Source organism: Halomonas sp. I1 (genome assembly GCF_032334135.1).
Classification (GTDB): Bacteria; Pseudomonadota; Gammaproteobacteria; order Pseudomonadales; family Halomonadaceae; genus Halomonas.
Window position 1 is genome coordinate 337,217 of the sequence record NZ_JAVXUS010000002.1, and the last position, 114,228, is coordinate 451,444.

Here is a 114,228-nt window from a genome sequence, read left to right on the forward strand (position 1 = left end):
ACCTCGCCGTCGCCATCGATATCCAGGCCAAGCTCACTCTCTCGATCCGCATATTCCGCTGCGGGGGCCTTATCCGTCCATTGCTCAAGATGGCCATTGCCATCGAACCAACGCAGACTCACCTGACCGCCCTTGAACTGCATGACGGCTACAAAGCCACCATCACTGGTCGGCTCGGCATGCGTGAAATCGAAATTATCATTCAGCCCAAAGGCTCGACCACTCGGCCGAGTCAGGACAACATCGCCTGACACCGTCTCGACCGCATAGGCACCATCTACGACTTTCAAGGACAAGTTGCCTTGCTGCTCCACGTACTGGGAACGTGACACCTCGCCGTCGCCATCGATATCCAGGCCAAGCTCACTCTCTCGATCCGCATATTCCGCTGCGGGGGCCTTATCCGTCCACTGCTCAAGATGGCCATTGCCATCGAACCAACGCAGACTCACCTGACCGTCCTTGAACTGCATGACGGCTGCAAAGCCGCCATCACTGGTCGGCTCAGCATGCGTGAACTCGAAATTATCATTCAGCCCAAAGGCTCGGCCACTCGGCCGCGTCAGAACAACATCGCCTTGCGATGTTTCGACGGCATATGCCTCATTCACCAACTTTAACGAAAGACTATCCTGCTGCTCTATATACATAAGCACCCCCTGCAAAATAAATTATAATTATTTTTTATACCCATTAATATAGTCAAGAAAACCCTTGGAAAGATTTTCAATAGCTTTGTTAGCCGACTCTTCATCAAAAAAGTCCTGTGAAGAACCAGGATAAAAAGAAAAATCATTTTCGAATAAAGGCTGATGATCCTCATAACCCAACTTTTCAGCAAGCATCGAGTTGGAGTCATCAAAAAATCTCAAGAAGTCTTTTGCCTCGCTACGAGTAGGCAACAGCTTTCCATGTCCATCTAAATATTTTTTAATTGATTTGCCAAGTTCGCTCTGATGGCGTATACCTAGGTTATTCAAGATGCGAAAAACTTTAGTCTGCTCCCAGCCCCAGCTTTCATTAGCTCTAGCCCCCTCACATGGAAAGCCAGCTGGCTCCACTCCAATAATGTCGAGAAAGTCAGGAACTACACCAAAATTTGCCAAATGATCATCGAAGACCCTAAAGCAAACGCTTCCTTGACCAAAAGCATTTTCCCAAAGACCTAATTTATTATAGTAGTCAAGGTAGTTGATGACATTATCAGTCAGGTCAGGTAGTGCGCCATTATTTCCAACAAAAAACTCACGCTCCGCAAAACTCTTTGCAGCTTGTTGATAGTGAGAGACAGCATGTCTATCCTGACGACGGATATAAAATATTACTTGAACATCATCATAGATAGAGCACAGCTGTCCTGCAAATTTTCTCAGAGCTTCCGAGTCAAAAACCCAAGAAAAGCATTCTGATGAAATGACAACATTGTCAGCTCTCTCAGAGTGCCGACCCAGAGACTCCACAAAACCAGACCTGAAATAAGCCGAACCATTCTTCAGCCGGGAGTGGTCAAACCACCAAGAATGGTTTCCGCGCACCTCCTCTTTTTTATGGTCATCAAGAAAACAGGCATATCCTTTATCAAGGAAGAGATCTCTATTTTCAAACAAGTATTTCTGAACTGAGGAAGTTCCTGTTTTATGGTTTCCGGCGTGGATATAAAGTTTTTTCATGTGCATCGTCCCTGAAACCAGTTTTTAATGTACACAAAAATTTTGAAGAATCAACTTTTTATGACTGTTGACGCACCAAGAAACTCAGAAGTGTGATACTTTCGAGCCTTCCTGCCAACCCAGGCATCCATCATACTCCCTACATCAAGGCCGACCCCTCCTTTCAGGGCAATCTTTGAACAAAAGACCTTGCCAGCGAGACCGGCGCCAACCAAACATATTTTCCCACTAACGTCTAGCTCAAGAAGTCTGGACAAGATACTCTGATAGAGATCAGGAAAAAGGGGTTGTTTTAAACTTTCCTTTTCGACAACATACTGACCAGGAATGGTCAAGACATCTGCAACGGTACAACCAAAATATGTCTCAAAATGCTCAGCAAACTTTTCATCATTTGGCCCAATCAAAACCACTTCTTTGTTCTTGAAAATATCTTGATAATAGGGAATCAAGTCCCTATGGAGATAACCTGACTCGTAAACCAAATTACCCATTTTTTTTGCAATACTGCAAGGAATGATACTTCCAGCAATCTGGCCCACCATGGACCTGAAATCGAAACCGTGATGCTTGGTAAGCAAGCGTTCGACGGAACCCTCATCCCGAGCCGACGTGATAATATCCGATGACACAAAGGCAGAAAGCAACTCATTCGACCAAAAGTCCAGATCATCATAACTAAAGTCTTGATGACCAAAGTGAAGACGAAGCGACCCTCTCGCACAGAGATAAAAAAGATCTTGGTGACATGCCGAAAAGCGACGACTCAAAAAACTCCCCTCACCATCGCCACTTCTTATTACACTTAACCCTTTTTGATTTTTATAAGCCTGTTCTATCTTATCAACAACACTCTCTATATCAATCTTATTCAAAGAGAACTTTTCTTTATCAGCCCCCCAATAAGCCACAGCAGCTTCCCGAAACTCCTCATACATCAAGGCATAATCTTCTTGGGAATGACCGCTGACATATGATTGTTTAGAGGCAATGACTCTCTTGCTTTTTTCACTATCTGCAACAGCACCTTGACTGGAAGACTCAATCTCTGCTTTTATCTTGTCAACACGTTTCATCAAAAAAGGTGAGCCAGGCTTAAGCTTACAAGCCAACTTCATCGCGGAAAGAGCTGAGTCAAGGTCACCGTTTCGATAAAAATCAAACCCAATGTTTCTTATAAACGTTGCTTTATCCTGAATAGTAGACACATGGCCCGCACTGTCCGTTGAGCTTTTACCTTCACCACTGTTCATATTTTAATTCTCACCCAAGTCATTTAGCGCAGAACAAACTTGACTATTGAGATCCTGAAGTGCTTTGGCACCTGGGTACTGGCTCAACGCCAAATCCAATATAAGCTTACTTTGCGAGACAAGACCAGAATCATAAAGAGCTTTAGAAAACTCTCGAAAAGCAACTAGAGGTTTTTCCGCCACGTTACGAAGCGTATTAAAGTCATCACGTCTCAGCGGAAAGCATGATGCTTCATAGCTTGTTAAAAAATTTTCAAAAATATCATGACGCGGCAGGCTCGCATCAAATTCAGGAAGCCCCTTGCATTGTTCATAAAACTCAATATTTTTATTGGTAAAAGTTAACAACTCATCCAAAGAACTGACATCATACCCTTTGCTACCACTAGCGGCATGAAACACAGAACCTTTCGCTTCTTCAACCCAAGAAATATCTTCTTTATTGGCAGCGACGATCTCATCAACAACAGTCTCATCCAAGGAAAAGCTTGAAGAGGATGTTTCTTGCAAATTATCCAAAAAGACTCTGGGATAAAAAATTTTGGACACATGCGGAGTCGCGAAGCTACGAAAAAAATTGTAGGAATACAAAAGGGCTATCGCCTCATAGCCCATTTTCTCATTGGAGCTTATCGTCTTAGAGAAATCATCTGCAACTCCGACTCGTCGACAAAAATCAGAAACAACACTACCAGCGGGAAAATTCGCTGGCTCATAATCAACCAGTGTTACATTCTGGCCACCAAACTGCTCGTAAAACTTCTCCAAGCGCCCTCTATAATGCGGGTATAGCGACTTCAAGGTAATTTTTGTGTCACCACCTTTAATTCTTTCCTGAAGAGCACTTTCCATAAAGCTTTTGGGTGAGCGGATATAAGCAATCACTCTCACTTCATCAAAGTACTCTTTCAAGATATCATGAAGGCGAGAAAGATTCTTCTTTGCAGGAGCTCCTGGTTGACTAAAATACTCAGCAGAAATAATTACATCTTTATCAAGTGAAAACCTTAGTCCCTGATAAAGTTTGTTGATGGAGCGCTCTTTTAAGTCATCAGCTTGTTCGTTCGATAGATTCCATTTTTTCACTTGAGGGTAATTCTGCAAATCAGGCATGAGTGCAGATACCAAGGGAACCGAATGATTTGGCTGACCTAAATCCAGGTAATATAGACTATCATCACAATGACCACTCAAGGCATTTTGTATGGATGAAGATCCAGTCTTGTGCATTCCTACATGCAAGACACAACGCCGTCCCATCACTCTCACCCTTTTCCTAGACGAGAAGAGTATTCAGCAGCCTTCTTTACAATAAGCTTACCTTTTGGCCTGGCTTTTAGTGCCAAGCTCATGAAATAATGTGCTAAATACAAATCACCAGAAGCCTCGAAGCATAAGGCAATATCCCGCAGCGTATCAGCCGAATGCTTTCCAAACTTTCCTTCCAGTTTTTTAGAAAAAGTAGGAAAGGAAAAACGCTCACCGCCATGGGCTGGGTCAAAAGTTATTTGCCTTCTCCCCTGATTATTTAGCTTTAATATTTCAGAAGCCAATCCGTCAGCAATGGTGTCAATCTGCTTTCCTGTAAACGAATAGCTTTCTTCACTTAAACTTTCTTCGCTAACAGGGATGGTCACATGGTTGTATTTATGCTCATCAGGAGCATGGGAATCAACGTATTCGCACCACTCACTCAAGCGTGTAAGCATCGACTCTTGCACACTTTCATCGGGCAGGATCTGCTCGGATTCTATATCAGGCAAGCTATTGCACAGCCGATCGGAAACTAGCTGACCAGACCTCCCCAAAACATTATTCACACCTTTTTGGAAACGAAGCTCAGACCTGGTCATTGAGCGGTTGATATTGCTAACAGTAGGCACAACCAGCATTCCTCGCTCAACTCCAAGCCAGCTTTCAACCTCAAAAAGGATATTGGATCTGCAGTTTGAGTAATTACGTATTGTTATTTCAACGCTCGAATGTTTGTTAAGTCTTTCAATAAAATTATAAACAAGCTCAGGTTGCTTATAACGAGAGAACATATTTTCCAAGGATATCGTTGAACCACCTCTTTTGATCATTTGCTGATACGAAGACGCAGCGTGTTCAACCAAATCTCGAGTAAACAACAGGACCTTGACAGAAGAAAACCCGCTGTCGTCAACTTTATTCAAAAGCGCGTCTACTTTCCCATCATGTATATCATGAAACAAGACTTCGCTACTGATTAGAACATTCCCTTGATCACTATAACAAGACTGACTTACTACAGGATCAAACATTACACCATTACCTGATGTAATCTTTCCATTTTTTGCTTTCTCAGAAGAATTTGACTCTGGGTAATTTATCCCTTTATCGAGCAGAACCTCTTGACTAAGCGCCAGGCTGGATTGAATGAAACTTGACCCCGTTTTTCCATGGCCTACGTGCAAATAAAGCGTTGACATTTTATAACTCGCCACTGTCATCAATAAGTTTACAAATCAAGACGATGATTCAGACGCCAGTTTCTCTAAATTAACACCTGGAGGTAACGCCTTGACTGGCTTATAACTCTGCTTCTTAATCTTGGCTAAGTCCAGCCCATACTCATTGGTAAGCAGTTGGTTTCCTTGTTTGAAGTGCTCGTCAAGGGATTGCTGCTCAGGGACCGAAAACAAGACATACCTGTCCCGCTCCTCAGGAACTTTACTGGAAAGCTCAATAACATCATTCCTGATTCTGGCGAAACTAGCACTATCCGTTGCCTTTCGCCCTCTCGCTTGAAGCACAGCCAAGCATCGTGTCGGAAGTGAAGGGTTAACCGTTCTGGAGGTTTCGAGCTCTTGGTACTTCACTGGAACATTGAATTCGGAAAAGAAATCATCTACGACAGACTTACTATAGGGGATAACCGTGATATTTTTCGTGCCAACCACATCTCCCCACTGCTTAACATTTTGATAGAAATTAAGCCAGTGAATGTTTCTCATCGCTAAAGAAAACAGTGATGCGCCATAGCGAACATTGGGGTCTTTAACCAACTGATTGAAAAGTGACAACAAAAGCTCTGACTGAGAGCGAACCGTAAACACCACTCTCACGTTATCGAAATACTGACTCACAAACTCTTTGAACTTTGGATTATTGAAATAAAAAGGTGAGAGCTCTGAAGACATCAAAACATTAGGAGATGCTGAGGCTTCCATCTCCAGCCGTAGGGTTTCTAAAGCCTCGGCTGGTGACATATCGCTCTGATAAGCCCCACTACCTTTGAATGAAAGGGCGAAGGGGTGGTGAGAATGATCCGGCCACTGCAAACTCTGTGGATAAAGAATACCCTTTTCCAAAAAATCAGCATGTTGCTGCTGAATTTGCGACTGAATTGCAGAAGTACCAGTCTTGGACCAGCCAACATGCAAATAGAGAGTGTCTTTTTTCATCATTCACCAATAAAGGGGTTACGTCCAACCTGGCTGATCAGCTTGCCCCACTTGAGTATTTGGGTTTCATCGAGCGCATCATCGCCCTGCAAGACCTCAGGGAAGTCCAATGCCTTCCATTTGTCCATCGGGTGCAGGATATGAAAGGTTGTAAGGCCCAGGTCGCCAGGTAATTGGGCATCGGCTACCACGTTGTCACCAATATGTAGATGACGCTGAATACCTTCGTCAGCAAGGTCATGCTTGACCATGTGCCACATGGTGCCATTGTCTTTACGTTTCTGCTCGGCGCTGGAGACCATCAGGCGGTACGGCACGCTGACCCCGGCTTTCTTGAGCATCAGGCCTACCTGGCCACGCGTGTAATAGGTGTCCGATATCACCCATAGCTTATGCCCAGTACTGCCGAGGTGGTTAAACAGCTCGACCATCTCATTCTTCGCCTGAATCATTTTCAGATCTAGTTCAAACTCTTCTTGCATCAAGTACGTAGCATCGTGATCCGAGATACCGAGGGTCTTTCCGACTTCCTTGTATATATCGCGAATATCAACATCGCCCTTGAAATTCGCCTGTTTCCTGAGGGCCAGTTCTGCCTCGTTGCGGATATCCACGAAGGCCTTGGCTGAGTGAACACGGCCACTGTCGACCAGTTGTTGCCCGAGCTTGAGCTTGGCATAGTCAGGAACCGTATACTCTCGCCTAACAAGCGTATCGAAGACATCGAAGCTGATACATTCATGCGCCTGAATGGCCGGTAAATGCTGCTCCAGCCCGGAACCCTGGTAACTACTGAAGATATAAGAATAGTCGCGAGTAAACTGCCCAGTCGCAGGATAATAGAAAAACTCTTTATAGCCTCTTTTCTCGGCGACATTACCCACTACACGTTCCAGGGCATGGAGCATCGAGCCATCATTGGGCAAAGGCTCTTCGGGGAAGTCCTCATAGGCCCAACGCTTCGACAGCAGGTCTTTTAGTGCGCGCGGACGCGCCCAGAACATTCCGCCAGCCGGATAACTCAAGAAGCCGCTGTTGCGATACAAGCCGAGTTCTTCTTCCCACTTGCGCATGTAGGGCGTATTCATGGTCAAGTGATTGACCCAGGTTGGCATCATCCAGAATGTCGTTGGGTAATAGACGCCAAGCTCATCGTCTTCTGCAAAACTGTTCAAGATACCAGCTGCCACCGCTGGATCCCGCAGCAGATACTCTGTCAGGTAATCCGCCCATTGGGTCTGCTCTTTTCCCGAATACAGCGATTTCTTGGAATGTAAATGGCAGAAGAGATCGTATTCCTGAAGCATTTCAGCGTACTCAACCAACATCGGGCCGAAATTACGACCACGGTTGGGTACGACACGAATCTCCAGATTCTTGACCTTCGGGTGTTGCCCAAATGTGCGCTTCGCATGTGCCACCAGCTCTTCACTGGCAAGCGTCAAGAGAACATCCAACTCGACCGGAAACTCGTTGAGGGCGTGAGCGAAACGATCAATGAAATCATTATAGAAAATATGCAGACAAGCTGCTACTTTCAGCTTCTCAGCTTCATGAGAAACTTCACGCCGTGGCCTCAAGGCATTCCGTGGCGACCAACGCGGCGCATAAGGAGCATAGGTTCTGCCCTCTTGCCTACCATGCAGCAAATAGTGGAGAAGTGGGCTCACCTGCCCATGAAACACATCCATGTATGTGCGATGGTAGGTTTCGGTATCAAAGGCGGGTGAAGGGTTGACCGGTGCGAAGCGTGATTTCCGTATATAGTCCTTGAAGGCCTCAACATTGCTTGAAAACGTTCGGCCATAGTGCTCTTCGTACCAACTCGGGTTGAAAAGCCCTAATGATACGGCTTCTTCCGTCAGTTTCTCGTAATCGATTCCTCGTGCAGTACCCGCCTTCAACTTCTTTCTCAGCGATTTAATATCCTTGATCATATCCATTCCCGATTAGATGCCGAATATCTGCAGAGGAGACACCATTCCGTTACCGGTAATATCATCGTCGGCCGTGAACAAGTGCCAAGCGGCTTGAGGTATCGCGCCGGGGCGAGTAGAAAACACCTCGAACAAGGTCTCCACTTCACCCTTGGTATAGGTAACGTTATTGCGGAGGTTGTCTGTTACCGACTCCACGGCCCCTTCGAGAACAGCCTGGAGATTCTGGTAGTAGCGCTGGCTCGATGCCTCCCGACCGTAGAAGAAGACATATTTGCCATCCTGTGCCTCTCGAACATCGACAACCTGACCATGTGGTGCGGTCATCATGCATTCCAGCAACAGTGAACGCTCCAGCATGGTATAGTTCTGTTGCCAATCGACACCTTCGCGGAAAACGCCGCTGAGCCGAGCCGTGTTACCACCGACTTCTTGCTTCCCGGGCTTCGTTGCAATGAAATAAAGACCTTCCGTATCACGCCCCAGGAAGCTCGTACAAAGCTTCTGGATAGACCCCGAGTAACCAACATCCAGCATCAAGGGAGCGGGATTTTCCTTGCCGAGTCCCTGGCTATGAAAATAGCCTTCTACGGCTTCACGCGTATGCTCGACTTGGTTTCGCAACCGGTCATTATGAGGCTCGAGCCATTGGCGCACATTATCAGCATCGTCCGGCAAGGAAACACTGAAGCCCAATACCTCCGCGGGCATACAGGCGAAGGCCTCGTGCATCTGCAGACCGAAGCGCTTCATTAGCAAATCGAGGACCGTTCCCTCGAAATCCATCTTCAGAGCAACAGTATACGTTAATGGCTCCCCTAGCATGGCCCGAAACAGCAAGGTTCGGGAAAGCCTCAGGTAGACCGGGGGATGATCCAGGTGAATCAGCTCTTCCTCGGAAAGGCGCGTCAACAATTGATGGATCAACCAACCTTCCCTGGCCAGGCACACAGGCAATTTCCCCTCTGCGTGCTTCTCCACCTCTCTTACATATGCCGTAAGGGAGGGGCCCAGAAACGCAGCGCCGAATTCTTTCAGCGCGGTATAGGTTTCTTTCATATCATCCCTGTTATATGAAATGTGATGTCAATCAAGCGAATTTCGCTGCAGCATCTAAGGTATCACCTTGAGCATCCTTTTCGGAAACACCAGGTGGTTGACCATTCACCAATGGCCAGTCAATGGCCAGAGACTCATCATCCCAACGGATGCAGTATTCATCGCCGGGGTTGTAGTAATCCGTGCATTTGTACTGGAACTCGGCGTCGACACTGATCACATAGAAGGCATGTGCGAAGCCGGGAGGCACCCACAGCATCTGCTTGTTGTCTGCACTGAGACGAGCTCCCACCCATTGCCCGAATGTCGGGCTGCTCTGACGAAGGTCAACCGCTACGTCGAATACTTCGCCACGAGTCACGCGAACCAGTTTCCCCTGGGGTTTTTCCAGCTGATAATGCAGCCCCCGCAGAATGCCGTGGCCGGACTTGCTATGATTGTCCTGAACGAAGCGGTATTCACCACAATGTTCTTCGAACTCACTCTGGCGGAACGTCTCCATGAAGAAGCCACGCTCATCACCGAAAACCTTGGGAGTGAGGAGTACGACATCGGGTATCTGCAGTTTCTCGAATTGCATGGAATATATGGCCGCTCTGCTTAATGCTTGGTGGAAAGGAATAATGCTCAAGCTGTCATCAAGGGATACGCTTCATTTTGAGGAGCTTTTGACAAGACGCTTCAAATATTTTCCGTACCCGGTCTTGATAAGCGGTTCCGCCCTCTCCAGAAGTTCTTGATCATTGATCCAGCCATGGCTCCAGGCGATCTCTTCCAGGCAAGCGATTTTCAAGCCCTGGCGGTGCTCAATGGTCTGAACATACTGGCTGGCTTCCATCAAACTGTCGTGGGTACCGGTATCCAACCAGGCGAAGCCTCGGCCGAGGCGCTCAACCTGGAGATCACCGCGATCCAGGTAGGCATTATTGACGCAGGTGATTTCAAGCTCACCCCGCTCCGATGGTTTGACCGACTTGGCGATTTCCACCACGTCATTATCGTAAAAGTACAGCCCAGTGACTGCATACGGAGACTTGGGCTTCTTGGGCTTCTCTTCAATCGAGATGGCTTTACCGTGATCGTCGAATTCCACCACTCCGAACCGCTCAGGATCTTTTACCAGATACCCGAAAACGGTCGCACCACTTTCCTGACTTGCGGCACGCTTAAGCTGCTCCGAGAAGTGCTGGCCATGGAAGATATTATCCCCCAGCACCAGGCAGACGGGATCGTTACCGATAAAGTCTTCACCGATCACGAAGGCTTGGGCCAGGCCATCCGGGGTGGGCTGCTCGGCGTACTCGAAGCGGACACCAAATTGCTCTCCGCTCCCCAAAAGGTGCTTGTACTGGGGAAGGTCTTCCGGCGTCGAAATAATGAGTATTTCCCGAATACCTGCCAGCATGAGAACCGAGACCGGATAATAGATCATCGGCTTGTCATAGACAGGTAAAAGCTGCTTGGAAACGCCATGAGTAATCGGGTGCAAGCGAGTGCCGGAACCACCAGCCAAAATAATGCCTTTCCGTGCCATACAAAAACTCCTTATTTAGTTCTGATTAAAACCAGTCTCTCGACGCGAAAGGACCATGTTCAAGCGCTCAAGTATACGTCTAGCACTTCAAAAATTCGTCGAGAGTTAATTCTAGCTGTGCCTGCCAGGCCGGCAGCGAGATGTCGAGCGCTTGCTCCAGCTTATCCAATGCTAAACGCGAGTTGAGAGGCCGTGTCGCCGGCGTCGGATACTCCGCCGTCGGAATACCAGCGACTTGTGAGGGGTCAATGGCGAGTGACTCCCCCGCCTCACTGGCCATGCGGAATATCTCGCTAGCGAAGCCATGCCAGCTCGTTTCCCCACGCGGTGCGAGGTGGTACAAGCCACTTTCGACCTGTCCCCGCTGCAGACCATGCAAGGCCATCAGCGTCACATCCGCGATCAACCGTGCCGGCGTCGGAGCACCGATCTGATCATTCACGATCTTCAGTGCGCTACGCTCACGGGCCAGGCGCAGCATGGTCTTCATGAAATTATGGCCACGGGCACTATAGACCCAACTGGTGCGCAGGATCAGGTGCTGGCAGCCACTGGCCTGTACTGCCACATCACCTGCCAGCTTGGTGGTGCCATAGACCGATGCCGGCCCAGTGGTACTTCCCTCATGCCAGGCCTGATGACCATCGCCGGGATAGACATAGTCCGATGAGTAATGCACCAGCGGAATGCCGTTCCTGCCAGCGTAAGTGGCCAGTTGCTCCGGCAGCTCGGCATTGAGGCGATACGCCAGTTCGGATTCCTCTTCCGCCTTGTCCACCGCAGTGTAGGCCGCCGCATTGACGATCACACCCGGCGCCAGGTCTTCGAGGTAATCGACCACGGCCCCGGCATCGGCAAGATCCAGCTCATTGCGACTCGGGGCGACTACCTCCCCCAGGGTGGCAAGGCGACGCTGCAGCTCAAAACCGACCTGACCAGATGCACCCAGTAACAATAACGTCATGTCAGCACTCCCAACCGCTCACCACGATAGCTGCCATCCTGCACGCGCTGCCACCATTCCCGGTTCGCCAGGTACCAGTCAACGGTCTTGCCCATACCGGACTCGAAGGTCTCGGCAGGCGTCCAGCCAAGCTCTCGTTCGATTTTTGAGGCATCGATCGCATAACGCACATCATGCCCGGGGCGATCGGCCACGAAGGTGATCAGGTCCTCGTAACGGGCCACGCCCGCCGGTTTGTCAGGCACACGTTCCTCGAGCAGGGCACAAAGCGTACGCACCACCTCGATGTTGGCCTTTTCGTTGTGCCCACCGATGTTATAGGTCTCGCCGACCTGCCCTTCGCTCGCTACCTTGATAAGCGCTCGAGCATGGTCCTCCACATACAGCCAGTCACGCACCTGCTGACCGTCGCCGTACACCGGCAGCGCCTTGCCTGCCAGCGCATTGAGGATCATCAGGGGAATCAGCTTCTCCGGGAAGTGATACGGGCCATAGTTGTTGGAGCAATTGGTGATCAGCGTGGGCAGCCCGTACGTCCGCTGCCAGGCCCGCACCAGATGATCCGAGCTCGCCTTGCTCGCCGAATACGGTGAGCTGGGCGCGTAAGGCGTGGTCTCGGTGAACAGGTCGTCGGTACCCTCCAGATCCCCATAGACCTCATCGGTCGAGATATGGTGGAAGCGAAAGCCGGCCGCCTTCTCCGGGTTGCTGGCCTGCAACCCCTGCCAGTACGTGCGAGCCGCCTCCAACAGCACCGTGGTGCCCACCACATTGGTCTGGATAAATTCGGCCGGCCCATCGATGGAGCGGTCCACATGGCTTTCCGCCGCCAGGTGCATCACCACATCGGGCTGATGGGCTTCGAACGTGGCACGCATCGCCTCGGCATCGCCGATATCCGCCTGCACAAAGTGATAACGGTCGCTCGACTCGACTGACGACAGGGACTCGAGATTACCCGCATAGGTCAGCTTATCGACATTGACCACACAATGACCGGTATTCTCGATCAATTCGCGTACCACCGCAGAGCCGATAAAACCGGCACCGCCAGTTACTAGAAATGTTCTCATATTTTCCTATAAATTTTCATTTAATAAATAGAAGACTTAGAGTTGGCTATATGCACAACACTCCCATTGGATTATAGACGAGGAAAGACAGATTTTTAGTGCAACATATCCATTGGGTTTCTGACGGCCTTTTGTGGTGTTCCACTATTGATTTTCTCATCATCGCGATAGAAAACTTGAAGTCGAAGCGCCTCCGAGGCTACATTTTGGACTCAAACGAGATGGTGCCTAGTGCTTCTTTGCTATGGCCAGATAAACCAACCCCCTTAGAAAAGCACTGACGGATCAGGTCGTTGATGTTTTCTTTGCTGCCGCACACAAAAATTACGAATTTACTTTCCCTATTTTAGGCAGAAGACAAATTCTTTTCGCAACTTCCCCATAAGCAGAAAATATACAGCATCGTAGATGCTATCACGGCGATACAAACATTTCTGAAGCTGAGCATACCCATGAGCTTAAGCTTGCCGGCAGGCTGCTCAGAAGAAAATCTGATGGCGCAATAGCGTGGACCACCAATTCGAAATGTTTCCTGCCAGGTAGAAGCTCCCGTCTGAGGCGGCGTGATGCGCGGCGCTTCTAGCACTGCTGCTAAGCCAGGCGAGCAAAGTATCGGTTACCGTTCACGTTATTACGCAGCTCACGGCCTCACGACAGATGGCCGATGGAAAGTGCTATCCAATACCTTGGCAGTCTATTAAATGTTCCTGCTTTGGATTAGGACAACTAGGATTTTGGCGCACTCTTCAATTCTGAAACAGGATATAGGAAACAGGAGAAAACCTTAAGAAATTCTTCAGGATTTTCACTCAACAATTATCAGAACAAAACTTTTATATTACAACCCACCACTAGGAATTAGAAAGAGCTTCATCCTGAAGAGCATCAATAGACAAATACTACACATTAAACCTCTTTCTTCCATTCATCCGGCACGTAACCGAATCTATGTAAAACAGAATCATATGTGTAAGAAAGAGCGTAACGCAAAGATTTTTCAAATTTTTCACCGAAAGAGTACTGATCCGACTTGTTGACTTTTTTATCGAGCCCGGTTTTATCGATATGTGAAAGATCTATATTTAAAAAATCCTCCAACTTAGAGATCGCACCCATCTTATCTGCCATGACTTCTTCGTAGAAAAGATATAAGACATCTTCAAAAGTACTATCTAACGCATGGATCGTTTTCTCGTACAGTGATCTATTCAAAAAAATAGGCGACAAAGCACTATGTATCAACTCTCCTTCCGAAAGCTTCCCTAAGTCCCTCCCCTTATTTTGATAAAAATACTGCATAGCAGATTTTGTCCTTTCAACTGGATCACGCATGATAAAAATTATTTTACAATTTTCTGAAACACCCCAAACTTTCTCCAATTGATTTTCATCAAGCAGTGCATATTCGGGAGTAAAGTCAGCCGAATAAACCGCAGACTCGCTACTTAAAACACTAACGTACCATTCGTCATTAAGATTCCTATCTAGGAAAGAGTAAACATCATCCTTCCTTTCGCTTTCCACCTCATGCAGCGACTCACCCAAAGATTTAAAAACATCTCTCCCTGACCTATTTAGCAACTGCTTATTAATTGATGAAACATAGTCAAAGTAATGCACTTCTTTATACTTAAAAAATTTAACATCTGGAGAACTCTTTAACAAAGAGTATAACCATGTAGTACCAGCCTTTTGGGCCCCAACACAAAGAATCAGGTTATCAATTTTCTTCATCATCGACCTCCTGCCAATTAGGGTGCCATAAACCAGCCTTTTTGCATTCATCTGCGTAACATGAAAGCTTTAGTTTGGCGACTTTTTTCCATTCATCTGGAAACATAATATCTTTAGTCGCGTTAGTTTTTTCATTCCGGCTTTTTTCAGGAACTGCAAACTTCGTAATACCCAAAAACTCGGCTATTTTATCAGCTTCTCTCTGTGGGTTTTCCCGAAAGTCTTCAAAGTACAATAGCATAACATTTTCTTTACCCACACCATCCACTATATTATTAAAGTTCTCAAGATAACTTGAGTTTTTATAAAACCAAGGCTTTCCTAAAGTTTCCTCAAAAAGGCCAAGACCATCATCTATGACGCTATCTTCTTTCCCAACCCATTTGTGATGGAACTTATAGTGCGACCACAAACGTTCAAGCGGATCCCGCAGTGTATAAATAACTTTAATATTATTAGATAACGTTTTAGCATGAGCCCAACCTTTTCTATCCATTTGGCAATATAGATTGGAGAAATCAGCACAATACTTCTTATCAGAATTCCCCTCGAACAATGACTCATACCAAGAGCCGTCAATTTTTTCTTTTCCGGCATACTTAGCGTACCATGAAATCTCGCCCACATGCTTGGAAATAAACTTTGGGTTCCCCCCAGAGCATTTTTCTATAACCTCTTTAAGTTTTAGAAGTCGGTTCCGATAACTCAACTGCCTCTCAATACCTGCAACATTCGCAAAGTAATGAATTTCTTTTTCCGGAGTAAAAAAGATATCAGGATGATCTTTTAGGCGCTCATAAAGCCAAGTTGTACCAGCTTTCATTGCACCAGCACTAAGGAAGAGATTCTCAATCATAGCGCAACCTCAATTTTAATATTTAAAGTCATATTCACCATTCTCTTAACCCCTAAGCACTTCGCGACTGTACATACTTGCAAGCAAGTTCGCCTGTTCACAAGACCGTGCTACTTCCTCTCGAAAAAACTCCATATCTTTAGGAAGCTTGTCAGTATTTAGCAAAACTTTTTTTAGACCCGCAACATCTGGAGGTATAATATTTCCATTCTTATTATCTTCAACATCTTCACCAATACCACCAAGATCGGAAGCGACTACCCAGCAACCGCAGGCTGCAGCTTCACGGGTAACAAGACCAAAGCTTTCTGGCCAAGTTGAAGGTGCAAATAACACATCTATTTGCCGATAAAGCTCAATTATCCGGTCCTGACTGACTCGACCGACAAAACGAACGGGGACATTTCCCCAGTAATCGCGAGCCTCATAGCCTTCTTCCTTTGAATGGTCCACAATTAGAAACTCCATATTGGTCGGCTGAACTTCCAACACGGCTTTTTTTAGCAAAAAATAGCCTTTGTGCTCAGCCATTCCTCCCACATGCCCACCCACAATATGATGTGTGTAGGAAGTATCTTTTGGAGCCCAAGGAAGATCATCAGAAATGCCGTTAGGCGTCACTTCAATCTCGGCCACACCATTCTTGCGATAAATATCGGCGAAAGCACTGGATACAGTAAGCACCTTCTCCGCATCACTCAAAAGCCCCTTGAGATACATCTTTCGCTCTAGGGAAGCCTCCTCAGTGATACCAGGCGGAAGCTGCACTAACTCGAATGGATCAGGGTGCCCTTCAGGGTAGACCTTCCCTTGATGATCAACCAAAAACTGGAAATCTGATATCCACCAGGCATCATGAGCAGTGACCAGATATGGAATCTTCGCATCTCGACAAGCTTCGACAACAGAGCCGGTCAAGCGCTGAACACAATGGAAATGAACTAGGTCGGGTTGTTCACATTCCAGAAACTCCGTAAATAAATCACCCATGCGTGGGTCACGAGGATGCCAGTCCATATGCTCTCGAAAAAGAGTCGTAGCCCGGTACACTCGTACGCCATCATAGTGGTAAACACTCAGCTGATGTGGAGTGCGACACTCACTATCACCCGTGAATATCACCAGTTCAAAATCATCACCGTACTGTTTCCGCAGCGCCTTAAAGTTATCGGCTACAACTCGGGTAGCACCACCGATAGACTGTGGTGGGAAAAAGACGTTGACTAGTGCAACTTTACGACGACGTCGTTGCAGTTGAAGATCACCACTACCACTAAGTGTAACCGAAGCCCCCTCCATCAAGTCATTGGAAATTTTTGTCAGTTGCGACATCAAAGTATGACCCAACACCTCAAGCGAATACTCTTCTTTTACTCTGCGCTGGGCATTAAGCCCTATTTCACGGCGCAAATCCGAACTTTCCACCAATTGAGTAATTGCATTTTCCCAGTCATTCGCATCAGCAGCTAAGAAAGCATCCTGACCATCGTTAATAACGTCACGATAATTTTTCGTCGCACTGACTACCGAGGGCACACCAAAACAACCTGCCTCAAACCACTTTAACTCAGACTTACAAGAATTCAAATAATCATCATGCAGAACTGCCAGATTAATATCAGCTTTTTCAAGAAGCGACCAGTAACTTTCCACACTCTTTAACGGGGGGATTATGGAAACCTGACTTTCAAATTCCTCAACAAAATCACTAGGTAGCTTGAGATACCCAACGATAATTAGCCTGAGGTTTGTATGGCGCTGGAGCAGCTTACGAATAGCCGGTAATGCTAGCTCGATAAAATCCTGGTTATGAGCTTGGGTACCACTCCCATAAAAAATATCGAGTGTTTCATTTAGCACTTTCTTCGGTTGACTAAAGGTATTGAGACTATCTAGACCGTTACGGTGCAGTAGGCACTTCTTTCCAAAAACCAGTTTGGTTAGGCGCTCGCGTAATGGCTCCGTGGAAGCAATACCAATACGACAGTTCCTAGCAGCAGAGTGGAAAAGGGCCATACCACGTGTCAGTTCACGATGCATCTCAAGTGAGACATAGCCACCATAACTAGCCAAGGCTGGAGGGTAGGCAGGGTCAAAAATCAGATCATCAATCTCGTAGATACTTAGTTTGCCAGCGGCATTAGTTTGCGCCATGGCTTTGAGGACTTTCGGTACAGCAGGAACACGATAGAAAATAACTACATCGTGCGTGGCCACTACATCAGCGTGTCGTTCCAGCTGCATCCAGTCAATGGCAGAAACTTTTCGCCCCAACGCTTGCAGTTGTTCGATCTTCTGGTTTATGCGGTAGCGCTCACACTGTTTCACGTGGAAGTCGCCAATGATAAGTATACGATCAAAGTTTAAGCTAGGTAACAGGGCCGGAGACTCACTACACCCTGCGGCATGGAGGTAAGCCCGATAGAGATTATCTGCGAAAGCATTACTAGCTTCTATCAGTTGCTCACGATCCCCTTGGTCAATATAACTCATCAAGGCCGGATAAACTTCATTCCATGCATTCTCAGAAAGCTCATCCAGCTTATCAAGTTGAAAGGTGAAGTTTGGATATACATTCATCCCCTCTGCCAAAGAGGACAAAGCCTTCTCATACTGTTGCAAACTTGCTAGACAAATAGCTCGATTTATGAAAAGCCATTTAGGTGGGCCTTGCAAAGCACGTGCAGCATTATAGTAGCCCAGCGCAATGCGGTAATGACCACCCTCCATATAAATGTTTCCAAGCAATTCAAGCGCGCTAGACGAAGGGTAAAAACTGCAAGCCCCTTTTAGAAGAACTACTGACTTTTCCGAAGCTCCCCCCTGCAAATAATACCTCGCCATGGTAAGGTAGTGCTGAGCATTCTTTTTATCATCCTCAAAGAACGCTACTGGTAGTTCTGACTCACCATTGAATACTGCAAGCAAATCCTCTAGCTTCAGATAAATACCGCGACTTAAATTAATTTTAAAAACATCTAGAAATAAAACTTTAGGCGGAAAAAAATACCCAGGAAGCTTATTGCTAATCAGCCATTCAGAAAGATTCGACAACCGCCCTTCTGATTTTCCGTAATCTTTGAAATGCAGATAAATATTATACCCAGAACTCCACGAAGTAGACTTCAAATCTTCATAAAACCTTAAATAAAACCCCTCATCAAAACCAGCCTCAAAGATTTCTTTTTCCAGCCCTTCCAAGGAACCTAAATTTCGATTTTTATTATAACCTGAGACACTCCCAACTCTGCCTCCCTCAGATTCTTTTCCGAAAATCATACCTCTTAAATAATCTGATGAATATGGCAGGAAAAGCAACCTATCTATTTTTTCTCCCCAAAAGAGATACGAGCACTCTTGTAACTCTGAACAAAACCGCCCCTCTTGAAAGCCAAAGGTTACCCAATGATGTTTAGCCTCCTCTTCTGATAGCAAGAGGATGTCATCATACCGGTTTTTATAATATTTAACATCTAATTTTTCGGAGCGGCTTTCCATTTCATCTACACCCTATCAATCCTATTGAAACATTGGCGTCAACGATTTTTTTGCCAATTCCCATGTACTGCCGAGACGTTAGTCCCGATGGTCACGGATAATCAGCACCAGCATGCTGAGAATGAAGGCCAGGAAGATGGTGACCAGGGCGAAGACCGTGGTGTTGTAGAGACGGTCAGGCTTGGTCGGGTATTCCGGCATCAGCGGGCTCTGCAGAACGCTGACCTGCTTGAGCTTGCGAGCCGCTTCCAGGCGGGTGTTCTCCAGGGCCGAGAGCGCACTGGAGTAGGTTTCCTGGGCAAATTGAGCCTGGAGCTCGAGGGTCTTGTACTCGGAAGACACCCGGTTGAGCGATTCCCCGGTGGCCTGGGCCAGCCGGTCACGCTGCTTCTGGATCTGCTCGCGCATGGCATCGATTTCGCTCTGTACGCGCTGCATATCGGCTGAGCGGTTGCTCTGGTAGCTGGAAATGGCCTTGCGCTGGGCCTGAAGCTGCGCCAGGTTGCCTTCGAGCATGGCCACAACCTGGTTGATGCTTTCCACCGTCTGCGTGGGCGACACCAGACCTTCGCGGTTCTGGAATTCCAGGAGGTCGGTACGTGCCTCTTTCAGCCGTTCGTTGAGGCGGTCGAGTTGCGTCTCCAGGAAACGCATCTGCTCCTCGGCAAGCCGCTGGCCCATGTCGTTCATGTGACGCTCGCCGGCATCGAGCAACAACTGCACCATTTGATGGGCAAACTCCGGCGTATAGGCCTGCACTTCGATATTCAGCACACCGGAATATTCGTCCATCTCCACGCTGACGCGCTTCTGATAGTACTCGTGAAGCGATTCAATGGGGGCATCGGCATCACGCAGTCGGGCGAAAACATCACCGTGCTCGCTGTAATGGAAGCGGAAATCGAGCTGCTCCTGGATTTGCTTGAGCATATCCACCGAGAGCAGGTACTCACGCAGCAGCAGCAGGTCCGTATCGCTGGAGGTACCGGTGAGGATCGAGGAGAAGCTGATTTCCGGCTGGGCCAGTTGGGGGCTTTCCAGTACCACGGTGGCACGCGAGACATAGCGGTCCTCGGCCCAGAGCGCCCAATAGAAGGCAACCAGCAAGATAGCCACACAGGCAAGCACCCATTGTGGCTGTTTCTTCAATACGCTTTTGATCTGATCTTTTGAGGCCATACGGTTAGCAACAAACCTGGTAACGTGAAGACTTCTGTACTCTTGAAGACCGCTTCGTAACATTCAATGGAATGCCTGAGGCCGCTTCATTGACAGACGGTGAGAGTACGCTTGGCGCTGCAACAGCTTTTGAATCAATAACCAGGAACCATCGGCGCCCTGCTATTCGGCGCTCTTGTCCTGGTTGTTCTGGCGCTGTTTCTGGAATGCCTTGAGTCGCGCCTGCGCATCCTGGAGATTCTGCTGGGTGGTTCGAAAGGCGTCGCCATAGTGCTTTCGCTGACGAGGAGGCAGGTCCTCCTCCCTGGCTTCTTCGAACTTCGCCTTGGCACTCTGCAGCTCCTGGCGCCGTTTCTGCAGCTGCTGACGCGCCTGCGCGAGTGTCGACGGCTCGGCGAGTCGCTTGGGCCGTACCGGCGGGCCGAGCGGATGGTCTTCGCTATTGCCATCCGTTTCGGCGTGGTACGCCTCGATGGCGTCTTCCACGTCGTCATACCAGGTGGCTTCGCCGTCACGGAGGTACACCCCGGCCTGGCAAAGGTCCTTGAGGATGCCTTCGCCGTGGGAGACCATGATCAAGCTGGCCTGGCCGACCTTATCCTTGAAGGCCTTGGTCGCCTTGGCCTTGAAGGCTCGATCACCGACGGAGGTCGCCTCGTCGGAGAGATAGACATCGAAGTCGAAGGCCAGGGAGAGCCCGAAGTTGAGCCTTGAGCGCATGCCGGAGGAATAGGTCTTGATGGGCTCATCGAAGGCATCACCGATTTCGGCAAAGGATTGCACCCGGTCGATGATTTCCTGTTCCTTGTTACGCCCGCCATGAACGCGCGCCACGAACTTGACGTTCTGGCGGCCCGTCATCGAGCCCTGAAAGCCGCCGGCCAGGCCGATTGGCCAGGAAACGCGACAATTGCGCTCGATGCTGCCCCGCTCGGGGTGATCCATGCCGGCAATCAAGCGCAATAACGTCGATTTCCCCGCCCCGTTACGCCCCACCAGGCCGACACTCACCCCTTGCGGGAACGAGAGGTTGATGTCCTTGAGCACCCAGGGGCTGCCATGGTGATTATGGTAGCGCTTGTAAAGATTACGAATTTCGATCATGAATTGCCTGTGGGATCTGGCGCCTGGTTATCTGGCCTTCAGCCGGTCCTTGAAACGCATATGCATCAGCAAACCCAGCGCCAGCGTGCTCAAGGTCCAGGCCCAATAATAGGTGGCACTGGTGCCATGAATCACCTGGTAACCTTCAAAGAAACTGGCTCGCAAGAGCTCCAGGCCATGCACGATGGGGTTGAGCATCACATACTCGAGCAGCCAGTGCGGCAGGCTGTTCAGGGGAAAGATCACGCCGGAGAGAATCAGCAATGGCATGTTGATCATCCGAACGACCTTGGCGATTTCCGGCACCAGGCTGCCGGCCACCGAGACGATCAGGCCTAGCCCGAGGCCCAGGCACCAGAGGGCGAACCAGTCCCACATGGCATATAGCGCATTGTCGGGAGTGAGATCCATCCCCAGCATCAGGGCGCCGGCGATGAACAGCAGGAAGATCAGGGTACGCAGCATCACTTCGAGGAAGTTGCGCACCAGCACCGAGTCCACCGGCTGTACCTGGCGGTAGGCAAACAGCGCCTGATTGGCTTCGATCGATCCCAGGGCACGCATCATGCCTTCACGGATCAGGAAAAAGCCCATCAAGCCGACGATCATCCAGGGGATGAACTCGGCCCCCACGATCAGGCGATCGCCGCGGATGAACCCCCGGATGCCCACCATGATCAGGGTGAAGGCCATGGGCTCGGCAATCATCCAGAACCAGCCCATGCGGTCGGTCATGGTGCGCGAGATGGCCTCGCGCATGAACATGGCGTACCAGACGCTACGCGTGACCTCCCATGCCGAACGTTCGGTGCCATGGGCGCCGCGTGAGAATATTTGGAACATGGCTTAATCCATCGGTCGGAAAGCGGTCAAGCGGCGTGAGCGCCGCTTGACCATTCGTGCTTCGTTGCCGATAGAGAACATCACAGGTCGAGTGCCACCTTGGTGGCCACGGCAACCTGATAGAGGATCTGCGTGATCGACTTGGCAAGCTCGAGGTTGCTGGTCGGTGCCCTCGGCAGCACGATGATCTCGTCGCCGGCACGTAGCTTCGCATCGTCGGCCGGGATGACCGCCCCATTGCGATGCGCCACCAGGATGCCATCGTCGTTGGCGCGTGGCGTGAAGCCACCGGCCTGGTCGATGTAATCCTCGACGGACATCCCCGGGGTGTAGACCACGGCCTGGGGCATGGTGACCTCGCCACTGAGCAGGATGGCATCGTTGGTCTCGGGAATCTTGACGACGTCACCATCCTGCAGGCGCACATCGGCGATCCCGCTGTTCCCGCGAGCCACGACCAGTTGCCCGGAAGGCTCGACCTGCGAGGCCTTCTGCACGAAACGCTCGATCAGCTCGGCCTGTTGTACCTGGATCTTGCCCTCTTCGGCGGTACGCGCCGGATAACCCAGGTAGGTCGTCTGCAGACGCTGTAGGCTCTTTTCGAGCGCATCTTCCTGCTGTGTAGCGACGCTTTCACGCAGAATCGAAATGTCCCGAACACTGGTCATGTCCTTGGGTACGTCGATCGCGTCGAGGAACTCGCCAAGCCGTGCGTTTCGCGGCAAGGCGTAACGGGAAGGGCCGTAAAAACTGCCTTCGAGCTCTACGATGATTGTCTCTTCGCGCTGGTCGGAACTGAACAACACCTCATCGCCGCTGCGCACGGATTGGCTGCCGAAATCGTTGAGTGCGATGTACTCGGCAAAGGGACCGTCGGCACGGTCGCCCCGCAGCAACACATGCGAGACCCCACTCTGCAGGCGCGCCAGGCGAGTGACTTCCGATCCCGTCAGTTGTTCGCCCTGCAGCTCGTAGCGGTATTCACGGTGTACGTCACCCGTCACGGCGATCGCCGGACCACGCTCTTCGACCACGATGGTGTCGCCGTCCTTGAATTGCGGGCGCTCGATGTCGCCTTCGAGCAGGAAATCGTACAAGTCGACGTTGGCGACTACGCGACCATCACGCTCTACACGAATCTGGCGGTAGCTGCCGAGCGACTTGTCGATGCCCCCTGCCTGATCGAGGAAGTAGAGCACCGAATCCGACGGAGTGCCGGCATAGCGGCCCGGGTTCTCGACATAGCCGGTGACGAACACGCCCACCGGCTGGACACCTTGCAGGTTGGTATAGACCTCGACGTCCTGGGGATAGACGTTCTTGATGGCCTGCCTGACCTGCGCATCCAGTTGCTGGCTGCTCATGCCCTGTACCGGCACCGGACCGATCGAGGGAATGTAAATGTTGCCCTGGGCATCCACCGGCACCGTCTGATCGAGTTCCACGGCCCCCCAGGCGCGTAGCGTGACCTGATCACCAGGCTTGATCTGGTAATCGGCATTGAGGCCATCGGCCATGGTGCCACGGAAGCCGCCCTCGAAGAGGTTGGCCCCGAACGGAGACAACTCTTCCATTTCGGTCTTGGGCGGATTGGCTTTCAGCCCATAATCCGGGTTGGGCACCGGGCCATAGTTGGCACTGTCCCAGTTGGCGCGGGGCGTCGCATCCACGTTGCTGCTTTGCCCTCCGCCCCGGGAAGCAGATGACTGCCCCTGGCTCTGTTGCTGTTGTGGCTGGACGTTCGCGCTTGACTGCAAGAAGCTTTGAGCACTGGCCAGGCCGGGCAGCAGCAGCAAGCCCGCGACCAGCGCCGCACTCAATGTCGAGGTATCGCGGTTGATCACTGGCTCGCCCCCCCTGCCTGAATTTGTGTCACCAGCCGCTGCGAGACCCAACTGCCATCGGCCGTCTCGCAGGCCACGGCGGAACGCATGCCACTACGCTGCAGGCTCATGATCTGCAGGTGCCGGCAAGTACGGCCGCTCGCCGCGTAATAGGGCGCATCGGCCATGACTTCGACGTTGCCGCCCCAGGGGCTCTGCTGCAGCACCACGGTCGAACCAGGAGCAGACTGACTGAGGAAGCCGTTGAGGTTGGCCCCCAGCGGCGTGCCCTGCGACCCGACAATGACCGAGCCGGACGCATGCTGGCCCTGCTGGGCAGCACAGCCTGTCAGGCCAATCGCCAGCGCCAGCAGCAGTACGCTGGCACCGCCTCTGGCCCTGCCGTTTCGTTGTTGATGTTCCATGATGGTTTCCTTGCGCTTTCAGCATGACACCGCCCGCCCGAGTGGCGCTTCATCGAAGCGCCACTCCAGGCCCCGGTTTGCAAGGCTCTGCTCGAAGGGCCGCTCTAGAAGGCCGTTCTCGAACAACCTTGCAACAAGGTTTTACAAGGCCTTGAGCAAGTGGGTGATGATGTCCTGCTGACTCATGGTTTCGGTGTTGACCGTCACCTCGGGGTTCTTCGGCACTTCGTAGGGGCTGTTGATCCCGGTGAAGTCCTTGAGGCGCCCTTCGCGAGCCTTGTGATAGAGGCCTTTCGGGTCGCGCTGCTCGCACACATCCAGCGGTGTATCGACGTGGACTTCGATGAAGTCGCCCTCGTCGAACAGCTCGCGGGCCGCATCACGATTGGAGCGGAACGGCGAGATGAAGGCGGTGATGACGATCACCCCGGCCTCGGCGAACAGGCGAGCCACTTCACCGACCCGGCGAATGTTCTCGGCACGATCCTCCTCGCCCATGTCCAGATCCTTGCACAGGCCATGGCGGATGTTGTCGCCGTCGAGCAGCATGGTGTGGTAACCGCGGCGGTTGAGCTCGACTTCCAGGGCATTGGCCAGGGTCGACTTGCCGGAACCGGAGTAGCCGGTCAGCCAGACGCACTTGCCTTCGTGGCCGTTGAGCTGCTCGCGCATGGCCTGGGTGACGCTGGTGCGGTTCCACACCACGTTGGCCTTGCTGTCGTTGTCGCGGAACTCGTAGGGCAGCTCGCTTTCCAGCGGCTGGTGGATCATGCCGACGCCCACGGTGATATTGGTGAGGCGGTCGATGATGATGAAATTGCCGGTGCCCGGGCTAGTGCGGTAGTCGTCCACCGGCACCGGTGCGGTCAGCTCCACCTGGCAGCGCGCGATGGCGTTGAGGTCGAGGTGATCGGCGTGGCGCTGCTCGAGAGTGTTGACGTCGACCTGGTAGTCGATGGCCTTGACCTTGCCGGCCATGTCGCGGGTGGCGAGCTTGAGGTCGTACAGCTTGCCGGGCTCCAGGGCCTTTTCGTGCATCCAGACGATGTCCGCCTCGAAGCTGGTGGCCAGCGGCACCTGGGCATCCTCGGCGACGATCCAGTCACCCCGGGAGATATCGATCTCGTCTTCCAGGGTCACGGTGACGGCATATCCCGGATAGGCGACGTCGAGATCGCCGTCCCAGGTGACGATGCGCTCGACCTTGGAGGTCTTGCCGGAAGGCAGGGCCCGCACGGCCTGGCCGGGCTGCAGGACGCCGGCGGCCAGCGTGCCGCAGTAACCGCGGAAATCCAGGTTCGGGCGATTGACGTACTGCACCGGCAGGCGAAGGTCGCGCAGGTTCTGGTCGTGACGGATCTCGACGGTCTCGAGCAGCTCGAGCATCGCCGGGCCGTCGTACCAGCTCATGGCCTCGCTCTTGTTGACCACGTTGTCGCCCTTCAGCGCCGACATCGGCACGAAGCGGATATCCGGAGCATTGAGCTTGTTGGCGATGTCCTGGTATTCCTCGACGATCTCGTTGTAGCGCGCCTCGGAGTAGTCGACCAGATCCATCTTGTTGATCGCCACCACCAGGTGCTGGATACCCAGCAGATCGGCGATGAAGCTGTGCCGGCGCGTCTGAGTCTGCACGCCATGGCGCGCATCGACCAGGATCACCGCCAGGCTCGCCGTGGACGCCCCGGTCGCCATGTTGCGGGTGTACTGCTCGTGCCCCGGCGTATCGGCGATGATGAACTTGCGCTTGTCGGTCGAGAAGAAGCGATACGCCACATCGATGGTGATGCCCTGCTCCCGCTCGGACTGCAGACCATCCACCAGCAACGCCAGATCCACCTCATCCCCGGTGGTCCCGCTGGTCTTCGACGCCTGCGTGATCGCCGCCAACTGATCCTCGTAGATCATCTTGGAATCGTGCAGCAACCGACCGATCAACGTCGACTTACCGTCATCGACGCTACCGCAGGTGATAAAACGGAGCAGATCCTTGTTCTCATGCTCCTTCAAATACGCTTCGATGTCGTCTGAGATCAAACTTGATTGATGGGACATAGCTAACATCCTAGCTGTAAGCTGTAAGCCGTAAGCTGTAAGTCACCCCCACAACCCCGGCTTCCAGCTATCGATTCATTCGTTATCCAGAGTACTCAGCAACCCATGGAGCATTGAGGAAATTTCACGGGTCTCTTGTATCCACTGCCGTCCTTGCTGCTCGCCGATGTAGCCAATATCCATGCCAATATAAACCTGAGTTCGTAGCTCCGAACACGAACCTCTGGCGACTACCAGAAAATGGCTCTTGTCCTTTTTGGTACGTCTAGACATTCCTTCGGCGATATTGCTGGGAATTGAAAGCCCTGAGCGGGTGATTTGGTCACGAAAACCAAAATCTCGAAGGCCATAAAGTGACTTATATAGCTCTGCAGACAAACGGGCAGAGCGCTTCCATACTTCCAGCCGCTCAAAATTCATGGGTTCCCTCCCAGCATCAAGCTTGCTGTTTTTCTTACAGCTTAAAGCTTACAGCTTACGGCTTTCTGAGGCGCTTCGCGCCTCAGAAGTACCCTTCCCTCTTTTTCTTCTCCATCGAGCCGGCTTGGTCGTGGTCGATGGCGCGGCCGCTGCGTTCCGAGGTTTTGGTCAGGAGCATTTCCTGGATGATTTCGGGCAGGGTCGTGGCTTTGGATTCCACGGCGCCGGTGAGGGGGTAGCAGCCGAGGGTACGGAAGCGGACCCATTTTTCCTCGGGGACTTCGCCTTCTTCGAGCGGCAAGCGGTCGTCGTCGACCATGATGTCGATGCCGTCGCGGTGGACGACCGGACGCAGGGCGGAGTAGTACAGCGGGACGATGGGGATGGATTCGAGGTAGATGTACTGCCAGATATCCAGCTCGGTCCAGTTGGAAAGCGGGAAGACGCGGATGGACTCGCCCTTGTTGACCTTGGAGTTGTAGACGTTCCACAGCTCCGGACGCTGGCTCTTGGGGTCCCAGCGATGGTGCTTGTCGCGGAAGGAGAAGACGCGCTCCTTGGCGCGGCTGGCTTCTTCGTCGCGGCGCGCACCGCCGAAGGCGGCGTCGAACTGGTACTTGTCCAGCGCCATCTTGAGCGATTGGGTCTTCATCACGTCAGTGTACTTGGAACTGCCGTGATCGAAGGGGTTGATGTTGGCTTCCACCCCTTCCTGGTTGATGTGCTCGATCAGCTCCATGCCGGCCTCCTCGGCCATCTGGTCACGGAACTTGATCATTTCCTTGAACTTCCAGGTGGTGTTGACGTGCATCAACGGGAACGGCGGCGTCCCGGGGTAAAAGGCCTTGCGGGCCAGATGCAGCATCACCGAGGAGTCCTTGCCGATGGAGTACAGCATCACCGGGTTACGGAACTCCGCAGCCACCTCGCGAATGATGTGAATCGACTCCGCCTCGAGCTGTTTGAGGTGAGTCTGACGTTCGGGGGTTATTTCCATATCGGTCGGTCCGTTGGGTCGGGAATTGGCATAAGGTCCAGAGAGAAGAACGCACCTACGCGCTCCCGGGGGAACGCGGCTACGCCGCTTGAAGAAATAAGAACGGCGCTGAGCGCCTTTAAGAGTGAAGCAAACCCGAAAACCAGAACAACGTGGTCTTGAACTTCGGGGTGGTGTGGGTTGTTCTTATTTCTTGCCTCTTCTCTCTTATCTCTTGAAACTCGCGCGCAGCGCGGTTTCCCAGCGTTCGTCACGTTGTCCGCTGACGATGAACCATGGGTTGAGCACGGAATCCTGCTGGTTGCAGCGCAGGGGTTCGAGGGTTTCGGCGTTGAGGACTTCGCCGCCGGCGGCGATGACGACGGCCTGGGCGGCGGCGGTGTCCCATTCGCTGGTGGGGGCGAGACGGGGGTAGAGGTCCGCCTGCCCTTCGGCGACCAAGCACAGCTTGAGCGAGCTGCCCATGGAGACTCGCTCGTGTTCCGGCAGGCCGGCACAGAAGGCTTCGAATGCTTCAGCACCGTGGGAGCGGCTGCCGACGACTTTCCAGGGTTCGTTACCCGCTTCGGGCAGGGCGCGCACTTCGATACGGTGGGACGTGCCCTTCTCCATCTTCCAGGCGCCCTGGCCGACCTGTCCAAACCAGGTGGTGTCGAGTACCGGGGCGTGAACGATGCCGAACACCGGGTCACCGTTTTCCACCAGGGCCACGTTGAGCGTGAACTCACCGTTCTTCTTGATGAATTCCTTGGTGCCGTCGAGCGGATCGATCAGCCAGTAACGCTCCCAGGTACGGCGCGTCTCATAGGGGATGTCGCCAGATTCCTCGGACAACACCGGCACCTCCGGCGTGACGGCCTCGAGCAAGGCAACCAGGGCGTGATGAGATGCCATATCCGCCTCGGTCAGAGGACTGTCGTCCTCCTTCGTCTCCACCTGGAAGGTGCGGTTGTAGATCTCCAGCACCTCGCGCCCCGCCGCCTCGACACCGGCAAGCAAGCGATCGCGAATATCGTCCGTTACGAAATGGGTCAAAAGAGTCTCCTTGTTTATTAGCTGTAAGCTTTAAGCTGTAAGAAACGTCAACCCCAAAACCTGTCGGGGTTGGTTTTGACCTTGGGTTGCTTACAGCTTACGGCTTAAAGCTTACAGCTGAGAAATCGGTTTAAAGCTTACGGCTTAGGGGGCTTAGAGGCTTCCGGGCCGTGCGTACATCACTTGCCCATGGCGTTGGATATGCGCTTTCAGTTCGTCGTTATCGATATGCTGGTAGATCGATAGGTCGATCTGGTACGGCAAGAGCAAGTCATCGAGTTCGGTGGTGAGCTGGTTGAACATCTGCCAGTCAATTTCACCGATGATAGTCAGGTCGATGTCAGAGCCGGGTCGGTAATTTCCTTTGGCTCGGGAACCATACAGCAGCACCTGGTCTATTTTTGGGTAGCGCTCAAATACGCCACACAACCTGGCGATGTCATCTTCTGAAAGCCCGAACCGAGTTGCCATTATACCTCACCCCCCGGCGGGCGACTTTCATTGGCTTCCAGCTCGTCGAAAGTGTTGTTGAGTTCTTCAAAAAGCACGCCATAACGATTCTTCAGGTGCTCGAGAATCTCATTGGCAGTGGCCTCGTTATAGGTATGCACGGTCCGGTTTCTATCCTGCAGCATCGCCATCCAGGCATGACCGTCACTGATCAGCTCCAGTTTGAAAGCTTCGCGAATCGTATCGCGCGACCCAGAGATCATTTGTGTACCCTGCCAGGTCAGGTAGTCGCGCAGCAGGTTCCAGGCCAGCTCATAGGTGAACTCGAACGCCTGTATCGTGCCTTGCTTCTCGAGGCCGCTGAGGCTGCGCTGCTCCATCAACGCCAACGCACCCGCCAGCTGAGCATACGCCCTCTTGAAGTTGGCAAACCGCTGCTGCCAGCGGATATCAGAACCGGTCACGTTCTTTCTCCTTAGCCCTCAGATGCGAGCCTCGACCCCCAGCTGCGAGCGTCGAGAAGCGAGCTGCGAAAACCTAGCTCCAGTGGCACTCTTCAGGTTTTGGGGTTGCTCGTAGCTCGTAGCTCGTAGCTCGTAGCTCGTAGCTCGTTACTAAAATGCCCACACCAACGGTATCAACCCTACTGCGGTGCTGCCGACGAGCAGGCTGAGGGGTGCGCCGAGGCGCAGGTAGTCGAGCAGTCGGTAGCCGCCGGGGCCGTAGACCATGAGGTTGGTCTGGTAGCCCAGCGGGGTCATGAAACTGGCCGAGGCGGCGAACATGATGGCGATGGCGAATGGCATGTAGCTGACGCCGAGCTGGTCGGCCACCGACATGGCGATGGGGAACATCAGCACCGCCGCGGCGTTGTTGGTGATGATCTCGGTGAACAGCGTCGTCAGCAGGTAGACGACGGCCAGGGCCAGCCAGGGCGACATGCTGTCGCTGACCACCGCGCCGGCGATGATCTGGGCGGCGCCGGAGCTGGTCATGGCGGCGCCGAGCGCGAAGGAGGCGGCGATCACGGTCAGCACGGAAATGTCGATGTAGCGACGTGCCTTGCTGACGGTGATGCAGCCGGTCATCAGCATGCCGCCGCCAGCGAGCAGTGCAGCCTCGAAGATCGACAACAGGCCGACACCGGCGGCCAGCACCATGGCACCGAGGACGCAGAGCGCGATCGGTGCCTTGTGGAAGCTGGGCGGCGTGGAGTCGTTGAGTGCGCTGACCAGCAGGAAGTCCCGGCGGTACCGGTACTGTTCGACGAAATCGTGGCCGGTTTCCATCAGCAGGGTGTCGCCGGTCTGCAGGCGAATGTCGCCGACCTTGCCGGGCAGCCGGCGCCCCTGGCGGGAGATCGACAGGATCACCGCCTGGAAGCGCGATCGCACACGGGCTTCGCGCACTGTGTGGCCCACGCCGGTGAAATCCGGGCCGATCACGGCTTCCACCAGGCAGCGGTGATGATTGGCCACGTCGAGTTTGTGGATGTCGTCGCTGCCGGGGCTGATGCCGCGCACCTGGCGTAGTTCGCGGGCGCATTCGGGCGCGCCGATGAAGACCAGGACATCGCCGCTTTCGAGCTGGGTATCGGGCGGCACGGCGGTCATCAGGCGGCCATCGCGCTCGATGTCGGTGAGATAGCCGTATTGCAGGTTACGCAGCCCGGCTTCGGCGATGGTCTTGCCGGCCAGCGGGCCACCGTCGTTGACCACGAATTCGACGCTGTACTCGCGTGCCAGGTCGAGCTGCTCGATCACCCCTTCGCGACGCGGCAGCAGGCGGTCGGCGAACAGCATCAGGAAGGTTCCGCCGACCAGCAGCATGGGCAGGCCGACCTGGGCCAGATCGAACATGCCCAGTGCCACGCCCTTCTCGCTCTGCAGGAGGCCATCGACGACCAGGTTGGTGCTGGTGCCGATCAGGGTGCAGGTGCCCCCGAGAATGGCCGTGTAGCTCAACGGCAGCAGCAGCTTGGAAGGCGGCATCTTGAGTTTGCGGGACCACTCTTGCAGCGCCGGGATGAACATGGCGACCACGGTGGTGTTGTTCATGAAGGCGCTAAGGCTGGAAGCGGGCAGCATGACCCGTAGTTGCGCCTTCTTGAGCGTATCAGGATGGCCCAGCAGGCCATTCGCCACCCATTGCACGGCGCCGGTCTCCTTGAGCCCGGCGGCGACCACGTAGAGGGCCGCGATGGTCATGACGCCGGTATTGGAAAAACCGACCAGGGCCTCGGCGGGCGCGAGCACGCCACTGACCACCAGAAATGCCATCGCCGCCATCAGGATGGCATCTGCCGCGATGCGCGTGGCCGCGAGAGCCACCAGGACGGCGATCACACTGAATGTACTGAGCCAGGCGTCCATTGCCATGGTGATAGAAGACTCCAGGTTTCTCCGAGGCACGCTACCGCCCCGGGATTGCTCCGGGCGATTTCCCTTGCCCTGTCGCGTTGAATTGTATGGCCGCTTCCTGCGGGGTCCAGTAGCTGCGCACCATAGCGCAGTTCGGCTGACATTCTATGGATTTACGGCGGTGACGGCCAGCCGGAAGACGCAGTTAACGACCCAGAGGCGGCGCGGAAGTCTCTGATCGGCACGTCATTTTTTGTAACCTGCCTAACGATGTCGGTGTTCATTGCCACCGTGGCCCGCTTCCGGGCCGGGCGCTGGCTCAACATTCTGTTTCACAGCCCCGGGGATCCGCTATCCCTGTTATTTCGCCATCCTGTATCGCCCCTTATCTCAACACATGACCCGCGCGCTTTGTATTGTCTCCATTCGCTGACAATACTGGCGATGACCCAAGGTTCATCAGATGGCGATATAACTGTCATCCACTTCGCCTAGGCTCCCGATTGCCGATAAAAACCCGAGGAGACCGATGACATGCTGACACGACGCCAGGTACTGGGCCTTGGCCTGCAGGGTGGCGTGGCGCTCGGCGCCACCATGGCCGCGCCCGCCATCGTACTTGCCGAGACGCGCCGCCCGGTGATCACTTCCGGCGTGATGAGCGGTGACATGCTGACGGATCGCGCCATGATCTGGTCGCGTGCCGACCGTCCTTCCAGAATGCTGTTGGAGATCGCCGACAATCCCGAATTCAAGGGCGCGCGCCACCTGCGTGGCCCCGAGACCATGCCTGTGCGGGACCTCACTGCCAAGCTGGACGTCACCGGGCTCGATGGCATGGACACCCTGCATTATCGGGTACGCTTCGCGGCCCTTGGCGATCATCGAGCCGTCAGCGAGCCCGTTGCCGGACAGCTACGCCTGCCCTCCACTCAAAAGCGCGATGTGCGCTTCGTCTGGTCCGGCGATACCGCTGGTCAAGGCTGGGGCATCGATGAGTCACGCGGCGGCATGACCACCTACGAGACCATGCGTCAGCAGCGTCCGGACTTTTTCCTTCATTCCGGCGACACCGTCTATGCCGATGGTCCCCTGAAGGAGAGCGTCGAGCTGGCGGATGGCAGCACCTGGCGCAACCTGGTCACGCCGGCCAAGCGCAAGGTGGCCGAGACCCTCGACGAGTATCGGGGCCAGCATGCCTACAACCTGATGGATGCCAATGTGCGGGGCCTGAACGCCGAGGTGCCAATGCTGGCCCAGTGGGATGACCACGAGACGGTGAACAACTGGTATCCCGGTGAAGTGCTGGACGACCCGCGCTACACCGAGACGAACGTTTCGCTGCTCTCGGCCCGGGCTCGCCAGGCCTTCCTCGAGTACATGCCGTTGCGGCAGCAGCCCGAGGCGCCCCAGCGGATTCATCGCCGTTTCCCCTACGGGCCGGGGCTCGAGGTGTTCATGCTCGACATGCGCAGCTTCCGCGGGCACAACGACGCCAACCGACAGGAAGATGGCGCCACCCTGCTCGGCCGCCAGCAGATCGACTGGCTGATCGACAGCCTGAAGGGCTCCACCGCGACCTGGAAGATCATCGCCTCGGACATGCCGGTGGGATTGATGGTCGCCGACGGCGACAATGCCGAGGCGGTCGCCAACGGCGAGCCCGGCCGGCCGCTGGGCCGGGAGCAGGAGATCGCCCGGTTGCTGGAGGCCATTCGCGACAACGATATCCGCAATGTGGTGTGGTTCACCGCCGACGTGCACTACACCGCCGCGCACCACTACTCGCCGGAACGCGCCGCCTTCAAGAACTTCCGGCCCTTCTGGGAATTCGTCAGCGGCCCCCTGCATGCCGGCACCTTCGGCCCCAACGACCTCGACGCCACCTTCGGCCCCAAGGTCGTCTTCCAGAAGGCACCGCCCGACGGCCAGGCCAACCTGCCGCCCTCGGCAGGCTACCAGTTCTTCGGCCAGGTCGACCTCGACGGCGAAAGCGAGACGCTGACCGTCACCCTGAAAGACACCGCCGGTAATGCGCTGTATACGCAGGAACTGGCACCGGAGCAAAACAGTTAGAAGCTGAACATAGCTGTAAGCTGTAAGCCAAGGCGAGGCGAGGAGCTGTAAGCCGTAAGCTATAAGCTGTAAGAAAGGTCAACAGCAACCCCAAAGTCTCTCTGCTATCTGCGGTGGTTTTGACCTTGGGGTTACTTACAGCTTACGGCTTATAGCTTACAGCTTCCCCCCTCTCTTCCCGCTGCGATGTCTTCGAGTATCATACCGGTTCAGTTCCTTGAATCGGCAGGACGATGGACAGCACTCCCAAACAGAATCTCGGTATCAGCGCTTATCGCGGCCTCAAGCACGACATCATTCGCGGGGTCTTCCAGCCCGGAGAGAAGTTGCTGATGAGCCGTCTCAAGCAGCATTACGATCTGGGTGTCGGCCCCTTGCGCGAGGCGTTGTCGCAGTTGGTCGCCGAGCGCCTGGTCGTGGCCATCAGCCAGCGCGGCTATCGGGTCGCGCCGATGTCTCGGGAAGAGCTCGCCGATCTCTACGATGCGCGGGCGCAGCTCGAGGGGCTGGTGCTCGAGCTGGCCATCCAGCGGGGTGACGATGCCTGGGAGGCCGACGTTCTCGCCAAGGCGCATACCCTGGCCAAGGTCATGGAGGTGAACGGCCCCGACGAGATGCTCGATATCTGGGATACCCGGCACAAGGCCTTCCATACCGCCATTGCCACCGGCTGCAACTCCCCTCACCTGCTGCAGGTTCGGGAGAACCTCTTCGATCAGGTCGAGCGCTATCGACATCTGTGGCTATGCGAGACGGTGTTCTCCGACGACGCCCTGGAGCGCAAACGCCAGGAGCACTCCGCCCTGGTCGAAGTCATCCTGGCTCGCGACACCGATACCGCCTGCCGGATGATGCGCGACCACCTGATGACCCCGGTACCGATCATCCTGGAAGTGATGGAGCGGCGGGGGTTGGCGTGAGCGGAAAGCTTGAAGAGCGCCGCTTCGCGGCTGGAAGCTGGAAGTAACCCCAAGGTCAACACCCGAAAGACAAAACGTATGGCCGAGCCGCCTTCACATCGGCGGCGACCCTTGCATCTTATGGGCGAGGCAGGCGCGTGACCATCCTGGCGTCATCATGCACTGAATGCACAGCTATTCTTGACGGCCATAGTGACCTAGGCAGCGCGCGGCTTGATGGCACGATAGCTCCCTTCCCGGCGTGCTTTCTCCAGGTCATGGGCATTCTGTAGCCGGAGCCAAAAGCCTTCGCTGGTGCCGAAGTAACGAGACAATCGCAGGTCAGTATCGGCCGTGATGGCACGGCGGCCCCGGGTCAATTCCCCGATACGCGTTGCCGGTACATCGATTGCAGTGGCCAAGGCGTTCTTGGTCAGCCCCAGCGGTTCGATGAATTCCTCGAGCAGGATCTCGCCAGGGTGGATATTGGGAAGCCACTCCTGGTTGTTAGTGTGGTCAGTCATCGTCGTACCCTCGTTGATCCCGGTGATACTTTTTCGAACACCTACCAGGTGGCCGTCAAGGTTTTGTCACAACGTCGGGGTATACTGGGCATCATCGTGCCAGGAGGACTGCCCCATGCCGCACTTTCTGCGTTTTTCCCAAGGGCTTGAAACCCGTCTGGAGCGCCTCGCCGAGCGCACCGGCCTTTCCAAGGCCGAGTTGATCGAGCGTCTGGTGAGCGAGGGTGTCGATGAGCTCGAGACCGAGCTGATGTTCGAGGATGCCCCTCGCCGGCCGCAGTCGGCGCTGTCGATCGATCAGTTGTTACGTGAGAGCGGGCTCGGCATTTAGGGAAGCACTGCATAAATGCCTGCGCATGCAAATCGCTTCGTTACGCGGTGCTCGGCGATTTATGCAGCACTAGTGTACGAAAAGTGCCTCAGCATCTCCTGCTTTGGCGACGTCCGGGGCTGGTGTCCAGAAGCTATCGAAAGCCGGCGCGGAAGCGCCGGTGTTCGTTGTGGGCGCGTTCCCGCGAGGTTGCGACCAGGTGCACGTCCTGCCCTGGCAGGCATTGCGCCAGTCGTCCGCAGGCGAGGGGTGTCAGGGCGCCGAGGCGCGGGTAGCCGCCGATGGTCTGGCGGTCGTTGAGCAGCGCGATGGGTTGGCCGTCGGGCGGTACCTGTACCGCGCCGAGCCCGATGCCTTCGGAGACCATGCCGCCGAGTCGGCAGCGTAATTGCGGCCCCCGCAGGCGCACGCCCATGCGATCGGCCCGTTCATCGACTCGCCATGCCGTATTGAAGGCCTGATACAGGCTGCGCCCTTCGAATTCGGCGATCTGGGCACCCGGCAGCAGTGCCAGTCTCGGCGTCGTGGCATAGTCGGGCCGCACGTCGTCGGGGGCACGCCGGCCGGTATCCGGCATGCCCGTCGGCGTCTCGGCTCCCAGGCAGTCGCCCTCTTCCAGCTTGTGGCCGAGGCCATCCAGGCCGCCGACCCCCTCGCGAGGCACGCAGGCGGTGCTGCCGAGGACCGGCTCGGCGGCGAAGCCACCACCGGCAACGGCCAGATAGGCCCGCAGCCCGTTGACCGGCTGGGCAAACGCCAGCCGTTGTCCCGCGCGGACTCGCACGCTCTCCCAGAGCGGCAGGGAGTGTCCCTCCAGGGTCACGCCGAGATCGGCGCCGCACACGGCGATGACGGTCTCTCGAGCGACATCGAGTTCCAGGCCACCCATCGTGACCTCGAGCGCGGTAGCGCCCCAGGCATTGCCGACCAGACGATTGGCCCAGGCCCAGGCATGCGGGTCGGCGGGGCCGCCCTGGGTAACGCCCAGGCGCCGTACGCCGAAGCGCCCGGCGTCCTGCAGCAGCGCCAGCGGCCCGGCACGACGCACCTCGAAGCGCGTCTTCACGTCACTCATTGATTCGCCTCCACGCTCCGGGTGTCACCGCCCAGCCGTTCGAACTCGACCCGCGAGACGGGCACGAAACGTACCCGGTCGCCCACGGCGAGAAGGCTGAAGCCCTCGCGGTGGCGGTCGAACAGCACCGCCGAGGTTCGGCCGACCAGGTTCCAGCCACCCGGCGATACCAGCGGGTAGGCGGATGTCTGACGCTCGGCGATGGCCACGCTGCCCCTGGGCACGCGTCGGCGCGGCGTCTCCAGTCGCGGGCAGGCAATGCGCTCGTCGACCCGCCCCATGAAGGCGAAGCCTGGCGCGAAGCCCAGTGCGAAGACTCGATATTCGGCCTGGCTGTGCTGTTCGATGACCTGTTCGATGCTCATGTTGGCCCGTTCGGCCAGACGTTCGAGTTCGGGTCCCACCGAGGGGTCGTACCAGGTCGGCAGCTCGCGGGGTTCGGCGTCGTCACGCGCCTCGTCGGGTTGCAGGTCGGCCAGGAGGGTCGTGAGTCGCTGCCGGGCCTCTTCCGGCGCCATGGCCAGCGGGTCGAACACTACCAGCAGCGTGGTGTAGGACGGGACCAGGTCCACCAGGGCATCGCCGAAACTCGCTTCGCAACGCCGCACCAGGGCGGTCAGCCAGGGCATGTTGGCCTCGTCGATGGCAGCGAACAGCCGGACCATCCAGCCGTCCAGGCCGGCGGGCTCGATCCTCGGCAGCACGGCGCTCATGACGGCCCGTCCTCCGTCGAGTGGCCGTCTTCCGGTGCCCTGCCCTCGGCGACCAGTGCCTGACGAATCGCGGCGATGGCGGCAATGGATTCGGCGTTGTCGCCATGCACGCAGAGGGTGTCGGCCTGCAGCACGAGCTGGCTGCCATCGGTGGCGGTCAGCGGCTCGCCCCGGGCGATGCGGCGGGCCTGGTCGACGATGACGTCGCGCTCGTGATGCACCGCCCCCGGTTCGCGACGCGAGACCAGGCGCCCCTGGCCATCGTAGGCGCGATCCGCGAAAGCCTCGCACCACAGCGTCACGCCGTGCTGGCGAGCCAGCTCCCGTTCGGCGCTGTTGTCCCGGGTGGCCATCACCATCAGGGGCAAGCCGGCATCGAAGGCCGCCAGGGCCCGCATCACGGCGGCCAGGATGGCATGGTCGCGCATCATGTCGTTGTAGAGAGCGCCATGGGGCTTCACGTAGCCAAGCGAGCGCTCCTCGGCACGGCACATACCGGCCAGGGCACCGACCTGATAGAGCACCAGGTTCTCGACCTCGGCGGGTGAACAGGCCATGGAACGCCGCCCGAATCCCGTCAGATCCGGATAGGCGGGATGTGCGCCCACCGTCACGCCATGGCGCCCGGCCAGGCGAACCGTTTCACGCATCACGTCCGGGTCGGAGGCATGGAAACCGCAGGCCACATTGGCCAGATCCACATGGGGCATGACCTCGCTGTCCAGACCCATGGTCCAGGCGCCGAAGCTCTCACCCATGTCGGCATTGAGGAGCAGAGGTTGCATGTATGGTCCTTACGCTCGGCGATTTGTTCAGCGCTTCCTTTATTCAGCGTTTGCCGTTCAGTCCGGGGTCAGTGCCATGAGGCCGATGGGCGTCAGGGTGTCGCCGAACCATTGCTGCTTGAGCCCGCGCTGCTCGTCGAGCAGTAACGCCAGGTAGCCACGCAGTGGATGCGAATCCGGCAACTGCTCGCGATGCTTGCGCAGTACGGACTGATCCGGCAGTTGCTCGGCGGGCACATGGTGCTGTGTGGCATGTTCGCGCAGCCACTCCAGGGGTGGCAACAGCATTTGCATGGCCCCGCTGCCGAGGACGATACCCACGCCGCGAGGATCGAAGTCACCAAGTCCCAGATGGGGCTTTCCGCCGGCCCTCCAGGCCTTGGCCAGCCGGCTGAAGCCTCCCCCGTAATGCGTGTCACCACGATACACCACCAGCGGCTGCCGGTACGCCGACAGCGCCTGGATATCGGGTGTAAACGCATGGAGGCTGTCGAGGTTCTCGACCATGACCAGGACATCGAAGGCCGACAGGTCCAGGTCCCGCCAGTCGACATCGAGAATCTCGCGATCACCTTGCACGATGCCCGGCCGAGTGCCCACCGTGGCGGTGTTCAACAGTACACGATGGGTACGCGGGCGCTCCCCGCGTCCCTTGTCTTCCAGATCGCTCAGCGTGGCCTGTTCGGCGGTCGTCTTGCCCCGGGTGCTCGTGCCCAGCGGCGGATGTCCGAGGCTTTCGAGCAGCCCCTGCACCCTGGCGATCAACTCCCGGTCAAAACGCAGGGTCCGGTGGCGCCGATAGAGCTCGAGGTCCAGGCCGTGCTGGTCACACCAGGCGATGAACTCCCGGGTGGCGGCCAGCTCGTCATTCTTCTCGACATAGGGCTGGCGGCGCAGCTTGTCGTGAATCTCGCTCAGCCAGCCATGCGTGCGGTTCTTCAGTACATCGGTCATGCCGTATTCGCCAGTTGCAGGGTCACGTCGTGTATCAGCCGCAGGTCGTTGAAGCGGCTGGCGGGGCTTTCCGTTTGATGGAGCCGGAATGCGCGTTGCTCGCTGCGCGGCAGGCCCTGGTATTCGGCGATGACCTGGAAGAGCCAGATTTCCTCGCCCCACTCCATGTCGCTTTCCTGCAGGTAGGCGAGCGCGCTGATGCCCGCAGGGTCGGAATGGTCGATCACCGCCAGGTAAAAGCTTTCCACGTCCTGCTTGAGCGCCTGCTGGCGAGCCGCCACCAGGCTCTGCTCCTCGACCTCGGCGGGCCTGGCGGCGGCGACCTCCTGAGGCTTGTGGACCGGCGCCGGCAACTCGTGCACGAGCTCGGTCAGAAGCCGGGTATCCGGCTCGTGGTCCAGGGCGGGTGCGGCGGCGGCGGTCAATGGCGTCGCCTGGTTGATCAGTTCCGGCACCTCGCTGCGGCGGGCATAGTTGCCCGGCATGAAATGGGGGTGCTCGCGCAGGAAGGCGGCCATGCCGCTGACCAGCCGACTGCGCGATTGCTGCTGGCGAAAGCGCGCCATCAGTTCGGTGAGTCGGCTCTGTACCTCTCGCAGGCTGGTGTAATGCTGGCTGAGCTGACGCTGCAACTGGCTGATCAACAGCTTGCGCAGGGCGCCATCGGTGCCGACCAGTTCGATCAGTTCGTTGAAGTCGATCAGTTGCAGGCCGTCCAGCAGGCGCACGATCTGCTTCTGGGCCCGGTCGTTCTCGCGGATCTTGTCATTGAGACGGCTGACGAAGCCGAAGTCGCTGTTGAGGCGCTGCCATAGGCTGTCGATGGCGTCGGCGAAGCGGCCGTTGAGGTCATCCACCGCCTGACGCAGGCGCAGCAGCTGCTGTTCCTGCCGCCAGTGCTCTCCCTGGCTCAAGGCCTCGCGGTAGCTCTGCACCAGGGTGCGCAGCAGTTCCAGGGTCTCGCCCACATCGGCATTGACCTGGCGACGGGTTTCGTCGGCCAGCATCTCGGCGATCAATTCGCGCACCCGGGGCGCCAGCTTGACGCCGCCCTGGTCGTCGGGACGCCAGACGATGCGCGCGGCCAGCAGGCGGCGCAGCGCCGTCTCGCTCAGCGTGTCCAGCGGCACTTCGTCACGGCTGTACCCCTGCATCAGGGCATCGGCGTGCTTGCCGAGCAGCGCCAGTCGCTCGACGCCGGTGGTGATCAGCCGGCTTTCCAGCTCGTGATCGTCGCTCACAGCAAGCTCTCCTGCGCCCTGGGCGTCTCGTCGTCGACGGGAAGCTTCTCTTCGTCGCGGATGAAGCGCACCAGGTCGACGAGGTAGTCGATCTTGCCGGTGACCAGGTAGACCTGGCGGTCGGCATGGGGCTGCAGCAGATAGCCGTGTTCCTTGAGCCGCTTGAAGACCTGCTTCATCTGGGCATCGAGCTGCTCGCTCTGGGAGCCGAAGAAGCTGTCGCCGGCGAGACGCTCGAGCTGTTCGCGCAGGCTCTGGTTGTCTTCGCAGCGGGCGCTCAGTTCGGCGGGCTTGAGTACATCACCGGGTGCCACCAGAGCATCGTGCCCCAGGGCTTCCTGCATCAACTGGAGCCATTCGAGCATCGGCATCAGGCTGTGCAGAGTCTCGCCCAGTTGCCGGGACAGTTGCTCGCGCGCCTCGTCGTTGAGCTGCCGCCAGGCCAGGAAGTAGACGCTGCCTTCGGTGTTGGTGGCCAGCCGGCGATTGAGCGGACGCAGATAGGTGTCGATCTGCTCACGCACGTCGTCGTCGGCGAGGCGGCGAAAGGCCCTGTCATCGCTGACCTGGCAGATGAACTCGCCGGCCAGCAGGCGTTCCAGCAGCGGACCATGTTCGATCATGACGGCACCTCCTCGTCAGCGCGTGCGGTCGTGCGTTCCTGCAGGCGCTCGGCCAGGCGGCTCAGGCGCGGCTCGATGCGTTTCAGGCGACGCCGATTGGGTTGGGCGGCGTCGCGGTCGATCAGGTAACGATTGTGGAACAGCAGCAGGACGTCGGATTCCGGGTTGGGGAAGGCCCCCACGATATGAATGCGGTTGCTGTCGCAGGCGTCGAACAGGGTCTCGACGTTGTGGTAGGCCAGGGTCCCGATCTCATCGATGGGCCAGTGGATGGCGATCTCCGAGGGCCCGCGCAGCAGCCGCGTGAAGGCCAGCAGGAACTTGCACAGGATCAGGTAGGCCATGCCGTGACTCGAGGATTCGAGCAATTGGCGATCGCTCTTGATCAACAGGTCGGTGCCGCCCTCGTTCAGGTGCAGCTCGAGGCGCAGCAGGCTCTCGAAACTGTACTGCTGGTCGTGACGCAGCAGGTCGACGACATCGGCCAGGGCGTCCAGGTAGTCGTCACCGGGCAATCTCTGAGTGGAGTTTTCCCAGTCGCGGTAGAGCTGGGCGAAACGCTTGAGCGGCTCCCAGAAGCCCAGCTCGTCGATGGTCGACTGGATACGCACTTCGGCCTTGCCGATGCCGTCGAGGCGCAGGTCGTCGGCGACTTCTTCGGACAAGCGGCGGCTCTGGGCACTGATGCGCCGGTTGAGATCGCGGAAGACGGTAAAGAACTTGTCCAGGTCCGCGCCGAGGTTGCGCCCTTGCTGGATCAATTGCTGCTGCTGGTCCTCGAGCAGCTGGAGCATGCCACGCAACAGCGGCAACTGACGGCGCGGGCTGACGCCCTGCTCGTCGCCGTGGCCGCCGAGCTTGGCTCGCTCGGCATGCAGGGTATCGACGAAGCCCTGGCTGGCCCCCTTGATCAGGTCCCCTTCGACCTGCTCGCAGCCCTTGCGCAGTGTCTCGAGTTCACGGCCACGATTGGTCAGGGCCTGGCGGGTGCGCTCGATGCGCTCGTGCACGTCACCGGGCACCTCGCCATCGGGCTGGCTGGCGGGCGCCAGGCCCAGCCCTTCGATCTGCCCCAGCAAGGGCTTGAGGGCCTCGATGATCTCTCGCTCGTTGTCGCGGCGGGCCTTCAGTGACTTGGCCGCTTCCTGGTGCGCCACCTTGGCAGCCTGGAAGTCGCTGCGGCATTGCTCGCGCTGGTGCTGGGCGCTCTGCTTGTCGCGGGTCAGGGTCGCTTCGCGATCGACCAGCTGCGGCTTGCGCTCGCCCCATTCGACGCGCATGAAGCGGCTGTAGGCGTCGAGTTCCTCGCGACGATTCTCGGTGACGCGAATCCGCTCCTGCAGCTCGGCGATGCGTCCACGGGTGGATCTGAGCGTTTCCGGATCGCCGCCCTGGTCCAGCAGTTCCTGGTCGAAGGCGGCTTCCAGTTCCTTGCACTGACGCTGATGCTCGGCCTTGAGGTCCTCGAGCTGCCGCCGGTGCTGCTCGATGCGGGCGTCGAAGCTCGCCAGCTGGCTCTGGCCGTCGGCCTTGAGCTCCAGGAGTTGTGCCTGGTGCGTCTGATCGAGGGTGTCGAGGGCTTCGCGTTTCTCATCGCGCAGGGCCTGGTCGGCAGCCTGTTGATTGGCCAGTGCCTCTTCGGCGACGCGCCGGCGCTCTGTCTGCTGCCGGACGTGACGTTCCTGGAGTTGATGCCGGGCATCCAGGGCGTATTCGACTTCGTCATCGGCATGCTTCAGGGCGAGACGCGCCTGGCCGAGGGTTTCCTCGATGCCCTGGACCCGTTCGTGGCAGGCCTTGAGCTGTTTCTCGGCGGCCTGGAGATCGGTTTCGGCCCGGGCGTACTCGACCTCGGCGGCCTCGATGGCGGCATTGAGACTCGCCTCGTCACGGGCGTGGTCGGGCAGCTCGATGGCGGCCAGGTCGAGCGATACCCCGAAGAGGTCGTCGTGTTCGGCCTCCGTCAGCCGTGGGGAGAGATCGCGTCGCTCGAGCAGTTCAGGAGCGATGACCTTGCCCAGTTGGTGCTCCCAGCCGGGACGGTGGTAGCGCATGAAATGACGCAGGCTGCCCTCGGCGGGATCGCGCTGGCGCTGGAGTTCCTGCCAGCGCTGCTCCGCGCGATTGAGCTGCTGTTTGGCGCTTTCCCGTTCCTGCTCTGCCGCGTCGCGTTCGCGGCGCAGGGTCTCGTGCTCGCGGCGCAGGCCTTCGAGCCGGCTGGCCGCGCCGTTGCGATCGCTCTGCGCCTGGTCGACGCGAGCCTGGGCCAGCTCGGCTTCCTGGATTTCCTCGGACGACTGGGCCGTCGAGGCAAGCTGTGCCTTGAGATCGGCCAGGCGTTCGATGCTCTGCTCGAGCCGTGACTGATAGGCGGCGTCCAGGTCGGCGCGCTGCGTATGGTACTGGGCGTCCAGCTCGCGCTCCGAGGCCCATTGCTGCTCGTTGCGGGCCGACTTTTCGTCGCCCAGCTCGTCGATGAGCGCCTGGATTTCATCGGTGCGGCGTGCCAGGTGATCGGCGAGCTCGCGCAGGCGGCCGTCGAGGCGCGAGCGGTTGGCGGCGGAGGCCTCTTCCATCACCGCCAGGTGTTCCTGCCATTGCTGCACCTGTTCACGCCATTGGGGCAGCTCGGCCAGATCCCGCTCCAGGGCCGGCATATCGGCGTCGGCGTACTGTTCGTACTGCTGCTGAAGGTCGTTCAGGCTGCGCTGGGTGCGGTCCAGCTCGCTGGCGAGCTCGCTGATGCGGTCATTGAGCGCGTCACGCGCCTGCTCGTATTCGCGCTCGCGGGCCTGGAAGGCTTCCTGTTGCGTGTTGAGCTCGGCCTCGGTGTCGGCCAGGACGCGCTCGGCCCGGTGACGGTCTGCGTCCAGCTGGGGCCCCAGCTGCCACAGTGTCGTCTCCAGGTCGGCGATATCCCGATCCACTTCTTCCAGGCGAGCCAGCGACTGTTGAAGCGGCTCGAGGCGCATCGACTGGCGCATCTGGGCGATCCATTCGCGGGCCTTGGTGTTGCGGATTCGGGTCACCGGCAGCTCGACGCCGTCTTCCTCGAAGATCGCCGCCAGCATGGTCTTGAGGGTGTCCATCTTGCCTTCTTTGGCATGCACCGCCGAGATCAGCTTCTCCATATGGCGGATACGCCGCTCGGGCTTGACCAGGCTGAACCGGGCGGCGATCTGGCGAAGCTTCAGGGCCTGGCGTCGATTGCCCTGCTGCTGGGTGAAGTCGTTCTGGATCACCGAGCGGTATTCCGAGGTCGCCTCGAGCTTGGAGGAAAAGTCGATGCTGGCACGGCGCAATCCGGCCAGCCAGTCGCCATATGCCAGGGCCACGACACCGTCGTCGCTTTCCACGAGGTAGTCTTCGGGGCGATACGGTGCGCCGACGAAGCGGTATTCCAGCCCGCCTTCCTTCTTGCGCATCAACACGGCCTGACAGACATTGCCGGCCTCGCGACGATACTCGTAGATCAGGTAGCTGTTGCGATGCGGCAGATAGAAGGCATCGAACTTCATCCGTGTCTTCGGCACGACCTTGTTGGGCAGCTCGCCGTAGAAGACCGGCACCAGGCGCTGCAGGGTGGTCTTGCCGGAGGCATTGGTGCCGCAGATATTGGTGTGGCCATCGACATCCAGTTCGACGACGCCTTCCAGGTGACCGTGAATCATCACGATACGTAACAGGTGGGCCATGCGCGTCCTTGATTCTCGCTGATAACCGAAGAGCCCATGTCATCCGGCGCTGGGCACCGGGGACAAGCCATCGCGAGGGCGCTGTGAACCCCTCCCTGGGCGCTACCTTTGCCATCCATGGCAAAGGACCCTCGCTTAGGCTTGCCCCCGGAGCCTGCATCCATCGACTCTGGGCAACTCGCTTTGGCCCTCTATATTGCCAGACTGTCGCTATAACCTCATGTCCTATGGTCTGTCCCCGGCGCCCCTCGCCAGAACCCGCTGGGACCGTCCTCATGCCCGAAGTGGCATCGATCGCTTGGTCCTCATTCAATCACCGAGGCGAAACAATCGTTCATCCGTTGCAGTGCGGGCTTGAGCAGCGGTGCCGGCTTGCCGCGGCGCATCAGCGCCTCTTCCCCGGCATAGCTGAAGGTGATCGCTTGAGCGGCGAGCCAGCGCAAGGGTTCGACTTCCCAGCGCTTGATCAACTGCCGGTGACTGGCGTCGGCGAAGGCCCAGGGCATCCGTGCCAGTTCGGTATCGCGCTCGAGGATCATGTCCGCCAGGGTTCGACCGAACAGGTGCGAGGCGGCCACGCCCTCGCCGGCATAGCCGCCCGCGGTGGCAAGGCCGTTGCGACGGTCGAGAATCGCGTGCGGGCGGAAGTTGCGCGACAGCCCGAGCGAACCGCCCCAGCCATGCTCGATCCTCACGCCTTCCAGGGCGGGCAGGAGGTCCACCAGCAGGTCCCGCCGCATGCGTATGGCATCGTCGCCGATCGCCTGGTCGGCCTTGGACCTGGCCCCGAATCGATAGCTGCCACGGGCACCGAAGACGATGCGTCCGTCGGCGCTGCGGTGGCCGTAATTGATCAGCCGGCTGGCATCGGCGAAGGCGGGTCGCTCGGCCATGCCGATTTCCTGCCAGAGGGCGTCCGATAGCGGCTCGGTGGCAATCACCAGGCTCTGCACCGGAATCACATGCCGCTTGAAATCATGGAAGCGATCGGCGTACCCCTCGGTGGCACAGACGATCATCGGTGACTCGACGCTCCCTTCGCGCGTGTTCACCTTGTTGCGCGCCAGGGTCTCGGCACGACTCTGCTCGTGGATCGTTACGCCCAGGCGTTCGACGCGTTCGGCCAGGCCATTGACCAGCCTGGCCGGGTTCACGGTGGCGACCTGGCGATGGTAGATGCCACCATGGCCGTTTCGGAATCGGGCTATCTCCGCGAGTTGGTCGGCATCCAGCCAGTGGCAGTCCGCCTCGCGGTGACCGAGTTCGTGCAGATGCTGCAGGTAGTCACGCTGGATGGCGACCTGGTCCCGGTAGCGGGCCGCCGCATAGATCGCGCCGCCCTTGTTGAAGTCGGCATCAATCTCTTCGCGCGCCAGCACCCTACCGATCTCGTCGACGTTATCGGCCACCACGCCACAACAGGTTCGCCGCTCTTCCCGTGACAGGCCCCCGATGTGCCGCTCCAGCCCGGCGAGATTGCCCACCACCCAGCCACCGTTGCGGCCCGAGGCACCATGGCCAACCCGTTCGGCCTCGAGCACGACGACTTCCAGCTCCGGGGCAAGGCGCTTCAGGTAATACGCGGTCCATAGCCCGGTAAAACCGGCACCGACGATGGCGACATCGGCCTGGATATTGGCGGCCAGGTGCGGGCGTGCCCCTGGCCGCTCGCCCAGGGTGGTGGTCCAGAAGTTGCGATACGCGTCGTTGTGCATGGCGTACCTGCTTGTCTCGGAGGTTACATGTAGCCCAGCACCAGGTAACCCGCGGCGGCAATGCATCCTGCCAGGGCGGCATAGGGCAACTGGGTGAAGGCGTGCTGGAAGGGTGTGCAGCCGCTGGCCTGGGCGGTCAGTACCGTGGCGTCGGAATAGAAGCAGGCGTGGCTGCCGAAGGTACTGGCGGACAGGGTGGCGCCGATTACCAGGGTCATGTCGGCCCCGAGATTCTCCCCCAGCACGGCGACGATCGGCAGGATGATCACGAAGACGCCCCAGTTGGAACCGGTGGCAAAGGAAACGAAGCCCATGACGGTAAAGATGATGAAGGGCAGCATTTCGGCACTGACCAGGGGCTCGACGGTGGTGATGACATAGTCGGCGAGTCCCAGCGAGGTGTTGACTTCATTGAAGAGAAAGGCGGCGACCAGTACGGCCAGGGCATCCATCATCGACTTGAAGCCTTCCAGCACATTATCGAACGTCTGGCTGGGCGAAAGTTTCTTGAGCCCGATGAAAGCCACGATCATGCCGGCCAGGGTAACGAAGATCCCCATCAGGAAATCCAGATCGAACCACCAGGTAAAGAATGCCAGCGAGGCCATGGGCAACAGGAAGGACCAGATGCTGCCTTTCGAATTGGTATCCGCCTCGAGATGGGCGATTTCGTCGTCGATATGCTCGGCACCGGGCGGCACGCACTGCCCCTGCCCTTCGGCACGCTGCTCGGCCTTCTTCATGGGGCCGAAGGCGGGAATCCAGCGGAAGATGAACAGCGGCACCAGGATCACGGCGATCCATGGATAGAACATGAAAGGAATGGCGCCGATATAGGTCCACACCCCCTGGCCATCTTCCGCCACGCCATTGGTTTCGAGCAGCGCGCCGAAGAACACCGCCCAGGTCGAGATCGGAATCAACACACTGATGGGCGCCGCCGTCGAGTCGATGACATAGGCCAGCATTTCCCGGGACGTCTTGAAACGGTCGGTGACCTTGCGCATCGAGGTGCCGACGGCCAGGGAGTTCAGGTAGTCGTCGACGAACAGGATGATGCCCATGATCCAGCAGCCCAGCAGTGCGCGAGGCTTGTTGGTGGTATAACGCATCAGCTTTTCCGCAAAGGCCCGGGAGGAGCCGGACTTGAGCAGCAGCGCAATGATACTGCCCATGAGACCGCAGACCATGATGACCCAGGCGACATCCTCATTGGTCATGACCGCGAGCAGGTCACCGGTGAGGCTGCTCAGGGCATTGCCGGGGTCGATCATCAGGGTGCCGATGAAGGCCCCCAGGACCAGGGGTTCGAGGGCCCTGCGTGTCCACAATGCGAGTATCAGGACGATTGCCGTGGGTAGCAGGACAAGGGGATTGTCATATTCCATCGTGTCTTACCTCAGCGGAATTGTTGTTGTACGTTCGTGAAGGAAACACTGCACAAATGTCTATGTTCAGCGTCTCCTGAATGACGGTAAGTCGCGGTTATTTGAGTTTTTCGAGCAGTTGGTAGTACCACATGCCGACCGCGAGCAGCGCGTTGCCGAGACGGTCATCAAGCGGAATGCGGAGGTGTCGAACCTCGGCGAAGGCATCGAATTCCTCGAGGGTTCCGGAAACGGCATTGGCCATGATCTCGCCGACGATGTGCGAGGTCGCAATGCCGTGGCCCGAGTACCCCTGGGCGTAATAGACATTGCGCGAGAGCTTGCCGAGCTGGGGAATGCGGTTGATCACGATGCCCGCCATGCCTTGCCATTGAAAATCGATGGCAATGCCCTTGAGTTGCGGGAAGGTGTGCTCCAGGCGCGGCCGCAGTTCGCCTGCGATATCTGCCGAGTCGCGGCCGGAATAGTTGGCCCCACCACCGAAGAGGAGCCGCTTGTCGGCGGTCAGCCGGTAGTAATCGAGCACGAAACGCGTGTCGTAGACCGCCAGGTCCTGTGGGTCGATGGCATTCACCTGCTCGGGTGCCAGTGGCGCGGTGGTCACGATGCCCAGCGATGCCGGAAACAGTTTGCCCTTGAGCTGCTGGCGCTCCAGGCGATGGTAGGCGTTGCCGGCAAGGATCACGCTGTCGGCCGTCACCCGGCCGTGCTCGCCGACCACCACCGGCGTATCGCCATGCTCGATATCGACCACCGGCGAGTTTTCGAAGATCAACGCTCCCAGGCTCGCCGCCGCGCGGGCTTCGCCCAGGCACAGGTTGAGCGGGTGCAAGTGCATGTTGTAATCGTTGCGGATCGCACCGTGGTACAAGTCCGTGCCAATGACGCCGCGCAACTCGTCGGCGTCGAGCCAGTGCACATGCTCGCCGATGGCATGGTGCCGTGATGCCTCGAAGTCCTGGCGCAATGCCTTGACGTGGCTGGGCTTGTAGGCCGCCTGCAGATGCCCGTACTTGAGGTCGCAGGGAATCGCATATTTCTCGACGCGCTGCTTGATGATCCGATGTCCGCGCCAGCGCAGGTTCCAGACGAATGCCTCGGCCTCATCGCCCAGCGTGCGGCGCATTTGCCGGGTCATGGCGTCCTGGCCGGAGAGGCTGCCGGTCACCTGCCCGCCGTTGCGACCGCTGGCCCCCCAGCCGATCCTGTTGGCCTCGACGATGGCAACACGGTAACCGCGCTCCGCCAGTTCGACCGCCGTGGACACGCCGGTAAAGCCGCCGCCGATGATGGCCACGTCGACCCGATGCTCGCCTTCCAGCCGCGGATAGGCAGACGCCTCGACCATCGAGGCGGTGTAATAGGATGCGCAGCGTTCTTGTGTCATTCCTGCTCCCTGAGGTCGAATCGAGTAGCCGACCACGTGTGATCACATCTACTGTGATCACACTAGCAGTCCCCCATGACAGGCACAAGGCGCACCGGGGTTCGTGAACCGCCAGACGAGTTCGGGTAAGCTGAAACCCTGTCTCGCCCCCTCATCTCGCAACAGGCCATGGCACACCGAATGACTCCGGAACCGACCGCCACTCACAACGCTTTTTCGCCCGACACTGCCTCGACCCGACTGCATCGGGCCTTGCGTGTGCGCCTTTGCGAAGGGGGATTCACGCCCGGCGAGGTGATCTCGATTCGGCGCATTGCATCGGAATACGATACCGGCACCATGCCGGCCCGGGAGGCGGTACGCTGGCTGGTCACCGAGGGGGCGCTGATGTTTTCCGATAGCCGCAAGATCATCGTGCCCGAGTTGAGCCACGACCGTTTCCACGAAATCCTGTTTGCGCGAAAGAACCTGGAAACCGAGCTGTCACGCCATGCCTTCGACGATATCGTCGACGCCGATATCGACGCTCTGGAATGGATCGATCAACGGATCAATGCCGCCATCGCCCAGGGCGATCTCGTCGACTACATGCGCGACAATTACCGGTTCCATTTCCATATCTATCGTCTCAGCCAGTCCCGGGTCCTGTTGCCATTGGTCGAGATCCTGTGGCTGCAATATGGGCCGAGCATGCGCTACATCTGCACCCGCTGGGGGGCATCGAGCATCGCCGACGATTACCATCGTGAGGTGACGCAGGCGCTCAGGAATGGGGATCGGGAAGGCTTCTGTCAGGCGATCGCCGCCGATATCGAACAAGGCATGATGCTGCTGGAGTAGCCGTTCGCGCTGTCATGGGCTTCGGCTGTCGTGGTCGGCCTGCATCGCCGCCATGGCGGCACGTGGGTCGCGGGGGTAGAAACGCTCGGGCTGGCGCGCCACGTGGGGGAAGAAGCGGGTGTCCTTGTAGGGCATTTTCATGAAGCCCGAGACGCCGAGTCCTTCGATCAACCCCACCGCATCGAGGATGTCATCGAGCCGTTGGCGAAATTCCGCCTCCCGGGACGGATCGAGCAGGCGATAGTGGCTATGGATCTTGAGGTGCTCGGGCAACGCCTCGAAGATGATCATCCCGGTATGGTGGATCTCGTTCAGGGCTTCGAGCGAGGTGATGATGGCCTCCGGCAATACCAGGAACTCGTCCGGGTCCGGTCCATCCTCGAAGTAGCTGTGCAGCCGGGAGCGGTCTTCCAGCTCGGGGACGGCACTGACCTCGTATTCGAGCCGCAGGTCCGGCGTGATCACGAAGGGACGATCCGGCCCCTCGCGCTCCAGGTGGAGGGTATCGCGGGCATTGAACAGGCAGCTCTTGAAGATGCCGCGCCGATGAATGGCCCGGGCCAGGCTGACCATGTTGTTGACGGCGGCGACGAAGGCCGGCTTGAGCGAGGGATCGTGCAGGTTGAGCGAGGTGTCGATGTAGACGCCCTCGGCCTCCCAGCGGACCGCCAGGCCCCCCACGACCGGATAGTTGCCCAGCCGGCTCACCGCCGCCAGGAAGGCCTTCTCGGTCTCGCCCATGCCTTGCATGAAGTTCTTGTAGTAGCGATCGAGCTGGACGTCGTTGACGTCGTTCAGGGTCTCGCGGCCGCCCTCCTCGCGCAGGAAGGACTTGCGCGAGCTGTAGACCACGGTGTCGATCTCGCGACCGGCGGCACGGCTCCACACCGGTACCAGGGGCGTCTCCGGAGGCTCCGGCAGGTCGAGCATGACGAGCCTGGCCAGGCGCGGCATTTCGCGGGTGAAATGGTCTCCCGCGCGGCGTCGCACCTCGGGGTCCGGATCCAGCATGCCGTCGAGCATGCGGGCGAACTCCCGGGGAAGACCGAGCGACGTGGCCGGAATGGCTCGGTGGCCGAACCGGCAGGACTGGGCCGAGGCCAGCGCATAGAGCGTGCCGGCCGTGCCCTGCTCGTCGAAACGCGGCGATGACAGGGCGCCGTTGAGTTGTTCCTCGCCGATGAAGTAGACATCGCCCAGCCGGGCATTGGTCTGTTGCAGATTGTCCGACATCAGCTCCATGACGTTGGCGGCGACGAACTGTTGGTTGGCGTCGAGCTGGGCGAACACCGACGAGCCCCAGTCGATCAGCGCGATCGTCTCGGCCTGCTCGTCGAAGACCAGGTTGGAGGGCTTGATGTCGCCGTGCACCACTGGACGCCCCGCCGGCCCGGTCTCGCGGCGCAATGCCCGCAGGATGCCGGCGAGCTGATCGGCGATGCGCACGATCAGTCGGGGTGGCAGGCGCCCTTCCCGCAGGGAGAGTTCTTCCAGATTGATGCCCGGTGCACGCTGCATTACCAGGATCGACTGGTGGCGCACACGCTGGAAGACAATCAGCTTGGGAATCCGGGGATGAGCGACCTGTTCCAGCATGAAGGCCTCTTCCTCGAGGCGGTCCTGGATGCGCTGGGACAGGTTGACCCGGGTGAACTTGAAGACGTACTGCTCGCCAAGCGCGGTCACGCCGGCGAACACGAAGCCATAAGCGCCCTTGCCGATCAGTTCGATATGCCGGTAGCCGAGCTGCTCGAGCTGCGCCTTGCACAGCGCCACCCATTCGCGCAGCTTGCGCGCGTCGTGGTGGCTGAGCAGATAGACCGACTGGTCCTCCGGAATATAGAACTGCTGCAGGGGCGCCTGGGTCATGATGGGTCGCTCACTCTCTAGCGCAACTCCAGCAACATCGTTTCCGGATTCTCCAGGAAGCCCTTCCAGACATTGCAGAACCGGGCGATGGTGCCGCCGTCGATCAGCCGGTGATCGCCGGCCCAGGTGGCGGTCATGATGGCCCGCGACACCACGTCGCCCTTGTCGTCGAAGCGCGGCAGCCACTGGGTCTTGCCGATGGCGACGATGGCCACCTCGGGGGCGTTGATGATCGGCGCGGCATAGGTACCGCCCAGGGCCCCGATGTTGGAGATGCTGATGGTGCCATCGCGCAGGTCCGACTGGGTCACGCGACCGTCTCGTGCATCGGCGGTCAGCCGCTGGACCTCGCCGGCGATCTCCAGCAACGAGCGGTGCTCGACACGCTTGACGTTGGGCACCATCAGGCCGGCCTTGCCGTCGACGGCCATGCCGACGTTGCAGTGCGGCAGGTAGTGGATCTCCTCCGCCTCGGCGTCGAGCCGACTGTTGAGGATCGGATATGCCTCGACCGCCAGCGCCAGAGCCTTCATGAAGAAAGGCATCAGCGTCAGGCGCGTCTCGCTGGCCTCGGCACGCGGCTTGAGTCGCTCCCGCAGGGCCAGCAGCTCGGTGACATCGATCTCCTCGCCGTACTGGAAATGCGGGATGGTCGAGGCGGACTCCACCATTCGCCTGGCCATGGCGGCCCGCACGCCGCGCAGCGGCTCGATCCGCGTTTCGGCCCTGACCTCGTCGGTGCCGGGCGCTGTGGCGGCGGCCCCGGCGGTCGCCTCGTCGCCCCCCGTCTCCAGATAGGCCAGCACGTCGCCCTTGAGCACCCGGCCGTCCTTGCCGGAACCGGGTACCTGCTCCAGGCGCAGGTCGTGCTCGCGCAGCAGTCGCCGCACGGCGGGACTGGCCGGTATCCGGCCGTAGGCGCCCTGCCCCTTGCCCCGGCCACCGTCATCTCGGCGCTCACTCGGGGACGGCCCGGCGGCGCGGGACGGTGCAGCGGCATGCTCCGCCCGAGTCGCCCCTGCCTTGCGCTCGGGTGCCTGCGCAGCCTCCGTGTCATCGGCGTCCGGGATGTAAGCAAACAACGGCTCGTGAACCCGGGCGATCTCGCCCTGGGCAACATGCAGCCGACTCACTCGGCCCGATGCCGGTGCGGTGATCTCGACCATGGCCTTGTCGGTCATCACGTCGACCACCGGCTGGTCCTCGTCGATGGTGTCGCCTTCCTGAATGCGCCACTCGACGATCTCGCATTCGACGATGCCTTCACCGATATCCGGCAGGATGAATTCCCGGGCCGGACCTTCGGCCGCCGGAGACGCCGGTGCACCTGACGCCACCTCCTGCTGCGAGGGGACATCGGCGTCGTGCCGGTCGCGTGTGTCTCCCGCCGCCTCGTCGTCCCCGGATTCATAGGCGAACAGAGGCTCATGCACCCGGGCGGTCTCGCCCTTGGCCACATGCAGCCGGGTCACTCGCCCCGTCGCCGGCGCGGTGATCTCGACCAGCGCCTTGTCGGTCATCACTTCGACCACCGGCTGGTCCTCGGCAATCTCGTCGCCTTCCTGAACACGCCACTCGACGACTTCACACTCCACGATACCTTCGCCGATATCGGGCAGCTTGAACTCGGTCATGATATGTCTCCCGTCCTTAATAGTTCACGCTGGCGCGGATGGCCTCGTGGATCTTGAGGTGGTCCGGCAGGTACTCCTTCTCCAGGGTCAGCGGGAAGGGCGTATCCAGGCCGGTCACGCGCATGACGGGCGATTCCAGGTACAGGAAGCAGCGCTCCTGGATGGCGGCGGCGATCTCGCCGGCGAAGCCACCGGTGCGCGGCGCCTCGTGCGTCACCACCAGGCGACCGGTCTTGAGTACTGAATCGGCCACGGTGTCCTCGTCCCAGGGCAGGATGGTGCGCAGGTCGATCACCTCGCAGGAGATCCCGTCCTTTTCGGCAAGCTCCACGGCGCGGTCGATGACTTCCATCTGGGCGCCCCAGCCCACCAGGGTGACATCGGTACCCTCCCGGGTGACCTCGGCCTCGCCGAGTGGCAGTTGATAGTCTTCCTCGGGCACCTCGCCGGTGGAGGCACGATAGAGCCGCTTGGGTTCGAAGAACAGCACGGGGTCCGGATCGCGGATCGACGCCAGCAGCAGCCCCTTGGCCTCGTAGGGGTTGCGCGGTATCACGACCTTCAGCCCGGACGTGTGCGCGAAGTAGGCTTCCGGCGACTGGGAGTGATAATGGCCCCCCGAGATGCCGCCCCCATAGGGCGCGCGCAGGGTCAGACCACCGACATTGAACAGATCGCCCGAGCGATAGCGGAACTTTGCAGTCTCGTTGACGAGCTGGTCGAAGGCCGGAAAGATGTAGTCGGCGAACTGGATCTCCGCCACCGGCACCGAGCCCTGGGAGGCCAGGCCATTGGCGAAGCCGACGATGCCCTGCTCGACGATCGGGGTATTGAAGCAGCGGGCGTGCCCGTATTTCTCCTGAAGGTGGCTGGTGGCGCGGAAGACGCCGCCGAAACTGCCCACGTCCTCGCCGAAGCACAGTACCCGCTCGTCCTCGGCCATGGCGACATCCAGGGCATTGTTGATGGCCTGCAGCATGTTCATGTTCGGCATTTCAGGCCCCTCCCTGGTCGGTCGATGCATCGGTACTACCCTTCACGTCCGGGTCCAGCGAACTGGCCCCTTTGGGGTAGGCATCGGGATAACGACGGATATGCGCCTCCAGGGCATCGAGCTGGCGCTGCAACGCCGGGGTGACATCGGCGTAGACATCGGTCACCAGGGTCCCCAGGGCGGGTGGCGGACGTTTCTCGGCACGCTTCATGGTTTCCAGCACCTCGCGGCGCAGTTCCTCCTGGAGCGACTGTTCCTCGTCGTCGCTCCACCAGTCGCGTTCGACCATCCAGTGCTTCATGCGCAGAATCGGGTCTCTTTCGCGCCAGGCCTCTTCCTCCTTCTTCGAGCGATAGCCGGAGGGATCGTCCGACGACGAATGCGCCGCCAGGCGATAGGTCATGGCCTCGATCAGCACCGGCTTGTTCTGCTCCACCGCGATGCGACGCGCCTCTTCGGTGGCCCGGTAGACCGCCAGGATGTCGTTGCCGTCGATGCGGATCACGTGCATGCGATATCCCAGGGCACGGGGCGCCACGCCGTCGGCGGCAAACTGCTCGACGGTGGGCGTGGAAATCGCATAGCCGTTGTTGCGACAGAAGAAGATCACCGGGGCCTCGTGCACCGCCGCCATGTTCAGGGCGGCATGGAAATCGCCCTCGGAAGCGGCGCCCTCGCCGAAGAACACCAGGGTGCACAGCCCCTCCCCGGCCAGTTTCTGGCCATAGGCATAGCCAGTGGCCTGGGGAATCTGGGTGCCGAGCGGCGACGAGATGGTCATGTAATGCAGCTTGCGCGAGCCATAGTGGACCGGCATCTGCCGCCCCTTGCCATAGTCGAGCTCATTGCCGAACAGCTGGTTCATGAACTCGTCGAAGCTGAAGCCCCGATAGACCAGCGCTCCCTGCTCGCGATACTGGGCCATGATCATGTCGGCGTCGTCGAGTGCTGCCGTGGCACCAACGACGGCGGCTTCCTCGCCGGTACACTGCATGTAGAAACTGAGCCGCCCCTGACGCTGCGCCGCCATCATGCGTTCGTCCATCACGCGGGTAGCGAGCATGGCCTGATAGATGCGGCGCGCCTTATCCCGCTCGAGCGCGGGGGCGTCGGCGCCCTCGATGAGCCGACCGTCCTGGGACAGGACGCGATAGGTAGGAATGCTGTACTCGTCCCCGGCCAGAAATTCCAGCGCGGAGGTCTCTCGCGTTGTTGTCATCGTCATGGTCCTTACCCCTTTTGAGGGCAGTGTTGTTTCTATTCCTTCGGTCCGCCAGGGGGTTGCCCCGACACCGATCAACGCAACAATTTGACGTTAACGTAAACTGTAAATAAAGAATAGTCCACGGAAGAGGTTTCGCATCACGTCTCGCGAGATTGCAGCCTCTCCCGACAGCGTAGCGCATGCGCCTTGGCCTCAGGATGACGAAGTCGGCTGCAGCCGCGCGAACAGGCTGTCCACGCTGAGTGCCAGCAGGCCGATCAGCAGCGCACCCTGCAGGACGTAGGCGGTATTGCCATTGACGATGCCGGAGATGATCGGGTCGCCCAGGTTGCTCGCCCCCACCGTTGCCCCGATGGCGGCCGTGGCGATATTGATGGTCACCGAGGTGCGGATGCCGGCCAGGATCACCGGGGCGGCCAGCGGCAGTTCGACCTGGCGCAGGCGCTGCCCTCCGGTCATGCCCATGCCGCGCGCAGCCTCGGTCACGCCGGGATCGATGCCCTCGAGCCCGGCCAGGGTATTGCGCACGATCGGCAGCAACCCGTAGAGCAGCAGGGCCACGATGATCGGCAACGTGCCGAAGCCCAGCACCGGCACGGCGAGCGCCAGCACAGCCACGGGCGGGAAGGTCTGGCCGATGGACGCCAGCTGGCCGACCAGGGGCAGGAAGTCGCGCCCGCCGGGGCGCGTCACGGCCACCGCCCCGCCCACGCCCAGCAGGATGGCCAGCAAGGCGGCGATGCCCACCACCAGCAGGTGACGTCCCAGCAGAACGAAGAAGTCGGCCCGATCATAGATCACCGCCTGACTGTCTGGCTCGACGAGGCGAAACAGCCCTTCCAACCACCCCATGCCCAAACAGGCAAGCAGCAACAGCGAGGACCACACCAGGGGAGCGAGCCAGCCATGCCGACGCGACAACCGTGCACTACTCATGGCCCCGGGCTCCGACCAGGCGACGCAGGGACAGCTCCCCGATGGGGATGTCATCGTCATCGACCACGGCGAGGTGCTCGACATGGCGCCACAGCATGATCGACAACGCTTCGCGCAGGGTCGCGTTCTGGGCGATGCGCTCCTTGGCCACCAGGCGCGGGCCGAGCGGCGACATCCGCTCGCTGACCGGCAGCAACGCGGCTTCCTTGAGGCCACGGTCCTCACCGCCGAGCAGGGATTCGACGAAGTCGTCGGCAGGCTCGCGCAGCAGTTCGATGGGATGCCCCTGCTGGATGATGCGCCCCTGATTCATGACCACCAGGCGATCTGCCAGTCGCAGCGCCTCGTCCATGTCATGGGTGACGAAGACGATGGTCTTGTGCAGGCGGGCCTGCAGACGGGCCAGCTCGTCCTGCAGCGACTCCCGGGTGATCGGATCCAGGGCGCCGAAAGGCTCGTCCATCAGCAAAATCTCGGGGTCGGCGGCCAGCGCCCGTGCCACACCGACACGCTGGGCCTGGCCGCCGGAGAGCTGGCTCGGGTACTTGTCGGCGAATTCCGCCATGGAGAGGTCGAACAGCGCCATCAGCTCCTCGACCCGCTCGCGCACCTGGCGGGCCGGCCACTTCAATAGCCTCGGCACCAGACCGATATTGCGCTCGACGGTCCAGTGCGGGAACAGGCCGGTACTCTGGATGGCGTAGCCGATGCGACGGCGCAGCACCTCTTCGCGGAATTCCCTCACCGGCTGACCATCCAGGTGGATCTCGCCATCGCTGTGCTCGATGAGTCGATTGATCATGCGCAGGGTCGTGGACTTGCCGCAGCCCGACGTGCCGACCAGCACGCATAACTCGCCCTTGCCCACGCTCAGCGAGACATCATCCACCGCCACGGCGTCGCCGAAGCGCTTGGTCACGTGGATCAATTCGATCATGTCGCCCCTCCCGGGCGCAGCAGGTCGGTCAAGGCGCCCAGCAGCGCGTCCGCCACCAGCGCCATGACGAGAATCGGCAAGGCGCCGAGCAGCACCAGGTCCATGGCGGCCTGCCCGAGCCCTTGAAAGATGAAGGTGCCAAGGCCACCGGCACCGATCAGGGCCGCCACCGCCGTCAGGCCGATGGCCTGCACGGTGGTGATGCGAATGCCCTCCAGGATCACCGGCAGCGCCAGCGGCAGGCGCACCTGGCGGAACACCTGGCCACGGCTCATGCCCATGCCCCGCGCTGCATCGATGACGTCGGGCGCGACTTCGTCCAGCGCCACATAGGTATTGCGTACCATGGGCAGCAGGCTGTAGCCGACCAGCGCCAGCAAGGCCGGCGCCCAGCCGATGCCGCTGACACCGAGCGCGGCCAGCCAGTCGAAGCGATTCGAGAGCCAGGCCAGGGGGGCCAGGAGCAGGCCGAACAGCGCCAGGCTGGGAATCGTCTGCAGGAAGTTGAGAATCGCGAAACCGACACGCTGAGCCCGCGGCCAGTGCCGCATCGTCATGGCCAGGCCGACGCCCAGCAGGAGGCTGAGGGAAACGGCCACGCCGACCAGCAGCAGGTGTTCGCCGATGGCCGACAGGAAGGCGGCGCTGCGCCCCTGGTACTCCTGGCGCAACGCCAGGGGCGCCAGCCCGAACGACAGGCAGGCGGCGAGACTCGCCAGGGGCACCAGCAACAACGCCCAACCCAGCGCACGGGACATCGCCAGGCGGTTACGCAGTTCGATCAATGCCAGCAGCAGCAAGAACAGCGTCGCCCAGATGCCGGCACCAATCCCCATGCGCGCCTGGGGCATGTCCGAATCGACCGTGAGGGCCGCCGCGACGAGCAACCAGACCGGCAATGCCGAGAGCATCGCCACCACCAGTCCTGCCGACCATCGCAAGCGGTTCGGCGTCGGGCGCCAGGCCAGCCCCAGCACGACGAGCATGGGAGCGACACTCAGCGCCACCCCACCCCATCCGGCAACCCCGAGGGCGTCGACGCCGCGCCCGGGCACGATACGGTTGGGCGCCACGCTCACCGCATCGAGCCCCAGCCAGACGACCAGGGCGGCAAGCAACAGACTGACCAGGACAATGTTTGGCTGCATCGCCTCCCTGCGCACGCCCGACCTCAGCTATCCAGGTTGTCGAGGAAGTCGGACGCCACCTTGGCCGGGTCGAGTCCTTTGACCGCCACGTCGCCATTGAGGCGCTGAAGGGTATCGCGGTCGAGGGCCTCGAAGACCGGTGCCAACAGGGTTTCGATCTCGGGATGCGCGTCCAGCACGCTCTCGCGCACCACCGGCGTCGGCTGGTAGACCGGCTGCACGCCAAGCGTATCGTCCATCACGACCAGGTCCAGGGCCTTGAGCCCTCCGTCGGTGCCGTAGGTCATGGCGGCATTGACGCCACTGGTCTGCTGGGCGGCGGCCCGCATGGTCGCGGCGGTGTTGCCGCCGGAAAGGACCAGCAGCTGGTCGTCGGCAAGATCGAAACCATAGGCTTCCTGAAACGCCGGCAAGGCTTGGGGCGACTCGACGAACTCGGCACTGGCCGCCAGCTTGAAGTCGCCGCCCTCGTCGAGATAATCCGCCAGGTCCTCGAGACTCGCGAGGTCGTGTTCGCGAGCCAGCTCGCCCCGAACGCTGATCGCCCAGGTGTTGTTGGCTTCCGCCGGGGTCAACCAGACCAGGCCGTTGCGTTCGCGATCCGCTTCCTTGACCGTCTGGTAGGCCTGCTCGGCATCCTTCCATGCGGGGCTGTCGGCCATGTCGAAGAAGAAGGCGCCATTGCCGGTATATTCCGGATAGAGGTCGATTTCCCCTGCCATGAGCGCCTCGCGCACGATACTGGTGGTGCCTAGCTGCAGGCGGTTTTCCACCTCGATGCCGCCACTTTCCAGGCGCTGCAGGATCAATTGACCGAGCACCGAGCCTTCGGTATCGATCTTGGAGGCCACCACTACCGGCGAATCATCGGCCTGGGCCACGGACAGGGTCATCAAGGTACCGGCCGCCGCGGCGGCGAGACGCGTCAGTACAGGGTTCATCATTAGCACCTGCTGGCTGTGTATGTATCCTGAGAGTATAAGGCTCGACTCAACGGACTGTCAGAACGGCATCTCAACGCCGTAGCGAGGGCGCATGCCACCCCACGATACCGACTTCCTGGAACGCTGGCAGCACCCTCTGGTCAGGGATCTTGCCTGGTTGCTGCTGGCCCCGGACCTGCTGGCTCTGGCCTGGCCGGGCCGCCCGACTCGGAGCGCTCTCGGCCTCGGCACCTTCGAGAGGCTTCACGGCTATCTCGATAGCCAGGCGGCCCATCCCGACGCCCTGGAGGCCAAGGCCGGGGCTCCCGGCGCGACACGCCTGGGACATTATCACGAACGACTGTGGCAGCACCTGCTGGAGACCGCCCCGACGACTCGACTGCTGGCGCATAACCTGCCGATCGCGCGCGAACGCCGCACCTTGGGCGAACTCGACCTGCTCTACCGGCATGACAATGATCCCACGCCGGTGCACCTCGAGGTGGCCATCAAGTTCTATCTGGGCCTGCCGGAGGGGCCCGGCGAGGCGCGCGACCAGGCCCGCTGGATCGGCCCGGGCGGGCTCGACAGCCTGGCCATCAAACGGACCCACCTGGAACGCCATCAGTTACCCATGGCGGACATGCCGGAGGCGCAGCACGCTATATCGCAACGGCTCGGCATGGCCTTCGGCGCTCGGTTGCATCAGCGGCTGGCGATGCCCGGCGTGCTCTTCTATCCCTACCGACACCGGATACCGGCGCCTCATCAGGCCCACCCCGCACATCGCCGCGGGCAATGGCTGCACTGGCGGGACTGGTCCTCCATTGCCGCAGCGCTACCCGCGCAGACGCGAGGCGCCTGCATGGGCAAGCCACACTGGCTGGCCCCACCCCGCCAGGATGAACTCATGCCACTCGCGGCACTTGCGAGCTGGCTCGACTGGCACTTCGCCAGCGGCGGCGCACCACGACAGCTCGCCTTGCACGACCCTGCCCACGGCTGGCGACGTCTCTTCGTGGTCGACGATGCCTGGCCACGCCAGGTGCCGCTGCCGCCCGGCCCGCCTTGAGCATCAGCGCCCTGTTCCCGGCAAAGACTCTCCAGCAGACAAGCGAAGATAAGGTTCCCATGACGTGGGCAAAAAACCCGACACGGCAACGGCGTGGTGGGCAAGATGACGCGCGAGTCTCAATCGCCGGCAGCGCGACGAGACCATGAGCGTTCCAGGGCACCGAAGGCCAGAGTGATCAGGCCGGCCAGGATCAGATAGATCAGGGCCATCAGCAGCAACGGTTCATAGACCAGGTAGGTCTCCTGTCGGATACGCCCGAACACGGCATAGGTATCCACCGCGGCAATGGTAGCGACCAGCGGCGTGGCCTTGAGCTGGATGATCAGCTCACCGTTGAGGGTCGGCAGCACGCGCTGCACGGCCCGAGGCAGCCAGATGCGCCGCAGGATCGTCAGCGGATGCATGCCGAGCGAGCGTGCTGCCTCCAGCTCGCCTCTGGGCACACCGGCGAAGCCACCGCGCATTACCTCTCCCTCATAGCCGGCGAACGACAGTGTCAGGGCCACGAAGGCGTAAGGCCAGGCCTCGGTGAGATAGGGCCACAGCCAACTCCCGCGCACGCCTGGCAGGTAAGGAAACAGTGAGCCGAGCCCGTAGTACAACAGCCAGATCTGCAGCAGCAACGGAGTGCCGCGAATCAGGGTACAGAAACAACGGGCCAACCAGGCCAACGGACGAGGCCCCGTTGCCTGCACCAGTCCGAGAGGAATCGCCAACAGAAACCCCGCCACGCTGGTGGTCACCAGCAACACCAGGGTCAACCAGAGTCCGCCCAGGATGGCGTCACGGTAGTCGAGCAGCCAGTCCCAGCGCATTTGCAGCACCATCATCGTGACACCCAGCCCAACGATGGCGATCAACACGAGGCGATGCGGTGGCAGGCGACGTTCAGCCATGTGACATCCCCCTGGTGGCACGGCGCTCCAGCGCCTTGAACACAAGGTTCGAAATCAGGGAAACGAGCAGATAGAGCACACCGGCCGCACACAGAAACAGCAGGTGGTGTTTGGTGGCACCGGCCGCCTGACGCGCGGCCAGGGTCAGTTCGGTGAAACCGACCACCGCCAACAACGCTGTATCCTTGGTGGCAATCAGCCATAGATTGGAGAGCCCCGGCAACGCTCCCGGCAGCATGGCCGGCAAGGTGATACGCCGGAAGGTCTTGGCGGCCGACATGCCCAGAGAGTAGGCCGCCTCGATCTGGCCATCGGGAATGGCGCGAATCGCGCCGCGCATCACCTCGGTGGCATAAGCTCCCTGAACCAGGGCGATCACCGCGATGCCGGCGGCAAAGGGGCCGATTTCCACCTCCCCCTGCCCGACCATGACCAGCAACTGGTTAAGGGCCTCGGGTACGGCGAAGTAGAGCAACAGGATCAGCACCAGCTCCGGCACCGCACGAATGACCGTGGTATAGCATGCCAGCAGATCGCGGATGACGGGGCCGCCGGAGAGCTTGCCGGCGGCCCCGGCCATGCCGATCAACAGCCCCAGCAGATAGCCGCCCCCCGCCACCTGCAGCGACAGCCATAGCCCATCGAGCAGGACGCCGCCCCAACCAGGCGGCGCCAGCGCAAGCAGCTCCGCCATGCTCATGTCGCGATAGTTCATGGCTCAGGACGACTCCTTGCCAGATCCGTCATCACCCTCCACCTCAGGCGTCGGGCTCACCGTAGATATCGAAGTCGAAATAGCGGGCGGTGATCTCGTCATAGGTACCGTTGGCCCGAATCTCGGCGATTCCTTCGTTGAGACGGTCACGCAGGGCGTCGTCTTCCTGGCGGATCCCGAAGCCGATACCTTCTCCCAGGGTCTCAGGGTCCTGGGCCACGTTGCCTTTCATCTCACAGCACAGCTGGCCTTCATCGCTGCTCAGAAACTGCTCGACGATCAGGCGATCGGCCAGGGTGGCATCCAGGCGTCCGGCGAACAGGTCCTGATTGGCTTCATCCTGTGTCTGATACTGTCGCAGGGTCGCCTCGGGGAAATGTGCCTGGGCATAGGCCTGATGGATGGAGGCGGACTGCACCCCGAGCGCCTTGCCGGCGAGACCTTCGGGCGTTGCCTCCAACGCCACGCCCTTGGCACCGGCCAGCGCCGCCGGGGTCTGGTAGTACTTGTCCGAGAAGGCGATGGTCTCACGGCGCTGGTCGGTAATGCTCAACGACGCGGCGATGAAGTCGATCTTGTCGCCGGTCAGGGCGGGAATCAGGCCATCCCAGGAGGTCGTGACGATCTCGCACTCCAGCTCGGCGGCTTCGCAGACCGCCCGGGTGATGTCCACTTCCCAACCATGCAGTTCACCGCTGGCATCCAGTGTGGCGAAAGGCGGGTAGGGTTCGGTCGCGAAGCCGACACGGGTCACCTCGGCATGCGCCAGCGGGGCCAGGCAAAGTGAGGTCAGGGTCGTCGTCAGCAGCAGTCGTTTCATTGTCATTCTCCTTGGGATGGACTGACCGCGCCCAGAAAGCGTTGCAGTCGCGGGGCAGCCGGGGCACCGAACACCCGTTCGGGCGGCCCCTGTTCGGCGATTTCCCCCTGGTCGAGGAAGATGACCCGATCCGCCACATCGGCGGCGAACGCCATTTCATGGGTCACGATGATCATGGTGCGTCCCTCCTTGGCGAGGTCGCGTATCACCGTCAGCACCTCCCCGACCAGCTCGGGGTCCAGCGCCGACGTGGGCTCGTCAAACAACAGTGCTTCGGGACCCATCGCCAGGGCCCGGGCAATAGCACCACGCTGTTGCTGGCCACCGGAGAGTGTTGTCGGATAGGCCTTCCGGAGGTGGTAGAGACCGACTCGTTCCAGCAGGGCCCGGGCCTCGTCGCGCGCTTCAGCCCGCGAACGCTTCAGCACCTGGATCGGTGCCTCCATGACGTTGGCCTCCAGGGTCATGTGCGGCCATAGGTTGAACCCCTGGAAGACCATGCCCAGGCGCGCCCTCAGGCGACGCAACTGCCGGCGATCGGCGGGTTCGTGCCGTGCCCCCTGGCCGCGGAAGGGAATCGTTTCGCCCAACAGGCGCAGCGATCCGGCAGTGGGCGTCTCGAGCAGGTTGAGGCAGCGCAGTAGCGTGGACTTGCCCGAGCCGCTGCTGCCGATCAGTACGACGACGTCTCCTCGTCCAGCAGAGAGATCGATGCCCTTGAGGACCCGGTCATCGCCATACGCCTTGTGCAGATTCTCGACCTCGATGACGGCGTCGCTATGGAAGGCGGTTGTGGTCGATGAATCGCTCACATCGGGGCTCCGGGATTGTGCCTGTTGTTATGCGGTTGCATAAACTATGCATCTGTATAATATGCGAGTCAACGATCCCAACCTGCCATGGAGCCTGCCCATGTCCCGCTATGGATGCCAATCGATGGCCGCCCCCATGACCCGCGTGCTGATGCGCCGTCCCGGGGCGAGCCTGAAGCAAGCCGACCCCGCGGAATGGCATTACAACGACCATTTCGATGCCGACAAGGCAATCGCCCAGTACGATGCCTTCACCGAACTGGTGCAGGCCTCTGGAAGCGAGATCGTATGGATCGAGGACGATGGCGACGGCCTCTCGGATGCCATGTTCACCCGCGATGCTTCGCTGATCACACGTGCCGGCGCCGTGCTGTTCCAGATGGGCAAGCCACTGCGCGCTGCAGAACCCGAGCTTCACGGGCGCCATTACGAGGCGGCAGGCATTCCGGTGCTAGGGCGCTTGACCGGCGATGCGTGCATCGAGGGAGGCGACACCCTCTGGCTCGACGACAGCACTCTCGTCGTGGGCATGGGCTTCCGCTCCAATCGCGAGGGCGTACGCCAGTTGAATGCACTGCTCGGCCCGCATGGCATCGAGGTGCTGGGCTTCGACCTGCCGGTATGGGATGGCGAAGCCGCCTGCCTGCACCTGATGTCGGTCATCTCACCGCTCACCGACGACCTCTATCTGGTCCACCCCAAGCTGATTCCGGCTGCCCTGTGGACCCTGATGAAAGCCCGTGGTATCACCCTGGTGACGGCCCCCGAAGCCGAATTCCATGATTCCCTGGGCCTTAACCTGAACGTCATGCCGCTCTCGCCCGGTGACTGTCTGATGATCGATGGTTTCCCTGGCACCAAGGCCGTGATGGAGCGGCATGGGATTCGAGTACGCACCTTCGCCGGTGATGCCCTGTGCATGGCCTGCGAGGGCGGCCCCACTTGCCTGACCAATCCGATCCTGCGCGAGGCCTGACCCATGGCGACCCGGCGTACCGGCAACGACCGCGAGAGCGTCCTGATCGACGCCACCCTCACCTGCATTGCGCGGGAGGGCATCTCTGCAGCCACGGTACGCAACATCGCCGACTATGCCGGCGTCACCAACGGCCTGATCCGCTTCTACTTCAAGAGCAAGGATGGCATTCTTCAGGCCGCCTACCGGCGCTTCCTGGAGCGCCTGTTCGAGGCAGCCCACGGCACCATCGACAGCGACATGACGGCGTGCGAGCGTCTCGAACGCTACCTGCTGGCCAACCTTTCGCCACCGATCGTCACCGCGGACAGCCTGCTTCTGTGGGCCAACTTTCTCCCCCTCACCCATTACGATGACGCCATGGCCGATATCCGTCGGCACTGGTATACCCGCACGACTCTCGCCTTCCGCGACCTCATCCACGGGGCACTGGAGGAGCACGGCCATGCACCGAGCGACACGGAGCTGCACCGGCTCTCCGTCGCCGTCAACGGGCTTATCGACGGCCTGTGGATCGAGGGCTCCCTGTCCACCGAGACGCTCGACATCGACGAGCTTCAGGCCATCGGCCTCGATGCCACCTCACGACTGCTGGACATCCCGGCCTCCCCCTCACCGGCAAGGTAGGCATCATCGCGCGCTGCATCCGGGACACGCACCGGTACGGCCTACGGTCGTTGACCGCTGGCAGGGACGTTCTCACCGAACCGTCATCCGCCCGTCGTGCCTTCGGTGACTGGCGGAACGAAGAATGATTAAGAAACAGCGTTTGCAAACAGTGTTTTTATACTACTCTGGAAGCAAGGGCTGAGGGCTGAGCCGGTCCAGCACCGAATATGTGCCCACCCTCACGCCCTGATACATGGCGAACGAGAATCGCGTGCCATGACCGTCAAGCCATTCGGAGGGATGCAGTATGAATCCGGTATCGCTGTTACCCCATCTTCCCATTGGGAATCGCCCCCGGCCCAGAGTGCGGCCCATGCGTCGAAACGCACGCACCGAGCTGTTCTACCGAACACGCCCCCGTGCTCATGACACAGTGGAAGTCGGCTGCCTCTCCCATACCCCTCACGAAGATTTGGGGCCAATGGATCTGGTCAATGCCAAGCGTAGGCTCGATTTCTACTCACGCTGGCACGGGTTGGAAGAACCTCGCCTGCAGATATGGAAAGCCCTCTGAGCTCTCGCTCTGCATGAGTCGCCGATGAAGGAGGGACGTGCTCATGAACACCGGAACGTCACTTGCCCCGCGCTGGCAGCATGTCCATGCCGATTGGTGGCAGGACAATCGGGGCAACGACATCCATCGCGTCGAGATCGACGATGATGCTCTCTACCACTGCCACCTTGCCGGGTCGCCATTGCCGTGGAGCGCAGTGGCCAGAAGCCTGGACGACGCCATGGGCATCGTCGACGAAGGGTCGAGTCCTTCTTCGCTCGACGGCGCCGGAGGCACGGCGGCGTCCCATTCCGAAACGCGGCGAAGGTCCTGTCTCGTCAGCCGATCAAGCCGTCAGGCGTGACGCTGGCCCGGCATGCATCATGTCGGGTTCCTCGCGCCCCTGCGCCAACGGATCACCGGTCTGCATCAGCGTAGGGCGAACGACAATCAAGGCGATCAGGCGGATTCGCCTTTGATTGTCATGTTGACAGCATTCAGTCGCCGGGGGCCTCGAACACCCAGGTGGTGCCTTCACGACTGTCCTTGAGCACGATGCCAAGCGCGGCCAGTTCGTCGCGGATAGCGTCGGCGCGGGCGAAATCGCGGGCTTTCTTGGCCTCGGCACGCTCGGTGATCTTCGCCTCGATCTCGGCGTCGGACAACGGCAGCTCCCCGGCGCCTCCCTTGAGGAAAGTGGTCGGGTCCTGCTGCAGCAGGCCGAGCACGTTGCCAAGTCGCTTGAGTTCGGCAGCCAGCGCCGGGGCGTCGTCCGGTGACTCCTTGCGTGCCCGATTGAGCTCGCGGGCCAGATCGAACAGCACCGACATCGCCCCGGCGGTATTGAAGTCGTCGTCCATGGCCTCGGTGAAGCGGCGGTCGAAACTCGGGTCGACCGACGTTTCCCCGGGCTCCCCGTCGTCGAGCGCCGGCCCTTCGAGTGCCTGCCCTTCGAGAGCATTATAGAAACGCTCCAGCGACTTGCGGGCATCGGCCAGCGAGTCCGGGGCGTAGTTGATCGGGCTGCGATAGTGACTGGCCACCAGCAGGTAGCGCACCACTTCGGGATCGTGATGCTCGAGCACTTCGCGAATGGTGAAGAAGTTGCCCAGGGACTTGGACATCTTCTCGTGCTGCACGCGTACCGCGCCGGCGTGCATCCAGGTGTTCACGTACGGCTTCCCGGTGGCCGCCTCGCTCTGGGCGATCTCGTTCTCGTGGTGCGGGAAGGTCAAGTCCGGCCCGCCGCCATGGATGTCGAAGGTCTCGCCCAGGCAGCAAGTGGACATCGCCGAGCACTCGATGTGCCAGCCCGGCCGCCCCGGCCCCCAGGGCGACAGCCAGTCCGCCTCGCCCGGCTTGGCCGCCTTCCAGAGCACGAAGTCGAGGGGATCTTCCTTGTGCTCTTCCACGTCGACCCGCGCCCCGGCGCGCATGTCGTCGGGGTCGCGGTTGTTGAGCTTGCCATAGTCGGCGAACTTGCGAACCCGATAATAGACATCACCATTGGTCGCCGCGTAGGCGTAATCCTTGTCGATGAGCGTCTGGATCATGGTGACGATCTCATCGACATGCTGGGTGGCACGCGGTTCGGCATCGGGCCGCAACACGCCGAGCCGCCCTTCGTCCTCGTGCATGGCATCGATCATGCGGTCGGTGAGCGACTCGATGGTCTCGCCGTTCTCCTCGGCCCGCTTGAGGATCTTGTCGTCGATATCGGTGATGTTGCGCACGTAGGTGACGTCATAGCCGCGCGCGCGCAGGTACCGGGTGATGACGTCGAAGGCGACCATCACCCGGGCATGACCCAGGTGGCAGTAGTCGTAGACGGTCATGCCGCAGACGTACATCCGGACCCGCCCCGGCTCGATGGGCGTGAAGGTTTCCTTGCGCCGCGTCAGGGTATTGTAGATCTGCATGTCAGCCCTTTTTCTTGATCTTCGCCCAGGTGTCCTTGAGTCCCACGGTACGGTTGAACACCAGATGGTCGGGACGGCTGGCGTAGCGATCGGCGCAGAAGTAACCCACGCGCTCGAACTGATAGCGGTTTTCCGACTCGGCCTCGGCCAGGCTCGGCTCGCCGAAGCCCTGGACGGTGACCAGCGACTCGGGGTTCAGGTGTTCGAGGAAGTCGGCGTCACGATCCTTGTCCGGTTGCTCGACCAGGAAGAGGTTGTCGTAAAGCCGCACTTCCATGGGCACGCCGTGGGTGGCGCTGACCCAGTGCAACACGCCCTTCACCTTGCGGTCCTCGGGGTTCTTGCCGAGGGTGTCGAAATCCACCGAGCAGCGCAGCTCCGCCACCTCGCCGTCGTCGTCCTTGATCACCTCGTCGCAACGAATCACGTAGCTGTTGCGCAGGCGCACTTCCTTGCCCGGCGCCAGACGGAAGAACTTCTTGGGCGGATCTTCCATGAAATCGTCGCGATCGATATAGACCTCGCGGGTAAACGGCACGCGACGCACCGGCATGTCGTCACGAGCCGGGTGGCCGGCCACCTCGTACACTTCCTCGTGATCCTCGGGCACATTGGTCAACACCACCTTCAGCGGCTTGAGCACGCACATGGCGCGCGGGGCATTGTCCTCGAGGTCCGAACGGATCGCGTGCGTCAGCATGGCGATATCCACCAGCCCGCCATCGGCGCGGGTGACACCGATCATCTCGCAGAACTTGCGAATCGAGGCCGGCGTGTAGCCGCGTCGGCGCATGCCCGAGATGGTCGGCATGCGGGGATCGTCCCAGCCATCGACGATACCCTGATCGACCAGCAGCTTGAGCTTGCGCTTGGAGGTCAGGGTGTAATTCAGGTTGAGGCGAGCGAACTCGATCTGCCTCGGCCGCGACGGTACGGGCAGCTGCTCCAGGAACCAGTCATAGAGCGGCCGATGATCCTCGAACTCCAGCGAGCAGAGGGAGTGCGTCACCCCTTCCAGGGCGTCCGACTGGCCATGGGTGAAATCGTAGGACGGATAGATCTTCCACTTGTCGCCGGCCTGATGGTGGTTGGCATGACGAATGCGGTAGAGAATCGGGTCGCGCAGGTTGATATTGGGCGAGGCCATGTCGATCCTGGCCCGCAGCACCTTCTCGCCTTCGGCGAATTCGCCCACCCGCATACGCTCGAGCAGGTCGAGGTTCTCCTCGACGCCCCGCTCCCGATACGGGCTCGGCCGTCCCGGCTCGGTGAGGGTGCCGCGATACTCGCGGATCTCGTCGGGCGACAGGTCATCCACGTAGGCCTTGCCCTCGCGTACCAGGTGCTGGGCCCAGGCATAAAGCTGGTCGAAATAGTCGGATGCGAAACGCACCTCGCCGGCCCATTCGAAGCCCAGCCAGTTCACGTCTTCCTTGATGGCATCGATGTAGGCCTGCTCTTCCTTCTCCGGATTGGTATCGTCGAAGCGCAGGTTACAGTCGCCACCGAACTGCTCGGCGAGCCCGAAATTCAGACAGATCGACTTGGCATGGCCGATATGCAGGAAGCCATTGGGATGCGGCGGGAACCGGGTAACGATCCTGTCGTGCCGGCCGGCCTCGAGCTCCTCCTGGATCTGGTTGCGAATGAAGTTCGGCGCGCTGGTGGTCTCGGTCATGTTGATTGGGCAACCTCTGGTTGAACGCGGGCCTGTCGGGCGCCGCCGGGGTATCCGGCTTCGCGCATCGACGCAAAACCGCTATTATAGCGCCACGCCCATGCATGGCGCCAAGGCGTCTGCCCCGAAGACAGGAAATCGTCATGATCACGCTGCAAACCAATTTCGGCGATATCGTCATCGCCCTGGACCACGACAAGGCACCGAAGACGGCGGCCAACTTCGAACGCTACGTGCGCGAAGGCTTCTACGACAACACCCTCTTCCATCGGGTGATCGACGGTTTCATGGTCCAGGGCGGCGGCTTCGATCTGGATTTCAACCAGAAGCCGACTCACGAGCCGATCGAGAACGAGGCCGACAATGGCCTGGAGAACCGTGTCGGTGCGCTGGCCATGGCCCGCACCCAGGATCCGCACTCGGCCACGGCCCAGTTCTTCATCAATATCGCCGACAACGATTTCCTCAACCACCGCGGCAAGAACCTGCAGGGCTGGGGATACTGTGTCTTCGGTAACGTCGTCGAAGGCATGGATGTGGTCGAGCGTATCAAATCGGTCAAGACCACGCGCCGCGGCATGCATGCCGACGTGCCTGCCGAGGATGTCATCATCCAGAGCGCTCGCCTCCAGGATGCCACCGACTGACCCTCGGTCGCCCGGTGATTCGCGCCCGCCTCGGCGGGCGTCGTCTTTGCTCTCCATTCGCCTCCGCCCACGGAACACGACATGGCCACCCTGCTGATTTCCGACCTGCACCTGCACCCCGGCGCCCCGGCGATCACCGAAGACTTCCTGCGCTGGCTGGATGAGCGCGCCAGTGATGCCGACGCCCTCTATATCCTGGGGGATTTCTTCGAGGCCTGGATCGGCGATGACCTGCTCGATCTCGGCGACGCCGACCCGACCGGCACCGCCCCTCTGGCCCGTCGCGTGATCTCGGCTCTCAAGGCGCTTGCCGATGCCGGCACTCGCCTCTACCTGATGCATGGCAATCGTGACTTCCTGCTCGGCGAGCGGTTCGCCCGGGAAGCCGGCGCCACTCTGCTCCCCGACCCCAGCCTGGTGACCCTGGGTGACGAACGGGTCCTGCTGATGCATGGCGACAGCCTCTGCACCCGCGACGAGGCCTACATGGCGTTCCGGTCGCAGTCGCGCGACCCTGAGTGGCAGGCGCAGATTCTCGCCATGCCGATTCCCGAGCGTCTCGAACTGGCCCGACAGTTGCGCGAGCACTCCGGCGAGGCCAACACCAACAAGGCCGAGGACATCATGGATGTGACGCCGGAAGACGTCGTGCAGGCCCTGCACGCACATGGCGTGACCACCCTGATCCATGGCCATACCCATCGGCCCGATGTCCATGACCTGGAGGTCGACGGGCAGGCAGCCCGCCGCTTCGTGCTGGGTGACTGGCAGCCCGGCGTCGGCTGGGAAATCGAGGCCGCGCCCGGTCAGGATCTGACGCTACGGCGTATCACGCTCTCCGAGTGACCTTCAGCTCGAGACCGCGGCCGGCAGATCACCGGCCGCATCCGGTGCTTCCGGATTGAGCTCGGCGGGATCGTCGCGACCGGGATACCAGGGCACCCGCCCCTCCAGCACACCGGTTTCCTCGATGATGCGCGCCACCGTGGCTTCCTGGCGATAGGCCATGATATGGGCGCCACTGACGCCTTCGATTTCACGCACTTCCTGCAGGATATCGCGACACAGGCGCGCGCCCTCTTCGCGCTGATTGCTGGCGCCTTCGAGACGGCGGATCACGGCGTCGGGGATATGGATCCCGGGCACGTTGTCGCGTATCCAGCGCGCGCTGCGCGCCGAGGCCAGCGGGCCCATACCGACCAGCACATGGACACGGTCGGGCCCTTCCAGCAGGCCGTAGTCGGCGATTTCGGCCATGAAATCCCGCAGCGTGGCGGTATCGAAACAGTACTGGGTCTGGATGAAACGCGCCCCGGCCGCCACCTTCTTGGCCAGGCGCTGAGCCCGCCAGGCCCGGGGCGGCATGAAGGGGTTGGCTGCTGCACCAAGAAACACGCGCGGCGGCGAGTCTATCGGACGACCGCTTTCGAAGCAGGATTCATCGCGCATGCGGCGCGCCATCTCGAGCAGGGAGAGTGAATCGAGATCGAAGACCGGGCGGGCATGGGGGTGATCACCGGCCTGGACGCCATCTCCGGTCAGGCACAGCAGATTGCAGGCGCCCATGGCGGCCGCTCCGAGAATCTCGCCCTGCATGGCGATCCGGTTACGGTCCCGGCAGGACATCTGCAGGATGGTCGCATAGCCGACCCGGGTCAGCAGCGAGCAGACGCCGACGCTGGACATGTGGCAGTTGGCCCCGGAGCCATCGGTGGCATTGATGGCATCGACATAACCATCGAAGATCGCGGCACGCCGCAGGACCTCAGCCGGGTCCGCGGAGTCCGGCGGATCGATCTCGGTGGTCACGGCGAAGCGCCCGGCCCGCAGGACCCGTTCTAGCCGACCGGGAGAAACGTGCCCCGGCAACACGGGCAGTGAATAGCCGGGAACCGGCTCGTCATCGAACTTCATCGCCGGCCTCCTGCCTCTGCATCATGCTCGCCCCGGGCGACTCGCAGCCAGGAAGACGTGCCTTCCAGCGAGGCGTCCACGGGCAACTGCACGACATGAATGCGATCCCCGTGTTTCATGCGCTGGCTGCCCTCCCAGGCATCCAGCCACACGCAGCGCATCTCCGGCTTGACCTCGCAGCCGCCGTCCTCGCGCACGCCACCACAGGGACCGTTACGCAGCCGCTTGGGACAATTCATCGGACACGACATACCGGTCGAGCTCAGCACGCAGTGACCACACATCTGGCAGTCGAACAGCAGCCCCTTGATCCACCGTTCGAGACGGGCCACGGGTGCCTCGAGACGCGCATAGCCGATTCGCTCCAGCCATGGCGCCGAGCGCTTCAGCAGGGCTTCGAGTCCCGCATAGAGCAGCTCGAAGGCACGGGCGTGACGTACCGCCCAGCGACGCACTCGATACATGACGACACCCTGGTAGGTCGCGGAATTTTCTCGCCGAGACGCCTCCTGATTCCTAGCCTAGGCAGCAGCCGGCCAGCGTACATCCATCAGGACGACAATGACGTGTGCGTCACCGTCGTGTCTCGAGGCAGTCGGTCAGGGACCTTTCCAGGTTCCTCGCATCGGGCATCTCATCCGGTTCGCCCAGCAACTCCAGCCGCGAATCATGCCGCCAGACACTCGACCGAACCTCCAACGCTCCCGATGTCCGGTTGTAGAATAGCCAGCCCCGGTCGGTATGAAATACCCCCTTGACCCGCAGCATGGTCGGCAAGGACGCCAACTGCGCTTCCAGGGCATGGCGATCGAAGCGATCCCGGGGGTGCCAACGCCAGCCCAGGCTGGCATGCCCGAGGGCGCTGCCCCGCTCGAGCACTGGCGTTCCTCGCTCCGGCTCGCTCGAGACGCCCCGGTGCATCGTCCCGGCGTGGTGATGCGAGCTCGGCGTCGCGACCGCTTCGCCGACGCCGGGCTCGGCCGAGAGCAGCAAATCGCTCGGCAGACGACCATGGGGGGCGTCGCGTACCCAACGACGCGGTGGCCAGAACGCCTCCAGCCAGTGTCGTGCCGCTGCCGTCTGTCGAGTGCTGGCGAGGTCGGTCATGGTCAAGGCCACCGCATCGGCCATGTGCAGTTGGTCAAGAAAGGTCTCATGCGCCATGGCACGGGCATCGTCCAGCCGACGAGGATCCAGCACGGCCACCACGCCGCGAATATCCAGCGCGTCGGCAAATCCTTCGCCGCGCAACAGATCCAGCAGGCCCGAGGGATGCCCCAGTCCCGAGGGCTCGATGATCAGACGATCCGGTCGGTGACGGCGCAGCAACCTGATCAGCGTGGCGCGCAACACCACGGCTTGCTGGCAGCAGAGACAGCCGCCGGGCAACGACTCGACGATCAGGTCGTCATCCGCATCGAACATCGCCTGGTCGATACCGACGCGACCGAATTCATTGATGACCACGGCCCAGCGCTCGTCCGTCGGCTTGTGGGCCAGCAGATGATGGATCAACGAACTCTTGCCGGCACCGAGAAAGCCGGTGATCACGTGTACGGGGGTATCGGCGAGCGGCGTGGGCATGGAACTACGCGGTGTCCGGTGTGAAATGCGCGATGCGAGGCGAGAGGCAAGGAATGCCGGAAGGAAAGCCGTTACCGAGAAACGTGAAGGATGAGGGGCACTTCCCCCTCATCCTCACCCTTTGCTCCCCACCCCGGAGGATCAGAACCGCTCGATTTCCGCCTGTTCGCGCAGGAAACCAAGCAGGCCGTTGACAGCCGCCTGGGAGCGCAGTTGTTGCGCCATGCGGGCCACGAAGGCCTCACTCTGTTCGTTGACCTGGCCGTCGGCGACCTCGTCCAGGGCGAGCAACACGACACGCTGCCCATCGGTGGCACGACCGTAGACGGCCTCATCACCCTCGGGGTGCGGCAGACGGAAGACCGCCTCCACCACGGGCCGGGCAAGCTCGCTGTCATCCTGCCGGCTAAGGCTCTCGGTCCGCTGCCAGTCGATCGCCGGTGCTTCACCGGACCGCAACGCTTCGATCAGGCGATCCGCCTCGTCCTTCAGCGCCTCTCGCGTCTTGTGCGCCTGTACGGCCTCGGCTACCTGCGGGCGTACTTCCTCGAGCGGCAACGTCGTGGCCTCGCGATGCTCGAGCACGCGCAGGACCATGCGGCGGTCCTCGTCGAGTTCGATGACCTCGCTGTTGAAACCCTCCTCGAGCACGTCCGGCGTGAAGGCCTGGCGCATCACGCCCGGCTCGGAGAGAACGCCTTCGACACTCTCGCGACTGACCCAACCGCTGGTCTGCCGTTCGAGTTGCAGATCCTCTGCCACGCTCTGCAGATCCTCGGCGGCAAAGCTCTCGTCGATCAATCGCTGGGCACGCTCATCGAAGGTAGACGATACCTGCTCCCGGGCAACCTCCCGGGCCAGCCGATCCCGCGCTTCCTCGAAGGAAGGCCGGTCCAGCTCGGTTACCTTGATCAGGTGCAGGCCATTGCCGGTTTCGACGATATTCGATACCTGGCCTTCCTTCAGGGAGAACGCCGCTTCATCGAAGGCGTCACCGAAAAAGCCACGGCTGATGACCCCGAGGTCGCCGCCCTGGTCACGGGTCGAGGAATCGTCGGAGAACTCGGCGGCCAGGTCGGCGAAGGACTCGCCCTCGGCAAGCTGCTGTCGTGCCTGCTCGAGCCGTGCCTCGGCCTCTTCACGAGTCCGCTGATCACCGAAGTCGACCATGATGTGCGATACGCGACGATCGGCATCGGCGGCTTCGGCCTCCCAGGCATCACGCAAGGCTTGCTCGCTGACATCCACCTGCTCGGCCATGCGCTCTCGATCCAGCACGACATAGGCCAGCTTGACCTGTTCCGGACGCTGGTAGTCGTCGGCATGCGATTCGTAATAGGCCTGAAGCTCCTCATCGCTGACTTCCGGGCGGCTCTCCAGGTCATCGGCGGTCAAGGCATGATGACGAAAGCTGCGCGCCTGGCGTCGCAGGGCGGCCAGGCGCTGCTCTTCCGTCTCCAGGCTGAATTCGCTGACGGCCAGGCCCTGCTGAAGCTGGCGACGCTTCATGTCCGCACGCAGTTGATCGCGAAACGCCAGCGGGGTGAAGCCGGCACTGGAGAGGCGGTTACGGAACAGTTCCTGCGAGAAGTTGCCGTCCTGATCCTGGAACTCGGGCAGGCTGACGATCAACTGATCGATCTGACTCTCCGAGAGGTGCATGCCCCCCTCCTCGGCATGCTGGGCCAGCAGGCGCTCGGAGATCAGGCTGTCGAGCATCTGGCCACGCAGCTCGCGCTCCTGTTCGGGAGGTACCTGGCCACTGCGGATGGCGCGCTGCACCTCTAGCTCCAGTTGCTGGCGCGGGATCGATTCGCCATTGACCGTGGCGACATCGTCACCGTCGTTGCCCAGCAAACCGATCAGCGACTCCGCACCGAACAGTGCCATGGCTACCACTACGGCACCGATGATGATCTTGGCGCCCCAACTGGCGGAGCGGTCACGAATACTTTGCAGCATGCAGGCCTCTGCTGAATGAAGAGTGTCGGAACGCGCCACATTATACGCATCCTCGAGGGTCTGGCGACCCTCGGGACGCGAGGTCATCGGCGCCCTCGCAGCCCGGGCCAGGCGTCAAAAAAAACAGGCGCACCGCTGAGCGATGCGCCTGCATGGGACCCGACGTCAACGGTGGTCGGCGATACGCGACACCTTAGTTGACGGAATCCTTCAGCGCCTTGCCGGCCTTGAAGCTCGGCACCTTGGCAGCGCTGATCTGGATCGGCTCACCCGTCTGCGGGTTACGACCGGTGCGTGCCGCGCGCTCCTTGACAGTGAAGGTACCAAATCCCACCAGGGACACGCTATCGCCTTTCTTCAGGCTATCGGCCACAGTGTCCACCATGGCATCGAGCGCGCGCGAGGCAGCGGCTTTGGGAATATCGGCAGACGCGGCAATGGCTTCGATCAGCTCGGATTTATTCACACTTCACCCCTTGACTGTTTCGTAAATTGGCTCTAATCGGCGAGACTTACGGCTGAATGACGCGATCACAGCATAGCGCTAGTTTATAGCAATGCGATGAAAGACGTGTCAAGCGACCATCCCTGATAATCCCCATCATGCCGGGCTTTTCGCCTCGGCATGATGGCGAAAAAACGTCAGTGTGTACTGATCATCGAGTGAGAAGAGGCCGGTTCCTCCGCTCGTGTTTCTTCGTTATCCGAACCCACTTTTTCGGTTAACGCAACCTCAAGAACCTCATCAATCCAACGAACGGGTCGAATCTCCAGAGCATCCTTGATGTTATCAGGAACCTCCTTCAAGTCGCGGCGGTTCTCCTCCGGTATAAGCACCGTCTTTATACCACCCCGCCTGGCCGCCAGCAATTTCTCCTTGAGACCACCGATCGGCAAGACTTCTCCACGCAGATTGACCTCGCCTGTCATCGCGACATCACAGCGTACCGGTCGACCAGTGTAGGCCGAAATCATGGCGGTGACCATGGCGATACCGGCACTCGGCCCATCCTTGGGCGTTGCCCCTTCGGGCACGTGGATGTGCAAGTCTTCCTTCTCGAAGCGCTCAGGGTCGACACCGAGCGAGATCGCACGCGCCCGCACGACCGTCTGGGCAGCGCTGACCGACTCCTTCATCACGTCACCCAGCGAGCCGGTCTTGTCGAGCCGGCCCTTGCCGGGTGTGACCACCGACTCGATGTTGAGCAGCTCGCCGCCCACCGAGGTCCAGGCCAGGCCCGTCACGCGGCCCACCTGGTCTTCCTGATCGGCCAGACCGTAACTATAGCGGCGCACGCCGGCGTAGGCCTCGATATCCGCCGCCGAGAGGTGATCGGGCGCCTGGGCGCCCTCCTTGCTCTCCTGCTCGAGACGTTGACGCAACACCTTGCGGCAGACCTTGGCGATCTGGCGCTCGAGCTCGCGCACACCGGCTTCCCGGCTGTAGTAGCGAATCAGCTCCAGCAGGGCCTCGTCGGAAAATGCCAGCTCATCCGCCTTGAAGCCGTTGGCCTTGAGCTGCTTGGGCACCAGGTAGCGACGCGCAATGGCCTGCTTCTCGTCTTCCGTATAGCCCGGCAGGCGGATGACCTCCATCCGATCGAGCAGAGGACCGGGGATGTTCATCGAGTTGGCCGTACAGATGAACAGCGTCTCCGAGAGATCGTAGTCCAGCTCGAGGTAGTGGTCGCTGAACTTGTCGTTCTGCTCGGGATCGAGCACTTCGAGCAGCGCCGAGGCAGGGTCGCCCCGATGATCCATGCCGATCTTGTCGACCTCGTCGAGCAGGAACAGGGGGTTCTTGACCCCGGCCTTGCTCATGCGCTGGACCATCTTGCCCGGCAACGAGCCGATATAGGTGCGACGATGGCCACGAATCTCGGACTCGTCGCGCACACCGCCGAGCGCAAGACGAACGTACTTGCGGTTGGTCGCGCGGGCGATGGACTGTCCCAGCGAGGTCTTGCCGACCCCGGGAGGGCCGACCAGGCACAGCACGGGGCCCTTGAGCTTCTTGACCCGCTTCTGGACGGCCAGGTATTCGAGAATGCGCTCCTTGACCTCTTCCAGGCCATGGTGATCCTCGTCCAGCACCTTCTGGGCGTGCTGAATGTCATGGCGCACCCGGGTACGTTTCTTCCAGGGCACCGAGGTCAGCCAGTCCAGGTAGGAGCGCACCACCGTGGCCTCGGCCGAGGACGGCGACATCATGCGCAGCTTGCTCAGCTCCTGCCTGGCCTTCTCGGCCGCCTCCTTGGGCATGCCGGATTCATCGATGGCCTGCTCGTACTTATCGGCCTCGTTAGGCACATTCTCGAGCTCGCCCATCTCCTTCTGGATGGCCTTCATCTGCTCGTTGAGATAGTACTCGCGCTGGGACTTCTCCATCTGGTCCTTGACCCGCGAGCGAATACGCTTCTCGACCTGAAGCAGATCGATCTCGGACTCGATGAGCGCCATCAGGTGCTCGACCCGGTCGCGCACCCGATCCATCTCGAGCAGTTGCTGCTTGTCGTCGATCTTCAGCGACAAGTGGGCACAGATGGTATCGACCAGCCGGCTCGGATCCTCGATGCCGGACAGCGAATTCAGCACCTCGTTGGGCACTTTCTTGGACATCTTGACGTACTGCTCGAACTGGTTGAGCAATACGCGGACGAGGGAGTCCTGTTCACGCTCGGTCAGTGGCTCGCTCTCGCGCAGCACCACCTCGGCGCGGCTGTAGCCGTCGTCGACGGCCTGAATGTCACGGATATCGGCCCGGGACTCTCCCTCGATCAGCACCTTGACGGTACCGTCGGGCAGCTTGAGCAGCTGCATGATCTCGGCCACGGTGCCGATGGAGAAAAGGTCCTCGTTGTCCGGATCGTCCTTACTGGCCTCGCGCTGTGCCACCAGCAGCACGCGCTTGTCGGCTTCCATCGCCGTTTCCAGCGCCTGGATGGATTTCTCCCGGCCGACGAACAGCGGAATGACCATCTGCGGGTAGACGACCACGTCCCGCAGCGGCAAAAGGGGCAGACTAAGGGTCTGTTCGGCGTTCTGCTGCATCGCAGACGTTCCTCAAACGATTCGGGTGAATACCAAGGGAATGGGGACGATACCCCGACATTGCAAGGTCTTGGCAACGGCGCGGCACAGAAAAGGGCCGCCAGGCGGCCCTTCTCGTGACGACTCCCTGTCCGGGGCCCCGGTACGGGACCGGCTGGCTCGGCAGGCTAGCCGCTGGTGCCGTCGACCCGCGATTCGTCCTGCTGGGAATAGATCAGCAACGGTTCGCTCTCGTTGGCGATTACCGAGGCATCGATCACCACCTTGGAGACTCCCTCGATGGAAGGAATTTCATACATGGTGTCGAGCAGCACTGACTCGAGAATCGAGCGCAGACCGCGTGCCCCGGTATTGCGTGCCATGGCCTTGGCGGCCACCGCCCGCAGGGCATCCTCGCGGAAATCGAGCTCCACGTTCTCCATGTCGAACAGACGCGCATACTGCTTGATCAAGGAGTTCTTGGGCTCGGTGAGGATCTGGATCAGCGCATCCTCGGTCAGCTCGGTCAGGGTCGCGATCACCGGCAACCGGCCGACGAATTCGGGGATCAGCCCGAACTTGACCAGGTCCTCCGGCTCGACATCGAGCAGCAGGTCGCCGACACCCTTGGTCTCATCCTTGCTCTTGACCTCGGCATTGAAGCCGATACCGCCTTTTTCGGCACGGTCGCGAATGACCTTGTCGAGACCGGCGAAGGCACCACCGACGATGAAGAGCATGTTGGTGGTGTCGACCTGCAGGAATTCCTGCTGCGGATGCTTGCGCCCTCCCTGGGGCGGCACCTGAGCCGTCGTGCCCTCGATCAGCTTGAGCAGCGCCTGCTGAACGCCCTCCCCCGAAACATCGCGGGTAATGGACGGGTTGTCCGACTTGCGCGAGATCTTGTCGATCTCGTCGATATAGACGATGCCCCGCTGGGCCTTGTCCACATCATAGTCGCACTTCTGCAGCAGCTTCTGGATGATGTTCTCGACATCCTCGCCCACGTAACCGGCCTCGGTCAGCGTGGTTGCATCGGCGATGGTGAAGGGAACATTGAGAAGCCGCGCCAGCGTCTCGGCCAGCAATGTCTTGCCGCTGCCGGTCGGACCGATGAGCAGGATGTTCGACTTGCCGAGCTCGACTTCATCCTTGGCGCCATAGCGCAGACGCTTGTAATGGTTGTAGACCGCCACCGACAGCACCATCTTGGCGCGGTCCTGGCCGATCACGTAGTCATCGAGAGTGTGACGAATCTCGCGCGGGGCGGGCAGACGCTCCTCATCGCTCTCGGCATCGGCATCGAGAACTTCCTCGCGAATGATGTCGTTGCACAGGTCGACACACTCATCGCAGATATACACGGACGGACCGGCAATCAGCTTGCGCACCTCGTTCTGATTCTTGCCGCAGAACGAGCAGTACAGCAGCTTGCCGTCTTCGTCCTTGCCTTTGCCGTCGGCCATTCGCGTACCTCTCTCACAGCGGCGGCCCTGAGACCGCCGGGAATCACGTAATCAGAGCGTGGTGAATTTCACGCTATCAGGATGTCGGCCGCTTATCCAGCACGGCGTCGATCAGGCCATATTCCGCTGCCTGCTCGCCGTTCATGAAGTTGTCGCGGTCGGTATCCTTGGCGATCGTCTCGAACTTCTGCCCGGTGTGGTGCGCCAGGATCTGGTTGAGGCGCTCACGGATACCAAGAATCTCGCGGGTGTGGATCTCGATGTCCGACGCCTGACCCTGATAGCCGCCCAGCGGCTGGTGGATCATCATCCGCGAATTCGGCAGGCAGTAACGCTTGCCGTGGGCACCGCCGGCCAGCAGCAGTGCACCCATGCTGGCCGCCTGACCGATGCACACCGTCGAGACGTCCGGCTTGATGAACTGCATGGTGTCGTAGATCGACATGCCCGCCGTCACGGAGCCACCCGGCGAATTGATGTACAGGTGGATGTCCTTGTCCGGATTCTCGGATTCCAGGAACAGCAACTGCGCCACCAGCAGGTTGGCCGTGTAGTCCTCGACCGGGCCCACCAGGAAGATCACACGTTCCTTGAGCAACCGGGAGTAGATGTCGTAGGACCGCTCGCCCCGCGCGCTCTGCTCGACCACCATCGGCACCAGGCCGCCGGCGGATTGGATATCGAACTCGTTACTCATCTGGGTGATGTCCTTGCATCCGATGTATGGAAGCGGCGGCTGACGCTTCGCCCGACCAGGGCCAGGCGAAGCGATCGGGAAGGATCAGGCCTGGCTTTCGTCAGCCTCTTCCTCGGCTTCCTCGTCACCACCACCTTGTTGCTGGGCTGCGGCGAGCGCCTCCTGGTAGCTCATCTCGACGTCCTTGACGCTGGCCTGTTCGAGCAGCACATCGACAGCCTTCTCTTCGAGAATGGCGGACTTGACTTGATTTTTCATCTCGTCATTGCCCATGTAGTACTCGACGACCTGCTCCGGCTCCTGATACTGCTGCGCCAGTTCCTCGACCTTGGCCTTGATGTCGTCATCGCTGGCGTCGAGCTCGTTGACCTTGATGACTTCGGCCAGCAGCAGGCCGATCTGGACCCGGCTCTTGGCCTGCTCGGCGAACAGCTCATCAGGCAGCTGGCTGACGTCGAAGTCCTCGCCGAGGCCGAACTGCTGAGCCGCCTGACGCTTCAGGCCATCGGTTTCCTGCTGGATCAGCGCCTGGGGCACCGGAATGTCGTTGGCCTTCTTCAGCGCCTCGAGCACCTGCTGCTTGACGCGGTTGTCAACGGCCTGCTCGGCCTCGCGCGTCATGTTCTTCGAGATTTCCTCGCGGAAGCGCTCCAGGTCACCATCCTCGACACCGAACTGCTTGACGAACTCGGCATCCACCTCGGGCAGCGACTGTGCCTTGATGGCATGGACCTTGACCTTGAAGGTCGCTTCCTGGCCGGCCAGTTGCTCGGCCTGATAATCCTCGGGGAAGGTAACCTTGAGCTCCTTGTCGTCCCCGGCACTGGCGCCGATCAACTGCTCTTCGAAACCGGGGATGAAGCTGCCGGAACCGATCACCAGCTCATGGCCTTCGGCACTGCCGCCTTCGAACGGCTCGTCACCGAGGTAGCCCTGGAAGTCGATGGTCAACTGGTCGCCATCCTCGGCGGCGCGCTCGACGTCTTCCCAGCCGGCATTCTGCTTGCGCAGGGTCTCGATCATTTCGGCGACGTCGGCATCGGCCACTTCGACGACCGGGCGCTCGACCTCGGTGCCCTCGATGGAGGACAGCTCGACTTCCGGATAGACCTCGAGGGTCGCGGTGAACTCCAGGTCCTTGCCGGTCTCGTTGACGTCGGCCTCGATCTGCGGATAGCCGGCCGGATTGAGGTTCTCGTCGGTGATGGCGCGGACGTAACGCTCACGCATCACCTCGCCGACCACCTCGTTGCGCACTTCGCTGCCGTAACGCTGGCGGATCACCGACATCGGGACCTTGCCCTTGCGGAAACCATCCATGCGCACGGTCTTGGCGGCGTCCTTGAGACGGGCAGCGACGGCCTCATCGATTTCGGCGGCCGGCACCTGCACCTTGACGCGGCGTTCAATCTGGGAGGTCGTATCGACGGAAACTTGCATGAATTGTCCTCTACACCGACGGGGGCGTTGGTTCTGTGGATAGCGTTGAAACGTTCAAAGGAGGGAATTCTATGAATCCCGCTACGCACTGGCAAGCGCCATGCCCTGACAAATGAGGGCTAACCAGCGTACTTCAAGGGGAATTCGGGAAAAGAATTGCCATCGGACCGCGAAAACTGCGCAATCGGGAAGCGACTATCGCGAAAAAAGGGCCTGACAGAAAATTCACGGGAATACATCAGAGGGAGGCAATGGGGTGGATGATGGGGATCGAACCCACGACCACCGGAGCCACAATCCGGGGCTCTACCACTGAGCTACATCCACCATGGACGACACTGCTCGACCGTTTCGCTCCGCCAGACGGGAACCATTGAACATGGCGCGCCCAGCAGGACTCGAACCTGCAACCTACGGCTTAGAAGGCCGTTGCTCTATCCGGTTGAGCTATGGGCGCATTCTACGTTCCCAAGCGCCTTGCCGCAAGCTATCGATAAAAAATCTTGCTGATCAATCAATAGCTTGTGGTCGGGGTGGAGGGATTCGAACCCCCGACATCCTGCTCCCAAAGCAGGCGCGCTACCAAACTGCGCTACACCCCGCCGGCTCTTGCACGGCCCTGACGTCGCCGCAGAGGCCTCGTCAAGCGCTGCGTATTCTACGGAACTTTCCGCCGCCGTCAAGTTGATAGCGTCATTGCCTTCGCTTTGCCTGGACGCCTGGTCATGCGAAAATTCCTCCCTTCATCCACCCGACCGCCAGAGGGAAGCTCGATGACCGCCCAACTGATCGATGGCAAGTCCATTGCCGCCCGCGTCCGTCAGCAGGTTGCACGCCAGGTGCAGGCACGCCACGAGGCCGGCGCGCGCACCCCCGGACTCGCTGTCGTGCTGGTGGGCGAGGACCCCGCCTCCCATGTCTATGTGCGCAACAAGCAGCGTGCCTGCGAAGAGGCCGGCATCGCGTCGGTCAAGCACCGGCTGCCCGCCGACACCTCCCAGGAAGCCCTTGAGGCTTTGGTCGATGACCTGAACGCCGACACCACCATCGACGGCATTCTGGTCCAGCTCCCCCTTCCCGAGCATATGGACCCGCGCCCTATCCTCGAGCGCATCCACCCGCACAAGGATGTCGATGGCTTCCACCCCTACAACCTGGGACGACTCGCCCAGCGCCTCCCGCTGCTGCGCCCTTGTACGCCCAAGGGAGTGATCACCCTGCTGCAGGAAAGCGACCTCAATGTTCGCGGCATGGATGCCACCGTGGTCGGCGCCTCCAATATCGTCGGTCGCCCCATGTCCCTCGAGCTGATGCTGGCCGGTTGCACCACCACCGTCTGCCATCGCTTCACTCGCGACCTCGAGGCCCATGTGCGGCGTGCCGAGCTGCTGGTGGTGGCGGTGGGCATGCCCGGCCTGGTCAAGGGCGAGTGGGTCCGCGACGATGCCATCGTCATCGACGTGGGCATCAATCGTCAGGAGGATGGCAGCCTGATCGGTGACGTCGAATTCGAACCCGCTGCGGCCAGAGCCAGCCATATCACGCCGGTACCCGGCGGGGTCGGACCGATGACCGTCGCCTCCCTGCTCGAGAACACTCTGGTGGCCGCCGAGATGCACGACGCCATGGCGCTGGGGAAAGGGTGAGGAGCAAGAGGTGAAGAGGGAAGAGGGAAGAGGGAAGAGGGAAGAGGGAAGAGGGAAGAGGGAAGAGGACATCATGGTGCGTCGGGAAAGGACCAGGAAAGCTCCCCGGGTCATGAAGCCGATGGTCACACTCTTCCCCGTGCACCTTTCGTCGCACTCCGGTAGAATACGCCCCTGACTTTCCACCGACTCGCGAGGTTTCTCGATGAGCGACAAGATGAATGTCGAAAGCTTCAACCTCGACCACACCAAGGTGAAGGCACCTTATGTTCGCCTCGCCGACATCAAGACCGGCCGGCATGGCGATACCATCCACAAGTACGACCTGCGCATCTGCCAGCCGAACAAGGCGCACATGGAGATGCCGGCGCTGCACTCGCTCGAGCACCTCATGGCCGAGCTCTCGCGCAACCATTCGGAACAGGTCGTCGACATCAGCCCGATGGGCTGCCAGACCGGCTTCTACGTCGCCATGATCAATCATGACGACTACGACGGCGTACTCTCACTGCTCGAAGGCACTCTGAAGGATGTTCTCGAAGCCGACGAAGTGCCGGCCTGCAACGAGCTGCAGTGCGGCTGGGCCGCCAGCCACAGCCTGGAAGGCGCCAAGGACCTGGCCCGCGATCTGCTGGCCAAGCGCAACGAGTGGACCCAGATCTTCGCCGAAGAAGGCTGATTGTCTGCTGCGCTCGGTATCCTGGCCGTCGCCTCACCCTTTACGCCCGACACAGCGGAGAACCGGATAGATGAAACGCATCGGCATCATCGGCGCTATGTCCCAGGAAGTCGCCCAGCTCAAGGCGATGCTGGAGGACTGCGAGACACGCCACCATGTGGGAAGCACTTTCCACTGCGGTCGTCTGCATGATGTCGAGGTGGTGATCCTTCAGTCGGGCATCGGCAAGGTGAACGCCGCCGTCGGCACCACCCTGCTGCTCGACATGTACCAACCCGAGGCGATCATCAATACGGGATCCGCCGGCGGTTTCGGCGAGGGGCTCGAGATCGGTGACGTGGTGGTCTCCAGCGAAGTGCGTCACCACGACGTGGATGCCGTGGTATTCGGCTACGAGCATGGACAGGTACCGCAGATGCCAGCCGCCTACCTGCCAGACGAACGCCTGGTGCGAGTCGCCCGCGAGAGCGTCGAGGCCATGAACGAGGTCAAGGTGGTCGAGGGGCTGATCGCCACCGGCGACGTCTTCATGGCCTGCCCGGAGCTGGTGGAGCAGACGCGCTCTCGCTTCCCCACCATGCTCGCCGCCGAGATGGAAGCCGCGGCCATTGCCCAGACCTGTCATCTCTACGGCTGCCCTTTCGTGGTGATTCGCGCCCTGTCCGATATCGCCGGCGGCGGCGACAACCACCTTTCCTTCGAGGAGTTTCTGGTTCAGGCCGCCGATCACTCGACGCGCATGGTCACCGCCATGGTGGCCAGGCTCGCCGAACCCGCGACCGCCGACGCGCCTGCCGAGAGCTGAACCACCGAGAGTCCCCAACGCCGAGACGCCCCGCCAGAGCCGACCTCTGGCGGGGCGTCTTCTTTTTGCCCTCTCTTCCCTCTTCCCTCTTCCCTCTTTTCTCTTCCCTCTTCTACACCTGCTTCATGCTTTCAGCTTCCATCCCAGCGTCTCGCCTCCCCGCAGCGGCACGATGTCCTGCCCCTCCAGGTAAGGCAGCGTCTCCGGTACCGTCCAGGGTTCACGCACCAGGGTGACGGTGTCGGTGTTGCGGGCCAGGCCATAGAAATCCGGTCCGGCATGGCTGGCGAAGGTTTCCAGCCGCTCCAGCGCGCCGGCTTCCTCGAAGGCGGTGGCATACAGTTCGAGGGCCACCGGTGCCGTGTAGGCGCCGGCACAGCCGCAGTCGCTTTCCTTGTCGCCCCTGGCGTGAGGTGCGCTGTCGGTACCCAGGAAGAACTTTCCGCTACCGGAAGTGGCGGCTTCCACCAGCGCCTGGCGATGCCGCTCGCGCTTGAGGATCGGCAGGCAGTAGTAGTGGGGGCGAATGCCGCCGACCAGCATGTGATTGCGGTTGAACAACAGGTGGTGGGCGGTAATCGTGGCGGCCACATTGTCCGGTGCGGCGGTGACGAAGGCGGCGGCATCGGCGGTGGTGATATGTTCGAACACCACCCGGAGCGTCGGGTGACGATCCAGCAGTGGCTTCATGACACGCTCGATGAACACCGCCTCGCGATCGAAGATATCGATATCGGCGTCGGTCACCTCGCCGTGCACCAGCAATGGCATGCCGAGACGAGCCATGGTGGCGATGGCCGCATCGCAATGGGCAAGGTCGGTCACCCCGGCGGCGGAATTGGTGGTGGCACCGGCGGGATAGAGCTTGACGGCATGCACCTGCCCACTGGCATGGGCCCGCTCGATCTCCTCGGCACTGGTACGGTCGGTGAGATAAAGCGTCATCAAGGGGTCGAAGCGCTCTCCCTCCGGTACCGCTGCCAGGATGCGTCGCCGATAGTCGAGAGCCTGCTCGGTGGTCGTCACCGGCGGCTTCAGGTTGGGCATGATGATGGCACGCCCCATCTGGCGGGCACTGGCGGGCACCACCGCGGGCAGCACCTCGCCGTCACGCAGATGAAGGTGCCAGTCGTCCGGGCGGGTCAGGGTCATCGAGTTCACGGCGTATCCTGTATTGGCGTGGGTTCGCGGCGCTTGAGTATACCGCAATGTCGCGCTCGCCTCAGCGACCCGCCCAGCCCAAAGAAAAGTCCTTCACGTCGCGAGAATTTGACGTATCATCCCCGACGGAAAACAGCCGCGAGGACACCATGCCGAAGGTACGCTATTACGCCGATCTCGTCGCCATCCTGGCCGGCCTCATGTGGCTGATGGTCTACTGGTCGGTGAGCTACTCGGTGCATATCGGCAATATCGAGCCCTTTCTCGCCGCCATGCTGCTGACCGGCAGCCTGATCCTGATCAGCTTCATGCACCGTCCCACCCGGGTGATGCTGCGACGCTACCATGTCCGCAAGCGGCGCACGGAGATGTGGATGCACATCCTTGCCCTGCCGCTTACCCTGGCCTTTCTTCTCGCGATCGGCATCGATTACCTGATCACCCCCCTGAACGGTGAACAGAAGATGCTGCTGTTCAACGTCATGGCCACCGCCGGCTGGCTGGTCTTCATCTTCACGCTCGCCGTCAAGCTGCTCATTCATACATTCATCGAACGGCGCAAGGCCAAGCGTTGAGTTCCGCTCTCTATTAACCCGGCAAGCTTTTCTGTCGGGCCGGCGCAAGCCCGCGCCACACCAGAAGATCCACGCATCTGCGCCAGCGTGATGCGAGCGACAATCAGACGGATCAGGACGATCTATTTGATTGTCAGATTAATAGAAGCGATCGAAGCGATACGGCGCCATCTCGATCTCCGTTGCCTCGCCATCCATCATCTGCGAGAGCAAGTGACCGGTAGCGGGCCCGAGCGTGAAGCCATGATGGCCATGACCGAAGGCACACCATAGCCCTCGTTGCCCCGGCGCTGGACCGATGACCGGCTTCATGTCGGGCATGCATGGCCTGGCACCCTTCCAGGGTGTCGACTCGAGACGCTCGCCCAGCGGGAAGAGTTCCTTGGCCCGCGCCTCGGCGGCCGCCAGTTGCTGGTGGTGAGGCGGTGCCTCGAGGCGTTCCAGCTCGGCCCCCGTGGTCAGGCGAATGCCGGCCCGCATTGGTGCCAACAGATAGCCCACTTCGGCATCCATCACCCAATGATTCAGGCGAGCCTCGCCGGCACTACCGTAGTGCATGTGATAGCCACGCTTGACGAACAGCGGTACCGTCAGCCCCAGGCGCTCGAGCCAGGCACGCGACCAGGGCCCCATGGCAAGCACCACATCCGCCGCATGCCGATCCTGGCCATCGACCTCGACTCGCCATCCTTCGCTATCCCTTGTCACGTCATTCACCTCGCCGCACAGCACACGCCCGCCCTCGGCCTCGAAGGCCCGCGCATAGGCCTGCACCAGCCCTCCCGGATCGGCCACCGACCAGGAGTCCTGCCATTGCACCGCCCCGGCCAGACCCGGTGACAGGTTCGGCTCCATGGCTGCAAGCTCGTCGGGCTCCAGGCGCCGGTAGTGAACGCCGAAACGGGCGTCGTTCTCCTCGGCATCCTCGAGCCGCGCCTCGAGCTTGCCGGCATGGCGGTACACCTCGAGCCAGCCATCGCGACGCACCAGGGACTCGGCGCCGGCGGCCTCGATCATGGGCGCATGAGTGTCGAGGCTGAGACCGATCAAGGCGGCGTACTCCGGGATCAGGCGACGATAGCGGCTCGGGGCGGAGTTTCGCCAATACTGCAACAGCGGGCCCGCGGCACGCAGCATGCCGCCCGGGCGATAACGAATATCGACTGCGCGATTGGGCAGTACCCGTGCCAGGGTGGCCAGATCACGTGGGAAGGGATAGGGGCGCACCGCTTCGCGCTGGATCAACCCGGCATTGCCGAAGGAGGTCTCGCGCCCGGGCTCGCGGCGGTCCACCAGCGTGACATCGTGTCCACGTCGAGCCAGATGCCATGCCACCGACACTCCGACCATGCCGGCCCCCAGAACCATGATTTCCCGCGTCATCCGACTCTCCTTTACGTCCCTTTTCCGTCATGGGTCGTGGCCCGGGGACCACGCCATGAACGATTCTATCAGGACGATGCCGACCAGGCCGCCTCAGTCGGTGCCGGTCTCACCTTCGGCACGCTGCTCCTCCATCAGCCGGGTACGCACGAAATCCGAATGGCTGACATGCAGGAGTTCGGACAGGCGACGAATACGGTGCTCTTCCAGCGCATCCTTTTCGCCATCGGCGAAGGCCAATGCCCACATTGATCTCACCAGCTCGACCCGTGCGTCATAATCGCACTCGTCGCGCACCAGTCGAACGAAACGATGGTGATCCACCGCCGTCTCGGTCTCGCGCTGGGCCAGATCCATCAGCTCGGCAAGGGCGTCATCGTCGAGCCCGAGGCGCTGCTCGAGCTCGTCACGCAGGGCCTCGAGCTCGGCCGGGTCGAGGCGATAATCGGCACGAATCACTTCGCACAACAGTGCCGCCGTCGCCAGGGCCAGGGTCGGGGGCTCTCGTGTCTCCGACGTCGCTGTCATGTCGTTGATCCAGCGCTGTAGTGACGCCAGCATGGCCATGCTCTCCTTGAAATATGTTGGCGGCTCCCGTCATACCGCCTGGGAGCCTCATGCTGGGGTCGACCACAGCCTCGGACGGATGTTCCCGGGGAAGGTACCGAGACGAGAACAGCCGGAGGGCCGAGCGCCTCGAGACGCCTGGCCCTCCGGCTGGAAGCGATGCCGACGTTTCGGCCAACGCTCAGGCTCGCAGGGCGTTCAACCGAGCCTGATCGGCATTGCCGAAATCGGGATCGACATAGACATGCATGCGCCGGATCAAGTCGCCTTCGAAGGCAAACACGCTACAGAAGCGCCCCTGGGAGATCTCGCCATCGGGCCATGCTGTGCCATCCCGAAGCCACCCGGACTCGGTCCCCTCCACCACGACATGGTCGTCGTCGACGATATAATGAAACTCATCGATATCGTGCACGAGCTCGGGCACTTCCCGGCGAATGCGTCTCCCGAACTCGACCAGTGCTACCTTCCCCGATGCCGGGCCGAACTTGGGGAAATAGAAGCTCACATCTTCGGTGAACAGCGCGGTCACCGAGGGGTCATCGGCGTCCACCCGCCGGAAGTAGGCTTTCACGGTATCAAGACGCGAGGTCATGCGTTGGCCCCTCCATCGATGGTGAATTCCGCTCCGGTCACCGAGCGCCCTTCGGGGCCTGCCAGCCAGCCCACCAGGTTCGCCACGTCGTCGGCCTCGTTGTAGCGAGGAATCGCCATGACGCCACGCTGCAGGTCCGACAGGTCGCCATCGGCGGGATTCATGTCGGTATTGGTGGACCCCGGATGCACGACATTGACGGTGATGCCGCGTGGCCCGAGGTCTCGGGCGGCTCCCTTGGTGAGCCCGATCAGGCCGGTCTTGCTCATCGCGTAAAGGCTGAGCCCCGGCCAGGGAACGCGCGGCCCGAGATTGCTGCCGATCGACACGATGCGCCCCTCGTCACGCATGTGACGCGCCGCCGCCTGAATGGCCACGAAGGGAGCCCGCAGGTTGGTCTCCAGGGTGCGATCCAGGTCATCACGCTCCAGCTCGTTGATATCCCCGATCAGAAATACCCCGGCATTGTTGACCAGGATATCGAGTCCGCCGAAGCTCGATGCCACGCGCTCCACCGCATTCTCGATGGAACGATCGTCACGACTGTCGGCCTGAATCGCCATGGCACGACCGCCCTGCTGCTCGATATCCGCCACCACGGCTCGCGCCTTGTCCTCGCTGCCGACATAGGTCAGGGCAACCGTGGCGCCACCACCGGCCAACCGCTTCGCCACTGCGGCACCGATACCCCGGCTTCCCCCTGTCACCAATGCGACCTTGTCTGTCAGTTGGGTCATGCTTCTTCTCCCATCATCTCTTGGGAGACACCGAACAAATGTCTATGCGGGCAAATTGCTGCGTTACGCGGTGCTCAGAATCCTCACCTATACCGCATAGGCTCCGGTTCTTGCGCTCCGGGCGCCTTGCACTTTGCTCCGCTCGCCGATTTGTTCGGCGCCTCCCTTGCGCTCAAAAGGATCGAATAATTTATGTATTGATCAATACATAAATGACGATGGCTGGACATCCTCGATCCTGTCAAGATATTTTTGTATTGAACGACACATAAAGGAGGCCGATATGGCAGCACGCGGCAGGCCACGCGGCTTCGACAGGGAGGCAGCCCTGGCACGGGCCATGGAGGTGTTCTGGGAGCGAGGCTTCGACAACGCCTCCCTGGGCGAATTGACACGCGCCATGGGCATCAATTCCCCCAGCCTGTATGCGGCCTTCGGCAGCAAGGAGGCCCTGTTCCAGGAGGCGATGGCGTTCTACGTGAAAACCGCCGGCAGTGGCATCTGGGAGCCGGTCGACAGCCTGACCACCGCTCGGGACGCTATCGCCCATGTCCTGTATGCCACGGCCAGGGCCTTTACCTGCCACGATCAGTCACGGGGCTGCATGATCGTGCTCGCTTCCCCCCAGCCCCGGGGTTCCAACCCGTCGATCAGCAGCGAGCTGGAGCGACACCGGCGCGGTAACCGGGATTGCCTGGAGAGGCGTCTGCGTCGCGCCGTCGACGAGGGGGAACTCCCCGAGAACACGCACTGCCACGCCATCGCCACCTTCTATTCGACCGTGCAGCACGGCATGTCGATCCAGGCCCGGGACGGCGCTTCGCGGGAGGAGCTGCTCGGCGTCGCGGACTGCGCCATGAGCGCCTGGGACAGCCTGACCCGCCCCAACTGAAGGGGGTCAGCGCACCTGCGCTTCGTGCACCCCCTGGATCACGTAGTCTCGCGCCACGCCGATATGGTAATCGATGGCGTTCCGGCATGACCGAGCATCGCCACTCTTCAAGGCCTCCAGTAACCACCAGTGAGAGCCCGCGATACTGTCCGGCGCCTCGTGGGTCTTGCCGATCAAGGCAATGCACAGCCGAAGTTCATGGGACAGGTCCTCGAACGCCCGGAGCAGACGACGGTTGCCCGTTGCCTCGAACATGAGTCGATGAAACTTTAGATCTTCCTCGATCCGAGCCCCCTCATCGGCACCACTGTCAGCAATCTCGCACATCCGCTCGACCTGCCGGCTCAAGCGCTTTTCCACTTCCGTATCGTAATGCTTCACCAGGTGCTCGATGGCGTGCCGTTCGAGAGCCAGGCGCAAGTCAAAGATGTCCCCCAGCTCACGAGCCTCGAGGGCGCGCACGAAGAACCCTCGACGTGGCCGCGATACCAGCAAGCCACGGCTCTCGAGCAGCCGCGCTGCCTCGCGCACCGGCGCACGACTGATACCGAGCTCTCCGGCCAGGCTGACTTCGGAGAGACGCTCCCCGGGCGCATAGCGCCGTTGAATAATCGCCTGAGTCAGGTAATCGGCCACCTGATCCACCAGATTGCGCTGCTGGATGAACGGCGAGGTGTCTGAAGGCTCGGACATTTGGGCATTCCGGAAAGGCGTTGAATATTACCCAGTATGGCGAAGAATGCCTTCGTGTCGATAGTCGATTGCCGACTGTCGACAGTTTTTGCTCTCACTGCTATGTTCAATAGCGTTCCCCGGGAGGCACCCGGATACCATCGCGACTCCGATAACAACGTCAACAAATCAAGGTGAACCGCATGAAGATGCCTTTCATCGCCGCCCTGGCCGGCTTGTCGCTGCTCAATTCGAGCGTCATCTCCGCCCAGGAAGGCAACGACCAGACACCTCAGCATGGTGGCGTGATCGATACCATCATCCAGCCGGAGCCCCCCGGCTTGGTGCTCGGCATGATCCAGAACGCACCGACACGTACCGTGGCCGGCAATATCTACGAAGGCCTGTTGCGCTACACGACCGACCTGGAACCGACCCCCCAACTGGCCGAGTCCTGGGATGTCAGCGACGATGGCCTGACCTACACCTTCCATCTTCGTGACGACGTGACCTGGCATGATGGCGAGCCCTTCACCGCCGAGGATGTGGTGTTCTCGGCCGATGTCTTCCATCGCGAGCTCAATCCCAGTGCTCGCGCCGTGCTGCAGCATGTCGAGACTATCGAGGCAGCCGACGATCACACCGTGGTCTTTACCCTGAAACAGCCCTTCGGTCCTTTCCTGCTCTCCTTCGAAGCCGGCACTTTCACCATGGTGCCCGAGCACATCTATGCCGGCACCGATTTCCGCGAAAATGAGGCCAACAACCATCCCATCGGCACCGGCCCCTTCGAGTTCGAAAGCTGGGATCGCGGCACCGTCATCAAACTGACCCGCAACGATGACTACTACCAGGATGACCTTCCCTATCTGGATGGCATCAACTGGCACATCATCCCCGACGGCGCGTCCCGGGCAATCGCTTACGAGAACGGCACCGTCGACGTCTTGCCCTACGGCACCGTGGAGAATTTCGACATCCCGCGATTGACCGCCATGGACAATACCTGCGTCAGCGACAAGGGACACGAATATTTCAGTCCTTTCGCCATGCTATGGATGAACAATCGCGAAGGGCCCACAGCCGACAAACGGTTCCGGCAGGCCGTGATGTACGCCATGGATCGCGAATTCGCCCGTGACGTGCTGTGGAACGGCATGGGCAAGGTGCCACTCGGCGCCTTCGGCTCCAATGCCCGTTTCCAGAACGCGTCGCTTTCTCCCTACGACCACAATCCCGATCGTGCCCGAGAACTGCTCGATGATATGGGCTATGACGGCGAAGAGGTCACACTGCTGCCTCTGCCCTACGGCGAGACCTGGAATCGCTGGGCCGAAGCCGTGCAGCAGAACCTCAAGGAAGTCGGCATCAACGTCCGCACCGAGGCGACCGACGTGGGGGGCTGGAATCAGCGTCTCGGGGACTGGGACTTCGACCTGGCCTTCACCTACCTCTATCAGTACGGCGATCCCGCACTCGGCATTTCCCGGACCTATCTCTCGGACAACATCGAGAAAGGCTCGCCCTGGAACAACGTCGAAGGTTACGAGAATGCCGAGGTCGACGAGCTGTTCTCACGAGCCGCCACGGCTCACCCGGACAGCGAGCGCGAAGCGCTTTATCACGACGTTCAGGAGATCCTGCAGGAAGACGTGCCGGTAGGCTGGCTGCTGGAGCTTGGTTTTCCGACCCTTTACCGCTGCAACGTCAAAAACCTGATCACCTCGGGTGTCGGCGTCAACGACGGTTTCAAGGACGCCTGGATCGACCAGTGACATGCCGGGGCGGTTCACCGCCCCGCCACCCTGTTTCGTCATGAGGCACTCGCATGCTCTATGCCCGTCTGATCCTGATGCGGCTGCTCAAGGCCATTGTCGTCCTGTTGCTGATCATCGTTTTCAACTTCGTGCTCATCCAACTGGCACCGGGCGACCCCGCCGCCATCCTCGCCGGCGAAGCCGGCGCCAGTGACGAGCAGTTCCTGCAACAGTTGAGAGAACGCTTCGGCCTCGATCAACCCTTGTACGTACAGTTGTGGGAGTACGTTTCCGGCATCGCCACCCTGGACTTCGGCTATTCCTACCGCCAACAGATGCCGGTACTCGACCTGATCCTCGAGCGTCTGCCGGCCACCCTGCTGCTGACCGGTACCGCCTTCGTGCTGTCTCTAGGCCTCGGCATCCTGGCCGGCGCCATGGCAGCCAAGCGCGCCAAGCGAGTCTCGGGGTCCGTGATCATGGCCATTGCCCTGCTCTTCTACGCCACACCTCTGTTCTGGGTGGCACTGATGGCCGTCGTGCTGTTCTCGGTCTATCTCGACTGGTTGCCTGCCTACGGCATGTTCACCGTCGGGGCCGAACTGACCGGCTGGGCCCACGTGCTGGACGTGGCCAAGCACCTCATCCTGCCCGCCACCACCCTCGGGCTGTTCTTCATGGCCATCTATACCCGCATGACTCGAGCCTCGATGCTCGATGCCGCCCAGCAGGACTTCGTCAAGACGGCCAGGGCCAAGGGGCTGAAACCGGGGGTGATCCAGCGTCGTCATATTCTGCGCAATGCCCTGCTGCCGATCATCACCCTGGCCGGTCTGCAGGCCGGCCAGATGGTCGGTGGCGCCATCCTCACTGAAACGGTGTTTGCCTGGCCCGGCATTGGCCGACTGATGTACGAGGCATTGATGCAGCGTGACTACAACCTGCTGCTGGGCATCTTCTTCTTCTCGGCGGCCCTGGTCATCCTGTTCAACATCGTCACCGACCTCGTCTACCGCCTGGCGGACCCACGGATCAAGGAGGCAACATGAGCTTCTTCGCCCGTTTCGCCCGCAACCGCGGCGCCCTGGCAGGCCTGATCATTCTCGGGTTGATCATGCTGATGGCAGTACTGGCGCCCATCCTGTTCCCCGAGTCGCCCTGGCGCATGGTCCAGCGCCCTTTCCTGGCCCCCTTCGAGGCCGAGGGCTTCTGGCTTGGCACTGACACCATGGGACGCAACGTCGCCGCCGGCTTGATGCATGGCGCCTGGGTCTCCTTGCTGATCGGCCTGGTATCGACTGCCGTGGCACTGGTCATCGGCGTACCGCTGGGCGCCGTGGCGGGTTACCACGGCGGCCTGATCGACGACGCACTGATGCGCTTCACCGAATTCTTCCAGACCATTCCCAACTTCGCCCTGGCCATTGTGCTGGTCGCGATCATGCAACCCAGCGTGACATCGATCGTGGTCGCCATCGCGCTGGTCAGCTGGCCACCGGTGGCTCGACTCGTGCGCGCCGAATTCCTCTCGCTGCGCCATCGTGAATACGTCGAGGCGGCCCGCCTGATCGGCCAGTCGAATACCACCATCATTCTGCGGCAGATCCTGCCCAACACCCTGTCGCCGATCATTGTGCTGGCTTCGTTGATGGTCGCCACCGCCATCCTGCTCGAATCGGCCCTGTCGTTCCTCGGGCTCGGTGATCCCAACGTGATGTCCTGGGGATACATGATAGGCGCCGCACGTACCGTGATCCGACAAGCCTGGTGGCTTAGCTTTTTCCCCGGGGTCGCCATTCTGCTGACCGTACTGGCGCTCAACCTGGTCGGGGAAGGGCTGGATGATGCGCTCAACCCCCGACTCACCCGAAAACGCCACCAGGAGAGCGCGACATGAGCAATGCCGTACTGAGCCTGCGGGACTTGAGCGTGACCCTGCCCGAAGGGGCCGAACGACGATACGCGGTAGAAGGGATCGGCTACGACGTCGCCGCTGGGGAAATCCTCTGCGTGGTGGGGGAATCCGGCTCGGGCAAGTCGATGGCTGCCAATACCGTCATGGGACTCCTGCCCGAAGGTGTCCGACCTGTGGCCGGCCAGGCCTTGTTCGAAGGCGAGAACCTGCTGGACCTCGACGAGCCACGACACCGGGAACTTCGCGGCCTGCGCATCGGCATGATCTTTCAGGAGCCCATGACAGCGCTCAACCCCTTGATGCGCGTCGGCGCTCAGATTGCCGAAGTATTCGAAGCCCACGGCCGCCTCAAGGCCGCTGAACGCCGAGACAGGGCCCTGGCATTGTTGACCGAGGTCGGCCTTCCACAGCCCGAGAAGGCCCTGCGTGCCTATCCTTTCGAACTCTCGGGCGGCCAGCGTCAACGCGTGGTGATCGCCATGGCCCTGGCACTCGAACCCACCTTGCTGATTGCCGACGAACCCACCACGGCACTGGACGTCACGACCCAGGCCCAGATTCTCGACTTGATTCGTGACCTGCAGGTCAAGCACGGCATGGCCGTCATGTTCATCACGCACGACTTCGGCGTGGTCGCCGAGATCGCCGATCGTGTCTGTGTCATGCGCGATGGGCGCATCGTCGAGATGGGCACCGCCTCCGAGGTGCTCGACCACCCACGCCATGCCTACACCCGGGCGCTCATCGATGCCATTCCCAGCGATGCGGCACCCGCTCGGCGGGAGGCTCGAGCCGCCGACCCGCTGCTCGAGGTCTGCCATCTCAACCGCACTTTCCGGTCGCGAGGCGGGCTGTTCAAGCCAACCCGCGAGGTGCATGCGCTGGACGATGTCTCATTTTCCCTCTCGCGCGGCGAGACCATCGGCATCGTCGGCGAATCGGGGTCCGGCAAGTCGACACTCGGCCGCTGCGTCGTACGACTCGAACGCCCCGACAGCGGCGAACTGCTGTTGGATGGCATTAACCTGAGCGATCTAAAGGGCGACGCCCTGCGCCGTCAGCGCCACCGTATCCAGATGGTCTTTCAGGACCCCTTCGCCTCGCTCAACCCGCGCACGCGGGTCGGCCTGGCCATTGCTCAAGGCCCTATCGCCAGTGGCGTACCACGTCATCAAGCGCTGGAGCGCGCCCGTGAACTGCTCGAGATGGTGGGACTCGGCGGTGCCGCCGAACGTTTTCCCCATGAGTTCTCCGGCGGACAGCGACAGCGCATCGGCATCGCCCGAGCCCTCGCCCTGGAACCGGAGCTGATCGTCGCCGATGAAGCCGTTTCGGCACTGGATGTCTCGATCCAGGCCCAGGTGCTCGAGCTGCTGGGCGATCTGCAACGGCGGTTCTCGCTGTCGCTGCTGTTCATCACCCATGACCTGCGGGTCGCCGCCCAGGTATGCGATCGCTTGATCGTCATGCAACACGGACGCATCGTCGAGCAGGGGCGCGCCGAAGATATATTCCGGCGGCCCCGCAAGGCCTATACACGAAGCCTGCTCGATGCCATTCCCGGACGCTCACGCCACCCCCGAGGCCATGACACGCTTGCGGCCTCTCCTCCTTGACTCGACCGACAGGCACGACACGGAACCGACATGGATACTATGGAACACCAGCCATCGACACCTCTTTCTGCCCTGCTCGACCGATTGCGCGAGCGGCTCGGTGACAGCGCGGTGATCACCGGCGACGACGTCACTGCGCGCGCTGTCGACTGGTTGACCGGTGCGCCCTGCCTTGCCGCCGCCATCGTTCGCCCCGGCACACCCGATGAGCTGGCCGACACCTTGCGTCTCTGCCATACGGCCCGCCAGCCAGTGGTGACTCACGGCGGCCTGACCGGCCTGGTGCACGGTGCCGAGGCGTCATCCGAGGAACTGGTGATCTCGCTGGAGCGCCTCGACGCCATCGAAGCCATCGACCCGGTCGGCGCCACTCTCACCGTCCAGGCCGGTACACCGCTGCAGAAGGTCCAGGAGGCCGCCGAGGAAGCCGGTCTGCAGTTTGCCCTCGACCTGGGGGCGCGGGGAAGCTGCACCATCGGTGGCAATATCGCCACCAATGCCGGCGGTAACCGGGTGATCCGCTACGGCATGATGCGTCAACAGGTGCTGGGGCTGGAGGCGGTGCTGGCCGATGGCCGCATCATCAGTTCCATGAGCCCGATGCTCAAGAACAATGCCGGCTATGACCTCAAGCAGCTGTTCATCGGCAGCGAGGGCACCCTGGGCATCGTCACGCGAGCCGTGCTTCGCCTGCAGCCCGCCATGCCGGACACCCGAGCCGCCCTGGTCGCCTGCCCGTCCTTCGAGGCACTGACGGGCCTGCTCGGCCACATGCGCCAGACGCTCGGTGGCGAGCTCAGCGCCTTCGAGGCCATGTGGCGCAACCACTATCGCCTGCTCACCGAGATCAGCGGCCGTCACGCTCCCCCCGTGAGCACCGAATCCCCCTTCTATGTCATCATCGAATCTCAGGCCGTCGATGCCGACCGTCATGGGGAACGTTTCGACCAGGCCTTCGAATCGGCCTTCGAGGCGGGCCTTCTGACGGATGCTGCCATTGCCCAGTCCGATGCCCAGCGCGACGGCCTGTGGGCCATTCGCGAGGACATCGAGGGGCTGGTCAGTCTTCTGGCCCCCGTGATGACCTTCGACGTCAGCCTGCCGATCGGTGACATGGACGCCTATGTCGAACACGTGGAGACGACGCTTCGCGAGCGCTGGCCGGATGGACGCCTGGTGGTCTTCGGCCACCTGGGCGACGGCAACCTGCATCTCTCGGTCGGCGTCGGCAGCAACGATGCCGACACCCGACACCGCGTGGAACGCTGCATCTACGAGCCCCTCGCCGACCTCGGGGGCTCGATCTCGGCGGAGCACGGCATCGGTCTGGAGAAACGTGGCTGGTTACCGGTTTCGCGCTCGCCGGACGAGCTCGCCTTGATGGCGACCCTCAAGCAGGCCCTGGACCCCCACGGCCTGCTCAATCGTCATAAGGTCGTCACCACTGCTGCCCAGGACGAACACTGATTCACTTCACCGTTACCCAAGGGAGATGTCATGCCCCGATTCGCCGACCACCTCTACACCCCTGGCCCGGACAATCCCTTCCCCGGCATCTGGGTTCTGCAGCGCCGCATCGGTCGCCAGATCCCCCATCGCCTGGGGTCCAACGAGGGTCTGGACATGCCGCACTCGGCACTGCGTCGACATTTCGGCGATGCCATGGTCGAACATGCCTATTGTTATGGCGACGCCGAAGCGCTCGGAATCCGTGAGCGCATCTCCCGTCAGCAAGGCATCCCCGTGGAGGCGCTACTGGTGGATGCCGGTGCCGACAGCCTGCTGGCCCTGACGCTGCGTGCCGTGGCCACCCCCGACACCACCGTGATCGCCTCGGCGGGCACCTATCCGACCTTTGGTTATTTCGCCCAGGGCCAGGGATGTCGCCTGATCGAGGTCGCCTACGACGAGGGCGACGACCGGCTCGCCCCTGACCTGGACGCCCTGACTCGCGCCGCGCACGAGGAAAAGGCACGCCTGGTGTACCTGGCCAACCCCGACAATCCTACCGGGCACCTGCACGATGACGATGCCGTCCGCCGCCTGCGCGACGCCCTGCCCGATGATTGCTGGCTGCTGCTCGACGAGGCCTACCACGACTTCCGCGACGATGCCGATACCCCCTTCGCCTCGGAGGTACTGCCGGGCGTGATCCGTTGCCGAACCCTCTCCAAGGCACACGGCATGGCCGGGCTGCGCATCGGCTACGCCATTGCCGAGCCCGAGACCCTGGCCATGTTGATGAAGGTGCGTATCCACTATGCCGTCTCGACCCTGACCCTGGCCGCTGCCGAGGTGGTGCTCGACCACCCCGACGAGACCCGGCAGCACATTGCCGAGGTTCTCGAGCGTCGACAACGTCTCGGTGACCATTTCCGGCAACAAGGCGCCGATGTCCTGCCGAGCGCCACTAACTTCATCGGCGTTCGCCTGGCCAGCGCCGAACTTGCCAAGCGCGTGCATGCGGAACTGCTCGAGGAAGGCAAACTGGTCGCTCGCCCCGCCCACCCCGACCTGGGCCATGTCCTGCGCATCACCGCGGTGGAGGATGCGATGGTGCCAGGACGCCTGGAGACGCTGGAGCGGGCACTTCAGGAAAACGCGTAGCCAGGCCCCCCAAGGGCGGTAGTTTCCAGGAGGACAAGGCGAAGCGAGGCCCTTGTATTAACATGGCAATCCAATAGATCATCCGGATCTCTTCGATTGTCGCCCACCCCACGCTGGCGCAGATACGTGGACCTGCTGGCGTGGCGCGGGCTCGCGCCGGCCTAGCGCCCGGCGGCGGCACATCCATGTGCCGCCATTAACTGAGGGCCTCGCGCAGGCTTGCCACCGAAGAAAGGTGGCGGGTCAGGTGCGCTGCAGGGACTCGCCGCGTCCCACGGCAAAGTACATCAACCCCGCCTTGCGCACCGTCTCGGGATCATAGAGATTGCGCCCATCGACGACCACCGGCATGCCGAGCTGTTGTTTCAGCCAGTCGAAATCCACCATGCGGAAGACCTTCCACTCGGTGCAGATTACCAGGGCGTCGGCGCCCTGGATCGCCGCTTCCCGTGATGCCGCCAGCGTCAGGTCGTCCCGTTCGCCGTAGAGGCGGCGGCACTCTTGCATGGCCTCGGGATCGTAGGCCCGGACCCTGGCACCGGCACGCCACAGCGCTTCCATCAAGGTACGACTCGGCGCATCACGCATGTCATCGGTGTTCGGCTTGAAGGCCAGTCCCCAGAGGGCGATGGTGCGGCCGGCCAGATCACCATCGAAGGCGCGCTCCAGCTTGTCGAACAGGGTCTGTTTCTGTCGGTGGTTGACGCCTTCCACCGCATCCAGCAGCTGGGCCTCGTACTGCACCTCGCCGGCGGTGCGCGTCAGGGCACGCACGTCCTTGGGAAAGCAGGAGCCGCCATAACCGCAGCCCGGGTAGATGAAGTGGTAGCCGATGCGCGGGTCCGAGCCGATGCCACGCCGCACCTGTTCCACGTCGGCGCCCAGTCGCTCCGCCAGGTTGGCGATCTCGTTCATGAAACTGATCTTGGTGGCGAGCATGGCGTTGGCCGCATACTTGGTAAGCTCGGCGGCACGCACGTCCATGAACATCAGCTTTTCCTGCAAGCGGATGTAGGGAGCGTAGCATTCGCGCATCAACTCGCGGACCCGCTCGGAACTGGTGCCGACCACGAAGCGCGCGCCATGCGTAAAGTCCTCGATCGCCGCCCCTTCCTTGAGGAACTCCGGATTCGAGCAGACCTCGAAGTCGATCGTCTCGCCACGTTCCTCGAGTACGCCGGCGATGGCGCCCTTCACCCGGTCGGCCGTTCCCACCGGTACCGTGGACTTGTCGATGACCACCTTGAAGTCGTTCATGTGACGCCCGATGGTCTCGGCGACCGCCAGCACATACTGTAGATCGGCGCTGCCGTCCTCGTCGGACGGCGTGCCGACGGCGATGAACTGCAGAATACCGAAATCGACCGCCGTGGCAGCATCGGTGGTGAATCGCAGTCGACCTGCCGCGGCATTGGTGGTCACCAGTTCCTCCAGCCCCGGTTCGAAAATGGGGATTTCACCGGACTCCAGCCGGGCGACCTTGTCGGCATCCACATCCATGCACAACACATCGTGGCCGACATCAGCCAGACAAGCGCCCGTGACGAGCCCCACATACCCGGTGCCGAAAATGGTGATCTTCATTCCCTGTTACCCCGCCAGAACCCCTGGGCATTACCTGAAAACTGCCCAGGAAACACAATGTCATGACTCATCGCGACCGCATGAAACACCGGCCGCCGCGCTTGCGTCACCGCCACAGGCGGTACGACGTGGCAGCATTGTAACAGGACGGCGGCAAAGGCCCAGAGATCGCGCGACCTCCCGGGTGACACGCTATGCTGGTGGATATGGACACCACTCACGCCCAACAAGGACCCCAGGCATGATCGTTCGGCCCCAGCGCCGAGGAGGTGGCATCATGGCCATGCCGATGACGATCCGGGAGTATCTCCACGCCTGCGATATCGATTACGAGGAGGTCCCCCATCCACGCGCGGTCTCGACCAGCCGCATCGCCCGTGTCTCGCACGTCGAAGGCGACCAGTTGGCCAAGGCCGTCATGCTGCACGGCGATGCCGGCTATCGCGTTGCCGTGCTGCCCAGCGATCGCGATGCCGATCTGCAGCGACTCGAACAGCTTTTCCATGAAGAGCTGGAGCTGGCCACGGAGGAAGAGGTGCGCCACGAGTTCAGTGACTGCGACCCCGGAGCAGCCATTCCCGTGGGTCAGGCCTATGGACTGCAGGTCTATCTCGACGACCACCTGCGCCATCAGCCGGATGTCTATTTCGAGGCCGGCGACCACGAAACCCTGGTGCACATGAGCGGCGGCGAGTTCGACCGGCTGATGACCGGCAGCCAACACGGCGCGTTCAGCCGTTCCCGCTGAGAGGGTGTTTACAAAAGTCACGAGCGACGGCCAGACAAGGCGAAATTCGGCGAGAGCGCGGAGTTTAGCCCTACTAAATGAGCACTTCGAGCCGAATTTCAACGAGGTATGGTCGAGCGCAGTAATTTGTAAACACCCTCTGACGCGCTCGAGGCCGGGGCGCCCGCCCCGGCCTTGCTTCAACGAGCCGGCGTTGCCTCGATCACCAGGTTTCGCGGTGTCAGTTGACGTTCGCAGAAAGTACCGAGACGAACTCGAAAGCCGGCTTCCTCCATCAACCTGACGCGATCCAGTGCCAGCCAGACCTCCAGCGGACGTCGGAACAGATGACGCACGAGTTCGAGCCGGGTGACCTCACCCAGGCGCCGGACCCCTTCGGCTTCATAACGCGCCCAATCGAGACGGGCAGGCAGTGACAGACGCTTGCGTTCGGCCGCCCAGCGACAGAAACCGGCAAAGTCATCGGGCATGCGCCCATAGGCCAGGCTCGGCACCGGCAGGTAGGCATCCCGGCCCGAGACATCCCGCTGCAGCGCATCGAATCCCAGGCGCCAGGCATTGGCACGCTCGCGCTGACGACGAACCCCCGCCGGCGCGGTGACGGTTTCCTGAACCGCCATCGCCAGGTCATCGCGATGCATTCGCCAGCCCAGCTCGGCCATCTCGCGACGCCCCTGCTCGGACAAGGGGCGGTAGTGCTCCGCCTCGGTGCGCTGGTAACAGCAAGGTGCCAGGGTCACGGCAGTACCGCGCCGGGCCGCTCCTTCGAGCAGCCGGCCATGCAGGTCACCGCAGGCATGCAGCGCCATCACCCGCGTATTCGGCGTCAGCCAGCGGCTGGCCTCCTCGGCCAGCACGTCTTGCTGGTGAAGCTGCACCGCCACCTCCTGGCGCCGCGCCAGCTCGCCTCCGGCGCGACACAGCTCGGAGTGCCACTCCAGGGCCTCGACACCGATGCCATGCCAGCGCCCCACCCCGCGCGCCAGGTGGCCCTTGCCGGCGCACCACTCCACCAGATCGGCATCCGGCGTCACCAAAGGGGCGAAGGCTTGGATCTGGCGCCACTTGCGGCCACCGACGAAAGTGCCCCAGGCGTCGGGCAGTGTCGGCCCCGGCACCGCCAGATCGGGCAGGTTCACCAGCGAGGCCAGTTCGTCCACGGGTAGCCAGGCCGACAAGGGAGACGCCGCAAAGGGCTTGTCCTGCAACCGAGCGGCCTCGTCATCGGACAACCTTCTCAAGGCCTCTGCCATCGCTGGATACCGTGACGTCCAGGGCAACCGGCGATGCTGGAAAGGCAGTGGCTGCCATACCGACCGCCACTCGGCCAGCATGGCCCCCAGGTGCCGAAAGCGATGCTCATGGCTCGGCGTCATTCCGGCCTCTCAGATGGCATTGCGCAGCCCGAGCTCGTAAGGGTGGGGATCGAGGTAGGACTGGCCGCAAATGTAGGCCGAGCCGTGACGCTTCAGGTGATGGTTGAGCAAGCGCATCGGTACCGCCAGGGGCACCTGCTCCAGACGGTACTCTTCCACCGACTGGAGCAGGTCGCGACGCGTCTCGCCATCCAGTGAGCGCTTGAGATAACCCAGTACATGCAGCAAGGCGTTGGCATGCGTCTTGCGCGACGCGGGTTTCGACAGCGCCTCCATGAAAGTCGGCAGGTAATACGCCAGCGTCTCGTCCAGGGGACGTCGATGCGCCTCGGCCAGGTAGCGCCCCAGCTCGCGATAAGCTTCCACCCGATGCGCCATCAGCAGGAGCTTCTGACGGCTATGGAACTGCAGCAGGGCATGATGGCTGGGTGCCTCCTCGACATTGCGCTTCCAGTCGTCGAGAGCATAGACGCGCGTCATGAAGTTCTCGCGCAAGGCCGGGTCATTGAGCCTTGCCTCCTCTTCCAGCGGGAGCTCGGGGAAATGCTGGCGCAGTACGCGCACGAAGACGCCGGAATCGGCGTGGCTGGGCATGCCGTTCTCATGATAGACCTTGACCCGCTCGAGCCCGCAGCTGGGCGAGCCCTTCATCAGGATAAAGCCGCGCAGGTGACGATGCGCCTCGACGAAGGACTCGCCGACCCGCTCGATGCGCGCGGTCACATCCCGATCGGTCGTTTTCGTGCCCCTGGCGCGAGGCGTCTCCCCAGGCCGCCCCACCAGGCGAATCGGCTCGCGCGGCACGCCAAGCCCCGCCGCCAGCTCGGGACAGAAGGTCTCGAAACGCAGACAGTCCGCCAGCACATTCAGGCAATAGCGAGACCGCTTGTGACCGCCGTTGTAACGCACCTCCTCGCCGGTCAGGCAGGCACTGATGCCGACCGGGATGCCGGTATTCGCTGCAGAGGCGTGTGTTGCCATATGGCGCTCCTGTGGCAATGCTGTGCTTGATTACAGGATAACGCCGGGGTCCGTATATCGCGATTCCCGACTGGCCACCCAGCACCATCGTTCAGCAATTCGGCTCCTGCCGCTTTGCCCCGACCATCTGGCTCGATAGGCTGTCGTGGTCCTCCTTGCTTCAGGAATTCTCCATGCCACCTCGTCATCATGCCCTCCGTCTTGCCCGCTGCGTCGCTCCACTGCTCGTCGGCTTCACTTTGTTATCCGACGCCCAGGCAGCCCCCTGCCATGCCCCCGGACAGTGGCTGAACAATGCGGGAGCGCCCATTGCGACCGATGTCATGATGCGCGACCTGGCTGAACAGGCGGTGGTGATGCTCGGTGAACGGCATGATGAGACCGTCCACCATCGCTGGCAATTGCAGACACTGGCGGGGCTTCACGCCCTGCGCCCCGACATGGTGATCGGCCTGGAGATGCTGCCGCGCAAGGCGCAGCCAGTCCTGGACGACTGGGTCGCGGGAGAGTTGAACGAAGCGGCGTTCCTCGAGGCGAGTGACTGGTCCGGCGCCTGGGGCTACAACCCCGAATTGTATTGGCCGATCCTGCACTTCGCCCGCATGCAGGGCGTGCCGCTGAGGGCCTTGAATGTCCGCGCAGAGCTACGACGTCGCCTGGCGGAAGAGGATGGCTGGCACGCCGTACCGCCGGAAGACAGGTTCGGCATGACCGCCCCGGCACCGGCTTCACCGGCCTACCGCGCCGATCTCGCGGACGTCTTCGCCGCTCACGATCACGCTGCCGACGCCGGCGAAAAGGGGCTCGAGCGCTTCATCGATGCGCAACTGGTCTGGGACCGCGCCATGGCCAGTGGCCTGGCCGAGGCCACGGCAAACGACAGACTGGTGGTCGGGCTGATGGGACTTCGCCACCTCAGCGATGGACACGGAGTGCCCCATCAGCTCGACGACCTGGGCATCACCGAGCACCGCAGCCTTCTTCCACGGCGACTCGATGATGCCTGTCGGCCACCGCCCACCGGACGGGCGGATGGCTTTTTCATCCTCGATGAGCGGTGGGAAGAGGAGCAGGCAGCTCCCTGATACGAGGCACTACCCGTCACCTATCTCGGGCCGGAACCCGCAGGACAGCACGATCCGGTTCCAGCCATTGATGACCACCACCAGGGAGGTGAGGCTCAACTGCTCCTCCAGACTGAAGCTTGCCCTCACCCGGTCGCGAAGCGCCTGGTCGACGTCGCTCTCGGCCAGCAGGGTCAGCGCCTCCGTCCAGGCCAGCGCCGCGCGCTCACGCTCGCTGAAACCGGGTGACTCTCGCCAGGCCGGCAGCACGTCGAGACGTGCCTGCCGCTCGCCATCGCCACGCGCCTCCTCGGAATGCATCCGCTGGCAGAAGGCACAACCATTGAGCTGGGAGGCACGCAGGAAGACCAGGTGAATCAAGCCCGGTTCGATGCCCGCCGCCTGCACGGCCTCCTGGGTCGACTGGAGCCCTTGCACCAGCGCGGGCTGCAGGCGATAGAAATCGGCACGGGAAACATGCTCTTGCATGACGCACTCCTTTCGGGGAAATGGAGTGCCCAGCATGCGCGCGCGCCGAAATCACGCCTTGTAGATTTGCGCCAACTTGCGCCGACGATACTCACCCGGCGTCTCCCCGACATGGCGGCGAAAGCGATGGGTAAGGTGTGCCTGGTCGTGAAAGCCGCATGCCTGGGCGACCTGGCTGATCGATGGCTCGGCTCCCGACAACAGGGCCCTGGCGTGCTTGAGGCGTTGCAGCAGGTCCATCTGCGCGGGTGCCAACCCCACCTGGTCCCGAAAAGTCCGCTCGAGCGTTCGGCGGCTCAGCCCATGGTTGGCCACCACCCGGTCGATCCTGAAGCGCCCGTTGTCGATCAGCGGTAACAGCCGCTGCACATGACCGATCCTGGGTCCATTCGCCTCCGCCCTGGCGAGCAACCAGGCATCGACACGCGCCAGCCGCGCTTCCAGCGACAGCTCCGGCAGGCTGTCTCGCAATGCCTTCCCGTCATCCGGCGCCCACCTTTCCCATTGACCGGCATCGTCCAGTGCTTCCAGCGGCATGCCGAACAGTTGAAAGGCGCCACCAGGTCGAAACCGGATGCCCAGGGTAGCCCCCACGGTGGTGGCGCAGGCCGCCACCGTCCGCCGGGCAATGTCCCAGCCAGCGGACGGTGCCGTGGTATCAAGGTGCCTGAAAGTCAACGTGGCCCCGCCATCGGGGTAGAGCTTGTTGCGGGTCGGCGCATCCGGCGGCGGCCCTTGCACGAACCAGTAGTGGTCGACCCAAGGGCGCAGTGGCGGGGCCGGCAACAGACGATGGATGACGAGGCGCGGCAACACCAGCGGCGCCACGCCTTGCCTGGAAACTGGCTGCGGGGGCTCAACGGATTCTCGGGCAAGCATGCGAACTCCGCACAGTCAGTGACTCGACGACGTTGAACAGTGTAGCCCGGATACCCGTCGTCCTCGATAGACCTGGCCTGGGTGCAATGCAGCAAAAAAATCACCGAAAAGGGTTGATTAGCCGACTCAACAAATGGCGAACACTGTTTCTTTGGTGTAAAATCCGCCTCGTTTTTCGACCCTTTCCCCCTCCTACCTCAGGATGCTTCCGTCATGCTGACAAGCCATCGTTCCCCACACTGGCTCCGGCACAGCGCCCGGTGGCCAGGCTTTCTCGTGCTCGCGCTGTCGATCCTGCTGTTCAGCCCCTTCGCCCAGGCCGCTTCTGCCGGCGAGCTGGACCTGACCTATACCCTGCCCGGCTTCATCGCCGTCACCCTCTTTCTGGCCGCCTATGCCCTGGTGATGGCCGAAGAGAAACTGCACATGCGCAAGTCCAAGCCGGTACTGGTCGCCGCCGGCTTGATCTGGGGGCTGATCGGCTGGGTCTATGTCCAGTCCGGCCTGCCCGATGCCGCCGAGGAAGCCTTCAGCGACACTTTGCTGGAATACAGCGAGCTGTTGCTCTTCCTGCTGGTGGCCATGACCTACATCAACGCCATGGAAGAGCGCCGTGTCTTCGACAAGCTGCGCGCCTGGCTGGTGGAAAAGGGGTTCAGCTACCGTTCGCTGTTCTGGATCACCGGCATCCTCGCCTTCTGGATCTCGACCATCGCCAACAACCTCACCACCGCCATGCTGATGTGCGCCGTGGTGCTCAAGGTCGCCGAAGGCGACAAGCGCTTCATCAATCTCTGTTGTATCAATGTGGTCGTGGCCTCCAACGCCGGCGGCGCCTTCAGCCCCTTCGGCGATATCACCACCCTGATGGTCTGGCAGGCCAAGCTGGTCGAGTTCCAGGAGTTCTTCGAGCTGCTCGGCCCCTCGCTGGTGAACTACCTGGTGCCGGCCATCGTGATGAGCCTGTTCATCAAGAACCGCAAGCCGGCCGCCCTCGAGGAAGGCATCTGGCTCAAGCGCGGTGCTCGCCGCATCGTCTGCCTGTTCCTGCTGACGATCGTCATCTCGGTGCTTTGCCATACCGTGCTGCACCTGCCACCGGCGCTCGGCATGATGACGGGGCTGGGCTTTCTGCAGTTCTTCGGCTATTACCTGCGCCGCAGCCTGCCGCGCTCGCTGGAGCGCAAGCGCACCCGCTACAGTCAGCGTGGCGACTGGCGCAAGCTGGAGGCCCTGGGCAGCGTGGTGCCCTTCGATGTCTTCACCCGTGTCGCTCGCTCCGAGTGGGATACCCTGCTGTTCTTCTACGGTGTGGTGATGTCCGTGGGCGGCCTGGGCTTCATGGGCTACCTGAGCCTGCTCTCCGAGACCCTGTACACCGGTTGGGACCCCGTCTGGGCAAACATCGTGCTGGGCATGGTTTCGGCGGTGGTCGATAACATCCCGGTGATGTTCGCCGTCATCTCCATGGAGCCCGACATGTCCATGGGCAACTGGTTGCTGATCACCCTGACCGCTGGCGTGGGCGGCAGTCTGCTGTCGGTGGGCTCCGCTGCCGGCGTGGCCTTGATGGGCCAGGCGCGCGGTATCTACACCTTTGCCGGCCACATGCGCTGGGCCCCGGTCATCGCCCTGGGGTATGCGGCCAGCGTGGTGGTACACCTGTTGCTCAATGCAGACAGCTTCGCCGTCTTTCACTGATCCATCCCTTGCCCCTGCCCGGCGCCTCGCCGGGCAGGGGGCTGTTTTTCACGCCTCCTGCCTCTTCGCCCCCTGCCTGCTTCATTCCTCGTCGAGCCCGAGGCGCGCGTGCCATTCGGCAATGCTCTCGTCCGGATAGCCGGCGCAGCAGCGATCCATCTCCCGCGACTCGACCTCCCCCAGCTCGGCATGCTTTCCAGCATGAGATGCACCCGTTCGGGCGGTATCGGCAATTCGCTGTCGATGGCCGACGCGAAGGGATGCACGAGCTCCCGGGCCGAACGGCGTCGTGTTATGGTCGGACAGTTCATTCATCCATCAGGAGGTACCATGTCCCGCAAGATCTACTGCATCGCCGGTTTCAAGCCCAAGCCCGGCCATGAGGCGGCGGCCTTCGAGGCGTTGCAGGCACTGGAGCCCAACACGCATCGCGAGGATGGGTGCCTGCGCTATACCGTGACGCGGAAGATCGACAGCCCCTTCGCCCAGGGTGACAGCTACCCCATCGTCTTCCATGAAACCTGGGCCAGCCGCGAAGCCTTCGAGGCTCACTGCCAGCGCCGCGAGATTCAGGCCTTCTTCGAGACCCAGGTGGAATCGCCGGACGGCCTGATCGAGGATGCCAACGTCTGCGTCTACACTGACGAGCCGGCCGAGTTCGACGCCCCTCGCGTCTGAACGATTGCCGAAGCCCTCCCGACACCGGTCACGGACGCGCTTCGCGGCGAGACATGATCGGTCGCCATTCACTTCATGAGGTAATACCGATGCACAGGAATGCCAGCTCATCGCCGAGCGCCGCCGAGGTCCCCATGCATGGCACCAGGGGTGCGGGAGGTGTCCGGTGAGCGACGCCACGGTGATCCACGTCGAGGGCCTGTCGAAGGTCTATGACAGCGGCTTCCAGGCACTCAAGGGCATCGACCTCGAGATTCGGCGCGGCGAGATCTTCGCCCTGCTCGGCCCCAACGGCGCCGGCAAGACCACCCTGATCAGCGTGATCTGCGGACTGGTCAATGCCAGCGGCGGCAAGGTCCTGGTGGATGGCCACGACAATGTCCATGACTACCGCGAGGCCCGCTCGCGGATCGGCCTGGTACCGCAGGAGTTGACCGGCGAGGCCTTCTCCACGGTCTGGGACACGGTGAGCTTCAGCCGCGGCCTGTTCGGCAAGCCGGCCTCGCCCGTTCACATCGAGAAGGTCCTGCGCTCGCTGAGTCTCTGGGAGAAACGCCGCAGCAAGCTGATCACGCTCTCCGGCGGCATGAAGCGCCGCGTGCTGATCGCCAAGGCGCTGGCCCACGAGCCGCAGATCCTCTTTCTGGACGAGCCCACCGCCGGCGTCGACGTCGAGCTGCGACGCGACATGTGGGAGGTCGTGCGAAGCCTGCGCGAAAACGGCGTGACCATCATCCTCACCACGCATTACATCGAGGAAGCCGAGGAGATGGCCGACCGCATCGGCGTGATCCGTGCCGGCGAACTGGTGCTGGTGGAAGAGAAGCGCGAACTGATGCGCAAGCTCGGCAGCAAGGCGTTGACGCTTCACCTCAGCGAGCCGCTGACACGCATTCCCGACACCCTCGCCGGGCATGATCTGGCCCTCGAGGAAGACGGCCACGCCCTGGTCTATACCTACGACGCCGCTCGCCAGGGCGAAGGACAAGAAGAGCCCGCGGGCATCGCCGAACTGCTGGCCGACCTGGAAGCGGCCGGCATTCACTTCAAGGATCTCCACACTCGGCAGAGCTCCCTGGAGGAGATCTTCGTCAGCCTGGTTCGGGAGGGAACATGAACTGGAGATCCGTGAAGACCATCTATGTCGCCGAGATGGCCCGTAGCCTGCGCACCGTCCTGCAGAGCATCGTCTCGCCGGTCATCTCGACGTCGCTCTACTTCGTGGTGTTCGGCGCCGCCATCGGCACTCGCATCAGCGAAGTCGACGGTGTCAGCTACGGCGCCTTCATCGTGCCCGGCCTGATCATGCTGATGCTGCTCACTCAGAGTGTCTCCAATGCCTCCTTCGGCATCTTCTTCCCGCGCTTCACCGGCACCATCTACGAGATCCTCTCGGCACCGGTCTCCTATTTCGAGGTCGTGCTCGGCTTCGTCGGCGCGGCGGCCACCAAATCGGTGATCCTGGGGTTGATCGTGCTGGCCACGGCCAGCCTGTTCGTGCCCTTCAGCATCGCCCATCCGTTGATGATGCTGTTGTTTCTGGTGCTCACCTCCCTGACCTTCAGCCTGCTGGGCTTCATCATCGGCATCTGGGCCGACGGCTTCGAGAAGCTCCAGTTGGTGCCGCTGCTGGTGATCACGCCCCTGACGTTTCTGGGCGGGACCTTCTACTCCATCGACATGCTGCCTCCCGTCTGGCAGGTCGTCACCCTGGCCAATCCGGTGGTGTACCTGGTCAGCGGCTTCCGCTGGAGCTTCTATGGCATGGGGGATGTCAGCATCTGGGCCAGCCTGGGAATGATCGCGCTGTTCCTGGCGGTCTCGCTCGCCGTGGTGAACTGGATCTTTCGCAGCGGCTACCGGCTCAAGCCGTGACGTTCGGCGCGGGGCAGGCGAATGCGATATCATCGCCGCCCTCATCCGCGAGCCGCGAGGTCCCCATGCCGATCCTGCACAGCATCATCCATCGCATCGACAAGCGAGACGGCGAGAGCCCGGCCCGGGTCGTGCCCGCCTCGGGAGAGCTCGAGGCATCCGCCGCCCTCGACGACCTGCTGGCCAGCCTCAATGATGCCTATCATGCCAAGGCAAAGGGGTGGGGACGCTTCGGTGACGACACCGAAGCCAGCCTTCCCGGCGCCCTGGCACGCTATCTGGAGGGCGATCTCGCCTTCACCGAGCTGACACAAGAGCTGGCCAATGGCATCGCGCCCCTGGTCGACGATCACCTGCCGCTGGGCGGCCACCTGCTGGTCGTCGATCATCGCCAGGGCGAGGCACGCTACCTGATCATGGCCTTGCTCCACCATCGCGAAGGTTTCGGTATCGGCGAGCATCTGGAGATCCTGCCCAGCCGTCAACTCAACCTCTCCCAGATGACCCTCGGTGCGCGGCTCGATATCGGTCAATGGCGTGAAGGCAACGCCTCTCATCCCTATCTGTCCTATACCCGCGACCGTGGTGGTCGCAAGCTCGCCGATGCCTTCGCCGAGGTGCTGGGCGCCAGCGAGCCGCTCGATGCCACCCAGGAAACGCGTACCCTGCTCAAGGCCTTCAGCGATTACGTGGAAAACGAGGACCTTCCGGAGGAAACCAGCCGCGAAAAGACCGACGCCCTGATCGACTACGCCAGCGACCAGGCCAGCCGCGGCGAACCGATGACGCTGGAGGAACTCTCCGAACTGGTCGACGAGCAGCAGCCGAAGGCCTTTTACGAGCACATCCGCAACAGCGACTACGGTCTGGCCCCGGAGATTCCCCCGGACAAGCGGACGCTCAAGGCCTTCAAGCGCTTCACGGGACGCGCCGCCGGCGTCTCGATCAGCTTCGACTCGCACCTGCTGGGCGCCGCCGTGGAATACGACGAGGAAAACGACCGGCTGATCATCAAGCAGGTGCCCCAGGGGCTGCGCAAACAATTGAAGCGAGAGGAGTGAACTCGACGCTCGACGCTCGACGCTCGAAGCTCGAAGCTCGAAGCTCGAAACCCAAAGCATACGAGCGGCGAGATACGAGATACGAACCCCGAAAACCCAGCTCGTGGCTCGTGGCTCGTGGCTCGTGGCTCGTGGCTCGTGGCTCGACGCTCGAAGGTAGGGTCTAGCGTTCGCTGAGGGCGAGCTTAACTCCCAGCCCCACGAAAAGCCCGCCGAGCCCCTTCTCGAGCCAGGTGCCGAGGCGACGATGATCGCTCAGGGCACTCGCCAGCCGGGCGCCGAGGAACACCAGCGGCGGCTCGATCACTGCCGCAACCAGGATGATCAGGCCGCCGTGCAGGGCCAGCTGCAGGGCGGCCGGCCCTGCCCCGGGCACCACGAACTGCGGCAAAAAGGCCAGGAAGAACACCGCCACCTTGGGGTTCAGCACCGACACCAGCATGCCCTGACGGAAAATGGCGCCCGGGCGTGGCGTGTTCGGCACGGTGACGTCGGGCGCACTCTCATCGCCTCCGCGACGCCACAGGATCTGCAGCCCCAGCCACACCAGGTAGGCCGCCCCGACCCATTTCACCAGCGAGAACGCCAGCGCCGAAGTGGCCAGTACCGCCGAGAGCCCCAGCGCCGCCATGGCCACGTGCATTGCGGCACCGCTCCAGACGCCGAACATGGCGGCGACGCCGCCACGCCGCCCATGCCTGGCGGTCTGTCCGAGGATGAACGCCATATCGGGACCCGGCGACAGATTCAACAACACCGCGGTGGAGAGAAAGGCCATCCAGTGGGCCAGTGAATAGGTCAGCATGATGATGTGGCTCCTTTCCCTGAGACATCCATGAAGCAAGCATAACAGGGCTCTGTCGTCGCGTCCGACGAGGACGCCGGAGACGGCCCCGACCGATACCGGCAATGGCGCCGGAGACGACACGGCCTGTCGCGACATGTCGGGCAGACTGCCCCGAAATGATGCGCAGAGGCCGGCGACAGTGGCAAATTGGTGCGCCACAACATGAAAACGGCGGCCCAAGGCATGGACCGCCGTATGATCAAATTATCAACTTATTGTTTTTGTTTTATTTTTTCTATCCAGGCATGATTTTCGGATAGTAAAGGTGTGAGCTGGCGTGCTCCTCTTGTCCCCTTCGGGGGACATTTTTTTTGTCAGGCCATCGGGGCTGCCGATGTACCCGCTATGATCTCGTTGTTTGCGCTCATGAAACGTCATTCGCGCCGAGGCGACAATCCGACCTTGGTGGCAAACCGTCTTTCCCTTGACGCCTCTTGCAAGAACGATGGTATGGCATCACTAGTATTGCCCCGCTCATGACGGTTCAAGCGGGACATGACGCAACCGCCATGTTCCGCTACAGGGCTTGCGGCGGCCCCACCAGGCAGAAACCCGCGCTGCTCCAGTAGACGTCGCCACTCTCCAGCGGGGCCACCCTGCATCGAGCATATCGGCGAACGGAACGTGGGGCCGATGTCGCCTCGCCAGGCCAGTGCCGTCTTGATAGGAATCGGGTTGGTCTCGAGCATACAGCCACGCATCAGCGGTAACAGGCGATTGTGCAAGGCCCGCGCCTCGAGCCAACGCCCGACAAGCATCTCGTCGACGACTTCCTTTACCTCTTCCGGCAGCAAATTCGCAAGAGTGGAGATCAGTCCCGCCCCTCCCAGCGCCAGAATCGACAATGCCATGTCATCATTGCCTGACAGCACAGCGAAGTCCTTGGGAACGGCGGCCATCAGCGACAGAACATGGTCCATCTCGCTGTTGGCTTCT

General features: G+C 60.8%; 103 protein-coding genes and 3 tRNA genes (1 of these 106 running past the window's edge). 28 read left to right on the forward strand and 78 right to left on the reverse strand.

Annotation, left to right across the window (positions count from 1 at the left end; genetic code table 11):
* The 27 genes from RSO41_RS04525 to RSO41_RS04655 form a co-directional block, all read right to left on the reverse strand.
* On the reverse strand, positions 1 to 650 hold a 650-nt coding region (locus RSO41_RS04525), incomplete at its 3' end, for a hypothetical protein (protein WP_315617879.1).
* 27 nt (positions 651 to 677) lie between these two features.
* Positions 678 to 1,670, reverse strand: a complete 993-nt coding sequence (locus RSO41_RS04530) for a hypothetical protein (protein WP_315617880.1) — start codon at positions 1,668 to 1,670, stop codon at positions 678 to 680.
* Between the two features lie 50 nt (positions 1,671 to 1,720).
* Positions 1,721 to 2,923 (reverse strand): hypothetical protein, encoded by a 1,203-nt coding sequence (locus RSO41_RS04535; protein WP_315617881.1) that lies wholly within the window; start codon positions 2,921 to 2,923, stop codon positions 1,721 to 1,723.
* A 3-nt stretch (positions 2,924 to 2,926) separates the two neighbouring features.
* Positions 2,927 to 4,186, reverse strand: a complete 1,260-nt coding sequence (locus RSO41_RS04540) for a hypothetical protein (RefSeq protein WP_315617882.1) — start codon at positions 4,184 to 4,186, stop codon at positions 2,927 to 2,929.
* Positions 4,187 to 4,188: 2 nt separating this feature from the next.
* Positions 4,189 to 5,376 (reverse strand): hypothetical protein, encoded by a 1,188-nt coding sequence (locus RSO41_RS04545; RefSeq protein WP_315617883.1) that lies wholly within the window; start codon positions 5,374 to 5,376, stop codon positions 4,189 to 4,191.
* A gap of 36 nt (positions 5,377 to 5,412) precedes the next feature.
* Positions 5,413 to 6,351 (reverse strand): hypothetical protein, encoded by a 939-nt coding sequence (locus tag RSO41_RS04550; protein ID WP_315617884.1) that lies wholly within the window; start codon positions 6,349 to 6,351, stop codon positions 5,413 to 5,415.
* Positions 6,351 to 8,288, reverse strand: coding sequence for a rhamnan synthesis F family protein (locus tag RSO41_RS04555; protein WP_315617885.1), 1,938 nt, complete (start codon positions 8,286 to 8,288; stop codon positions 6,351 to 6,353). Before RSO41_RS04555 ends, RSO41_RS04550 begins: the two co-directional genes overlap by 1 nt.
* 12 nt (positions 8,289 to 8,300) lie before the next feature.
* Complete coding sequence (locus RSO41_RS04560; RefSeq protein ID WP_315617886.1) at positions 8,301 to 9,347, reverse strand: hypothetical protein; 1,047 nt, start codon at positions 9,345 to 9,347, stop codon at positions 8,301 to 8,303.
* Between the two features lie 31 nt (positions 9,348 to 9,378).
* A complete protein-coding gene (rfbC, locus tag RSO41_RS04565; RefSeq protein ID WP_315617887.1) occupies positions 9,379 to 9,927 on the reverse strand; it encodes a dTDP-4-dehydrorhamnose 3,5-epimerase in 549 nt (182 codons plus the stop codon).
* Between the two features lie 72 nt (positions 9,928 to 9,999).
* Complete coding sequence (rfbA, locus tag RSO41_RS04570) at positions 10,000 to 10,881, reverse strand: glucose-1-phosphate thymidylyltransferase RfbA (protein ID WP_315617888.1); 882 nt, start codon at positions 10,879 to 10,881, stop codon at positions 10,000 to 10,002.
* Positions 10,882 to 10,960: 79 nt separating this feature from the next.
* Positions 10,961 to 11,845, reverse strand: a complete 885-nt coding sequence (rfbD, locus tag RSO41_RS04575) for a dTDP-4-dehydrorhamnose reductase (RefSeq protein WP_315617889.1) — start codon at positions 11,843 to 11,845, stop codon at positions 10,961 to 10,963.
* Positions 11,842 to 12,918: a dTDP-glucose 4,6-dehydratase gene (rfbB, locus tag RSO41_RS04580; protein WP_315617890.1), complete on the reverse strand. Its 1,077-nt coding sequence runs from the start codon at positions 12,916 to 12,918 to the stop codon at positions 11,842 to 11,844. Before rfbB ends, rfbD begins: the two co-directional genes overlap by 4 nt.
* 906 nt (positions 12,919 to 13,824) lie before the next feature.
* Positions 13,825 to 14,652: a sulfotransferase domain-containing protein gene (locus tag RSO41_RS04585; RefSeq protein WP_315617891.1), complete on the reverse strand. Its 828-nt coding sequence runs from the start codon at positions 14,650 to 14,652 to the stop codon at positions 13,825 to 13,827.
* Positions 14,639 to 15,508 (reverse strand): sulfotransferase domain-containing protein, encoded by an 870-nt coding sequence (locus RSO41_RS04590; protein ID WP_315617892.1) that lies wholly within the window; start codon positions 15,506 to 15,508, stop codon positions 14,639 to 14,641. Before RSO41_RS04590 ends, RSO41_RS04585 begins: the two co-directional genes overlap by 14 nt.
* Positions 15,509 to 15,553: 45 nt before the next feature.
* Entirely contained in the window at positions 15,554 to 19,006 is a 3,453-nt protein-coding gene (locus tag RSO41_RS04595; protein WP_315617893.1) for a glycosyltransferase, read from the reverse strand.
* Positions 19,007 to 19,084: 78 nt separating this feature from the next.
* Positions 19,085 to 20,185 carry a chain-length determining protein gene (locus RSO41_RS04600; protein WP_315617894.1) on the reverse strand — a complete coding sequence of 367 codons (1,101 nt, stop codon included), beginning with the start codon at positions 20,183 to 20,185 and terminating at the stop codon, positions 19,085 to 19,087.
* A 162-nt stretch (positions 20,186 to 20,347) separates the two neighbouring features.
* Entirely contained in the window at positions 20,348 to 21,289 is a 942-nt protein-coding gene (locus RSO41_RS04605) for an ABC transporter ATP-binding protein (RefSeq protein ID WP_315617895.1), read from the reverse strand.
* Positions 21,290 to 21,316: 27 nt separating this feature from the next.
* A complete protein-coding gene (locus RSO41_RS04610) occupies positions 21,317 to 22,132 on the reverse strand; it encodes an ABC transporter permease (RefSeq protein WP_315617896.1) in 816 nt (271 codons plus the stop codon).
* 80 nt (positions 22,133 to 22,212) lie between these two features.
* Positions 22,213 to 23,976: a polysaccharide biosynthesis/export family protein gene (locus RSO41_RS04615; RefSeq protein ID WP_315617897.1), complete on the reverse strand. Its 1,764-nt coding sequence runs from the start codon at positions 23,974 to 23,976 to the stop codon at positions 22,213 to 22,215.
* On the reverse strand, positions 23,973 to 24,380 hold the full coding sequence (locus RSO41_RS04620) for a DVU3141 family protein (RefSeq protein ID WP_315617898.1): 408 nt from the start codon (positions 24,378 to 24,380) through the stop codon (positions 23,973 to 23,975). The genes RSO41_RS04615 and RSO41_RS04620 overlap by 4 nt, the downstream gene beginning before the upstream one ends.
* A gap of 141 nt (positions 24,381 to 24,521) precedes the next feature.
* Complete coding sequence (gene cysN / locus RSO41_RS04625) at positions 24,522 to 26,435, reverse strand: sulfate adenylyltransferase subunit CysN (RefSeq protein ID WP_315617899.1); 1,914 nt, start codon at positions 26,433 to 26,435, stop codon at positions 24,522 to 24,524.
* 75 nt (positions 26,436 to 26,510) lie between these two features.
* Positions 26,511 to 26,855 (reverse strand): four helix bundle protein, encoded by a 345-nt coding sequence (locus tag RSO41_RS04630; protein ID WP_315617900.1) that lies wholly within the window; start codon positions 26,853 to 26,855, stop codon positions 26,511 to 26,513.
* A gap of 82 nt (positions 26,856 to 26,937) precedes the next feature.
* The gene (gene cysD, locus RSO41_RS04635) at positions 26,938 to 27,852 is read right to left on the reverse strand and encodes a sulfate adenylyltransferase subunit CysD (protein ID WP_315617901.1); all 915 of its coding nucleotides are present in this window, start codon (positions 27,850 to 27,852) and stop codon (positions 26,938 to 26,940) included.
* 207 nt (positions 27,853 to 28,059) lie between these two features.
* Entirely contained in the window at positions 28,060 to 28,887 is an 828-nt protein-coding gene (cysQ, locus tag RSO41_RS04640) for a 3'(2'),5'-bisphosphate nucleotidase CysQ (protein WP_315617902.1), read from the reverse strand.
* Positions 28,888 to 29,040: 153 nt separating this feature from the next.
* Entirely contained in the window at positions 29,041 to 29,358 is a 318-nt protein-coding gene (locus tag RSO41_RS04645) for a nucleotidyltransferase domain-containing protein (protein ID WP_315617903.1), read from the reverse strand.
* A complete protein-coding gene (locus tag RSO41_RS04650; protein WP_315617904.1) occupies positions 29,358 to 29,801 on the reverse strand; it encodes a nucleotidyltransferase substrate binding protein in 444 nt (147 codons plus the stop codon). Before RSO41_RS04650 ends, RSO41_RS04645 begins: the two co-directional genes overlap by 1 nt.
* A gap of 150 nt (positions 29,802 to 29,951) precedes the next feature.
* Positions 29,952 to 31,715, reverse strand: coding sequence for an SLC13 family permease (locus tag RSO41_RS04655; protein WP_315617905.1), 1,764 nt, complete (start codon positions 31,713 to 31,715; stop codon positions 29,952 to 29,954).
* Positions 31,716 to 32,231: 516 nt separating this feature from the next.
* On the opposite strand from RSO41_RS04655, the gene RSO41_RS04660 reads away from it, so the two are divergent.
* Positions 32,232 to 33,773: an alkaline phosphatase D family protein gene (locus RSO41_RS04660; RefSeq protein ID WP_315617906.1), complete on the forward strand. Its 1,542-nt coding sequence runs from the start codon at positions 32,232 to 32,234 to the stop codon at positions 33,771 to 33,773.
* Positions 33,774 to 34,006: 233 nt separating this feature from the next.
* Entirely contained in the window at positions 34,007 to 34,693 is a 687-nt protein-coding gene (gene csiR / locus RSO41_RS04665; protein ID WP_315617907.1) for a DNA-binding transcriptional regulator CsiR, read from the forward strand.
* 197 nt (positions 34,694 to 34,890) lie between these two features.
* On the opposite strand, the gene RSO41_RS04670 is transcribed toward csiR, so the two are convergent.
* Positions 34,891 to 35,196: a HigA family addiction module antitoxin gene (locus RSO41_RS04670; protein ID WP_315617908.1), complete on the reverse strand. Its 306-nt coding sequence runs from the start codon at positions 35,194 to 35,196 to the stop codon at positions 34,891 to 34,893.
* Between the two features lie 115 nt (positions 35,197 to 35,311).
* Between RSO41_RS04670 and RSO41_RS04675 the strand changes: the two genes are divergently transcribed.
* Complete coding sequence (locus RSO41_RS04675) at positions 35,312 to 35,527, forward strand: ribbon-helix-helix protein, CopG family (RefSeq protein WP_315617909.1); 216 nt, start codon at positions 35,312 to 35,314, stop codon at positions 35,525 to 35,527.
* A gap of 133 nt (positions 35,528 to 35,660) precedes the next feature.
* Here RSO41_RS04675 and RSO41_RS04680 read toward each other — a convergent pair whose 3' ends face one another.
* The 10 genes from RSO41_RS04680 to RSO41_RS04725 all read right to left on the reverse strand — a co-directional run bounded on the left by RSO41_RS04680 (position 35,661) and on the right by RSO41_RS04725 (position 49,103).
* Positions 35,661 to 36,602, reverse strand: coding sequence for a biotin-dependent carboxyltransferase family protein (locus RSO41_RS04680; RefSeq protein WP_315617910.1), 942 nt, complete (start codon positions 36,600 to 36,602; stop codon positions 35,661 to 35,663).
* Positions 36,599 to 37,315 carry a 5-oxoprolinase subunit PxpB gene (gene pxpB / locus RSO41_RS04685; protein ID WP_315617911.1) on the reverse strand — a complete coding sequence of 239 codons (717 nt, stop codon included), beginning with the start codon at positions 37,313 to 37,315 and terminating at the stop codon, positions 36,599 to 36,601. Before pxpB ends, RSO41_RS04680 begins: the two co-directional genes overlap by 4 nt.
* Positions 37,312 to 38,100, reverse strand: coding sequence for a 5-oxoprolinase subunit PxpA (locus RSO41_RS04690; protein WP_315617912.1), 789 nt, complete (start codon positions 38,098 to 38,100; stop codon positions 37,312 to 37,314). The genes pxpB and RSO41_RS04690 overlap by 4 nt, the downstream gene beginning before the upstream one ends.
* A gap of 57 nt (positions 38,101 to 38,157) precedes the next feature.
* Positions 38,158 to 39,054, reverse strand: coding sequence for a hypothetical protein (locus tag RSO41_RS04695; protein WP_315617913.1), 897 nt, complete (start codon positions 39,052 to 39,054; stop codon positions 38,158 to 38,160).
* Positions 39,051 to 40,295 (reverse strand): hypothetical protein, encoded by a 1,245-nt coding sequence (locus tag RSO41_RS04700; protein WP_315617914.1) that lies wholly within the window; start codon positions 40,293 to 40,295, stop codon positions 39,051 to 39,053. Before RSO41_RS04700 ends, RSO41_RS04695 begins: the two co-directional genes overlap by 4 nt.
* Entirely contained in the window at positions 40,292 to 40,918 is a 627-nt protein-coding gene (locus RSO41_RS04705; protein WP_315617915.1) for a condensin complex protein MksE, read from the reverse strand. The genes RSO41_RS04700 and RSO41_RS04705 overlap by 4 nt, the downstream gene beginning before the upstream one ends.
* Positions 40,915 to 44,613 carry an ATP-binding protein gene (locus RSO41_RS04710; RefSeq protein WP_315617916.1) on the reverse strand — a complete coding sequence of 1,233 codons (3,699 nt, stop codon included), beginning with the start codon at positions 44,611 to 44,613 and terminating at the stop codon, positions 40,915 to 40,917. Before RSO41_RS04710 ends, RSO41_RS04705 begins: the two co-directional genes overlap by 4 nt.
* Before the next feature lie 305 nt (positions 44,614 to 44,918).
* On the reverse strand, positions 44,919 to 46,328 hold the full coding sequence (locus RSO41_RS04715; protein WP_315617917.1) for an FAD-binding oxidoreductase: 1,410 nt from the start codon (positions 46,326 to 46,328) through the stop codon (positions 44,919 to 44,921).
* 23 nt (positions 46,329 to 46,351) lie between these two features.
* Entirely contained in the window at positions 46,352 to 47,716 is a 1,365-nt protein-coding gene (locus tag RSO41_RS04720; protein WP_315617918.1) for a Na+/H+ antiporter NhaC family protein, read from the reverse strand.
* A 97-nt stretch (positions 47,717 to 47,813) separates the two neighbouring features.
* Entirely contained in the window at positions 47,814 to 49,103 is a 1,290-nt protein-coding gene (locus RSO41_RS04725; protein ID WP_315617919.1) for an FAD-binding oxidoreductase, read from the reverse strand.
* 180 nt (positions 49,104 to 49,283) lie between these two features.
* On the opposite strand from RSO41_RS04725, the gene RSO41_RS04730 reads away from it, so the two are divergent.
* On the forward strand, positions 49,284 to 49,943 hold the full coding sequence (locus RSO41_RS04730; RefSeq protein WP_315617920.1) for a GntR family transcriptional regulator: 660 nt from the start codon (positions 49,284 to 49,286) through the stop codon (positions 49,941 to 49,943).
* Between the two features lie 12 nt (positions 49,944 to 49,955).
* Here the strand turns inward: RSO41_RS04730 and RSO41_RS04735 are convergent, their stop codons facing one another.
* The 8 genes from RSO41_RS04735 to RSO41_RS04770 form a co-directional block, all read right to left on the reverse strand.
* A complete protein-coding gene (locus RSO41_RS04735; protein ID WP_315617921.1) occupies positions 49,956 to 51,812 on the reverse strand; it encodes a protein kinase domain-containing protein in 1,857 nt (618 codons plus the stop codon).
* 17 nt (positions 51,813 to 51,829) lie between these two features.
* Positions 51,830 to 53,446, reverse strand: coding sequence for a dihydrolipoyllysine-residue acetyltransferase (locus RSO41_RS04740; RefSeq protein ID WP_315617922.1), 1,617 nt, complete (start codon positions 53,444 to 53,446; stop codon positions 51,830 to 51,832).
* 16 nt (positions 53,447 to 53,462) lie between these two features.
* Complete coding sequence (locus tag RSO41_RS04745; RefSeq protein WP_315617923.1) at positions 53,463 to 54,440, reverse strand: alpha-ketoacid dehydrogenase subunit beta; 978 nt, start codon at positions 54,438 to 54,440, stop codon at positions 53,463 to 53,465.
* Between the two features lies 1 nt (position 54,441).
* Positions 54,442 to 55,665, reverse strand: a complete 1,224-nt coding sequence (locus tag RSO41_RS04750) for a thiamine pyrophosphate-dependent dehydrogenase E1 component subunit alpha (protein ID WP_315617924.1) — start codon at positions 55,663 to 55,665, stop codon at positions 54,442 to 54,444.
* Between the two features lie 192 nt (positions 55,666 to 55,857).
* Positions 55,858 to 56,601: an ABC transporter permease gene (locus RSO41_RS04755; protein WP_315617925.1), complete on the reverse strand. Its 744-nt coding sequence runs from the start codon at positions 56,599 to 56,601 to the stop codon at positions 55,858 to 55,860.
* Complete coding sequence (locus RSO41_RS04760) at positions 56,594 to 57,538, reverse strand: ABC transporter ATP-binding protein (RefSeq protein WP_315617926.1); 945 nt, start codon at positions 57,536 to 57,538, stop codon at positions 56,594 to 56,596. The genes RSO41_RS04755 and RSO41_RS04760 overlap by 8 nt, the downstream gene beginning before the upstream one ends.
* Complete coding sequence (locus tag RSO41_RS04765; protein WP_315617927.1) at positions 57,535 to 58,686, reverse strand: ABC transporter permease; 1,152 nt, start codon at positions 58,684 to 58,686, stop codon at positions 57,535 to 57,537. The genes RSO41_RS04760 and RSO41_RS04765 overlap by 4 nt, the downstream gene beginning before the upstream one ends.
* Before the next feature lie 23 nt (positions 58,687 to 58,709).
* Positions 58,710 to 59,627: an ABC transporter substrate-binding protein gene (locus RSO41_RS04770; RefSeq protein WP_315617928.1), complete on the reverse strand. Its 918-nt coding sequence runs from the start codon at positions 59,625 to 59,627 to the stop codon at positions 58,710 to 58,712.
* A gap of 94 nt (positions 59,628 to 59,721) precedes the next feature.
* Between RSO41_RS04770 and RSO41_RS04775 the strand changes: the two genes are divergently transcribed.
* Positions 59,722 to 60,681, forward strand: coding sequence for a DUF1853 family protein (locus RSO41_RS04775; protein ID WP_315617929.1), 960 nt, complete (start codon positions 59,722 to 59,724; stop codon positions 60,679 to 60,681).
* Positions 60,682 to 60,800: 119 nt separating this feature from the next.
* On the opposite strand, the gene RSO41_RS04780 is transcribed toward RSO41_RS04775, so the two are convergent.
* Genes RSO41_RS04780 through RSO41_RS04795 form a run of 4 tightly spaced genes read right to left on the reverse strand, consistent with a single transcriptional unit; the run spans position 60,801 to position 63,927 of the window.
* Entirely contained in the window at positions 60,801 to 61,580 is a 780-nt protein-coding gene (locus tag RSO41_RS04780) for an ABC transporter permease subunit (RefSeq protein WP_315617930.1), read from the reverse strand.
* Positions 61,573 to 62,295 carry an ABC transporter permease subunit gene (locus RSO41_RS04785; RefSeq protein ID WP_315617931.1) on the reverse strand — a complete coding sequence of 241 codons (723 nt, stop codon included), beginning with the start codon at positions 62,293 to 62,295 and terminating at the stop codon, positions 61,573 to 61,575. Before RSO41_RS04785 ends, RSO41_RS04780 begins: the two co-directional genes overlap by 8 nt.
* 43 nt (positions 62,296 to 62,338) lie before the next feature.
* Positions 62,339 to 63,115 carry a transporter substrate-binding domain-containing protein gene (locus RSO41_RS04790; RefSeq protein WP_315617932.1) on the reverse strand — a complete coding sequence of 259 codons (777 nt, stop codon included), beginning with the start codon at positions 63,113 to 63,115 and terminating at the stop codon, positions 62,339 to 62,341.
* A gap of 2 nt (positions 63,116 to 63,117) precedes the next feature.
* Positions 63,118 to 63,927: an amino acid ABC transporter ATP-binding protein gene (locus RSO41_RS04795; protein WP_315617933.1), complete on the reverse strand. Its 810-nt coding sequence runs from the start codon at positions 63,925 to 63,927 to the stop codon at positions 63,118 to 63,120.
* A gap of 100 nt (positions 63,928 to 64,027) precedes the next feature.
* Between RSO41_RS04795 and RSO41_RS04800 the strand changes: the two genes are divergently transcribed.
* The 3 genes from RSO41_RS04800 (at position 64,028) to RSO41_RS04810 (ending at position 66,429) form a co-directional block, all read left to right on the forward strand.
* On the forward strand, positions 64,028 to 64,903 hold the full coding sequence (locus tag RSO41_RS04800) for a dimethylarginine dimethylaminohydrolase family protein (protein WP_315617934.1): 876 nt from the start codon (positions 64,028 to 64,030) through the stop codon (positions 64,901 to 64,903).
* Positions 64,904 to 64,906: 3 nt separating this feature from the next.
* The gene (locus RSO41_RS04805) at positions 64,907 to 65,530 is read left to right on the forward strand and encodes a TetR/AcrR family transcriptional regulator (RefSeq protein ID WP_315617935.1); all 624 of its coding nucleotides are present in this window, start codon (positions 64,907 to 64,909) and stop codon (positions 65,528 to 65,530) included.
* 599 nt (positions 65,531 to 66,129) lie between these two features.
* Complete coding sequence (locus RSO41_RS04810; protein WP_315617936.1) at positions 66,130 to 66,429, forward strand: hypothetical protein; 300 nt, start codon at positions 66,130 to 66,132, stop codon at positions 66,427 to 66,429.
* A 133-nt stretch (positions 66,430 to 66,562) separates the two neighbouring features.
* On the opposite strand, the gene cysS is transcribed toward RSO41_RS04810, so the two are convergent.
* Together cysS and RSO41_RS04820 are read right to left on the reverse strand one after the other, a co-directional pair.
* Positions 66,563 to 67,984 (reverse strand): cysteine--tRNA ligase, encoded by a 1,422-nt coding sequence (gene cysS, locus RSO41_RS04815; RefSeq protein ID WP_315617937.1) that lies wholly within the window; start codon positions 67,982 to 67,984, stop codon positions 66,563 to 66,565.
* Position 67,985: 1 nt separating this feature from the next.
* Positions 67,986 to 69,662, reverse strand: coding sequence for a glutamine--tRNA ligase/YqeY domain fusion protein (locus RSO41_RS04820; RefSeq protein WP_315617938.1), 1,677 nt, complete (start codon positions 69,660 to 69,662; stop codon positions 67,986 to 67,988).
* A gap of 143 nt (positions 69,663 to 69,805) precedes the next feature.
* Here RSO41_RS04820 and RSO41_RS04825 point away from each other — a divergent pair, with 143 nt between their 5' ends.
* Positions 69,806 to 70,309 carry a peptidylprolyl isomerase gene (locus tag RSO41_RS04825; protein WP_315617939.1) on the forward strand — a complete coding sequence of 168 codons (504 nt, stop codon included), beginning with the start codon at positions 69,806 to 69,808 and terminating at the stop codon, positions 70,307 to 70,309.
* An 81-nt stretch (positions 70,310 to 70,390) separates the two neighbouring features.
* Positions 70,391 to 71,155: a UDP-2,3-diacylglucosamine diphosphatase gene (locus RSO41_RS04830; protein WP_315617940.1), complete on the forward strand. Its 765-nt coding sequence runs from the start codon at positions 70,391 to 70,393 to the stop codon at positions 71,153 to 71,155.
* 3 nt (positions 71,156 to 71,158) lie between these two features.
* Here the strand turns inward: RSO41_RS04830 and RSO41_RS04835 are convergent, their stop codons facing one another.
* From RSO41_RS04835 to RSO41_RS04890, 12 genes are all read right to left on the reverse strand, one after another.
* The gene (locus RSO41_RS04835) at positions 71,159 to 72,223 is read right to left on the reverse strand and encodes a methylenetetrahydrofolate reductase (RefSeq protein ID WP_315617941.1); all 1,065 of its coding nucleotides are present in this window, start codon (positions 72,221 to 72,223) and stop codon (positions 71,159 to 71,161) included.
* Positions 72,220 to 72,687, reverse strand: a complete 468-nt coding sequence (locus RSO41_RS04840; protein WP_315617942.1) for a methylenetetrahydrofolate reductase C-terminal domain-containing protein — start codon at positions 72,685 to 72,687, stop codon at positions 72,220 to 72,222. Before RSO41_RS04840 ends, RSO41_RS04835 begins: the two co-directional genes overlap by 4 nt.
* A 109-nt stretch (positions 72,688 to 72,796) precedes the next feature.
* The gene (locus RSO41_RS04845; protein WP_315617943.1) at positions 72,797 to 73,807 is read right to left on the reverse strand and encodes a CobW family GTP-binding protein; all 1,011 of its coding nucleotides are present in this window, start codon (positions 73,805 to 73,807) and stop codon (positions 72,797 to 72,799) included.
* Between the two features lie 141 nt (positions 73,808 to 73,948).
* A complete protein-coding gene (locus RSO41_RS04850) occupies positions 73,949 to 75,769 on the reverse strand; it encodes a SurA N-terminal domain-containing protein (RefSeq protein WP_315617944.1) in 1,821 nt (606 codons plus the stop codon).
* Between the two features lie 193 nt (positions 75,770 to 75,962).
* Positions 75,963 to 76,235, reverse strand: a complete 273-nt coding sequence (locus tag RSO41_RS04855; RefSeq protein WP_141320111.1) for an HU family DNA-binding protein — start codon at positions 76,233 to 76,235, stop codon at positions 75,963 to 75,965.
* A 176-nt stretch (positions 76,236 to 76,411) separates the two neighbouring features.
* A complete protein-coding gene (gene lon, locus RSO41_RS04860; RefSeq protein WP_315617945.1) occupies positions 76,412 to 78,820 on the reverse strand; it encodes an endopeptidase La in 2,409 nt (802 codons plus the stop codon).
* 167 nt (positions 78,821 to 78,987) lie between these two features.
* Positions 78,988 to 80,265, reverse strand: a complete 1,278-nt coding sequence (gene clpX, locus RSO41_RS04865; RefSeq protein ID WP_275287327.1) for an ATP-dependent Clp protease ATP-binding subunit ClpX — start codon at positions 80,263 to 80,265, stop codon at positions 78,988 to 78,990.
* A 76-nt stretch (positions 80,266 to 80,341) separates the two neighbouring features.
* Positions 80,342 to 80,962, reverse strand: a complete 621-nt coding sequence (gene clpP / locus RSO41_RS04870) for an ATP-dependent Clp endopeptidase proteolytic subunit ClpP (RefSeq protein ID WP_275287328.1) — start codon at positions 80,960 to 80,962, stop codon at positions 80,342 to 80,344.
* 84 nt (positions 80,963 to 81,046) lie between these two features.
* Positions 81,047 to 82,402 carry a trigger factor gene (gene tig, locus RSO41_RS04875; protein ID WP_315617946.1) on the reverse strand — a complete coding sequence of 452 codons (1,356 nt, stop codon included), beginning with the start codon at positions 82,400 to 82,402 and terminating at the stop codon, positions 81,047 to 81,049.
* Positions 82,403 to 82,654: 252 nt separating this feature from the next.
* A tRNA-His gene (locus tag RSO41_RS04880) sits at positions 82,655 to 82,729 on the reverse strand.
* Between the two features lie 53 nt (positions 82,730 to 82,782).
* A tRNA-Arg gene (locus RSO41_RS04885) sits at positions 82,783 to 82,859 on the reverse strand.
* A gap of 68 nt (positions 82,860 to 82,927) precedes the next feature.
* Positions 82,928 to 83,004: transfer RNA gene (locus RSO41_RS04890), tRNA-Pro, on the reverse strand.
* A gap of 171 nt (positions 83,005 to 83,175) precedes the next feature.
* Between RSO41_RS04890 and folD the strand changes: the two genes are divergently transcribed.
* The 3 genes from folD to mtnN all read left to right on the forward strand — a co-directional run bounded on the left by folD (position 83,176) and on the right by mtnN (position 85,532).
* Complete coding sequence (gene folD, locus RSO41_RS04895; RefSeq protein ID WP_315617947.1) at positions 83,176 to 84,048, forward strand: bifunctional methylenetetrahydrofolate dehydrogenase/methenyltetrahydrofolate cyclohydrolase FolD; 873 nt, start codon at positions 83,176 to 83,178, stop codon at positions 84,046 to 84,048.
* 205 nt (positions 84,049 to 84,253) lie between these two features.
* Positions 84,254 to 84,727 carry an S-ribosylhomocysteine lyase gene (locus RSO41_RS04900; RefSeq protein WP_315617948.1) on the forward strand — a complete coding sequence of 158 codons (474 nt, stop codon included), beginning with the start codon at positions 84,254 to 84,256 and terminating at the stop codon, positions 84,725 to 84,727.
* A 70-nt stretch (positions 84,728 to 84,797) separates the two neighbouring features.
* Positions 84,798 to 85,532, forward strand: a complete 735-nt coding sequence (gene mtnN, locus RSO41_RS04905; protein WP_315617949.1) for a 5'-methylthioadenosine/S-adenosylhomocysteine nucleosidase — start codon at positions 84,798 to 84,800, stop codon at positions 85,530 to 85,532.
* Positions 85,533 to 85,655: 123 nt separating this feature from the next.
* Here mtnN and pyrC read toward each other — a convergent pair whose 3' ends face one another.
* Positions 85,656 to 86,693, reverse strand: coding sequence for a dihydroorotase (gene pyrC, locus RSO41_RS04910; protein WP_315617950.1), 1,038 nt, complete (start codon positions 86,691 to 86,693; stop codon positions 85,656 to 85,658).
* Positions 86,694 to 86,842: 149 nt separating this feature from the next.
* On the opposite strand from pyrC, the gene RSO41_RS04915 reads away from it, so the two are divergent.
* Entirely contained in the window at positions 86,843 to 87,268 is a 426-nt protein-coding gene (locus RSO41_RS04915) for a hypothetical protein (protein WP_275287334.1), read from the forward strand.
* 138 nt (positions 87,269 to 87,406) lie between these two features.
* Here the strand turns inward: RSO41_RS04915 and RSO41_RS04920 are convergent, their stop codons facing one another.
* The 4 genes from RSO41_RS04920 to RSO41_RS04935 form a co-directional block, all read right to left on the reverse strand.
* On the reverse strand, positions 87,407 to 88,651 hold the full coding sequence (locus tag RSO41_RS04920; protein WP_315617951.1) for an NAD(P)/FAD-dependent oxidoreductase: 1,245 nt from the start codon (positions 88,649 to 88,651) through the stop codon (positions 87,407 to 87,409).
* Positions 88,652 to 88,744: 93 nt separating this feature from the next.
* Positions 88,745 to 89,212 carry a TerB family tellurite resistance protein gene (locus RSO41_RS04925; protein ID WP_275287336.1) on the reverse strand — a complete coding sequence of 156 codons (468 nt, stop codon included), beginning with the start codon at positions 89,210 to 89,212 and terminating at the stop codon, positions 88,745 to 88,747.
* A gap of 187 nt (positions 89,213 to 89,399) precedes the next feature.
* Positions 89,400 to 89,813 carry a nuclear transport factor 2 family protein gene (locus RSO41_RS04930; protein WP_315617952.1) on the reverse strand — a complete coding sequence of 138 codons (414 nt, stop codon included), beginning with the start codon at positions 89,811 to 89,813 and terminating at the stop codon, positions 89,400 to 89,402.
* Positions 89,810 to 90,550 carry a 3-oxoacyl-ACP reductase family protein gene (locus tag RSO41_RS04935; RefSeq protein WP_315617953.1) on the reverse strand — a complete coding sequence of 247 codons (741 nt, stop codon included), beginning with the start codon at positions 90,548 to 90,550 and terminating at the stop codon, positions 89,810 to 89,812. The genes RSO41_RS04930 and RSO41_RS04935 overlap by 4 nt, the downstream gene beginning before the upstream one ends.
* Positions 90,551 to 90,833: 283 nt before the next feature.
* Between RSO41_RS04935 and RSO41_RS04940 the strand changes: the two genes are divergently transcribed.
* Positions 90,834 to 91,442 carry a TetR/AcrR family transcriptional regulator gene (locus RSO41_RS04940; RefSeq protein ID WP_315617954.1) on the forward strand — a complete coding sequence of 203 codons (609 nt, stop codon included), beginning with the start codon at positions 90,834 to 90,836 and terminating at the stop codon, positions 91,440 to 91,442.
* Positions 91,443 to 91,448: 6 nt separating this feature from the next.
* Here RSO41_RS04940 and RSO41_RS04945 read toward each other — a convergent pair whose 3' ends face one another.
* Complete coding sequence (locus tag RSO41_RS04945) at positions 91,449 to 92,135, reverse strand: GntR family transcriptional regulator (RefSeq protein ID WP_315617955.1); 687 nt, start codon at positions 92,133 to 92,135, stop codon at positions 91,449 to 91,451.
* Positions 92,136 to 92,317: 182 nt separating this feature from the next.
* On the opposite strand from RSO41_RS04945, the gene RSO41_RS04950 reads away from it, so the two are divergent.
* From RSO41_RS04950 to RSO41_RS04975, 6 genes are read left to right on the forward strand one after another with little or no spacing between them, the layout of a single operon-like run.
* Positions 92,318 to 93,889: an ABC transporter substrate-binding protein gene (locus RSO41_RS04950; RefSeq protein WP_315617956.1), complete on the forward strand. Its 1,572-nt coding sequence runs from the start codon at positions 92,318 to 92,320 to the stop codon at positions 93,887 to 93,889.
* A gap of 53 nt (positions 93,890 to 93,942) precedes the next feature.
* Positions 93,943 to 94,920, forward strand: coding sequence for an ABC transporter permease (locus tag RSO41_RS04955; RefSeq protein ID WP_315617957.1), 978 nt, complete (start codon positions 93,943 to 93,945; stop codon positions 94,918 to 94,920).
* Positions 94,917 to 95,768, forward strand: coding sequence for an ABC transporter permease (locus RSO41_RS04960; protein ID WP_315617958.1), 852 nt, complete (start codon positions 94,917 to 94,919; stop codon positions 95,766 to 95,768). The genes RSO41_RS04955 and RSO41_RS04960 overlap by 4 nt, the downstream gene beginning before the upstream one ends.
* Entirely contained in the window at positions 95,765 to 97,402 is a 1,638-nt protein-coding gene (locus tag RSO41_RS04965; protein WP_315617959.1) for an ABC transporter ATP-binding protein, read from the forward strand. The genes RSO41_RS04960 and RSO41_RS04965 overlap by 4 nt, the downstream gene beginning before the upstream one ends.
* A 30-nt stretch (positions 97,403 to 97,432) precedes the next feature.
* A complete protein-coding gene (locus RSO41_RS04970; protein WP_315617960.1) occupies positions 97,433 to 98,869 on the forward strand; it encodes an FAD-binding oxidoreductase in 1,437 nt (478 codons plus the stop codon).
* Positions 98,870 to 98,899: 30 nt separating this feature from the next.
* Entirely contained in the window at positions 98,900 to 100,009 is a 1,110-nt protein-coding gene (locus RSO41_RS04975; RefSeq protein WP_315617961.1) for a pyridoxal phosphate-dependent aminotransferase, read from the forward strand.
* 243 nt (positions 100,010 to 100,252) lie between these two features.
* Here RSO41_RS04975 and RSO41_RS04980 read toward each other — a convergent pair whose 3' ends face one another.
* Positions 100,253 to 101,593 (reverse strand): UDP-glucose/GDP-mannose dehydrogenase family protein, encoded by a 1,341-nt coding sequence (locus tag RSO41_RS04980; RefSeq protein ID WP_315617962.1) that lies wholly within the window; start codon positions 101,591 to 101,593, stop codon positions 100,253 to 100,255.
* 241 nt (positions 101,594 to 101,834) lie between these two features.
* On the opposite strand from RSO41_RS04980, the gene RSO41_RS04985 reads away from it, so the two are divergent.
* Positions 101,835 to 102,341 carry a YbaK/EbsC family protein gene (locus RSO41_RS04985; RefSeq protein WP_315617963.1) on the forward strand — a complete coding sequence of 169 codons (507 nt, stop codon included), beginning with the start codon at positions 101,835 to 101,837 and terminating at the stop codon, positions 102,339 to 102,341.
* A gap of 179 nt (positions 102,342 to 102,520) precedes the next feature.
* Here the strand turns inward: RSO41_RS04985 and RSO41_RS04990 are convergent, their stop codons facing one another.
* Positions 102,521 to 103,717 carry a methyltransferase gene (locus RSO41_RS04990; RefSeq protein WP_315617964.1) on the reverse strand — a complete coding sequence of 399 codons (1,197 nt, stop codon included), beginning with the start codon at positions 103,715 to 103,717 and terminating at the stop codon, positions 102,521 to 102,523.
* A 9-nt stretch (positions 103,718 to 103,726) separates the two neighbouring features.
* Positions 103,727 to 104,698 (reverse strand): DUF523 and DUF1722 domain-containing protein, encoded by a 972-nt coding sequence (locus RSO41_RS04995; protein ID WP_315617965.1) that lies wholly within the window; start codon positions 104,696 to 104,698, stop codon positions 103,727 to 103,729.
* Positions 104,699 to 104,871: 173 nt separating this feature from the next.
* Here RSO41_RS04995 and RSO41_RS05000 point away from each other — a divergent pair, with 173 nt between their 5' ends.
* Entirely contained in the window at positions 104,872 to 105,783 is a 912-nt protein-coding gene (locus RSO41_RS05000; RefSeq protein ID WP_315617966.1) for a ChaN family lipoprotein, read from the forward strand.
* 9 nt (positions 105,784 to 105,792) lie between these two features.
* Here RSO41_RS05000 and RSO41_RS05005 read toward each other — a convergent pair whose 3' ends face one another.
* Together RSO41_RS05005 and RSO41_RS05010 are read right to left on the reverse strand one after the other, a co-directional pair.
* Positions 105,793 to 106,251, reverse strand: a complete 459-nt coding sequence (locus tag RSO41_RS05005) for a carboxymuconolactone decarboxylase family protein (RefSeq protein WP_315617967.1) — start codon at positions 106,249 to 106,251, stop codon at positions 105,793 to 105,795.
* A 51-nt stretch (positions 106,252 to 106,302) separates the two neighbouring features.
* A complete protein-coding gene (locus tag RSO41_RS05010) occupies positions 106,303 to 107,130 on the reverse strand; it encodes an AraC family transcriptional regulator (RefSeq protein WP_315617968.1) in 828 nt (275 codons plus the stop codon).
* 213 nt (positions 107,131 to 107,343) lie between these two features.
* On the opposite strand from RSO41_RS05010, the gene nhaD reads away from it, so the two are divergent.
* Positions 107,344 to 108,831, forward strand: coding sequence for a sodium:proton antiporter NhaD (gene nhaD / locus RSO41_RS05015; protein WP_315617969.1), 1,488 nt, complete (start codon positions 107,344 to 107,346; stop codon positions 108,829 to 108,831).
* Positions 108,832 to 108,912: 81 nt separating this feature from the next.
* Here nhaD and RSO41_RS05020 read toward each other — a convergent pair whose 3' ends face one another.
* Positions 108,913 to 109,146, reverse strand: coding sequence for a hypothetical protein (locus RSO41_RS05020; protein WP_315617970.1), 234 nt, complete (start codon positions 109,144 to 109,146; stop codon positions 108,913 to 108,915).
* A 15-nt stretch (positions 109,147 to 109,161) separates the two neighbouring features.
* Here RSO41_RS05020 and RSO41_RS05025 point away from each other — a divergent pair, with 15 nt between their 5' ends.
* The 4 genes from RSO41_RS05025 to RSO41_RS05040 all read left to right on the forward strand — a co-directional run bounded on the left by RSO41_RS05025 (position 109,162) and on the right by RSO41_RS05040 (position 112,445).
* Positions 109,162 to 109,509: a putative quinol monooxygenase gene (locus RSO41_RS05025; RefSeq protein WP_315617971.1), complete on the forward strand. Its 348-nt coding sequence runs from the start codon at positions 109,162 to 109,164 to the stop codon at positions 109,507 to 109,509.
* A gap of 166 nt (positions 109,510 to 109,675) precedes the next feature.
* Positions 109,676 to 110,626 (forward strand): ABC transporter ATP-binding protein, encoded by a 951-nt coding sequence (locus tag RSO41_RS05030; RefSeq protein WP_315617972.1) that lies wholly within the window; start codon positions 109,676 to 109,678, stop codon positions 110,624 to 110,626.
* Positions 110,623 to 111,384: an ABC transporter permease gene (locus RSO41_RS05035; protein ID WP_315617973.1), complete on the forward strand. Its 762-nt coding sequence runs from the start codon at positions 110,623 to 110,625 to the stop codon at positions 111,382 to 111,384. Before RSO41_RS05030 ends, RSO41_RS05035 begins: the two co-directional genes overlap by 4 nt.
* Positions 111,385 to 111,449: 65 nt before the next feature.
* Entirely contained in the window at positions 111,450 to 112,445 is a 996-nt protein-coding gene (locus RSO41_RS05040) for a nucleoid-associated protein (protein ID WP_315617974.1), read from the forward strand.
* Between the two features lie 163 nt (positions 112,446 to 112,608).
* Here RSO41_RS05040 and RSO41_RS05045 read toward each other — a convergent pair whose 3' ends face one another.
* Positions 112,609 to 113,250, reverse strand: a complete 642-nt coding sequence (locus tag RSO41_RS05045; RefSeq protein WP_315617975.1) for a LysE family translocator — start codon at positions 113,248 to 113,250, stop codon at positions 112,609 to 112,611.
* Between the two features lie 416 nt (positions 113,251 to 113,666).
* Positions 113,667 to 114,228, reverse strand: partial view of a 4-hydroxy-tetrahydrodipicolinate synthase gene (gene dapA, locus RSO41_RS05050; RefSeq protein WP_315617976.1) — the 3' portion only. The gene runs 491 nt beyond the window's last position; only the last 562 of its 1,053 coding nucleotides appear in the window; its start codon lies off the right edge, out of view; its stop codon occupies positions 113,667 to 113,669.

What these genes read in the sequence shown, in the direction of transcription:
- RSO41_RS04655 (WP_315617905.1), bottom strand. Translation starts at nt 31,715, where the DNA reads ATGGCAATGGACGCCTGGCTCAGTACATTCAGTGTGATCGCCGTCCTG.
- RSO41_RS04690 (WP_315617912.1), bottom strand. Translation starts at nt 38,100, where the DNA reads ATGCAACCTCTGCTCCTCAATGCCGACATGGGTGAGAGCTTCGGCGCC.
- RSO41_RS04585 (WP_315617891.1), bottom strand. Translation starts at nt 14,652, where the DNA reads ATGAAGAAAATTGATAACCTGATTCTTTGTGTTGGGGCCCAAAAGGCT.
- RSO41_RS05025 (WP_315617971.1), top strand. Translation starts at nt 109,162, where the DNA reads ATGTCCCGCAAGATCTACTGCATCGCCGGTTTCAAGCCCAAGCCCGGC.
- RSO41_RS04965 (WP_315617959.1), top strand. Translation starts at nt 95,765, where the DNA reads ATGAGCAATGCCGTACTGAGCCTGCGGGACTTGAGCGTGACCCTGCCC.
- cysN (WP_315617899.1), bottom strand. Translation starts at nt 26,435, where the DNA reads ATGTCCCATCAATCAAGTTTGATCTCAGACGACATCGAAGCGTATTTG.
- lon (WP_315617945.1), bottom strand. Translation starts at nt 78,820, where the DNA reads ATGCAGCAGAACGCCGAACAGACCCTTAGTCTGCCCCTTTTGCCGCTG.
- RSO41_RS04930 (WP_315617952.1), bottom strand. Translation starts at nt 89,813, where the DNA reads ATGACCTCGCGTCTTGATACCGTGAAAGCCTACTTCCGGCGGGTGGAC.
- RSO41_RS04990 (WP_315617964.1), bottom strand. Translation starts at nt 103,717, where the DNA reads ATGACGCCGAGCCATGAGCATCGCTTTCGGCACCTGGGGGCCATGCTG.
- RSO41_RS04980 (WP_315617962.1), bottom strand. Translation starts at nt 101,593, where the DNA reads ATGAAGATCACCATTTTCGGCACCGGGTATGTGGGGCTCGTCACGGGC.
- RSO41_RS04975 (WP_315617961.1), top strand. Translation starts at nt 98,900, where the DNA reads ATGCCCCGATTCGCCGACCACCTCTACACCCCTGGCCCGGACAATCCC.
- RSO41_RS04720 (WP_315617918.1), bottom strand. Translation starts at nt 47,716, where the DNA reads ATGGAATATGACAATCCCCTTGTCCTGCTACCCACGGCAATCGTCCTG.
- RSO41_RS04590 (WP_315617892.1), bottom strand. Translation starts at nt 15,508, where the DNA reads ATGATTGAGAATCTCTTCCTTAGTGCTGGTGCAATGAAAGCTGGTACA.
- RSO41_RS04770 (WP_315617928.1), bottom strand. Translation starts at nt 59,627, where the DNA reads ATGAACCCTGTACTGACGCGTCTCGCCGCCGCGGCGGCCGGTACCTTG.
- RSO41_RS04705 (WP_315617915.1), bottom strand. Translation starts at nt 40,918, where the DNA reads ATGATCGAACATGGTCCGCTGCTGGAACGCCTGCTGGCCGGCGAGTTC.
- RSO41_RS04850 (WP_315617944.1), bottom strand. Translation starts at nt 75,769, where the DNA reads ATGCTGCAAAGTATTCGTGACCGCTCCGCCAGTTGGGGCGCCAAGATC.
- RSO41_RS04995 (WP_315617965.1), bottom strand. Translation starts at nt 104,698, where the DNA reads ATGGCAACACACGCCTCTGCAGCGAATACCGGCATCCCGGTCGGCATC.
- RSO41_RS04610 (WP_315617896.1), bottom strand. Translation starts at nt 22,132, where the DNA reads ATGTTCCAAATATTCTCACGCGGCGCCCATGGCACCGAACGTTCGGCA.
- RSO41_RS04735 (WP_315617921.1), bottom strand. Translation starts at nt 51,812, where the DNA reads ATGACCCAGGCGCCCCTGCAGCAGTTCTATATTCCGGAGGACCAGTCG.
- RSO41_RS05040 (WP_315617974.1), top strand. Translation starts at nt 111,450, where the DNA reads ATGCCGATCCTGCACAGCATCATCCATCGCATCGACAAGCGAGACGGC.
- RSO41_RS04790 (WP_315617932.1), bottom strand. Translation starts at nt 63,115, where the DNA reads ATGAAACGACTGCTGCTGACGACGACCCTGACCTCACTTTGCCTGGCC.
- RSO41_RS04985 (WP_315617963.1), top strand. Translation starts at nt 101,835, where the DNA reads ATGATCGTTCGGCCCCAGCGCCGAGGAGGTGGCATCATGGCCATGCCG.
- rfbD (WP_315617889.1), bottom strand. Translation starts at nt 11,845, where the DNA reads ATGACGTTATTGTTACTGGGTGCATCTGGTCAGGTCGGTTTTGAGCTG.
- RSO41_RS04960 (WP_315617958.1), top strand. Translation starts at nt 94,917, where the DNA reads ATGAGCTTCTTCGCCCGTTTCGCCCGCAACCGCGGCGCCCTGGCAGGC.
- RSO41_RS05005 (WP_315617967.1), bottom strand. Translation starts at nt 106,251, where the DNA reads ATGCAAGAGCATGTTTCCCGTGCCGATTTCTATCGCCTGCAGCCCGCG.
- RSO41_RS04755 (WP_315617925.1), bottom strand. Translation starts at nt 56,601, where the DNA reads ATGAGTAGTGCACGGTTGTCGCGTCGGCATGGCTGGCTCGCTCCCCTG.
- RSO41_RS04630 (WP_315617900.1), bottom strand. Translation starts at nt 26,855, where the DNA reads ATGAATTTTGAGCGGCTGGAAGTATGGAAGCGCTCTGCCCGTTTGTCT.
- RSO41_RS04950 (WP_315617956.1), top strand. Translation starts at nt 92,318, where the DNA reads ATGAAGATGCCTTTCATCGCCGCCCTGGCCGGCTTGTCGCTGCTCAAT.
- rfbA (WP_315617888.1), bottom strand. Translation starts at nt 10,881, where the DNA reads ATGGCACGGAAAGGCATTATTTTGGCTGGTGGTTCCGGCACTCGCTTG.
- RSO41_RS04810 (WP_315617936.1), top strand. Translation starts at nt 66,130, where the DNA reads ATGAACACCGGAACGTCACTTGCCCCGCGCTGGCAGCATGTCCATGCC.
- RSO41_RS04710 (WP_315617916.1), bottom strand. Translation starts at nt 44,613, where the DNA reads ATGGCCCACCTGTTACGTATCGTGATGATTCACGGTCACCTGGAAGGC.
- RSO41_RS04900 (WP_315617948.1), top strand. Translation starts at nt 84,254, where the DNA reads ATGAGCGACAAGATGAATGTCGAAAGCTTCAACCTCGACCACACCAAG.
- RSO41_RS04620 (WP_315617898.1), bottom strand. Translation starts at nt 24,380, where the DNA reads ATGGAACATCAACAACGAAACGGCAGGGCCAGAGGCGGTGCCAGCGTA.
- RSO41_RS04745 (WP_315617923.1), bottom strand. Translation starts at nt 54,440, where the DNA reads ATGCCGAACATGAACATGCTGCAGGCCATCAACAATGCCCTGGATGTC.
- RSO41_RS04545 (WP_315617883.1), bottom strand. Translation starts at nt 5,376, where the DNA reads ATGTCAACGCTTTATTTGCACGTAGGCCATGGAAAAACGGGGTCAAGT.
- RSO41_RS04600 (WP_315617894.1), bottom strand. Translation starts at nt 20,185, where the DNA reads ATGGCCTCAAAAGATCAGATCAAAAGCGTATTGAAGAAACAGCCACAA.
- RSO41_RS04915 (WP_275287334.1), top strand. Translation starts at nt 86,843, where the DNA reads ATGCCGAAGGTACGCTATTACGCCGATCTCGTCGCCATCCTGGCCGGC.
- RSO41_RS05045 (WP_315617975.1), bottom strand. Translation starts at nt 113,250, where the DNA reads ATGCTGACCTATTCACTGGCCCACTGGATGGCCTTTCTCTCCACCGCG.
- rfbC (WP_315617887.1), bottom strand. Translation starts at nt 9,927, where the DNA reads ATGCAATTCGAGAAACTGCAGATACCCGATGTCGTACTCCTCACTCCC.
- mtnN (WP_315617949.1), top strand. Translation starts at nt 84,798, where the DNA reads ATGAAACGCATCGGCATCATCGGCGCTATGTCCCAGGAAGTCGCCCAG.
- RSO41_RS04715 (WP_315617917.1), bottom strand. Translation starts at nt 46,328, where the DNA reads ATGCACAACGACGCGTATCGCAACTTCTGGACCACCACCCTGGGCGAG.
- RSO41_RS04730 (WP_315617920.1), top strand. Translation starts at nt 49,284, where the DNA reads ATGACTCCGGAACCGACCGCCACTCACAACGCTTTTTCGCCCGACACT.
- RSO41_RS04835 (WP_315617941.1), bottom strand. Translation starts at nt 72,223, where the DNA reads ATGAAGTTCGATGACGAGCCGGTTCCCGGCTATTCACTGCCCGTGTTG.
- RSO41_RS04780 (WP_315617930.1), bottom strand. Translation starts at nt 61,580, where the DNA reads ATGGCTGAACGTCGCCTGCCACCGCATCGCCTCGTGTTGATCGCCATC.
- clpX (WP_275287327.1), bottom strand. Translation starts at nt 80,265, where the DNA reads ATGGCCGACGGCAAAGGCAAGGACGAAGACGGCAAGCTGCTGTACTGC.
- RSO41_RS05000 (WP_315617966.1), top strand. Translation starts at nt 104,872, where the DNA reads ATGCCACCTCGTCATCATGCCCTCCGTCTTGCCCGCTGCGTCGCTCCA.
- RSO41_RS04940 (WP_315617954.1), top strand. Translation starts at nt 90,834, where the DNA reads ATGGCAGCACGCGGCAGGCCACGCGGCTTCGACAGGGAGGCAGCCCTG.
- cysS (WP_315617937.1), bottom strand. Translation starts at nt 67,984, where the DNA reads ATGCAGATCTACAATACCCTGACGCGGCGCAAGGAAACCTTCACGCCC.
- RSO41_RS04645 (WP_315617903.1), bottom strand. Translation starts at nt 29,358, where the DNA reads ATGGCAACTCGGTTCGGGCTTTCAGAAGATGACATCGCCAGGTTGTGT.
- RSO41_RS04695 (WP_315617913.1), bottom strand. Translation starts at nt 39,054, where the DNA reads ATGACCGATGTACTGAAGAACCGCACGCATGGCTGGCTGAGCGAGATT.
- RSO41_RS04925 (WP_275287336.1), bottom strand. Translation starts at nt 89,212, where the DNA reads ATGCTGGCGTCACTACAGCGCTGGATCAACGACATGACAGCGACGTCG.
- nhaD (WP_315617969.1), top strand. Translation starts at nt 107,344, where the DNA reads ATGCTGACAAGCCATCGTTCCCCACACTGGCTCCGGCACAGCGCCCGG.
- RSO41_RS04605 (WP_315617895.1), bottom strand. Translation starts at nt 21,289, where the DNA reads ATGATCGAAATTCGTAATCTTTACAAGCGCTACCATAATCACCATGGC.
- RSO41_RS04820 (WP_315617938.1), bottom strand. Translation starts at nt 69,662, where the DNA reads ATGACCGAGACCACCAGCGCGCCGAACTTCATTCGCAACCAGATCCAG.
- RSO41_RS04550 (WP_315617884.1), bottom strand. Translation starts at nt 6,351, where the DNA reads ATGAAAAAAGACACTCTCTATTTGCATGTTGGCTGGTCCAAGACTGGT.
- RSO41_RS04955 (WP_315617957.1), top strand. Translation starts at nt 93,943, where the DNA reads ATGCTCTATGCCCGTCTGATCCTGATGCGGCTGCTCAAGGCCATTGTC.
- RSO41_RS04660 (WP_315617906.1), top strand. Translation starts at nt 32,232, where the DNA reads ATGCTGACACGACGCCAGGTACTGGGCCTTGGCCTGCAGGGTGGCGTG.
- cysD (WP_315617901.1), bottom strand. Translation starts at nt 27,852, where the DNA reads ATGGAAATAACCCCCGAACGTCAGACTCACCTCAAACAGCTCGAGGCG.
- RSO41_RS04825 (WP_315617939.1), top strand. Translation starts at nt 69,806, where the DNA reads ATGATCACGCTGCAAACCAATTTCGGCGATATCGTCATCGCCCTGGAC.
- RSO41_RS04725 (WP_315617919.1), bottom strand. Translation starts at nt 49,103, where the DNA reads ATGACACAAGAACGCTGCGCATCCTATTACACCGCCTCGATGGTCGAG.
- RSO41_RS04970 (WP_315617960.1), top strand. Translation starts at nt 97,433, where the DNA reads ATGGATACTATGGAACACCAGCCATCGACACCTCTTTCTGCCCTGCTC.
- RSO41_RS04805 (WP_315617935.1), top strand. Translation starts at nt 64,907, where the DNA reads ATGGCGACCCGGCGTACCGGCAACGACCGCGAGAGCGTCCTGATCGAC.
- RSO41_RS05010 (WP_315617968.1), bottom strand. Translation starts at nt 107,130, where the DNA reads ATGCTTGCCCGAGAATCCGTTGAGCCCCCGCAGCCAGTTTCCAGGCAA.
- RSO41_RS04535 (WP_315617881.1), bottom strand. Translation starts at nt 2,923, where the DNA reads ATGAACAGTGGTGAAGGTAAAAGCTCAACGGACAGTGCGGGCCATGTG.
- RSO41_RS04560 (WP_315617886.1), bottom strand. Translation starts at nt 9,347, where the DNA reads ATGAAAGAAACCTATACCGCGCTGAAAGAATTCGGCGCTGCGTTTCTG.
- folD (WP_315617947.1), top strand. Translation starts at nt 83,176, where the DNA reads ATGACCGCCCAACTGATCGATGGCAAGTCCATTGCCGCCCGCGTCCGT.
- RSO41_RS04800 (WP_315617934.1), top strand. Translation starts at nt 64,028, where the DNA reads ATGTCCCGCTATGGATGCCAATCGATGGCCGCCCCCATGACCCGCGTG.
- RSO41_RS04555 (WP_315617885.1), bottom strand. Translation starts at nt 8,288, where the DNA reads ATGATCAAGGATATTAAATCGCTGAGAAAGAAGTTGAAGGCGGGTACT.
- RSO41_RS04760 (WP_315617926.1), bottom strand. Translation starts at nt 57,538, where the DNA reads ATGATCGAATTGATCCACGTGACCAAGCGCTTCGGCGACGCCGTGGCG.
- RSO41_RS04740 (WP_315617922.1), bottom strand. Translation starts at nt 53,446, where the DNA reads ATGACCGAGTTCAAGCTGCCCGATATCGGCGAAGGTATCGTGGAGTGT.
- pxpB (WP_315617911.1), bottom strand. Translation starts at nt 37,315, where the DNA reads ATGAGCGCCGTGCTGCCGAGGATCGAGCCCGCCGGCCTGGACGGCTGG.
- RSO41_RS04920 (WP_315617951.1), bottom strand. Translation starts at nt 88,651, where the DNA reads ATGACGCGGGAAATCATGGTTCTGGGGGCCGGCATGGTCGGAGTGTCG.
- clpP (WP_275287328.1), bottom strand. Translation starts at nt 80,962, where the DNA reads ATGAGTAACGAGTTCGATATCCAATCCGCCGGCGGCCTGGTGCCGATG.
- csiR (WP_315617907.1), top strand. Translation starts at nt 34,007, where the DNA reads ATGGACAGCACTCCCAAACAGAATCTCGGTATCAGCGCTTATCGCGGC.
- tig (WP_315617946.1), bottom strand. Translation starts at nt 82,402, where the DNA reads ATGCAAGTTTCCGTCGATACGACCTCCCAGATTGAACGCCGCGTCAAG.
- RSO41_RS04595 (WP_315617893.1), bottom strand. Translation starts at nt 19,006, where the DNA reads ATGGAAAGCCGCTCCGAAAAATTAGATGTTAAATATTATAAAAACCGG.
- RSO41_RS04775 (WP_315617929.1), top strand. Translation starts at nt 59,722, where the DNA reads ATGCCACCCCACGATACCGACTTCCTGGAACGCTGGCAGCACCCTCTG.
- RSO41_RS04765 (WP_315617927.1), bottom strand. Translation starts at nt 58,686, where the DNA reads ATGCAGCCAAACATTGTCCTGGTCAGTCTGTTGCTTGCCGCCCTGGTC.
- RSO41_RS04845 (WP_315617943.1), bottom strand. Translation starts at nt 73,807, where the DNA reads ATGCCCACGCCGCTCGCCGATACCCCCGTACACGTGATCACCGGCTTT.
- RSO41_RS04670 (WP_315617908.1), bottom strand. Translation starts at nt 35,196, where the DNA reads ATGACTGACCACACTAACAACCAGGAGTGGCTTCCCAATATCCACCCT.
- RSO41_RS04530 (WP_315617880.1), bottom strand. Translation starts at nt 1,670, where the DNA reads ATGAAAAAACTTTATATCCACGCCGGAAACCATAAAACAGGAACTTCC.
- rfbB (WP_315617890.1), bottom strand. Translation starts at nt 12,918, where the DNA reads ATGAGAACATTTCTAGTAACTGGCGGTGCCGGTTTTATCGGCTCTGCG.
- RSO41_RS04750 (WP_315617924.1), bottom strand. Translation starts at nt 55,665, where the DNA reads ATGACGATGACAACAACGCGAGAGACCTCCGCGCTGGAATTTCTGGCC.
- RSO41_RS04945 (WP_315617955.1), bottom strand. Translation starts at nt 92,135, where the DNA reads ATGTCCGAGCCTTCAGACACCTCGCCGTTCATCCAGCAGCGCAATCTG.
- RSO41_RS04785 (WP_315617931.1), bottom strand. Translation starts at nt 62,295, where the DNA reads ATGAACTATCGCGACATGAGCATGGCGGAGCTGCTTGCGCTGGCGCCG.
- RSO41_RS04935 (WP_315617953.1), bottom strand. Translation starts at nt 90,550, where the DNA reads ATGACCCAACTGACAGACAAGGTCGCATTGGTGACAGGGGGAAGCCGG.
- RSO41_RS04675 (WP_315617909.1), top strand. Translation starts at nt 35,312, where the DNA reads ATGCCGCACTTTCTGCGTTTTTCCCAAGGGCTTGAAACCCGTCTGGAG.
- RSO41_RS04830 (WP_315617940.1), top strand. Translation starts at nt 70,391, where the DNA reads ATGGCCACCCTGCTGATTTCCGACCTGCACCTGCACCCCGGCGCCCCG.
- RSO41_RS05035 (WP_315617973.1), top strand. Translation starts at nt 110,623, where the DNA reads ATGAACTGGAGATCCGTGAAGACCATCTATGTCGCCGAGATGGCCCGT.
- RSO41_RS04680 (WP_315617910.1), bottom strand. Translation starts at nt 36,602, where the DNA reads ATGAGTGACGTGAAGACGCGCTTCGAGGTGCGTCGTGCCGGGCCGCTG.
- RSO41_RS04840 (WP_315617942.1), bottom strand. Translation starts at nt 72,687, where the DNA reads ATGTATCGAGTGCGTCGCTGGGCGGTACGTCACGCCCGTGCCTTCGAG.
- RSO41_RS05020 (WP_315617970.1), bottom strand. Translation starts at nt 109,146, where the DNA reads ATGAATGAACTGTCCGACCATAACACGACGCCGTTCGGCCCGGGAGCT.